We start from the raw sequence: 111,419 nt of genomic DNA on the forward strand, positions 1-111,419 counted from the left end.
CTCGACCACGTCGCCGATGGTGATGCCGATGCGGAACGACATCTGCCGGCTCGGCGGATAGGCCATGTTGCGGGTTCGCAGCGATTCCTGGATGTCGATCGCGCAGCGCACCGCATCAACTGCGCTTGGAAATTCCGCGAGCACGGCGTCGCCTGCCGTGTTGAAGATGCGACCGCCGGCCTTCGCGATGAAATCGTCGACGACCTCACGATAGGAGGCCATACGCCGCAGCGTCTCCTCCTCGTCTTCCGCGACCAGCCTTGAGTAACCGGCAATATCGGCCGCGAAAATCGCTGCGATCTTGCGTTTCATCTGCTGCCCGCCCCGAAACAAAATTCGCCAGCGGAGAATGCCGCTATCGGCGGCGCGGTGCAACAAAGTTTCAGCGCCCGCCACTTCCGTGACGAGCGCTGAACTTATTCAGGAATTTGTAGCTTGAGCCCCGGTGCGATGCGCCGGGGCTTAGTGCATAGCCGTGCTGTTGAGCTGCTGCTGGATGCTCTTGAAGTGGTCGAGCCGCGCGATGGCCTGATCGAGCTCGCTGCCTTCGTGCTCCTTCAACCCTTCTTCCATCTCCGAGACGGTCGCGGCGAACTGAGCACGGTCGAGCTCGGCCAGCGACGTCGCGACGTCGGCGAGCACGGTGAGGCCCTTTTCGGAGACTTCGGCGAGACCGCCGAGCACGATGATCTTCTCGTGCTTGCCGCCGGTGGTGATGGTGAGAATGCCGGGCCGGATCGCAGCCACGACCGGCGCATGTCCAGCCAGCACGCCGAAATCACCTTCGACGCCGGGGATGTCGACCTGATCGACCTCGCCCGAGAATGCGAGCTTTTCCGGCGAGACGAGATCGAAGTGGAAGGTGGCCATAAGAAACCTGCGAATGGTGAGTAGCGAATAGCGAATGGAGCGGGAGCAGCGAGACCATTCGCTACTCCCTACTCGCCGTTCGCAGCTTAGGCCGCCTCGGCCGCCAGCTTCTTGCCCTTCTCGAGCGCCTCTTCGATGGTGCCGACCATGTAGAAGGCGGCTTCCGGGAGGTGGTCATACTTGCCTTCGCAGAGACCGCGGAAGCCCTTGATGGTGTCCGCGAGGTCGACGAACTTGCCGGGCGCGCCGGTGAAAATTTCGGCGACGTGGAACGGCTGCGACAGGAAGCGCTCGATCTTGCGGGCGCGGGCCACCGTCAGCTTGTCCTCTTCCGAAAGCTCGTCCATGCCGAGGATGGCGATGATGTCCTGGAGCGACTTGTAGCGCTGCAGCACCTGCTGGACCATGCGCGCGGTCGTATAGTGCTCTTCGCCGACAATATTCGCCTGCAGCATGCGCGAGGTCGAGTCGAGCGGATCGACCGCCGGATAGATGCCCTTTTCCGAGATCGCACGGTTCAGCACCGTGGTGGCGTCCAAATGCGCGAACGACGTCGCCGGCGCCGGGTCGGTCAAGTCGTCGGCCGGCACGTAGATCGCCTGCACCGAGGTGATCGAGCCCTTGTTTGTGGTGGTGATGCGCTCCTGCAGCGCGCCCATGTCGGTTGCCAACGTCGGCTGATAGCCCACGGCGCTGGGAATACGGCCGAGCAGCGCCGACACTTCCGAGCCCGCCTGAGTGAAGCGGAAGATATTGTCGATGAAGAACAGCACGTCCTGGCCCTGGTCGCGGAAGTGCTCGGCGACCGTCAGGCCGGACAGCGCGACGCGCATGCGGGCACCGGGCGGCTCGTTCATCTGGCCGAACACCAGCGCGCATTTCGACTTCACGCTCGGGTCGGGATTGTGCGGGTCGGCGTTGACCTTGGATTCGATGAACTCGTGATAGAGGTCGTTACCTTCGCGGGTACGCTCGCCGACGCCGGCGAACACCGAATTGCCGCCGTGCGCCTTGGCGACGTTGTTGATCAGCTCCTGAATGAGCACGGTCTTGCCGACGCCCGCGCCGCCGAACAGGCCGATCTTGCCACCCTTGGCGTAAGGCGCGAGCAAGTCGACGACCTTGATGCCGGTGACGAGAATTTCGGCCTCGGTGGCCTGGTCGGTGTAGGTCGGCGCTTCCTGGTGGATGGCGCGCTTGCCTTCGGACGGGATCGGGCCCGCTTCGTCGATCGGCTCGCCGATGACGTTCATGATGCGGCCGAGCGTGCCGGCGCCCACCGGAACCTCGATCGGCTGGCCGGTGTCGGTCACTTCCTGGCCGCGCACCAAACCTTCGGTCACGTCCATGGCAATCGTGCGCACGGTGGACTCACCGAGATGCTGCGCGACTTCCAACACGAGGCGGATGCTGCCGTTCCTGGTTTCCAGCGAATTGAGAATGGCCGGCAGGTGGCCCTCGAACTGAACGTCGACGACGGCGCCCATGACCTGGGTGACGCGACCGACCTGGTTAGCTGCTGTGGCCATGATTAGCTCTCCTTCGAAATTCTTTACTTGAACGACCGTCGTTTGGTTCGTGCGTCAGACCGCCTCGGCGCCGGAGATGATCTCGATCAGCTCCTTGGTGATCTGGGCTTGACGGGTTCGGTTATAGATCTGGGTTTGCTTGCGGATCATTTCGCCGGCATTGCGGGTGGCATTGTCCATCGAGCTCATCTGCGCGCCGTAGAACGAAGCGTTGTTTTCCAGGAGCGCGCGGAAGATCTGCACGGCGATATTGCGCGGCAACAGGCCGGAGAGAAGTTCGTCCTCCTCCGGCTCGTAGTCGTAGGACGTCGACGGCGCGTTCGCCGCCTTTGCTTCCACAGTCAGCGGAATGATCTGCTGCGCGGTCGGGATTTGCGCAATCACCGACTTGAACTGCGAGTAGAACAGCGTGCAGACGTCGAACTCGCCGGCGTCGAAACGCGCCAGAACCTTCTTCGCGATGTCCTCGGCGTTGACGAAGCCGAGCTGGCGAACGCTGCGCAGATCGAGGTGCTCGACGATCTGCTTGTCGAACAGGCGGCGGAGCTGCTCATAACCCTTGCGCCCGACGCAGAAGAATTTGACTTCCTTGCCCTGCGCAATCAGCGCCTGTGCGCGCTCGCGCGCGAGGCGCACGATCGAGGAGTTGAAAGCACCGGACAGGCCGCGCTCGCCGGTGCAGACCAGCAGCAGGTGAATCTGGTCCTTGCCGGTGCCGGACAGCAGCGCCGGCGCGCCGGGAGAACCCGCAGCGGCGCTGGCGATGTTGGAGATCACCGCGCTCATCTTGTCGGCATAGGGCCGCGCCGCCTCGGCCGCTTGCTGGGCGCGGCGCAATCTGGACGCGGCGACCATCTGCATGGCCTTGGTGATCTTCTGCGTCGCCTTGGTCGAGGCGATGCGAACTCGCATGTCTTTAAGTGAGGCCATTCTTCGTTCACCCCGACGGTTCGATCTCTTGCGATCAGACCGTTAGCCTGTCCCTGTCGTCATGCCCGGGCTAGTCCCGGGCATTCACGTCTTCGCCGCCATGCGATGAGGCACGGACGGCCGGGACAAGAAGCCCGGCCATGCGACGGCTCTTATGCAAAGCTCTTGGCGAAGCCTTCGACCGCCGACTTCAGCTTGGCAGCACTGTCGTCGGAGAGGTCGCGGCTGTCGCGGATCGCATTGAGGATCTCGACGTTCTTGCCGCGCAGCAACGACAACAGGCCGTCCTCGAACGCGCGCACCTTGTTGACCGGGAGCGGATCGAGATAGCCGTTGGTGCCGGCCCAGATCACGCAGACCTGCTCTTCCATCTTCAGCGGCGCGAACTGCGGCTGCTTCAGGAGCTCGGTCAGGCGCGAACCACGGTTGAGCAGGCGCTGGGTCGAGGCGTCGAGGTCGGAGCCGAACTGCGCGAACGCCGCCATTTCGCGGTACTGCGCGAGCTCGCCCTTGATCTTGCCGGCGACCTTCTTGGTGGCCTTGGTCTGCGCCGAGGAGCCGACGCGCGACACCGACAGACCGACGTTCACGGCAGGACGGATGCCCTGGAAGAACAGGTCGGTTTCCAGGAAGATCTGGCCGTCGGTGATCGAGATGACGTTGGTCGGAATGTAGGCCGACACGTCGTTGGCCTGGGTTTCGATGACCGGCAGCGCCGTCAGCGAGCCGGAGCCCTGGTCCTTGTTCAGCTTCGCCGCGCGCTCGAGCAGGCGGGAGTGCAGATAGAACACGTCACCCGGATAGGCTTCGCGGCCCGGCGGGCGGCGCAGCAGCAGCGACATCTGGCGGTAGGCGACGGCCTGCTTGGACAGATCGTCATAGATGATGACGGCGTGCATGCCGTTGTCGCGGAAGTACTCGCCCATGGTGCAGCCGGTGAACGGCGCGATGTACTGCATCGGGGCCGGATCGGAAGCGGTGGCGGCGACGATGATCGAGTATTCGAGCGCGCCCTGCTCTTCCAGCACCTTCACGAACTGGGCAACGGTCGAACGCTTCTGGCCGATCGCGACATAGACGCAATACAGCTTGATGTTCTCGTCCGGCTGCGCGTTGAGCGGCTTCTGGTTGAGGATGGTGTCGAGCGCGATCGCGGTCTTGCCGGTCTGACGGTCGCCGATGATCAGCTCGCGCTGGCCGCGGCCGATCGGGATCAGGGCGTCGATCGCCTTGAGGCCGGTCGCCATCGGCTCGTTCACCGACTTGCGCGGAATGATGCCGGGCGCCTTGACGTCGACGCGCATGCGCTTGTCGGCCTGGATCGGGCCCTTGCCGTCGATCGGGTTGCCGAGCGCGTCGACGACGCGGCCGAGCAGGCCCTTGCCGACCGGCGCGTCCACGATGGCGCGGGTGCGCTTGACGGTCTGGCCTTCCTTGATCTCACGGTCGGCGCCGAAAATAACGATACCGACGTTGTCGGTTTCGAGGTTCAGCGCCATGCCGCGGGTGCCGTTCTCGAACTCGGACCATTTCACCGGCCTGGACGTTGTCCAGACCGAAGACGCGAGCGATACCGTCACCGACGGACAGCACCTGTCCGACTTCGGAGACTTCAGCTTCCTGGCCGAAATTCTTGATCTGGTCCTTGAGGATCGCGGAAATTTCCGCGGCGCGGATGTCCATCAGCCTGCCTCTTTCATCGCGTGCTTGATCGAATTGAGTTTGGTGCGAAGCGAACTATCGATCATACGGCTGCCAAGCTTGACCACGAGGCCACCGATGATCGAGGGGTCGACTTTCACGTTGAGCGCGACGTCCTTGCCGGTCACCGACTTCAGGGCAACCTTGAGGGCGTCGAGATTCTTGTTCGAGAGCGCTTCCGCCACGGTGACGTCGGCCGTCACCTCGCCCTTGAACCTGGCGACGAGGGCGCGGTAGGCGCGGATGACGTCAGCCACCGCGAACAGGCGGCGGTTGGCGGTCAGAACCTTGAGGAAATTGGCGGAGATGCCGGCGATGCCGGCCTTGTCCAGCACGGCCGAGAGGGCCCTGGACTGCGTTTCGGCCGCAAACACCGGGCTGCGGACGAGGCGCGTCAGATCGGCGCTTTCGTTCAGCAAGCCCTCGAATTTGTCGAGATCGGCTTTGACCTCGTCGACCACTTTCTGGTCGCGGGCCAGTTCAAACAAGGCCGTTGCATAACGACCCGACACACCGGAAACGGACGTATCTTCTGCAGCCACAGACGCGCTCTTTTTGCTGTCAAACTCGCAAGGGAAAAACCGTCGCCACAAAGCGGCGCCAAGCGATCCAAGCCCTTGGAATTCAAGCGGGACTTCGATTTTCGACCCCGCACGGTACGTGCCGGGCTCGTTAAAATCGCGGCTTTGCTAACATAGCAGGCGCGCACGTGCAACATGACGCCAAATTAAAGGCACGACGTTCTTTCGCCAGTCCGTCGCAGTCCAAGACGACGCAACGACGACTTGCCACCTGACGGAATTGTCGCGCGCTTGGCGCCGATGCCCGCCCATTTGTTCCTGCCCTGAGCGCATAGCGGCCATGAACACGGATCGCTGAGGCGTGATTCCTGCCCCGCCGGCTTCACTCGCCGAATACTTACCCAATTCTAAACACTGAAAGCGATGACTTCCGTTTACAGTATTTCTAAGTAATTGGCGGGTTAACAAAACATTAAAATCAAAGGTTACGGGACATCGGCTGAATACCGGTCGACAGTAACAAGATGTTTCATGAGGACATAGAACGGATTTACTGCCCAATTCACGCCTCATTAGGAATCGAAACGCCATCCCGCTCACAAACTTACGAGGGCTCCACTTGCCTCATATGTGGCAATACTAGCTTAGGACCATTAAATGCTGTCTTTGAAGATGCTGGGCTCTGTGACCCGGCCGCGTACGGCGATCGCTTTCGTTGCCACAACACTCCTCGTCGGTGGAACTGCCACCGAAGCTTCCGCAAAATCCCGGCATCACCATCGGTATTCTCACCATCATCACCGCCACCACGCCGAAAACGATGCCAGCACGACCTCCGACTGGCGCAGCGCCAATGCGTCGATGACGCCGTCGTCGGGCACGGGCCGCAGCTTCTCCGGCATGGCTTCGTTCTACGGCAACGAGTCCGGCAGCAAGACCGCCTCGGGCCAGCGCTTCAACCAGAACGCCATGACCGCGGCGCACCGTTCGCTGCCGTTCGGCACCAAGCTGCGCGTCACCCACGGCGGCTCGAGCGTCATCGTCACCATCAACGACCGTGGTCCGTTCATTCGCGGCCGTGTCCTTGATCTCTCCACGGGCGCTGCCCGGGCCATCGGCCTCACCGGTGCCGGCGTCGGCCGCGTCACCGCGGAAGTCGTCTCCTAGGGCGCGACAGCGCCTCACCGCACAAGTGCAGTTCCCGTCATCGTCCGCATGGACGTGTGAGCAGCGGGATCAGCGCGGGTGAAACAAGCCCGCCGTCTTGGGGGACGGCGGGCTTGTTTTATCCCTTTTGTCATTCGCGAGGAGCGCAGCGACGAAGCAATCCAGACTGCCTCCGTGGAGGGATTCTGGATTGCTTCGCTGCGCTCGCAATGACGGGGAGAGAGTTTTGTAGTCCCTATAAAAAGCTCTGCGGATCGACGTCGACTTCGAGCTTTTGATTGCCTTTCGGCTTCGGGCACACGGCAAGCCAGTTGCGCAAATAATCCGACAGGTCGAAGCCGCGCGCCGATTTCACCAGGATGCGGAAGCGGTAGCGGCCCTTGATGACCGCGAGCGGGGCTTCCGCCGGGCCCAGCACCACCACGCGTTCGTCGCGCGGCGCGAGCGCCACGAGACGGCGGCCAAATCCTTCGGCGCTCGGTCGGTCGCCGGCGGAAATGATCAGGCTCGCGAGCCGCCCGAACGGCGGATAGAGCGTGCGCTCGCGCAAGTCGATCTCGCTGTCGTAGAAGGCTTCGCGGTCGCAGGCGATCAACGCCTTCATCACGGGATGGTCGGGCTGGTGGGTCTGGAGATAGCCGACGCCGCGGCCCTGCTCGCGCCCGGCGCGGCCGATCACCTGGTTGAGCAATTGCCAGGTGCGTTCCGATGCACGCGGATCGCCATTGGACAGGCCGAGATCCGCATCGACCACGCCGACGAGATTGAGCCGCGGGAAATTGTGGCCCTTGGCGACGAGCTGCGTGCCGATGATAATGTCGACGCGGCCCTCCGCGATGTCATTCAGTTCGGAGCGCATCGTCTCGATCGAGGTGATGAGATCGCTCGACAGCACCATGGTGCGCGCTTCGGGGAATAGCGCGGCCGCCTCTTCCTGCAAGCGCTCGACGCCGGGCCCGACCGCGACCAGCGATTCCTCCGCCGAACAATGCGGGCAGGTTTGCGGACGCGGCATCGAGAAGCCGCAATGGTGACAGACGAGCCGCTGGCGAAAGCGGTGATCGACCAGCCAGGCATCGCAGATGGTGCAGGCGAAGCGATGACCGCAGGCGCGGCACAGCGTCAGCGGCGCATAGCCGCGGCGATTGAGGAACAGCAGCGCCTGCTCGCGCTTTTCGATCGCGATTCTGATCTCGGAAGCGAGCCGCGGCGAGATGAAGCGGCCGCGCGCCGGCGGCCCGCGGCGCATGTCGATGGCCTCGATATGCGGCATGTGCTGACCGCCGAAGCGCGACGGCAGCGCGATGCGCTGATAGCGGTTCTTGCGCGCATTGACCTCGGATTCGACCGACGGCGTCGCCGAGGCCAGCACGATCGGGACCTTTGCGATATGCGCGCGCACCACCGCCATGTCGCGCGCGTGATAATGCACGCCCTCGTCCTGCTTGTAGGCCTGGTCGTGCTCTTCATCGACGACGATGAGGCCGAGATTGCCGTAAGGCAGAAACAGCGCCGAGCGCGCGCCGACCACGACCGGCGCGCTGCCCTCGGAGATCGCCGCCCAATTGCGCGCGCGGGTGCGCGGCGTCAGCTCCGAATGCCATTCCAAGGGGCGCACGCCAAAACGCTGCGCGAAGCGGTCGAGGAACTGGCCGGTCAGCGCGATCTCCGGCATCAGGATCAGCGACTGTCTTCCGCGGCGGATCGCCTCGGCCACGGCTTCGAAGTAAACCTCGGTCTTGCCCGAGCCGGTGACACCGTCGAGCAGCGCGACGTGGAAGGTGCCGTTTGCCGCGAGCGCGCGCATCGTATCGACAGCAATGCGCTGGAGCTGTGTGAAATCCGGCCGGCTGAAATCCGGATCGGGGGCCGGCGGCGGCGGAGGCGGCGGCATCGGCTCGACCGTCAGCGTACCTTCGTCGACGAGGCCGTCGATCACGCCGGCCGAAACGCCGGCTTCCTTGGCGGCTTCCGATTTGCCGTGCAGCAGCCGGTCCGACAGCACCCCGATCAGGCGCTGCCGCGCCGGCGTCAGCCGCCGCGGGGAATCACCGACCAGGCGCACGCCGGCGCGCACCCGCTCTGGGCCGAGGTTCTCGCCCATTCGCAGGCACATGCGCAGCACCATGCCGCGCGGGCTCAGCGTGTAATTGGCGACCCAATCGACCACGGAACGCAGCTCGGGCTTCAACGGCGGGATGTCGAGCTTTTCGCTGACCTCCTTGAGACGGTTGTGCAGGCGCGGATCCGGATTGGCGTTTTCGGCCCAGACCACCGCGATCACCTCGCGCGGGCCGAGCGGCACGCCGACGAGATCGCCCGCCCTCAGCTCCATCCCGCGCGGCACCTTGTAGGAATAGGTCTGGTCGAGCGCGACCGGCACCAGCACGTCGACCATGCGGGTCGCGTTGGCGGGGGCGGTCTGGCTGCGCGACGAATGATCCATGAGGGAGAATCGGAACCTGGGGGCCTTGAAGCTAACGCCTGGGGGAGGCCTTAGCGAACAGTAAACGGGTGTGATGCGATATACTGAGTGGAATCATTACGTCCAGAGCGCATGAGCAAAGCGGCCGCCCCACAAATCGAGCTCGCCAGCGCCGATCCCTCGATCGCGCAGGAGATGACGCGCTGGCTGTCGCATCTCGGCGCGGAGCGGCGGCTGTCGCCGAAGACGCTGGAAGCCTATAGCCGCGACTTGCGGCAGTGCCTGGATTTCCTCTGCGCCCATTGGGGCGAGCGCGTCACGCTCAAGCGTTTCGCCGCCCTTGAGGCCACCGACATCCGTGCCTTCATGGCGATGCGCCGCGCCGACGATATTGCCGGCCGCTCGCTGATGCGCGCACTCGCGGGCCTGCGCTCGTTCGGCCGCTTTCTCGAACGCGAAGGCAAGGGCAAGGTCGGCGCACTCTCGGCGATCCGCGCGCCGAAAGTCGCCAAGACCCTGCCAAAACCGTTGCCGATGGCGTCCGCCAAACGTCTTGCGGACGCCGACGAACGCGCCGGCGAGGATCGCGAGACCTGGATTTTGGCGCGCGATGCCGCGGTGATGGCGCTTCTGTATGGATCAGGCCTGCGTATCTCCGAAGCGCTTGGCCTGACGCGCCGCGAGGTGCCGCGTCCCGGCGAGGGCGACGTGCTGATCGTGACCGGCAAGGGCAACAAGACCCGCATGGTGCCGGTGCTCCAGAACGTGCTCGCGCTCGTGCAGGAGTACGTCGCGATGTGCCCGTATCCGCTGCCGGCCGAAGGCCCGATCTTCGTCGGCGCACGCGGCGGGCCCTTGAGCCCGCGCATCATCCAGCTCGCGATGGAGCGGCTGCGCGGCGCGCTCGGCCTGCCCGACAGCGCCACGCCGCACGCGCTCCGCCATTCCTTCGCGACGCATCTGTTGTCACGCGGCGGCGATCTGCGCGCAATTCAGGAATTGCTCGGCCATGCCTCGCTCTCGACCACGCAGATCTATACCGGCATCGATTCCGAGCGGCTGCTGGAAGTCTATGCCAGCGCGCATCCGCGGCGGTGAGGCATCAGTCGGCGAGATACTCAATGTCAAAGATGTAGTTCGAGCCGCGGCCGATCTCGGCGCGAACATAGGGCTTGAACTTGAGGCGGTCATAGACCGGCGTCGTCGCCTTCACACCGTGTGACCCCCGATATCGGCAAGATGTTCGGCGATTCGCTTGCCGGACCCGCGTAAGCTCTCCACGCGCCCCTCAATCACGAGGCGCGGCTCGGCATAGTCCGAATACAATGTGCTGGCGAATAGCCAGGTCCCGGCAGCACCAAGCACAAGGGCGACCACAAGCTTCCACTTGGAAAGCCGTGGCGAACCCTGGCCGCCGTTCATCAACCTGCGCAGGGCCAATCCAAACATAGTCAGCGAGAACATCACGCCGAACAGATAGGCATCCGTGACGCCCGCGATCGAGCTGCGCCAGTAGAGAAGGCCGAGGACGAAGTAGACGAAGAACGCGCTGATCGCGGCCACGATGACGTAGAGGCGCAGCCGGGGATGGCTGATCGCCGCCAGCAGGACGACGAAAAGGGCCACGATCGGCCAAAGCGCCCAGGCGATGAATTCCGCTGTAGTCATGCGCTGAACGTAAGACGCGTGACAAAAAAATCCCTTAAAGCATCCGCTCAAATGATCGCTTGGCGCTTGCGCCGGAACAACGGTTCGGTCAATCGTGGGGAACCGAGCCAGGAGGGACTTATGAGCGCACATGAAAGCATGGAGCATGCCGAGCATGCCGAGCACGCGTCCGGCTCGAACAAGAAGATCGCCCTCCTGATCGCCGTGCTGGCGCTGTTCCTGGCGATCTCGGAGACGCTCGGCAAGGGCGCCCAGACCGAATCGATCAGCAAGAACGTCGAGGCCGCCAATCTCTGGGCGTTCTTCCAGGCGAAGAGCGTTCGCCGCACCGTGGTGCTGACCGCGTCCGAGCAGGGCAAGCTCACGCTCGGCGCCACCACCGACGACGCCATCAAGGCGACGGTGCAGAAGCAGATCGACGACTGGACCAAGACCGCGGCGCGCTATCGCTCCGAGCCGGAGACCGGCGAAGGCACCGAGCAGCTCGCCGAAAAGGCCAAGCACGCCGAGCACGAGCGCGACGAGGCGACCGCGAAATACCATCACTTCGAACTGGCGTCGGCCGCCTTCCAGATCGGCATCGTGCTGGCCTCGGCCACCATCATCACCGGCATCATCGCGCTCGCCTATGTCGCCGGTGTTTTGACTCTGGCCGGCATCTTCATGACGGCGCTCGGCCTGTGGATGCCCCATCTGCTGCATTTGCATTGATGCGCTGAAGCGGCGTACACCCCTGTCATGCTCCGCGAAGGGGCATCCAGTACGCCGCCCGCCTTCGCGGGCAATGACACCGAACAAGTGGCGACGATCAGCGCGCTTCGTGCACGCTCTTGCGAAAACGCTGGATCAATCGGAGCGTGCGGGAGGACCAGCCTTCGCCGTTGCCGGCGATCAGCTCCCTGATGCGGCGTTTGACCGGATCGACCAGCTCGGCGGCCTTGGCGCGCAGCTTCATCACGAGCTGATAGAGCCGCTCGAACCAGCCCATCTCCATCAGCTTGTCGCGCGTCACGTCGAACACGAAAGCGGTGACGCCGACCCCGAGCAGCTTTGCGAACAGGATCGTGACGACCGCGCTGGTCCAGTATTCGTGCGTGAGCAGCCACAGGCCGACCAGCTTGAGCGGAAACAGCGGAACGATCGGGACCGCGAACACGATCAGCGTCATCGCCGGCGACAGCGCGTCGACGCGCTCCGACAGCCATTGCTTGAAGCGGGCGAGCGGAATGATTGCGACAGCCCGCGCGACGATCGGTTCGAGATGATCCCACAGCCAGGCTTCGATCAGGAAGATGATCGCAAGCAGGACCCAGACCGGTTGAAGCAGGCGGCGCAGCATGTGTTTCCCGCCCGATTCGGAGCTGGGCGCGACCTACATATGGATGGCCCGCTTGCCGACTGCAAGCGCGGCCTCCTTGATGGCCTCCGAGCGGGTCGGGTGCGCGTGACAGGTGCGGGCAAGATCCTCGGCGCTGCCGCCAAACTCCATGAGAACGGCCGCTTCATGGATCATTTCGCCGGCTTCGCGGCCGATAATGTGCACGCCCGAGCACGCGATCGGTCTTCGCATCTGCGAGAATCTTCACAAAGCCGTCGGTGGTCTGGTTGACCTTGGAGCGGCCGTTGGCGGTAAAGGGAAACTTTCCGACCGTATAAGCCACGCCCGCCTGCTTCAGCTCCTCCTCGGTCTTGCCGACGCAGGACACTTCCGGCGTGGTATACACGACGCCCGGGATAACATCGTAGTTCACGTGACCGGCCTGCCCGGCGATGATCTCCGCGACCGCGACGCCTTCATCCTCGGCCTTGTGTGCAAGCATCGGGCCCGCCACGACGTCACCGATGGCATAGACGCCCTTCACGCTGGTGGCGAAATGCGGATCGATCTGCACGCGGCCGCGATTGTCGAGCGCTACGCCCGCTTCCTTCAGCCCCAGCCCGTCCGTGTACGGCGCGCGGCCGATGCAGACCAGAACGACGTCGGCTTCCAGCGTCTCGGCAGCGCCGCCAGCGGCGGGCTCGACCCTCGCCTTCAGCATCTTGCCGGAGGTGTCCACGCCTGTGACCTTGGCGCCGAGCTTGAACGCAAAACCCTGCTTCTCCAGGATGCGCTGGAATTGCTTGGCGATCTCGCCGTCCATGCCGGGCAGGATGCGGTCCAGGAATTCGACGACGACCACTTCGGCACCGAGACGATGCCAGACCGAGCCGAGCTCGAGGCCGATCACGCCGGCGCCGACGATCAGCAGCTTGCCGGGGACCTTGTCCAGCGAGAGCGCGCCGGTCGACGACACGATGCGGGTCTCGTCGATCTCGATGCCCTTCAGCCGCGCGATGTCCGAGCCGGTCGCGATCACGATGCTCCTGGTTTCGATGACCTGCGACTTGCCGTCGGCGGAGATCTCGACCTTGCCGGTGCCCAAGATCTTGCCGGTGCCCTTGAGCACGTCGATCTTGTTCTTCTTCATCAGGAACTCGACGCCCTTGACGTTGCCGTCGATGCCCTGCTGCTTGAAATTCATCATCGAGGGCAAATCGAGCTTCGGCGCGCCGAGACCGACACGCCCATCTTGGCAAAGGAATGCCCGGCTTCCTCGAACATTTCGGAGGCGTGCAGCAGCGCCTTCGACGGCATGCAGCCGACATTGAGGCAGGTGCCACCGAGCGTGGCGTTCTTTTCGACCACGGCGACTTTCATGCCGAGCTGGCTTGCGCGCACCGCGCAGACATAACCGCCCGGTCCGGTGCCGATGACGACGAGATCGTAGGTAGCCATGAGAGAAAGTCCCGTGAGTTTAGCGTGATGAGGATGTGTCAGCGTCCGCGCGGCGCGTCAGCGTCCGCCGGACACATCGAGAGTGGCTGCGGTGACGTAGGAGGCCTCGTCCGACATCAGCCAGACGATGGCGTTGGCGATTTCGTCGGCGGTGCCGACGCGCTTCATCGGCACCATATGGGCCAGACGATGATGCCGATCGGGCTCACCGCCGGAGGCGTGGATTTCGGTGTCGATCAGCCCGGGGCGGATGCCCGCGACGCGGATGCCTTCGCTTGCGACCTCGTAGCCAAGGCCGATGGTGAAGGAATCGATCGCGCCTTTGGAGGCGGCATAATCGACATAGGTATTGGGTGCGCCGAGCTTGGCGGCAACCGATGACAGATTGACGATGACGCCGCCCTGGCCGCCATGCTTGGTCGACATCCGCTTCACCGCTTCGCGGGCGCAGAGGATGGAGCCGGTGACGTTGACCGCCATGACGCGCTGGATGCGTTCGGCCGACATCTCGTCGACACGCACGCCGCTGGTCCCGACGATGCCGCCATTGTTGACGAGCGCGCCGAGCGTGCCGAACTTGTCCGCCGCCTGGAACAGCGCGAGGATGTCGCTTTCCTCCGCGACGTCGCATTTGACCGCGATCGCCTTGCCGTTGCTGGCCTCGATCGCGGCAACCACCTCGTCGGCGGCCTGCTTGTTGCTGGCATAGCCGACGACGACGCGAAAGCCGCGCGCGGCCGCCGCAATCGCGGTCGCGCGGCCGATGCCGCGGCTGCCGCCGGTGATGACAACGACTTTATCCGTCACGCGCGCCTCCATGGTTCGACACGCGCCGCCGCGAAAGGCGACGGCGCTCGCAGAGCATCAGGGTTCAGAGATCGAGCACCAGGCGAGCCGGATCTTCCAGGCTCTCCTTGACGCGAACCAGGAAGGTGACGGCTTCCTTGCCGTCGATGACGCGGTGATCGTAGGACAGTGCCAGGTACATCATCGGGCGGACCTCGACCTTGCCGCCGATCGCCATCGGCCGCTCCTGGATCTTGTGCATGCCGAGGATGGCCGACTGCGGCGCATTCAGGATCGGGGTCGACATCAGCGAGCCGTAGATGCCGCCATTGGTGATGGTGAAGGTGCCGCCCTGCATCTCGTCGATCTTGAGCTGGCCGTCACGGGCACGGCGGCCGAAATCGGCGATGCCCTTCTCGATGTCGGCGATCGATTTGTTGTCGCAGTCGCGCACCACGGGCACGACAAGGCCCTTGTCGGTGCCGACGGCGACGCCGATGTGGTAGTAGTTCTTGTAGATCAAATCGGTGCCGTCGATCTCGGCGTTGACGGCCGGGATGTCCTTCAGCGCCTGCACGACGGCCTTGGTGAAGAAGCCCATGAAGCCGAGCTTCGAGCCGTGCTTCTTCTCGAACGCATCCTTGTAGTGCGCGCGCAGCGCCATGACGTTGGTCATGTCGACCTCGTTGAAGGTCGTGAGCATCGCCGCGGTGTTCTGCACGTCCTTGAGGCGGCGCGCGATGGTCTGGCGCAGCCGGGTCATCTTGACGCGCTCTTCGCGGGCGGCGTCATCGGCCGGCGACGGCGCGCGGACCTGAACGGCGGCGGCAGGCTGGTTGACCGGGGTCGGCGCAGACGCCGCACGCTCGATCGCGGCGAGCATGTCGCCCTTGGTGACGCGGCCGTCCTTGCCGGAGCCCGGAACGGTCGAGGCGTCGATGCCGGTCTCAGCCGAGAGTTTGCGCACGGACGGGGCGAGCGGGGCATCGGCCGGCGGCGCCTTTGACGCCGCAGCGGGAGCAGCCGCGGCGGCGGCGGCAGGAGCGGCAGCCGCGGGCTTTGCGGGCGCAGCGGCAGCCGGCTTGGCAGCGCCAGCGGCACCCTCGGTGATCTGGCCGAGCAGCGCACCGACCGCAACAGTCGCGCCATCGGCGGCGACGATCTCGCTCAGCGTGCCGGCGGAGGGCGCCGGGACTTCGATGGTGACCTTGTCAGTCTCGAGCTCCACCAAGGGCTCGTCGACGGCGACGGGATCGCCGGCCTTCTTGAACCAGCGGCCGATGGTGGCCTCAGTGACGGATTCGCCGAGGGTCGGCACACGAATTTCAGTCATGGTCTTTTCCTTAAGGAGATCGCCAATGCGGTCGGGAATTTTCAGGTGTCATCGGCCGGCGAAAAGCAGACCATCCAGCAGGCCCAAACGTTCGCATTCACCACGGACGCCACGGTTTGCCGGATGCCCCGCTCCAGTGCGCCATTGCGCACAAGGCGGGGCATGACGCAGCTCGAAAAAGCTCAGCTCAGTGCTTCGTCCAGGAACGCCTTCAACTGCGCCTGATGCTTCGACATCAAGCCAGTGGCGGTCGCGGCGGAAGCGGCGCGGCCGACATAACGCGGACGCCGGCTCACACCGTTCACCTGATTCAGCACCCATTCCAGATAGGGCTCGATGAAGTGCCAGGCACCCATGTTGCGCGGCTCTTCCTGGCACCACACCATTTCGGCCTTCTTGAAGCGGGACAGCTCGGCCACCAGCGCCTTCAGCGGCACCGGATAGAGCTGCTCGACGCGCATCAGGTAGATGTCGTCGATGCCGCGCTTCTCGCGCTCCTCGTAGAGATCGTAATAGACCTTGCCGGTGCAGAGCACGATGCGGCGGATCTTGTCGTCCGGAACGAGCTTGGTCGCCTCGCTCGGCTGCATCTGGGCGTCATCGTAGAGGATGCGGTGGAAGGTCGTTCCCTTCGCGAGTTCCTCGAGACGTGACACAGCCCGCTTGTGACGCAGCAGCGATTTCGGCGTCATCACGATCAGCGGCTTGCGGATCTCGCGATGAAGCTGCCGGCGCAGCACGTGGAAGTAGTTCGCCGGCGTGGTCGGGTAGACCACCTGCATGTTGTCTTCGGCGCACATCTGCAGGAAACGCTCGAGCCGCGCCGAGGAATGCTCCGGTCCCTGGCCCTCATAGCCGTGCGGCAAGAGGCAGACGAGGCCGGACATGCGCAGCCATTTGCGCTCGCCCGAGGAGATGAACTGGTCGAACACGACCTGCGCGCCGTTGGCGAAGTCGCCGAACTGGGCTTCCCACAGCGTCAGCGTGTTCGGCTCGGCGAGCGAGTAGCCGTACTCGAAGCCGAGCACCGCTTCTTCCGACAGCAGCGAGTTGATGACCTCGTAATGGCCCTGTTCGTGGCCGAGATGGTTGTACGGTGTGTAGCGGCTCTCGTCCTCTTGGTCGATCAGGACGGAGTGGCGCTGCGAGAAGGTGCCGCGCTCGGAATCCTGACCCGACAGGCGGACATGGTGATTCTCGTTGAGCAGGGTGCAGAACGCCAATGCCTCGCCGGTCGCCCAGTCGATGCCGGCGCCGGTGTCGATGGCCTTGGCGCGGTTGTCGAGGAAGCGCTGGATGGTGCGGTGGACGCGGAAACCGTCCGGCACCTTGGTGATCTTGCGGCCGATATCCTTCAGTTCTGCGGTGTCGACGCCAGTGACGCCGCGCCGCGCATCTTCTTCCTGATCGGCGATCTTGAAGCCGGCCCATTTGCCGTCGAGCCAGTCGGCCTTGTTGGGCTTGTAGCCGGAGCCGGCTTCGAGCTCGGCATCGAGCCGCGCGCGCCAGTCCGCCTTGGCCTTCTCGACCTCGCCCTCGGTCAGCACGCCTTCGCTGATCAGGCGGCGGGCGTAGAGCTCGAGCGTCGACGGATGGGCCGCGATCTTCTTGTACATCACCGGCTGGGTGAAAGCCGGCTCGTCGCCCTCGTTATGGCCATGCCTGCGGTAGCAGAACATGTCGATGACGACGGGCTTGTGGAATTTCTGCCGGAACTCGGTCGCGACCTTGGCCGCGAACACCACGGCCTCCGGATCGTCGCCGTTGACGTGGAAGATCGGCGCGTCGATCATCTTCGCAACATCCGACGGATACGGCGAAGAACGGGAATAACGCGGATAGGTGGTGAAGCCGATCTGGTTGTTGACGATGAAGTGCACGGAGCCGCCGGTGCGGTAGCCCTTCAGGTCCGACAGGCCGAAGCATTCCGCGACCACACCCTGGCCGGCAAACGCTGCGTCGCCGTGCATAAGGAGCGGCATCACCGAGATGCGCTGGTCCGGCGGATCGCCGTGCTGATCCTGCTTGGCGCGGACTTTTCCGAGCACGACGGGATCGACGATCTCGAGATGCGAGGGATTGGCAGTCAGCGACAGATGGATGCGGTTGCCGTCGAACTCGCGATCCGAGGATGCGCCGAGGTGATATTTGACGTCACCCGAGCCTTCGACCGCGTCCGGATTGGCCGAGCCACCCTTGAACTCGTGGAACAGCGCGCGATGCGGCTTGCCCATTACCTGGGTCAGCACGTTGAGGCGGCCGCGATGCGGCATGCCCAGCACGACCTCCTTCACGCCGAGATTGCCTCCGCGCTTGATGATCTGCTCGAGCGCGGGGATCAGCGATTCAGCACCGTCCAGGCCGAAGCGCTTGGTGCCGGTGAATTTGGTGTCGCAGAATTTCTCGAAACCTTCGGCTTCGACCAGCTTCATCAGGATGGCGCGACGGCCTTCGCGGGTGAAGGAGATTTCCTTGTCCGGCCCCTCGATCCGCTCCTGGATCCACGCCTTCTGCGCCGCGTTGGTGATGTGCATGAACTCGACGCCGAGCGTCTGGCAGTAGGTGCGCTCGCAGATCGCGGTGATTTCGCGCAAGTTGGCGTATTCGAGACCGAGCACATGGTCGAGGAAGATCTTGCGGTCGAAATCGGCTTCGCTGAAGCCGTAGGTCCGCGGATCGAGTTCTTCGCGATTGCGCTGGGCTTCGATGCCGAGCGGATCGAGCTTGGCGTGGAAATGACCACGCATGCGGTAGGACCGGATCAGCATCAAGGCGCGGACCGAGTCGCGCGTGGCCTGGAGCAGGTCGGCGGAGGAGAGGCCGCCGCCCTTATCGCCGCCCCTGGCCTGCGCCTTGGCGGCGATCTTGGCACCGACCGTCTTCTCGACTTCCGCCCAATTGCCGTCCAGGGCGGAGGTCAGATCGTCCTGCGGGGTCAGCGGCCAGTTGGCGCGCTCCCAGGACGGGCCTTCGGCGTTCTTGCTGATGTCAGCCGGCTGGTCGTTGAGGCTCTTGAAGAAGTCCTGCCACTCGGCATCCACCGAGGACGGATCCTTCTCGTAGCGGGCGTAGATTTCATCGATGTAGGTGGCGTTGGTGCCCTGCAAAAAGGAGGAGAGGGCAAAGGCTGCGTTCGCGTCTTGGCGAGACATACTTGAGTTCCTGGCGATTTCGGTTCGCGCATAACAAACGGCGCTGGCGCTGGGCTCCCCGGCAGAGGACCAGCGCGACAGGCACCATTTACCCTATTTGCTGCGAAACTTCGCCCGGAAAAGTGCGAAGGAGTGAATTAGCCCTTCAATTTTTCGGCAAGCGTGTGCCCAAGGCGGGCTGGAGACGGAGACACTGTAATTCCTGCCGATTTCATCGCGTCGGTCTTGGAACCCGCGTCGCCCTTGCCGCCCGAAATGATCGCGCCGGCATGGCCCATGCGGCGGCCGGGAGGGGCCGTGACACCGGCAATGAAGCCGACCATCGGCTTCCTGCGGCCGCGCTTGGCTTCGTCCTTGAGAAACTGGGCGGCGTCTTCCTCGGCGGAACCACCGATCTCGCCGATCATGATGATCGACTCGGTCTTGGGGTCGCCCAGCAGCATTTCCAGCACGTCGATGAATTCGGTTCCCTTGACCGGATCGCCGCCGATGCCGACCGCGGTGGTCTGGCCGAGGCCTTCCTGGCTGGTCTGGAACACGGCTTCGTAGGTCAGGGTGCCGGAGCGGGAGACGATGCCGACGCTGCCGGTCTTGAAGATGTTGGCCGGCATGATGCCGATCTTGCATTCGCCGGCGGTCATGACGCCCGGGCAGTTCGGCCCGATCAGACGCGACTTGGAACCGGCCAGCGAACGCTTCACGCGCACCATGTCGATGACAGGAATGCCCTCGGTGATGCAGACGATCAGCGGGACCTCGGCATCGATGGCTTCGCAGATCGCATCGGCCGCGCCCGGCGGCGGCACGTAGATCACGGACGCGTCGGCGCCGGTCTTCTCACGCGCCTCGCGCACGGTGTCGAACACCGGCAGGCCCAGATGCGTCGCGCCGCCTCTGCCGGGCGAAGTGCCGCCGACCATCTTGGTGCCGTAGGCAATCGCGGCCTCCGAGTGGAACGTGCCGTTCTTGCCGGTAAAGCCCTGGCAGATGACCTTGGTGTTCTTGTCGATCAGGATGGACATGAGGTCTGCTTTCGCGAAACTAACGTGTGAGAGGTCAGTGGATGCGGCGGTAGACGCCGGTGAGGACGTCGGCCCAGCCTTCCGCGTCCGGCGAGAACTGGATCTTCAACGAATAGGAATCGTCGTCGATGATTTCGTAGACGTGGCGCGCATTGCCGCGGAGCGAGCCGCGCACCAGTGTCAGGGTCTTCCCGACCCAGCCGCCGGAGGCGGGCGAGGGCGGCGTGTAGCCGAGCGAGTCGTACCAGAACAATTTGTAGGTCCGGTCCTCGCGGTCGAAGGTGAAGATGCCGTGGGTGGCGAAGACCTGCTTGCCGTCGCGCATCTGAACCGAGTCCTGGATCAGGTAAAACCCGTTGAGGTCCATGCGCGCGACGGTGCGCGAGGTGGCCGGCCCGCCTTCCGTCCAGCGCGACGGAAAGACCACCTCTTCGCCATTCCATTCGCCGGCGAACGCGGCAAGACGCGCGTGCTCCGGCAGCGGGGATGATGCGGCGAGATGGTCCTGGGTCATGGCCTTAGCCTCCCTTGACGGCCTTCACGATCTTCTGCGCGGCGTCGTCGAGATTGTCGGCCGGCACCACGTTGAGGCCGGATTCACGGATGATCTTCTTGCCCAGTTCGACATTGGTGCCTTCGAGGCGAACCACGAGCGGCACGCTGAGGCCGACTTCACGCACCGCAGCCGTGACGCCCTCGGCGATCACGTCGCACTTCATGATGCCGCCGAAGATGTTGACCAGGATGCCCTTCACGTTGGGATCGGCGGTGATGATCTTGAAGGCGGCCGCGACCTTTTCCTTGCTGGCGCTGCCGCCGACGTCGAGGAAGTTCGCCGGCGCCATGCCGTAGAGCTTGATGATGTCCATCGTCGCCATGGCGAGACCGGCGCCGTTGACCATGCAGCCGATGTTGCCGTCGAGCGTGACGTAGTTGAGATCGTACTTCGACGCCTCGATTTCCTTGGCGTCTTCCTCGGTCTCGTCGCGCAGCGCCAGCACCTCGGGGTGACGGAACAGCGCGTTGTCGTCGAACGACACTTTTGCGTCGAGCACGCGGAGCTGGCCCTGCTTGGTTACGACCAGCGGGTTGATCTCCAGCATCGACATGTCCTTGGCCACGAAGGCCGCGTAGAGCTGCGCGGTGAGCTTCTCTGCCTGCTTGGCGAGATCGCCGGAAAGCTTCAGCGCGTTGGCGACGGTGCGGCCGTGATGGCCCATGATGCCGGTCGCGGGATCGATCGAGAAAGTCACGATCTTCTCGGGGCTGTTGTGCGCGACGTCCTCGATGTTGACGCCGCCCTCGGTCGATACCACGAACGAGACGCGAGAGGTCTCGCGGTCGACCAGGATCGAAAGATAGAATTCCTTGTCGATGTCGGAGCCGTCCTCGATGTAGAGGCGGTTGACCTGCTTGCCGGCGGCGCCGGTCTGGATCGTCACGAGCGTGGCGCCGAGCATCTGCTTGGCGAACTCGGAGACCTCCGCGGCCGACTTGGCGATGCGGACGCCGCCCTTGTCGCCGGCGGATGCTTCCTTGAACTTGCCCTTGCCGCGGCCGCCGGCATGGATCTGGCTCTTGACCACCCAGACCGGGCCCGGGAGGGCCTTGGCCGCTGCGTCTGCGTCAGTCGCCTTCAGGACCGCAACGCCCTTGGAGATCGCCACGCCGAACTCATTCAGCAGCGCTTTGGCCTGATATTCATGGATATTCATATGGTCGCTCCCTGAACCCGCGGGCGGTGACCGCATGGGCCCACCTCAGTCTTGTGGCTGGCATACCATATACCACAGGAACTGCAACTCGGATTCTTTGACATCGATCTCTGGACTTGCGGACCCGGAACCCGCCCGACGCGGCCTCCGGAAATGAAACCGCCGAAGACCGGGTTTCGGTCTTCGGCGGGGACGTTTTGACCTTAGCGGCCGAGAAGATCGGGTGCGATCTTCTTGCAGGCGTCGACCAGGCCCTGAACCGCGCCGACCGACTTGTCGAAGGCCTCGCGGTCCTTGCCGACGAGTTCGATCTCGACGACGCGCTCGACACCCTTGGAGCCGATCACGACGGGCACGCCGACATACATGTCCTTCACGCCGTATTCGCCGTTCAGGTAGGCGGCTGAGGCCAGCACGCGCTTCTTGTCGCGCAGATAGCTCTCGGCCATCGCGATCGCGGAGGCCGCCGGCGCGTAGAAGGCCGAGCCGGTCTTGAGCAGATTGACGATCTCGGCGCCGCCGTTGCGGGTGCGGTCGACGATCTCGTCGAGGCGAGCCTGCGAGGTCCAGCCCATCTTGATGAGGTCGGGCAGCGGGATGCCGGCGACGGTGGAGTACTTCACCAGCGGCACCATGGTGTCGCCATGGCCGCCCAGCACGAAGGCGGTGACGTCTTCGACCGAGACGTTGAATTCGTCGGCCAGGAAGTAGCGGAAGCGCGACGAATCCAGCACGCCGGCCATGCCGACGACCTTCTTGTGCGGCAGGCCGGAAGCCTTCTGCAGCGCCCAGACCATCGCGTCGAGCGGGTTGGTGATGCAGATGACGAAAGCGTCGGGGGCGTACTTCTTGATGCCGGCGCCGACCTGCTCCATGACCTTGAGGTTGATGGAGAGGAGGTCGTCGCGGCTCATGCCGGGCTTGCGCGGCACGCCGGCGGTGACGATGCAGACTTTTGCGTCGTCGAGCGCCTCGTAGGAGTTCGCGCCGGTGAAATGCGCGTCAAAGCCGTCGACCGGCGAGGATTGCGCGATGTCGAGCGCCTTGCCCTGCGGCACGCCCTCGGCGATGTCGAACATCACCACATCGCCCAGCTCTTTCAAGCCGATGAGATGAGCCAACGTTCCGCCGATCTGACCGGAGCCAATCAAAGCAATCTTGTCGCGCGCCATGTGAACCTGTCCTTTAGACACGTCAGGAGGGGAAAACTGAGACGGGTGGTTATCCCTTTAGCCTCCCCCGTTCAAGTCGCCGGTTGCCCATTTGTCGGGCTTGCCGCGTATTGGAGCGCATCCCTGTCATTCCAGAGCGCATCCAACCGGTTTGCACGAAACATGGCCCGATGACGGGCTCCGTCGCGGCCCCCGGAATGACAGCGCTGGCAAATAGGACTTAAGTCTCCACCAAGCCCTTTTAAGTTTCCACCAAGCCCTTGGTCGAGCCGCTGGCGGTGGAATCCTTGCGGCCGTGGGGCAGCGCCAGATAGGATTCCGAGCTCATTTCAATCAGGCGCGACGACGTCCGCTTGAACTCGTTGGCCTCGTTGCCCTCGTGGGCGAGGTACAGCGAGATCGGGTTGGCATCGGCGGAAGCCATCAGCTTCACGGCATTGTCATAGAGTGTGTCGATCAGCGTGATGAAGCGCTTGGCGGCGTTGCGCTGGGAGAGGCCCATCACTGGAATATGGTCGACCAGGATGGTGTGATAGTCGTGCGCCAGCCTGAGATAGTCGGATGCGCCGAGCGGCTTCTCGCAAAGATCGGCGAACGAAAACCGCGCCACGCCGGGGGCCGAGCACGGCACGTGCAGGATGCGCCCCTTGATCGAAATATCGCGCGACTTGCATTTGGCGCTGCCGGACATCTTCGACCAGGCGCGGTCGAGCGCGGTGCCCGCCTCAGTGTCTGCCGGCGTCAGCCACATCGGCACGCCCTGAAGTTTTTCCAGCCGGAAGTCGGTGCGCGCGTCGAGCCGCAGCACGTCCATGTGGTCGGTGATCTGCTTGATGAAGGGCAGGAACAGCGAACGGTTCAGGCCGCCCTTGTAGAGATCGTCGGGCGCGACGTTGGAGGTCGCGACCACCACGGTGCCGAGCTCCAGCAGCTTTGCGAACAGGCGGCCGAGGATCATCGCGTCGGCGATGTCGGTGACGTGAAATTCGTCGAAGCAGAGCAGCCAGCTCTCCTCGAAGATGGCGTTCGCGGTCAGCGTGATGACGTCGCCGTCGGCGATCTCGCCGCGCGCGATGCCCTGGCGATAGTCGTAGATGCGCTCGTGCACATCGGCCATGAACTCGTGGAAATGCGCGCGCCGCTTGTGCTCGACGGTACTGTGCTGAAAGAACAGGTCCATCAGCATGGTCTTGCCGCGGCCGACCTCGCCATGGACGTAGAGCCCGTGCGGCGCGTCGTCCTTGTCGCTGCTGAACAGGCGACTGAGCAGGCCCTGCTTGCGCGGCGGCTTGTAATCGGCGAGCCGCTCGTCAAGCGCCGTATAGGCTTCGGCGATCTCGGCCTGCGCAGCGTCGGGCTCGATCGCGCCTGATACGATCAGGGCCTGATACGTCTCGCGGAATGGGGAACTGGGAATCGAGAGCATGGCTCTTTACCGCCAGAGACCGGCGGAAATTGCAACTGTATATTGGCGCAATGGGCGCATGCGCTTATCCTGGTCCACGTGGGTGCGGGCGGATGATTGAAATATCAGAGAGTTAAGCGGCTACTTTGAGGTTCCTGACATGGCTCTTAGTATCGAGGACCCCGAGACCGAGCATCTCGCGTGGAGGCTGGCGCAACTCACCGGCGAGACCGTTGTGGTCGCGACGAAGCGAGCTATCGAGGAGCGACTTAGCCGGATCGACAATCAGCACCGCAAGACTGCTCTCTTGGACGATATGGCCGCGATCCGCCGACGCTGGAGCGAGCTGCCTGTGGTAGCCGACCAGACGGCAGACGAAATCGTTGTCTATGACAAACACGGATTGCCATCCTGACGCGACAGGCGCCACGCGCCACATGGCTCGCGAGCCAAGCTCACTCACACAACTCGTAAGCGTCCTCGACCACATAGGGACCGCCGCCGGTGGAGGCGCGCGAGGAGAACAGCACGAAACGTTCGGCCGTGAACGCCTTGCTGGGAAAATAGCCGCGCAGCGAGAGATAGTCGGCGACATCTCGGTCGGTGGCGTCGTGCAGACGGGCCAGCGTGACATGCGGGATGAACTTGCGGCCTTCAGGGTCGAGGCCGATCCGCTGCATCATGCGCTCGAGCTCGGCCTGCAATTCCATCAGCGGCTTGCTCGGCACGATGGTTGCGACCACCGCGCGCGGCTTGCGTCCGCCGAAACTCTGCAAACCCTGCACCTTCACCTCGAACGGCTTGCGGTCGACGCGAAACAGCATCGAGGCGATTTCGTTGGCGGACATGCCGTCGATATTGCCGATGAAACGCAGGGTGACGTGGTAATTTTCGGGATCGATCCAGCGGGCGCCGGGAAGCCCGCCCCGCAAATTGGAAAGCGACTGGCCAATCTCGGCCGGAATTTCCAGACCGGTGAACAAACGCGGCATCGTTTCGCACTCCCGATGCTTGGGCATGATCCCTTCGGAAAGACCATATCCAAATTTTAGAGCCGGCGACGAATCACCGGTACCCCAATTCCTATCGCAGTTGTGTGACCCTGCGAAGCATCGCGCTCCTTACCCCGGTAAAACCCTGGGAATTACGGTCGGCGCTGCCTGCTTTTCAACGCCGTTGCTCAGCTATCGTGCCAAGGAATGCCTCAACCGTGGGCAAGATATTCTTGACGATGATGTCGACGCCGGGCGCGGTCGGATGAATGCCGTCGGCCTGGTTGAGTTTGGCGTCGGCCGCGACACCCTCAAGAAAAAACGGATAGAGCGGCACGTCGAATTTTCTCGCCAGATCCGGATAAATCGAATTGAAGCGTGCCGCATAATCCGGGCCGTAATTCGGCGGCGCCAGCATGCCGCACAGCATCACCGCGATCTTGCGCGCCTTGAGGCGCTGGACGATCTCGGTGAGCGCGGTGCGCGTCAAATCGGGATCGATGCCGCGCAGCGCGTCGTTGGCGCCGAGCTCGATGATGACACCATCGGTTCCGTCAGGGACCGACCAGTCGAGCCGGTCACGGCCGGCGGACGAAGTGTCCCCGGACACCCCCGCGTTGGTCATGTCGACGTCTATGCCTTTGGTATGCAAGGCTTTTTTAAGCTTTGTGGGGAATGCTTCCTGGGCCGGGAGACCGAGACCGGCGCTTAAAGAATCGCCGAGAACGACAAGCTTGACTGGTTTCGCCGCTTCCGCCCAGGCCGGATTTGCGACCGTCATCAAAGCGAACATCAACACGGCTATGTGCATGAACAATCCGTAACGCCTCTCGACCGCGCGTACGGAGTTGCCATATGACCGGACCATGGACACTCGCATCTCTTCCTCTTCGCTCGCCGACAGCTCGGCGGACACCATCGCCATCTCCAACGTCAATCTGTCATTGGGTACGGGCGCGGCACGCGTTCACATTCTCAAGGATATCAGCTTGCGCGTCGGCCGTAGCGAGACCATCGGCCTGATCGGCCCGTCAGGCTCGGGCAAATCCACGCTGCTGATGGTGATGGCTGGGCTGGAGCGTCCTGATAGCGGAGAGGTGGTGGTCAGCGGCACGCCTTTCAATGGCCTCGACGAGGACGCGCTGGCCCGCTTCCGCGGCCGCCAAGTCGGCATCGTCTTCCAGTCCTTCCATTTGATCCCGACGATGACGGCGCTGGAGAACGTCGCCGTGCCGCTCGAGCTCGCCGGCAATCCCGACGCCGCCAAGCGCGCGGCGCAGGAGCTGCAATCGGTCGGGCTCGGCGATCGCCTGCATCATTACCCGACACAACTCTCCGGCGGCGAGCAGCAGCGCGTTGCGCTGGCGCGCGCGCTGGCGCCCGATCCCGCGATCCTCGTTGCCGACGAGCCGACCGGCAATCTCGACGAAGCCACCGGCAAGCAGATCGTCGATCTCCTGTTCAGCAAGCATGCCGAGCGCGGCATGACCCTGGTGCTGGTCACGCACGATTCCTCGCTCGCGCATCGCTGCGATCGCGTGATCCGCCTGCGTTCGGGGCGCATCGACACGCAGTCTGCGCCCGCATGAGCGCAGCAGTCGAACCGTTCGCGAAGCCCAACGGCGTCGCGCTGTCGCTGCGCTACGCGCTGCGCGAATTGCGCGGCGGCCTGCGCGGCTTTTACGTATTCATTTCCTGCATCGCACTCGGCGTGATGGCCATCGCCGGCGTCGGCTCGGTCTCGGCGAGCCTGAGCGACGGCCTCGCTCGCGAGGGCCGCACGCTGCTCGGCGGCGACGTGTCGTTCGTCTTGTTTCAGCGCGAAGCGAAGCCGGAGGAAGTCGCCTTCCTGCGTTCGCGCGGTACCGTCTCGAGCGCCGCCACACTGCGCGGCATGGCGCGGTCGGCGGAGGGCCAGCTCGCACTGGTCGAGATGAAGGCGGTCGACGATACCTATCCGATGCTCGGACAGCTGACGCTGGCGCCGCCGCTGCCGATGTCCGACCTGCTCGCGGAGCGCGACGGCGCGTTCGGCGCCGCCGCCGATCCGACGCTGCTGGCGCGGCTCTCGCTCAAGACCGGTGATCGCGTCACCGTCGGCGCAGCAACGTTCCAGATCCGCAGCACGGTCGAGGCCGAGCCTGACAAGCTCGCCGGCGGCATCGGCTTCGGCCCGCGCTTCCTGATCAGCGAGGCAGGCCTGCGCGCGACAGGCCTGATCCAGCCCGGCAGCCTGGTGCGCTGGGTCTATCGGGTGAAGCTGCCGGAGATCGCCAACAGCGAGCGCGATACCGAAACCTTCATCGCGGATGCGCGCAACGCCGCGCCGCAGGCCGGCTGGGAGGTCCGCAGCCGTTCCAATGCCTCGCCGCAGCTCGAACGCAATATCAGCCGCTTCACGCAGTTTTTGACGCTGGTCGGCCTCGCCGCGCTGCTGGTCGGCGGTGTCGGCGTCGCCAATGCCGTCAAGAGCCATATCGACCACAAGCTCGAGGTGATCGCGGCCTTGAAGGCCGTCGGCGCCACCGGGCGCGACGTGTTCGGCATCTATCTCGCGCAGGTTCTCCTGCTCGCAGCGATCGGCTCGTTGATCGGCCTTGCGCTCGGCGCCGCCATGCCCTTTGCGATCGTCGGCCTGTTCGGCAAGCTGCTGCCGCTGCCGGTGGTCCCGGCGGTGCATGCCGACGAGCTCGCGCTGTCGTTCGTCTACGGGCTGCTCACTGCGCTTGCCTTCGGCCTGTGGCCACTCGGGCGCGTGCACGACGTGCCGGTGGCCGCGCTGTTCCGCGACACCATCAGCAACGAATGGCACCGGCCACGCTGGAGCTACCTCGTTTTCATGGCCGTCGTGGTCGCGCTGCTGATCGCGGTCGTGATTGGCCTGTCGTTCGACAAGCGCATCGCCGCGGTGTTCGTGGCCTCCTCCGTCGTCGTGTTCGCGCTGCTGCGCGGCATTGCCGTGCTGCTGATGGCGATCGCGCGGCGGCTGCCGCGCACGCGGTTGCCGATGCTGCGCCTCGCGATCGCCAACATCCACCGGCCGGGCGCGCTGACGCCCTCGGTCGTGCTGTCGTTGGGCCTCGGGCTTGCGGTGCTCGTCACCATCACCCAGATCGACGGCAATCTGCGCCGGCAGTTCCTGGCAGCATTGCCCGAGCACGCACCATCGTTCTTCTTCATCGACATCCCGAGCACGCAGGCCGAGCAGTTCGACGGTTATCTGCGCCAGATCGCCCCTGGCGCGAAGGTCGAGGACGTGCCGATGCTGCGCGGGCGCATCGTCGGAGCCCGCGGCGTCCGCGCCGAGGAGCTCAAGCCCACTACCGATTCCGAGTGGGTGCTGCAGAGCGACCGTGGCCTGACCTATACCGCCGATCTGCCGAAAGGCTCCAAGGTGGTCGAGGGCGAGTGGTGGAGCGCCGATTATACCGGCCCACCGCTGGTTTCGATGGAGAAGAAGATCGCGGACGGGCTCGGCCTCAAGCTCGGCGACGAGGTCGTGGTTAATATCCTCGGCCGCGACATCCCCGCGAAGATCAGCAATCTGCGCACCATCGACTGGCAGGGCCTCGGCATCAATTTCGTCCTGGTGTTCTCGCCGAACGCATTCAAGGGCGCGCCGCACACCCACATCGCGACGCTGACGGAAGCCGGCGGCGATGCGGCCGGCGACGGCAAGATCATCAAGGAGGTCGCCGACGCCTATCCGATGGTGACGAGCGTGCGTGTGCGCGAGGTGATGGAGACGGTCGGCTCGGTCGTGACCAATCTGGCACTGGCGATCCGCGGCGCCAGCGCCGTGACCCTGATTTCGGCGATCCTGGTGCTGGGCGGCGCGCTCGCCGCCGGCCATCGCCACCGGGTCTACGATGCGGTGATCCTCAAGACCCTGGGCGCGACCCGGCTGCGGCTGCTCGGCGCCTATGCGCTCGAATACCTCCTGATCGGCCTCGCCACTGCGGTTTTCGGCGTTTTCGCCGGCAGCGTCGCTGCATGGATGATCGTGACCCGGCTGATGACGCTCACCTTCGTCTGGCAGGCCGGCAGCGCGGCCGGCGTGGTCGCGGCCGCCCTGGTCGTCACGGTCGGCCTCGGGCTCGCCGGCACGCTCCTGGCGTTGAACAAAAAGCCCGCCACGGTGTTGCGGAATTTGTGACAAATGGTAGCGGGCGGCTGCGCGGGGGCGGAATCGCACGATTCCGGCGATTAACCACGTTTGCTCGCCAGGATTGCGGGCGAGGGCGACATTCAGCCGCGCGTGGACGGTTGCAGCGAATGTGTTAGTTTCCCACATATCGAATGGGTTCGGAGCCCCGATTGTTAGCCAAAATTTAGTCGGCAGACATCGGTATCCGAGATAGAATTTGACGAACCGGTGGCATGGAGCCCTCATGCCGGACCGGGCTAACCAACGGGAATTCGACCATGTCGGACCTAGACCGTAACTACGCTTCTCCTTTCGGCAGGGCCGCCGGGCGTGTTGACGCCGCGACGGTCGATGCCGGCCTGCGCGCCTACATGCTGCGCATCTACAACTACATGAGCATCGGCCTGGCCATCACCGGCCTTGCCGCACTCGGCGTCTACATGGCCGCCGTGACGGATGTTCCGACCCCGGAAGCCGTCCGCGTCGGCAAGCTGTTCCTGACGCCGTTCGGCTACGCGATGTTCGTCAGCCCCTTGAAGTGGCTGTTCATGCTCGCGCCGCTCGCCATGGTGTTCGTGATCTCGGCGGGCATCAACCGTCTCGCGCCCTCGACCGCCCAGATCCTGTTCTGGGTGTTCGCCGCGCTGATGGGCGTCTCGCTGTCCTCGATCTTCCTGGTCTTCACGCACACCTCGATCGTGCGGGTGTTCTTCATCACCGCGGCGACCTTCGGCGCGCTCAGCCTCTACGGCTACACCACAAAGCGTGACATGAGCGGAATGGGTTCGTTCCTGTTCATGGGCCTGATCGGCATCGTCATCGCGAGCCTGGTCAACCTGTTCCTGGCGAGCTCGTTGCTCCAGTTCGTCGTTTCGGTGGTTGGCGTGCTGGTGTTCGCGGGCCTCACCGCCTGGGATACCCAGCGGCTGAAGAACGACTACATCTACGGCTACGCCTCGGCCGGCGGTGAAGTCGCGGAGCGTGCGGCCATCACCGGCGCGCTGTCGCTGTACCTGAACTTCATCAACCTGTTCACGCTGCTCCTGCAGCTCCTCGGCCAGCGCGACTAAGCGCAAGCCCAGAGCGAACAACACGAGCCCCGGCCGAAAGGCCGGGGTTTTTGTTTGGGGCCGGACGTCGCAGCACCCGCCGCTGTCATCGCCCCGCCTTGTCCGCAATTGCGCACTGGGGCGGGCGATCCTGTACGCCGCAGCGGCTCCGTTCTAGCCGCGCTGTCTCGGAGTACTGGACGCCCGCCTATGCGGGGCATGACAGCGGAGAAGAAGGGGCCTGCTGCGCTCGCGAAGACCACGCCGAGAAGCCGTTGCCTCTTCCAGCCGTCGCGGGAACGCTCTAATCTCGCCCCATGTCCGCACCTGAAATCAGGCCCACCCTCGAGGCCGACCTTCCCGCCATCACCGCCATCTACCAGCAGGCCGTCCGCGAGGGCACCGCGACCTTCGAGCTGGACCCGCCCGACCTCGCCGAGATGACGCGCCGCTATCGTACGCTGATCGACGGCGGCTATCCCTATTTCGTCGCCATCCTCGACGGCCGCGTTGCCGGCTATGCCTATGCGGGGGCCTACCGGCCGCGGCCGGCCTACCGCTTCACGGTCGAGAACTCGATCTATCTCGATCCAGGCTTTCACCGTCGCGGCGTCGGACTTCTGTTGCTGGAGCGTCTGGTCGCCGAATGCGAGGCGCGAGGCTTCCGCCAGATGATCGCGGTGATCGGCGATTCCGCCAATGCCGGCTCGATCGGCGTGCACACCAAGGGTGGCTTCAAGATGATCGGCACGCACCCCAGCGTCGGGCTGAAATTCGGCCGCTGGCTGGATACGGTGATGATGCAGCGCGACCTCGGCGAGGGCGCGGGTACGGTGCCGGGAAACTAGGCTCGCTCTCGCAGGATGGGTGGGCAGCTACACCACAGCCAGCTTGCGATCGATCACCAGCAGCACGCGTTCGAGCTCGTGGCCGCGGCGCAGGATCAGACCCGTCGCAGAGATCACGCTGTACATGCCCTGCTTGCGCGCGAGGCGCGGATCTTTTTCGATGCGATAGATCGGCACTTCCGAGGCGCGGCGAAACACCGAGAATACGGCGCGGTCTTTCAGGAAGTCGATGGCATAGTCACGCCACTCGCCGTCGGCGACCATACGGCCGTAGAGATTGAGAATACGATGCAACTCGAGCCGATTGAACGTCACCCGGCCCAGTTGCGCATTCGCAGCGGCTGGGCGCGCCGCCGCGCGCTGTTCGCTCGGATCGGCATCCTCCGACAGACTCATAGAAAGCCTCCTGTCGCCACAGCATGACCACGTCCGCGAAGACCGCCCCGGAACCGCGGATCATGACAGCTGCATGATTGCCCCAACTGTTCCCCACCGCAAGGGGGCCTTGAGAGGACGCATAAAATCCGGTGCGAATTCCGGGCACACGCAGGGTGGAACTCTGTCGCGCAAACCGTCACGGGATCGTTAGCAAGAATCATAGTGTCGCCGCTTTTCCGCCAAGCGACTGCCGCCCTGCCCTGCCAAAAAGCAGGTGTGCGTTGACCCGGTCCTTTCGGTTCCGGATTCCTCAGCCCCCAGCCCCCCGGGGTCGTCAGGATCGGGTCTGTTCGCACGACAAGGAGGGCCAACGCAAGTTGGTCCTTTTTTGTTTGTGTCGGGATGTTTCTGGCTCGACCAATTCCTCTCCACACCGCGCAAACTCTCTCCCTCATCCTGAGGAGCCGCGAAGCGGCGTCTCGAAGGATCGAGGCCGGGCTGCATTAGCGGGGCCTGCATGGTTCTCGCGGCGATGCGCAGCATCGTCCGCCACGCGCGCAAGGGTGCGCTCCTCACCATGAGGGTTGAGAGCGCAGTACGCCGCTTAGGCAGTACGACTCTTAGAGAGAGAATCGAATCAGTGCAGCGACGTATACGCCGCGCCCAGCATCGGCCCCGGCTTTTCCCGGCTGCCGTCCTGGACATAGACCACAGCGCCGTCGACGCCGTCGCGCGTGAGGTTCTCGATCGGCACCGTCCAGCTTTCCGAACGACCGGTCCAGTCGCCGACCTTGAGTAGGTTGCGAACCACGTTGTGATAGATGACCTGCTGTCCGCGATTTTCGCCGCGGCTGATCGCGATCGGCACCGATTTCGCAATCGAGCAGATCCAGACCTCGCCACGCGAGACCGCCGGCTCCTTGCTCGCGGCCACCGAGACATTGATCTGCTTGCCCGCGAGCGACATCGTCACCGGCACGCTCATCACCCCGGTGCCCTTGTCGGTCTTGCCGATCGCGCTTTCGATGCCGGTGCGGTCGCTGCCGACGACATGCGTGGAGCCGTTGACCACGACCTGGGGCGTATAGACTTCGCGGTCGCCGCGCATGCGCGAATAGGCCCGCTGCCGTGCAGAAAAACGCGAATCCGCCAGTGTGTCCTTCCAGCCGAGGTAATCCCAATAGTCGATCGGCATGCTCAGCGCGATGATCGAGGGATCGCTGGAGAGGTCGCCGATGATCTTGTCGGCCGGCGGGCAGGAGGAGCAGCCCTGCGAGGTAAACAATTCGACAACGGCGCGGGGATCAGCCTCGGCAGGACGAATGACGGCGACGATCGCACATATCCCAAGTGCTCCCGACCAGAGGGCACCGGACCAACGCGAAACCAGATGAGAAGCCGTCATTGTTGTCATGTCGAACGCCGCACACCATTGCACGTGAGAGGGGAAATCTTACCGCCGGATGGTCACCGTAATCTTACGGGTCTCACACATTCGACCGTCCTTGGCGAAGTTCTCTGCCGGACGGGCCCATCTGAAGCCTGCCGCAAAGGCGCGAAGGCGGCCTTGTGATAGGCCGCCTTCGTGTAACCTACTACTCACTTCGCAGTGAGCCACCGTTCACAAATCCGCGCTTACGCCGCGAGCTTGCGCAGCACGTAGTGCAGGATGCCGCCGTTGCGGTAGTATTCGAGCTCATCCAGCGTATCGATGCGGCAAAGCAGCGAAATGCGCTGCAACGAGCCGTCGCCGGAGACGATCTCCGCGGTCAGCTTCTGGCGCGGCTTCAAATCGCCGACGAGACCACGCAACGTGACCTTCTCGTCGCCCTTCAGACCGAGCGACGACCAGGAGGTGCCGTCCTCGAAGGTCAGCGGCAGCACGCCCATGCCGACCAGATTGGAGCGGTGGATGCGCTCGAAGCTCTGGCAGATCACGGCGCGCACGCCGAGCAGACGGGTGCCCTTCGCGGCCCAGTCGCGCGAGGAGCCGTTGCCGTATTCCGCGCCCGCGAACACCACCAGCGGGACCTGCTCCTGCTGGTACTTCATCGCGGCGTCGTAGATCGACATCTGCTCGCCGTCGGGCCAGTGCTTGGTCAGGCCGCCTTCGGGGATATTTCCGTCCGCACCTTTGAGCATGAAGTTCTTGATGCGGATATTGGCGAAGGTGCCGCGCATCATGACTTCATGGTTGCCGCGCCGCGTGCCGTACTGGTTGAAGTCGGCCGGACGCACCTGGTGCTCGCTGAGGTATTTGCCCGCGGGCGAGGTGAGCTTGATTGAACCGGCCGGCGAGATGTGGTCGGTGGTGATCTTGTCGCCGAACATGGCGAGGATGCGCGCCTCGACGATGTCGGTGACCGGTTCCGGCTCCTTCTTCATGCCGTCGAAATAGGGCGGGTTCTGCACATAGGTCGAGCTCATGTTCCAGCGATAGGTCTCGCTCTCGACCGTCTTGATCTTGCGCCAGTTGGTGTCGCCCTTGAACACGTCGGCATACTTCTTCTTGAAGATCGCCGCGGTCACGAACTTCTTCATGAAGGCGTTGATCTCCTTCGTCGTCGGCCAGATGTCCTTCAGGTAGACCGGCTTGCCGTCCTTGCCTTCGCCGAGCGGCTCGACGGCCAGGTTCTTGGTGACGCTGCCCGCGAGCGCGTGGGCGACGACGAGCGGCGGCGAGGCCAGATAGTTCGCCTGCACGTCCGGCGAGACGCGGCCTTCGAAGTTGCGGTTACCGGAGAGCACGGCAGCCGCGACGATGCCGTTGTCGTTGATCGACTTCGAGATCTCCTCGGGCAGCGGGCCGGAATTGCCGATGCAGGTGGTGCAGCCGAAGCCAATCAGGTTGAAGCCGACCTTGTCGAGATCGGCCTGGAGACCGGAATCGGCGAGATAGGCCGCCACCACCTGGCTGCCCGGGGCGAGCGAGGTCTTCACCCACGGCTTCGCCTTGAGGCCCTTCGCGGCGGCATTACGCGCCAGCAGACCGGCGCCGATCAGCACGCTCGGATTCGAGGTGTTGGTGCAGGAGGTGATCGCCGCGATCACGACGTCACCATGGCCGAGGTCGAAGTTCCTGCCGTCGACGGCAAAGCGCTTCGCCGGCTCGTCGGTCTTCTTGTATTCGCTGGCGAGGGCGACCGAAAAGCCTTCGGCGACCGACGGCAGCGCAATGCGGCCTTCGGGACGCTTCGGACCGGCCATCGAAGGCACGACGTCGCCGAGGTCGAGCGTCAGCGTCTCCGTGAACACCGGATCGGCCGACTTGGCGGTGCGGAACAGTCCCTGCGCCTTGGCATAGGCCTGCACCAGCGCGACCCGCGCCGGGGCGCGGCCGGACGTCTTGAGATAATCGAGCGCAGCGGCGTCGACCGGGAAGAAGCCGCAGGTCGCGCCGTATTCGGGCGCCATGTTGGCGATGGTCGCCTTGTCGGCGACGGAGAGATGGTCGAGGCCGGGGCCGAAGAACTCGACGAACTTGCCGACGACGCCGAGCTTGCGCAGCATCTGCGTCACTGTCAGCACGAGGTCGGTCGCGGTGACGCCTTCCTTCATCGCGCCCTTCAGCTTGAAGCCGACGACGGTCGGCAGCAGCATCGACAGCGGCTGACCGAGCATGCAGGCTTCCGCCTCGATGCCGCCGACGCCCCAGCCGAGCACGGCGAGACCGTTGACCATGGTGGTGTGGGAGTCGGTGCCGACCAGCGAGTCGGGATAGGCGACCTCGAAGGTGCCGGTCTTCTTGCCGACCGTCATCTTTTCCTTCTTGGTCCAGACCGTCTGCGAGAGATATTCGAGATTGACCTGGTGGCAGATGCCGGTGCCGGGTGGCACGACGGAGAAGTTCGTGAACGCTTTCTGGCCCCACTTCAGGAACTCGTAGCGCTCCTGGTTCTGCTTGTATTCCTCGGTGACGTTCTTGCCGAAAGCCTTGTTGTCACCGAAGAAGTTCACGATCACGGAGTGGTCGATAACGAGATCGACCGGCACCAGCGGATTGATCTTCTCGGCATCGCCGCCAAGCTTCTGCATCGCGTTGCGCATGGCAGCGAGGTCGACCACCGCCGGCACGCCGGTAAAATCCTGCATCAGCACGCGAGCCGGGCGGAACGCGATCTCATGCTCCAGCGACTTCTTGCGCAGCCATTTCGACACCGCGACGATGTCTTCCTTCTTGACCGAGCGACCGTCCTCGTTGCGGAGCAGGTTCTCGAGCAAAACCTTCATCGAATAGGGAAGTTTGGAAATTCCCTTCAGACCATTCTTCTCGGCCGTGGGCAGGCTGTAATAGACATAGGTCTTGGCGCCGACCTTGAGGGTCTTTTTGCATTTGAAGCTGTCGAGCGAGGTCATGAAAAGAAATCCCAATTGTTAGTTATACCCGGCAAGGGGTATTTTAACACCGTCAGCGATTCCGGCTAGGTCGCTTGCAGGGGCAGGTTAAGTTGCTGCATCAAGTAGTTCCGGGCTTATAGAAGCTTTCTAACGGCGCCGCCACAGCCACAATGGTGCCGCAGCAATTCGCGAGCCAAAAATTCCCATGCGCTACCCCAAGATTTCCTGAGGCCTGGCTTGAGCGGATTGATACGAGGCACGATGCAGCTTTCCGGACGCGGGGTGATTTGCGTGCGGGGCGGACGCGACGTGTTTTCCGGGCTGGATTTCAAGGCCGGCTCGGGCGAAGCCGTGGCGGTCGTGGGCCGCAACGGATCGGGCAAGACGTCGCTGCTGCGGCTGATCGCGGGCCTGCTCGTTCCGGCGGGCGGCACGATCGCGCTGGACGGAGGCGATGCCGAGCTGACCCTGCCGGAGCAATGCCACTATCTCGGTCATCGCGACGCCCTGAAGCCGGCCCTGAGCGTGGCAGAGAATCTGGCATTCTGGGCCGATTTTCTCGGCGGGGAGCGTTTTGACCCTGTCGAAAGCCTCGCCATCGTCGGCCTCGACCACGCCGCCCATCTGCCGGCCGCCTTCCTGTCCGCCGGCCAGCGCCGCCGGCTCTCGCTGGCCCGCCTGCTGACGGTCCGCCGTCCGGTCTGGCTGCTCGACGAGCCGACCACGGCGCTGGATGTCGCCGGCCAGGACATGTTTTCCGGATTGATGCGCGAGCACCTCAGCCGCGGCGGCCTGATCATCGCCGCCACCCACGCCCCGCTCGGCATCGATTCGCGGGAGCTTCGGATCGGGGGTGTGACATGAGACGATCCGACCCTCAGATTTCCACGCGGTCGGGTCTAGTCTCATCCGTCCGCTGCTGCCCTGCGATGAGCCATCCCATGACCGCCCTGTCCGCCCTCATTCGCCGGGACATCCGGATCGCGCTTCGCGTCGGCGGCGGGGCGCTGGTTGGCGTGCTGTTCTTCCTGACCGTGGTGGTGCTGATGCCGTTTGCGGTGGGCCCGGATCTGGCGCTGCTGTCGCGGCTCGGGCCGGCGATCCTGTGGCTGGGCGCGCTGCTGGCGAGCCTGCTGACGCTGGACCGGCTGTTCATGGCCGACCACGAGGACGGCTCGCTCGACCTGATCACCATGAGCCGGACGCCGCTGGAACTCGCCTGCGCGTCGAAAGCGCTGGCGCATTGGCTCGCCGCCGGCCTGCCGCTGATCGTCGCAACCCCCGTGCTCGGCCTGCTGCTCAACCTCGACATGGTCGCAACCGGCGCGGTGGCGCTGACGCTGCTGGCCGGCACCCCGGCGCTGACCTTCACCGGCATGATCGGCGCGGCGCTGGCGGTGACGCTGCACCGCGGCGGCTTGCTGATGGCCGTCCTGGTGCTGCCGCTGTCGATTCCGGTCCTGATCTTCGGGGTCGCGGCCTCGCAGGCCGTGATCGTCGGACCCATGACGTTCGGCGCACCGTTCTCGATCCTGTGCGCGCTGTCGCTGGTCAGCCTCGTGGTCGGCCCTTTCGCGGCCGCGGCGAGCCTGAAGCATGGACTGGACTGACCTTGACCCCGATCAACTTTCGCTCCGGACTTTCGTGCTGATTGCCTGAGCGCTTACCTGTGATTATCAGAACACCATGACGCTGATCGACCTCGCCAACCCCACACGGTTCCTCGCGCTGACGGCGCGGGTGTTGCCATGGCTTGCGGCCGCGACTGCCATCCTGCTCACGATCGGGCTCTACCAATCGGCCTACGCGCCCGACGACTACCAGCAGGGCGCGACGGTGAAGATCATGTTCATCCACGTGCCCAATGCGTGGCTGTCGATGTTCGTATGGGGCGTGATGAGCCTGGCTTCGCTCGGCACGCTGGTGTGGCGGCATCCGCTCGCCGATGTCGCCGCCAAAGCCGCAGCCCCGATCGGCGCCGCCTTCACCTTTCTTGCGCTGCTGACGGGCTCGCTGTGGGGCCGGCCGATGTGGGGCACCTATTGGGAATGGGACGCGCGGCTGACCTCGGTGCTGATCCTGTTCCTCATGTATCTCGGCCTGATGGCGCTGTGGCGCGCGGTCGACGATCCCTCCCGCGCGGCGCGCGCTGCGGCCGTGCTGACCTTGGTCGGTGCGATCAACCTGCCCATCATCAAGTTCTCGGTCGATTGGTGGAACACGCTGCACCAGCCGGCATCGGTGATGCGGATGGGCGGCTCGTCGCTCGACAAATCCTTCTTGATCCCGTTGCTGGTGATGGCGATCGCGTTCACGCTGCTGTTCGTCACGCTGCATCTGGCAGCGATGCGCAACGAGATTTTGCGCCGCCGTGTCCGCTCCCTGCAAATGATGCAGGCGAGCCGTGTAGCCTTTTCAAGCGAAGTGGGCACCGGTTCGCGTAAAGAAAACGCGTCAAACGAAATTGGGGCTGCATGACGATCTCGCTTGGTCCCTACGCGCCCTTCATCGTGACGTCCTACGCGGCAGCCGCCCTCGTGGTCGTGATCCTGATCGGCTGGATCGTGCTCGACTACCGTAGCCAGACCCAGCGCCTGCGCGATCTCGACCGCAGTGGCATCACCCGCCGTTCGGGGCGCAGCGGGAGTGATCAGCTATGACGAGCGATCAACCGACGTCCGCTCCGCCGCAGCGCCGCACCTTCCTGATGGTGCTGCCGCTGATCGCCTTCATCGGCTTGGCGTTGTTATTCTGGTTCCGGCTCGGCAGCGGCGATCCCTCGCGGATTCCTTCCGCGCTGATCGGTCGTCCCGCGCCGCAAACCACGCTGCCGCCGCTCGATGGATTGCAGGCTGACAACGCGCAGATCCCCGGCCTCGATCCCGCCGCATTCAAGGGCAAGGTCAGCCTCGTCAATGTCTGGGCGTCCTGGTGCGTGCCGTGCCACGACGAGGCGCCGCTCCTGACTGAATTGGCAAAAGACAAACGCTTCCAGCTCGTCGGCATCAACTACAAGGACGCCGCCGACAACGCGCGGCGCTTCCTCGGGCGCTACGGCAACCCGTTCGGCCACGTCGGCGTGGACGCCAACGGCCGCGCCTCGATCGAATGGGGCGTCTATGGCGTGCCCGAGACCTTTGTCGTCGGCCGCGAGGGAACCATCGTCTACAAGATGGTGGGACCGATCACGCCGGACAATCTGCGGACGGTGTTGTTGCCGCAGATGGAGAAGGCGCTGAAATAGTCACCGTCATTGCGAGGAGCTCTTGCGACGAAGCAATCCAGCATCCCTCGGCGGAGACAGACTGGATTGCTTCGTTTCGTCGTTTCGCTCGCAATGACGAGTTGGGAAATTCAACCCTTCCGCACGTCGCCAGCCTCGGCCTCGCTCGCTTCCAGCGACGCCGGCTCGAGGTGATAGCGCTTGGTCAGCGGCATCTGGGCGATGGCGAAGACCATGGTCAGCGGGGTGACGCCGAACACCTTGAAGTTCACCCAGAAGTCCGTGCTCTGGGTGCGCCAGACGATCTCGTTCAGCACCGCCATGCCGGCGAAGAACAGCGCCCAGCGCAGTGTGAGGATGCGCCAGCCCCGCGGCGTCAGGTTGAACATCTGGTCGAACATGACGGCGATGAAGGAGCGACCGAACAACAGGCCACCGCCGAGGATCGCGGCGAACAGGGCGTAGATGATGGTCGGCTTGAGCTTGATGAAAGTCTCGTCGTGCAGCACCAGGGTCAGCGTGCCGAACACCAGCACGATGACACCTGTCACGATCGCCATGATCGGGATGTGCCGCGTCACCACATAGGAGGCGATCATCGCAATGACGATCGCGACCATGAAGGCGCCGGTCGCGGCGAACAGATTGAACTTCGCATTCATGAAGAAGAATACGAGTAGCGGGCCGAGCTCGGTCGCAAGCTTGAACAACGGATGCGGCTGGGACTTGTCCATTCCTTGACCTTTGTTGCTGTCATCCCCCGCGGAGGCGGGGATCCAGTATTCCGAGACCCTTGTGATCCACAACTAACGGCGCGGCGTACTGGATGCCCCGCCTGCGCGGGGCATGACGATAGAAACCTACGATTCGATTCCGGCGATGGCGCGGGCGAAGTCGCGCGCGGTGAACGGCGCGAGATCGTCGACGCCTTCGCCGACGCCGATGAAATGCACCGGCAGTTTGAATTTTTCCGCGAGCGCCACCAGAATGCCGCCGCGGGCGGTGCCGTCGAGCTTCGTCATAACGAGGCCGGTGACCCCGGCGGTGCGGTGGAAGGCCTCGACCTGCGAGAGCGCGTTCTGGCCGACGGTGGCATCCAGCACGAGCAGCACCGCATGCGGCGCAGTCGCGTCCACCTTGCGGATGACCCGCACGACCTTTTCGAGCTCGTTCATCAGCTCGGCCTTGTTCTGAAGCCGACCGGCGGTGTCGATCAGGAGCACGTCGACGGCCTGCTCCTTCGCCGCCGTCAGCGCGTTGAAAGCTAGGCTCGCTGAATCCGAGCCCTGCGCGCCCGATATGACGGGCGTCTTTGTGCGTTCGCCCCAGACCTTGAGCTGCTCGATCGCTGCGGCGCGAAACGTGTCGCCGGCGGCCAGCATCACCTTGCGGCCTTCGGACGCGAATTTTTGCGAGAGTTTTCCGATGGTGGTGGTCTTGCCGGAGCCGTTGACGCCGACCACGAGGATGACGAAGGGCTTCTTGCCGGCGTCGATCTCGAGCGGCTTCGCCACCGCCACCAGCACCTTCTCGACCTCGGTCGCGACGACGTCCTTGACTTCGTCCGCCGAGATCGCCTTGTCGTAGCGCCCCGTGCCGACGGCCTCCGCGATCCGCACCGCAACCGAGGTGCCGAGGTCGGCGCGCAGCAGCACGTCCTCGATGTCGTCGAGCATGGCGCGGTCGAGCTTGCGCTTGGTGACGAGGTCGGCGACCGCGGTCCCGAGCGAGGACGAGGTGCGCTTCAGCCCGTTGGACAGGCGGCGCCACCAGCTCTGCTTGGGGGTCTCGGGGGTGGTATCGTTCATGGTGGCGGTGTGTTAGCCGTTCCGGCTCCCAAACGAAAGTCTTGACCGAAAGTCCTGCAATTGCTCGATGTTCCCGAATTGACCGCTGATGAAATCCTGGCGCGCGTGCTCCATCGCGACGGATTGATGCTGGTCATCGACAAACCGGCCGGCCTGCCGGTGCATCGCGGCCCCAAGGGCGGCGCCAATCTGGAAACCTCCTTCGACGCGCTCCGCTTCGGCCTGCCGCGGCCGCCGGTGCTGGCCCACCGGTTGGACAAGGACACCTCCGGTTGTCTCATCCTCGGCCGTCATCGCAAGGCGACCGCCTCGCTCGGCCTGCTGTTCAAGCATGGCAAGATCGGCAAGACCTACTGGACCATCGTCGAGGGCGGCCCCGCCCAGGACGAAGGCACCATCGATATGCCGCTGGGCCGCCTCAATGCCGAACGTGGCTGGTGGCAGAAGCCGGACCCGGAGGGCCAGAAGGCGGTCACCAACTGGAAGGTGATGGGCCGGAGCGATGGCCTCACCTGGCTCGCCATGGAACCGGTAACCGGGCGGACCCATCAATTGCGGGTGCATTCCTCAGCCACTGGCTGGCCGATCTTCGGCGATAACATTTACGGCAGCGGCCCGCGCTTCGGGGAGCCGAAGTTACATCTGCATTCCCGCGAGATCGTGGTGCCGATCTCCCGGAACAAGGAGCCGGTCCGCGTCGTGGCGCCGGCCCCGCCCCACATGCATGAGCGGCTCCGCGCCTGCGGGTGGAACGGAGAATAGTCATTTCAGACCCTCATGGTGAGGAGCGCGGAACGCGTCTCCGGACGATGCCTTGCATCGCCGGGCGAACCATGCAGGCCCGCATCTCGCCCTGCGGCCATCCTTCGAGACGCCCGCTTCGCGGGCTCCTCAGGATGAGGGGAGCAATGCCCGCCGCGCTCCCTATGGTTTACGAAACGTTCAGTGCTCGTCCCTTATGATACCGGTTGCTTAGAACAAGCTTCCGTCAATCTGCTCAGGACGAGCTGCGCGTCATGTCCACGGCCGGGTTATCGATCATCGACGAGGTCGAGTCCGCGCTTCGGACGGGCTCCGCGGAAAAGGGCCTGGCAACTGCCCGCCGCGTCACCGACCTGTTCCTGTCCTCCGCCGCCAGTTTTGACGACGAGCAGATCGCGCTGTTCGACGACGTGCTTGAGCGCCTGATCGGCACCATCGAGCTCCGGGCCATCGCCGACATGGGCGCGCGCGTTGCTCTCGCCGAGATCAGCGCGCAGCTCGCGCCGATCGCGCAGGCGCCACCATCGGTCATCCGCCGCCTCGCCAACAATGACGAGATCCGCATCGCCGGTCCCGTGCTCCAGGAATCCGCGCGCCTCGACGATGGCGAGCTGGTGAAGATCGCATCGAGCAAAGGCGAGCCGCATCTGCTCGCGGTCGCCGGGCGCTGGTGGTTAAAGGAGATCGTCACCGATGCGCTGCTGGCGCGGCGTTATCCCAGCGTCAGCCGGCGACTTGCCGCCAATCCCGGCGCGCGCGTTTCCGGCAACGGATTTGCCGTCATCGTCGGACAGGCCGAGGCCGATCCCGAACTCGCCGTCAGCGTCGGCGTCCGCGTCGACCTGCCATCGGATCTGCGCCGCGAGTTGCTGCGCTCGGCGACCGACGCCGTGCGCACCCGCCTGTTGTCGCGCGCGCCGACGCATCTGTTCGACGAGATCCAGGGCGCGATTGCAGCGGTCACCGTCGGCGTCGAGCGCGAAATGTCGGGGGTCCGCGACTTCGAAGGTGCCAAACGGGCAATTGCAAACCTCAAGGCGGCCGGCGAGCTGACCGAGACGGCATTGCTCGGCTTCGCCACGCAGCGGCGCTATGAAGAAGCCGTGGCAGCGTTGGCGGCACTGTCCGGATCGACCGTCGAAGTGATTCGCCCACTGATGCAGAGCCTGCGCGAGGACGGCCTGCTGGTGCCGTGCAAGGCGGCACAGCTCAGCTGGGAAACCACCGCCGCCGTGCTCGAAAGCCGTTTTGCGACGGGCGCGATGAAGCCGGCCGACATCGCGAGGGCGCAAGGCCATTACGCACGCATGACGCCGGAGAATGCGCGGCGGACGCTCAGGTTCTGGCAGGTGCGGGCGTTGTAGGCGGCGCAACTTGCAGCGAACGGACTACGCGGTCAGGCGCTCGCCATCACTGCCCACGATGTTCAGCGGCACGACGCTTCCCACCTCTTCGCCCCCAATCGCCACCGGCAGATAGTGCTCCGTCCGTCCCTGCTCCGCGCTCTCGATCAGCACCTCACGCGTGGCACCGATCTCGGCTTGCAGCCGGTGGCGCAATGCCGCTTCGCCCGCCGCACGTAGCCGCTTCGCGCGTTCCTTGATGACTGGCCCCGCGACCTGCGGCATCCGCGCGGCCGGCGTGCCGGGGCGTGGCGAATAGGGGAAGACGTGCAGGAAAGTCAGGCCGCATTCCTCGACCAGATCGAGCGAGCGCGAGAACATCTCCTCGGTCTCGGTCGGAAAGCCCGCGATGATGTCGGCCCCGAACGCGATGTCCGGCCGCAGACGGCGCACCTGGTCGCAGAACGCAATTGCGTCGCCACGCGAATGCCGCCGCTTCATGCGCTTCAAGATCATGTCGTCGCCGGACTGCAGCGACAGATGCAGATGCGGCATCAGCCGCGAATCGTCGGCGATGGCATCTAACAGATCACGATCTGCCTCGATCGAATCGATCGAAGAGATGCGCAGCCGCCTGAGCTCCGGCACATGCCGCAAAATCTGCTTCGTCAGCATCCCGAGCTTCGGTGCGCCCGGCAGATCACTGCCGTAACTGGTGAGGTCGACACCGGTCAGCACGATCTCGGCATGGCCGCGCTCGACCAACGCCCGCACCTGATCGAAGACGGCGCCCATCGGCACCGAGCGCGAATTGCCGCGCCCGAACGGAATGATGCAGAAGGTGCAGCGATGGTCGCAGCCGTTCTGCACCTGCACGAATACGCGCGGCAAGCCGCTCGCAAAACCGTCGATAAGATGCGGCGCCATCTCCTTCACTGCCATGATGTCGCTGACGGCGATTTTTTCGCTGGCACCGAGATCAAACGCCGCACGCGCCTCGCGCCAGGCGCCGCTGCGCATCTTGTCGTCATTGCCGACGACGCGATCGACCTCGGCCATAGCGGCGAACATGCCGCTTTGCGTCTGTGCGGCACAGCCGGTGACGACGATGCGCGCTCCCGGCCGCTCGCGCTTCAATTTGCGGATCGACTGCCGCGCCTGCGCCACCGCCTCGTTGGTGACGGCGCAGCTGTTGATGACGATGGTATCTGAAAGGCCCGCGCTCTCGGCCTCGCGGCGGATCACCTCGGCCTCGAAGGCATTGAGGCGGCAGCCGAAGGTGACGATGTCGACGGTCATCAGCCGACCGGCGCGAACAGCGCCGGATCGAAACTGCCTTCATATTCGAAGGTCGCCGTGCCCGTCATCAGCACGTGGTCGTCGCGCTCGCGCCACTCGATACCGAGCTTGCCGCCGGGCAGCGTGATCTCGACATTGCGCCCGGCGCGCTTCAGCCGCGCCGCCGCGACTGCGGTGGCGCAGGCCGCGGAGCCGCAGGCCCTGGTGAGGCCCGCGCCGCGCTCCCAGGTACGGATCGTGATGTGGTCGCGATCGACGATATGGGCCAACGTGATATTGGCGCGCTCGGGGAAGATCGGGTGATTTTCCAGCAGCGGACCAAAGCGCTCGAGATCGTAGGCGTTGACGTCATCGACCCAGAACACCGCATGCGGATTGCCCATGCTCACCACCGAGGGCGAATGCAGGATCGGATTGTCGATCGGACCGATCTGCAATTCGATGTAGCGGGTGTCGCGGAATTCCTGGTCGAGCGGAATGTCCTGCCAGCCGAACTTCGGCGCGCCCATGTCCACGGTATAGAGATCGGGCGTCGGCCCCTGCCAGCAATTGAGCAGGCCCGCGGCCGTCTCGAACGTCACCGTGGTCTGGCCGGTCTTCTCGAACAGGCGCCGCACCACGCAGCGCATGCCGTTGCCGCAGGCGCCGGCCTCGGAGCCGTCATTGTTGTAGATGCGGATGAAGGCTTCGGTGCCGTCGAACCGCGGCTTCTGCAGCACCATCAACTGGTCGTAGGGCACGCCGCCTTGAGCCGACGCCACCGCGCGGGCATCGTCCGGGGTGACCGGCGCGGCGGAATCGCGCATGTCGACAACGACGATCTCGTTGCCGATGCCGTTCATCTTGGCAAATGCGTGATTGGCCAGCGCGCTCATGAAAATTCCCGAATTTCGCCTGCCTTATATGGCGATCCTTGCCAGCTTGGCCAGTGATTTGCCACCTGACGTCAGGACGTGTGCCATGACGCATCTGTCATGGGACGAATTCGGCGCTCGCGTGTTAGAACGACGCAATTCGCGCAAACCGGGACGCGCAGCCGGGTTAAGCCCTTGGTGGATTAAGGCCTTGGTGCGCAAGGCCTTGGTGCATAAGGTTTTGGGGAGAGTAAAAATGTTCAGGTTTCGTCGTCTCGCTTTGGCCGCGCTGATCCCGGCAGCGGCCTTGTCGTTTGGTCTGTCCGCCACGCTGGCCCAAACGCCGAGCTCGGCGCCGGCCGCATCAGGGAGCCCCTCGCCGGCCCCGTCGGCTTCGCCCTCCCCGGCGGCAAGTGCCTCGCCCGCACCCGTGGCTACGCCCTCGCCGGCGGCCAGCGCCTCGCCAAGCCCTGCGACGTCAAGCCCTGCGACGTCGCCCTCGCCCGCAGCCAGTGCCTCACCGAGCCCCGCCGCCCCGCCGCCCGCTGCCGCCGCAAACCCGGCTCCCGTGCAGACCGCCGATCCCTTCGGCCAGGAGGCCACGCTCGAGCCGAAGAAGGTCGTGATGGTCAAGGGCACGGCCAATTGGGACTCGGCCTTCGACACGCTGATCGACGCCTTCAAGGCGCTGAACACGCTGCTGGACAAGCAGGGCATCAAGCAAGCCGGCAATTCGATGATCGTCTACACCTCGACCGACGACACCGGCTTCACCTTCCTTGCCGAGATCCCGGTCGAGCAGGACCCGAAGAACCTGCCCAAGGACATGAGCGTCGGCAAATCGCCGGAGGGCAAAGCCCTGAAATTTGTCCATCGCGGCTCCTACGACAACATGGACAACACCTACGAGGCGATCACCAATCACCTCGACGACAAGAAGCTGGAAGCCAAGGACACCTTCATCGAGGAGTACCTCACCGATCCCCTGAAGACGGCGGAGGACAAGCTCGTGATCAATGTTTTCGTGCCGCTGAAGTGAGACCGATGAAAAAGCCCGCCATCCTTTTTACCTCCCTTGTTACGTCCTTTGCCGCCGCCCTGCCGGCAACGCCTGCGCTCGCCGACGATTTTCCGTCCGCGATTTTCGGTGAGCGGCGAAGCCACGATTTCCGCCGCGCCTGATCTGGCGCAGATCAATGCTGGCGTAGCCAATGACGCCAAGTCGGCGAAGGAAGCTTCCGACGCCAACAATGCGGCGATGGGCAAGGTGCTGCTGGCGCTGAAGAGCGCAGGCATTGCCGAGAAGGATTACCAGACCTCGCGGCTGTCGCTGCAACCGCAATATGGCCAGAACAAATCCACCGGCGCCTCGCCCGTGGTCGGCTTTCGCGCCTCTAACCGCGTCACCGTGAAAATCCGCGACGTGACCAAGGTCGCTGGCATCATCGACACGCTGGTCGGCGCCGGCGCCAACGATATCGGCAATATCTCCTTCGAAGTGACGCAGGCGTCAAAACTGCTCGACGACGCCCGCGAGCAGGCGGTCACCGATGCCCGCCGCAAGGCGGAGATCTATGCCAGGGCCGCCGGTGTGACATTAGGTGCGCCGCTCAGCGTGTCCGAAGGCGGTGCCCCGATGCCGCTGTTCAAGGGCCGCATGGCCGCTGCTCCAATGGCCGCAGGCGGCGCCGCCGTCGCACCGGGCGAGGAAACACTGTCGGTGACGGTGAATGTGAGCTGGGCGATCAAGCCAAAGGAGCAGTAGGTCTCGTGTCCCGGACGCGCTGCAGCGTGAAACGCTGCTGCGCAGAGCCGGGACCGAGCGTGCCGCAAGCATGGGCCCCGGCTCTGCAGCGCACCGTCGAAGAGACGCTGCGCTGCGTCCGGGGCACCAGCGGTTTGCCAGGACGTTAAATCTCCACCACCTGCCCCGGCTTCATCGCCACGAACCGCTCTTGCTGAATCTTTGCTGCATCCAGCGCCTCGACCAGCGCCTTGGCCGGCGCGTCGATTGCCTCATCGGTCAGCTGGAACGTGCCGTGATGATGCCCCAGCGCGGCTTGCGCGCCGCAATCCGCCAGCGCCTTCACCGCATCTTCCGGATTCATGTGCTGATCGCGCATGAACCAGCGCGGCTCGTAGGCGCCGATCGGGAGGATCGCGAGACGCAACGGCCCATACTTCTCGGCGACGCGGCGAAAATGCTTGCCATCGCCGTAGCCGGAATCGCAGACGACGTAGATTTTCCCCGCCGGCGTCTCCAGCACGAAACTCGCCCACAGCGCCTTGTTGCGATCGAACATGCCGCGCGCCGACCAGTGTCGGGTCGGCACCAGCGTCACGGCGATGCCGCCGCCGAGCTCGACGCGATCGTGCCAGTCGAAGGCTTCCACCTTGAGCGTGGAATCGGTGCTCCGCATCGTGACGTCGTTGCCGAGCGGGGTGACCACGCGCGGGGCAAAATTCTTGGCGAGCCGCGACAGCGTCGCGATGTCGAGATGGTCGTAGTGGCCGTGCGAGACCAGCACGATATCGATCTTCGGCAGCTTGTCGAAGGCAATGCCGGGATCGTTATGCCGTTTCGGTCCCGCGAAGCTGACGGGCGAGACCCGCGTCGACCAGACGGGATCGACGAGGATGTTGAGGCCGCCGGTCTGGATCAGCCAGCTGGCATGGCCGACGAAGGAGAGCCGCACCTTGTCGCCGTCGACGCGCGCCGGCGGGGTATCGGCGTGAGGGCTCGGCGCCCAGTCCGGCCAGGCCGCGCGCTGTCGCTTGCCGCCGAACTGCCAGCGCAGCACCTCGCGAAGCGATTTCGGCGGCGCGCCGTCCGGATCGAAGAAGGTCAGCCCGTCGAAATGGTCGGAGGCGGGACCGTCATAGGTTTTCATGCGGGACATCCAAAGAGAGGGCACGCCAACCAACGCGCTGGCCCCGGCAAGCAGTCCGAAAAGACGGCGGCGGGTGATCTTCACGGGTCAAGCTTCAGGGCTGGTCGGAGCGGCCGGACATCACCCTCATATGGGCCGGGCCAGAGAAAAAGGAACCTGCGGTCAAAAGAATCATCTTTTCAGTGACTTACCCTGGCGAAGGCGTTCCGCCCCCCTAACTTTCCTTGACTTTTGAGCGTCAGCGGCGTTTAACCCCGCCACTTCTCGGAAAGGCTTTCTTTTCGACCCGCCGACTGGTCCCTGAGGCCAGAGGCCAACGCCCGACAGCGCTATGCGCCCTCGGGCGTAAAGGTGTTTGGATTTTCTGCTCCCTCGCCCCGCGCTTGCGGGGAGAGGTGAAAAAGGACAACGGCATTGTTCGACAATCTGTCGGAACGGCTTGGCGGCATTCTCGATCGTCTGACGGGGCGCGGTGCGCTGACCGAAAAGGACGTCGACGCCGCGATGCGCGAGGTGCGCCGCGCGCTGCTGGAAGCCGACGTCGCGCTCGAAGTGGTGCGCAGCTTCACCGAGCGGGTCCGCGAGCAAGCGATCGGCGCCACCGTCGTCAAGTCGGTCACGCCAGGCCAGATGGTGGTCAAGATCGTCCATGACGAGCTGATCAACATGCTCGGCGCCGAAAGCCAGACCATCGACGTCAATTCCGTGCCGCCGGTGCCGATCATGATGGTCGGCCTGCAAGGCTCCGGCAAGACGACCACCACCGCAAAGCTCGCCCGCCGCATGGTCCAGCGCGACAAGCGCAAGGTGCTGATGGCGTCGCTCGACATCTACCGTCCCGCGGCGATGGAGCAGCTGGCCGTACTGGGCCGCGACCTCGACATTTCGACGCTGCCGATCGTCGCCGGCCAGCAGCCGGCTCAGATCGCGAAGCGTGCGCTGGAGGCCGGCAAGCTCGGCGGCTACGACGTCGTGCTGCTCGACACCGCCGGCCGCACCACGCTCGACGAAGAGATGATGGCGGAAGCGGCAGCGATCAAAGCCGCCGCCAATCCGCATGAAGTGCTGCTGGTGGCAGACAGCCTCACCGGCCAGGACGCCGTCAACCTGGCCCGCGCCTTCGACGAGCGCGTCGGCCTGACCGGCATCGTGCTCACACGTGTGGACGGCGACGGCCGCGGCGGCGCCGCGCTGTCGATGCGCGCCGTCACGGGCAAGCCGATCAAGCTGCTCGGCACCGGTGAAAAAACCGATGCGCTGGAGGATTTCCATCCCGACCGTATCGCCGGCCGCATCCTCGGCATGGGCGACGTGGTCTCGCTGGTCGAACGCGCCGCCGCCAACATCGACGCTGAAAAGGCCGCGCGCACCGCCGAGCGCATGCGCAAGGGTCAGTTCGACCTCAACGACATGCGCGAGCAGCTGTCGCAGATGGCCAATATGGGCGGCATCAGCGGCCTGATGGGCATGATGCCCGGCATCGCCAAGATGAAGAACCAGATCGCGGCCGCCGGCATCGACGACAAGATTTTGAAGCGCCAGGTCGCGGTGATCGATTCCATGACGCGCGACGAGCGCCGTCATCCCGATTTGCTCAAGGCGAGCCGCAAGAAGCGCATCGCCGCAGGTTCCGGCCAGAGCGTCGAGCAGGTCAACAAGCTGCTCAAGATGCACCGGAACATGGCCGACATGATGAAGGCCATGGGTTCGGGCAAGCGCGGCCCGCTCGCCGGCATCGCGCAGGCGATGGGCTTTGGCGGCGGCATGAAGCCGCCTTCGCCGGAAGAGATGAAGGCGCTGCAGGAGAAGATGCAGGGTGGCGGCGGACAAGGTCTGCCCAGCCTGCCGAAGGATTTGCCGGCTGGTCTGCGCACCGGTCTGCCGAACGTTCCTGGACTGACCGGGCTGAGCGGCAAGCCGATGCTTCCGGGCCTCGGCGGATTTCCGGGCAAGAAGAAATGAGGAATTCGTCGCACGGGTCGTAGGTGTCCCGCGCAACGCGAAATACCGATCAACCGAACAAACCGTACTTTCAAGGAGAACCAGATGTCCGTCGTTATCCGCCTCGCCCGCGCAGGCACCAAGAAGCGCCCCGTCTATCACGTCGTCGTCGCCGATTCGCGCTTCCCCCGCGATGGCCGCTTCATCGAGCGTCTCGGCTATTTCAACCCGCTGCTGCCGAAGGACAACGAGACCCGCCTCAAGCTCGACATGGACAAGGTGAAGGCCTGGCTCGCCAAGGGCGCGCAGCCGTCCCGACCGCGTGTCGCGTTTCCTCGACGCCGCCGGCGTCAAGAAGCGCGAAGCGCGCAACAATCCGGAGAAGGCCGTGCCGCGCAAGGAGCGCAAGGCGCAGGCCGAAGCCGCCGCGAAGGGTTAAGGCCAGACCATGCCGGAGCTGGTCTGCGTCGCGCGGATCGGCGCCGCGCATGGTGTGCGCGGCGGCGTCAAACTGTGGACCTTCACCGAAGATCCCTTTGCCATCAGGCGCTACGGTCTGCTCTCGTCCAAGGACGGCAAGCGCCAGTTCCAGGTCGCGCAGGCGCGCGAGGCCAAGGATCATCTGGTCGCGACGTTCAAGGGCGTCACGACCCGCGATGAGGCCGAACGGCTCAACGGCATCGAGCTCTACGTTGCGCGCGAAAAGCTGCCCGCGACCGACGCGGACGAATATTACCACACCGATCTGATCGGGCTTGCCGCCGTCACCCCTGACGGCGACGCGCTCGGCCGCGTGCTCGCGATTCATAATTTCGGCGCCGGCGACCTCATCGAGATCGCTCCACCCAAAGGCCCGACGCTGCTGCTGCCGTTCACGAACGCGGTGGTGCCCGAGGTCGATCTTGCCGGCGGCCGCGTCGTGATCGCGCTGCCGCAGGAGATCGAGGGCGAGGACAAGGACGAAGGCCGGGACGCATAACCACAGGCCGTGGTTTTTTTGGCTAAGCTGGTCGCTCCAGCCGTCGCAAAACTGGCTGTGGTGATTATGGGTCCCGGTTCAGCGCTGCGCTTGTCCGGGACCGACGAAGGATCCGATGACCACCTCCTCCCCCTGGCGCGCGACGGTGCTGACGCTGTTTCCGGAGATGTTTCCGGGGCCGCTGGGCGTGAGCCTGGCCGGCCGGGCGCTGGCGTCCGGGCTTTGGGAGCTGGAGGCGCGGGACATCCGGGCCTCGGCCACCGACCGCCACCGCAGCGTCGACGACACCCCGGCCGGTGGCGGGCCGGGCATGGTGCTCCGGGCCGATGTTCTGGCGGCGGCCATCGATGCCGCCAAAAGCGAACAGGACCGGCCGAAACTGCTGATGAGCCCTCGGGGTCGGCCATTGACCCAGGCCCGCGTCCTGGCGCTGGCCAAGGGTCCGGGTCCCCTGATCGTTTGCGGGCGGTTCGAGGGGGTGGACCAGCGGGTGATCGACGGGCGGGGCCTGGAAGAGGTCTCGATCGGCGATTACGTGCTGTCCGGGGGTGAAATCGCAGCGCTGGCGCTGATAGACGCCTGCGTTCGGCTGCTGCCGGGCGTGATGGGCAAGGAAGCCTCGGGAACCGAGGAAAGCTTTTCGGACGGCCTGCTCGAATACCCCCAATACACCCGTCCGCAGCTGTTCGAGGGAACTCCGATCCCCGAAATCCTGACCTCAGGCGACCATGCCAAGGTCGCTGGCTGGCGGCGGGCGGAAGCGGAGGCCCTGACGGCGGCCCGGCGACCCGATTTGTGGGCCCGAATCCCGAGCAAGGCCCCGAATCGGGCCGGTCGCCAAAAAACGCCAAAAAACAAGACAGACGGGTGACAAACGCTCCGGCTTGTCCTATAGGAGCGGCCACATCCGCAATAGCTGGATAGACGAATTTCGCGCAGCCCCCGTCCTGCGGCTGGGCGCGCCGATGGAGACTTACCCATGAACCTGATCCAACAGCTTGAAAAAGAGCAATTCGACAAGCTCGCCGCCGGCAAGGAGATTCCGGAGTTCGGACCGGGTGACACCGTGATCGTCAACGTGAAGGTGGTCGAAGGCGACCGATCCCGCGTGCAGGCCTATGAAGGCGTCTGCATCGGCCGCTCCGGCGGTGGGCTCAACGAGAGCTTCACCGTCCGCAAGATTTCCTACGGCGAGGGCGTCGAGCGCGTGTTCCCGGTGATGTCGCCGATGATCGACTCGATCAAGGTGGTGCGCCGCGGCAAGGTGCGTCGCGCCAAGCTCTATTATCTCCGTAGCCTTCGCGGCAAGTCGGCCCGCATCGTCGAGAAAAAGCAGGACCGCGCCACCGCCGTCAACGAGTAAGCTCTCGCTTACAGGCGAGTTTCGGAGAGCGCGGGGCCAAACCCCGCGCTTTTTTGTTCCCTGCTCGCAGGTCTCGCCCTCATCCTGAGGAGCGCGTCTCGAAGGATGCAGGCCCGCCTGTGGCCTCGCCCTTCGAGACGCGCGCCGAGGCGCGCTCCTCAGGGTGAGGGGCATGTCTTGCGCGAGCCTTGAAAGCCCTCGCGATTCCAATTCGGCCTGCTATATATTCTTGGAATGTTTCCAGATCCGACCAGCCTCTCGTCCGCCAAGCGCATCGTCATCGACGATCGCTCACGGCTGCCTGGCCGGTTCTTCGGGCGCTTCGCGACCTCGGCAACGTCAGAGCTTACGCGCGCAGCCTAAAAGCTGCGCTGACGATTTTGTTGCCCCGCGCGCCACCCGCGCAACCCGCTCTACACAACATTCCTGGAGCTGACGCTCATGTCCAAGCCGACCACATTGTACGACAAGATCTGGAACGACCATCTGGTGCACGAAGCCGAGGACGGCACCTGCCTGCTCTATATCGATCGCCATCTGGTGCACGAGGTGACCTCACCGCAGGCGTTCGAAGGCCTGCGCACCACCGGACGCAAGGTCCACGCGCCCGAGAAGACGCTCGCTGTCGTCGATCACAACGTCCCGACCACCGACCGCACCAAGCCGAACCCGGATCCGGAGAGCATCGAGCAGATCAAGGCGCTGGCTGACAACGCCAGGGAATTCGGCATCGAATATTACGACGAGTTCGACAAGCGCCAGGGCGTCGTCCACGTCATCGGCCCCGAGCAGGGTTTTACGCTGCCCGGCACCACCATCGTCTGCGGTGACAGCCACACCTCGACGCATGGCGCGTTCGGCGCGCTCGCGCACGGCATCGGCACGAGCGAGGTCGAGCACGTGCTGGCGACGCAGACGCTGATCCAGAAGAAGGCGAAGAACATGCGCGTCACCGTCGACGGCAAATTGCCGGACGGCGTGACGGGCAAGGACATCATCCTGGCCATCATCGGCGAGATCGGCACCGCGGGCGGCACCGGCTACGTGCTGGAATACGCCGGCGATGCGATCCGTGCGCTCAGCATGGAAGGCCGCATGACGGTCTGCAACATGTCGATCGAAGGCGGCGCGCGCGCCGGCCTGGTCGCGCCCGACCAGAAGGCCTATGACTTCCTGCGCGATCGTCCCAAGGCGCCGAAGGGTGCCGCCTGGGACGCGGCGATGCGTTACTGGGAGAAACTGCGCTCCGACGAGGGCGCGCATTTCGACCATGAGCTGCGCCTCGACGCCGCCAAGCTGCCGCCGATCGTGACCTGGGGCACGAGCCCCGAGGACGTGATCTCGGTGACCGGCATCGTGCCCGACCCCGACAAGATCGCGGACGAGGCCAAGCGCCTGTCGAAGCACCGCGCCTTGAAGTACATGGGCCTGACCGCGGGCACGAAGATCACCGACATCAAGCTCGACCGCATCTTCATCGGCTCCTGCACCAACGGCCGCATCGAGGATTTGCGCGCGGCAGCAAAGATTGCGCAAGGCAAGACCGTTTCAGCGCATGTCAACGCCATGGTCGTGCCGGGCTCCGGCCTCGTGAAGGAGCAGGCCGAGGCCGAGGGTCTGGACAAGATCTTCATCACGGCCGGCTTCGAATGGCGCGAGCCCGGTTGCTCGATGTGCCTCGCCATGAATCCGGACAAGCTGGCTCCGGAAGAGCGTTGCGCCTCGACCTCGAACCGCAATTTCGAGGGCCGCCAGGGCTTCAAGGGCCGCACCCATCTGGTGTCGCCGGCGATGGCGGCGGCCGCGGCGATCGCGGGTCACTTCGTCGACATCAGGGAGTGGCGCTGAGCCGCTTCCTGCAATTTGAACGATCGCGGCAACCCGCCGTTAATCGGCAGCGCCGACACTGCGTCCTCGCGACGGTTTCGCGAGGACACGCCTCATGGTCAACAAGCCTGAATATGTCGATCTGATCAGCGCGGCGACGCCCCAGCATCGGCGGCGCACCGCGCCGCTGCGCATCGTCGCCAAACCCGAGGTCGAGGAAACCTCAAGGCTCAGCCGCTGGCCGCCGGCGATGTTCAAGCAGTGGAAGCTGGAGAACCTCACACGCTGGAAGTCGGCTTCGTGGAAGCTGAAGGATTGGCTTTAAGCCACCGAATGAAAAAAGGGCACCACCGAGGCGCCCTTTTCAATTCGATCGTGCTTACCAATACCGGTACGGATGGTGCCAGCGATGCCAGCGGCAGACGCGGCGCGGGCCGTAATAGGTCCAGATGACCCGGCAGCGACGCGGATAGCTGTAATAGGGATAGTAGCCGCCGTAATAGCGCCGGTGGAAATGGCGATGGCCGTAGTAGGCGGGACGATAGCCGCCATAACGGTGATAGCCGCCAAAGCGATGAACTCCGCCGTAGCGATAGCCGCCACCATGAAAGGCGGGCGCGGCGCGGAAGCCACCACCGTGGAAGCCACCGCCGCGGAAGCCACCGCCGCGGAAGCCGCCGAAATGTCCTCCGCCACCGTGGAAGCCGCCTCCTCCATGGAAGCCGCCGCCATGTCCACCACCGCCATGTCCACCGCCGCCACCGCCGCCGTGACGAACCTGGATCATGTCGTCGCTTGCGGCCTTCGCCGCCGGCAACGCCGTCGGATTGATCGGAGTCATTGCTTCAGCACGACGCGTGGTCCCGGCCGACAGCATCAGCGTCGTGGCGGCCGCAATCCCGAGCAAGCGGATCGGGCTTGCTCTGAGACCCAATATCCTCAGCATCGATCTCTCCCTGAATCTGGACAGCGGAGTTGCGACGCTCGTTCGCGCCGTGCGTCTGCGCTGTTCATTGACGGTCGCTCCCGAGATTAAATTAGGGACGGCGACGTGAATGCCTCATGAATGAACGATGTTCCCGGCGTCGTGCTGCGACGTCACCACCACGGCCCGAAGCTGAGCACGAACGGTGCGGGCACGCCGTAAGGATAAGGGCGGTAGTAGACAGGCCGCGCGTGGTAACGCGGCTCGTGAGGTGCGACGCGGCGCACAGCGTCATGATGGCGTCCGTGACGCCGCGCACCGAGGTCCGTTGCGGACGCCGACGCCTTTCTTGTCGCGGCATCCTGCGTCGCGGCAATGGAGACGCCGGGTAAAGCGACGATCAGCCCGAGGGCAACCGCTACTCCGATCCATCTCGTCATGATCGACCTCTGCTGCGCCCGCATGCGGTGCTGCCGGCGGGATCGGCCAACTCAGCCCCGACGCCAGTAGCAGCTCATATGCGGCACGATCACCGTGCCGCTGGGGCGGTATTCCTGCACATAGGTGGCGTTGCACTCGCGGACCGCATCGGGACCGGGGTTGTAGCGCGGATAGACGCCGTCAGGAGTGTAGTAGGGCGTAACGCGCAGACGCGCCGGCCGCCGCTTGCGCGGCGGCGGGACATCGTCTGACGAGGCCGCCTGGGCCAGCCTGATGCCGTGGGCCGCGGTCTGGGCTTCCGCGCCAACGCAAAACTGCGAAAACAACCCCATGCACAGTAGCGTCAGCGCTGTTTTCGTTCGCATTTTTCCGCCCACTTGAACGTCCTATTCGAAGCTCTACGCTCCCCGTTTTGACGGCGCCCGTCAACCTCGCCGCGCTTATAATGCCGGATGCATCGCCGCGGAACCCGCGCTATGAGAAGCCCATGTGGACGGAATTGAAAGCGCCTTCGCTGGCCGAGATGGAAGCGACGGCCCATGACATCTTCGAGCGCCTGCCGGCGGAATTTCGCAAGCTCTGCGAGGGCGTGATCATCCGCGTCGACGACTTCCCAACCGAGGAAGTCCTGGACACGATGGAATGCGAGAGCGAGTTCGACCTGCTCGGCCTGTTCCAGGGCGTCGGCCTGCCGCAGCAGAGTTTTGGCGACGTGGCGCGTTTGCCCAACATGGTCTGGCTCTACCGCCGGCCGATCCTGGATTACTGGGCCGAGCACGACGAGAGCCTCGGCCATATCGTCCGCCACGTCCTGATCCACGAGATCGGCCATCATTTCGGCCTCTCGGACGACGATATGGCCGCGATTGAGGCCCAAGAGCCGGGTTGAGCAGACGAGATCTGCCGAATTCGGCCTAGGATTTGGGGCTCGATCGCGATAAATATCGGTTCTTCTGAGCCACCCCGGGAAAGCGCAACCATGGACAAGTTCACCACGCTGGAAGGCGTCGCGGCGCCGCTGAAGATCATCAATGTCGATACCGACATGATCATTCCGAAGCAGTACCTCAAGACCATCAAGCGCACCGGTCTTGGCAAGGGGCTCTTCTCCGAGCAGCGCTACAAGGACGACGGCAGCGAGAATCCGGATTTCGTCCTCAACCAGCCCGCCTATCGCACCTCGAAAGTGCTGGTGGCCGGCGACAATTTCGGCTGCGGCTCGAGCCGCGAGCACGCGCCCTGGGCGCTGCTCGATTTCGGCATCCGCTGCGTGATCTCGACGTCGTTCGGCGACATCTTCTACAACAACTGCTTCAAGAACGGCATTCTGCCGATCCGCGTCAGCCAGGAAGACCTCGACAAGCTGTTCGACGACGCCGAGCGCGGCGCCAACGCGACGCTGACGATCGACCTGCCGAACCAGGAGATCCGCGGACCCGACGGCGGCAAGGTCAAGTTCGAGATCGACCCGTTCCGCAAGCACTGCCTGATCAACGGCCTCGACGACATTGGTCTCACGATGGAGAAGAAGTCCTCGATCGACACTTATGAAGAGAAGCTCAAGAGCGAACGCGCCTGGGCTTGATCGCAAGCTTTTACACGAGCCCCGGTGCCATCAGCGCCGGGGCTTTTTCTTTGCCCTCATTATCTCGTATAGCTTCGCGCATGCTGCCCGACATCGTCACCTTCTGGCATGGCCCGATGGACACCCTGCGCCAGACCTGTCTGCGTTCGCAGCTCGCGGCCGGCCACAAGGTCACGGTCTACAGCTTTGACACCATTCCCGGCCTGCCCGCCGGCGTCGACAATGCGGATGCCGAGGCGATCCTGCCGCACGCGTTCTCCGAACGATTGCGCCCGCCGCAGCCGGATGGAAGCTGGCGCGACTGGACCACGCTTCAGTTCAGTGACTTCTTCCGCATGAAGCTGATGGCGAAGGGTCTTGGTCTCTGGCTCGACGCTGACGTGCTGCTGCTCAAGCCCGCCGAGATCGATCCGGCAAAACCCTACTTCGCCTGGGAGCGGCCGCGCCAGCTCGGCAATTCCGTGATCTATCTGCCGGCCGAGCACGGCATCGTCGACGCCTTTGAGGAGCTGATGGAGCAGGAGGAGCTGACGCCGGACTGGCTGTCGCTGCGCCATCGCATCACCTTTGCGGTGCGCCGCCTACGCGGCGGTTCGAACCGCCTCTCCGACATCCGTGTCGCGATCTTCGGACCGGCGGCATTGACCGCGCTCGCGCGCCGCACCGGCGAGCTGAGCTGCGCATTGCCGAAGCAGTCGTTCTACGCCGTGCATGCCGAGCCAAAACTGTTCTTCGACCCCTCGAACTATCTCGGCCTCGTCACCGACCCCGACATCATCGGCCTGCACATCTCGCCGAAAGGGCGCGGCGGCGAAAAGCCGATCCCGGGCAGCCTATACGCGTGGGCGGCCGAGCGGTTCGGCTGAACACGCCGTTTGATCCAGCGCGGCGGAGAACTATCAGGGCTACTGTGCCAATGCGTCGACGTTGGAAACGCTCGATCGGGTGACCCACGGCGCACTGAATCTGCCCTGCGCATTGCTGGGTTCCTGTGCCTGCTGCCCGTCCTCACGGATGCGGGTCATTTGTCGGGGCGCCTGCTCTACACCAGCGGAGCGGACGCGCGGCAGCGATGATTGCGGCGCCGGTGACCCGCTAACGCTGTAAGCGGCTGGCAAGAACAAACATCGGCAAAGATGCAAGCTGCGCGGCGATTGCGAAGATGACCAGCGCCAGAATCGAGCGCTCATAGAGCAGACCCGTCACGACACTGCCGATCAGCCAGCCAATGCCATAGCCTCCATAGAACAGACCGAAGGCAAGGTTGCGCCTGCCTTCCGGCAGGACGGTCGCAACCAGCGCCTTGAGCAGCGTGTCCTGAGTGGCGTAGCCGATTCCCCACAATACGATGCCCACAAGCGCCGTGCCGAAGCCGCCGAAGAACACGAAGGGCGAGAACGTCGCCGACAGCAGAACTGCAACGAGCACGACCGGTAGCCCGAAGCGATCGAACAGCTTCCCGAAAGCAAGACTGACAAGGACTCCGCATCCGGTGGAGATCGCGAGGAAGACAGGTATCCACTGCCCGGTCACGACGTGCGTTCGATCGAAATGATACGAGATCAGCTCAAAGCTCATAAGGCCGGCAGCAAAGAGTGCGCCTGCGATCATGTAGCCCCAGAAGGCAGGCGAGAAATCACCGGCCGAAGCGGTCTGACCCTGCTCGAGCTTCGAAGGCACGGGAAAGCCGGCGCGCGCCACAGCGAGCGACAGGAATGCAAGCAACGCCGGAATCAGCAGCAGCAGATAGCCCAGCTGATAGCTGCCATTCCAGAAAAGGACGGCGGCAATCATGAGCGGTCCGATCGTAGCTCCGACCTCGTCGAGCGCGGTGTTGAGACCGTAAACCCACCCCTTGCCGAGTTCGCCGGTCGTGTACGAGATCATCGCCTCGACCGTCGGCTTGCGGATCGCGCGCCCGACACGCTCGGCCAGCACCAACAAAGCGGCGACCTGCCAGTTTCCTGCAACCGCCATCGCAGGCACCGCAATCAGGTTGATGCCATAGCCAATGAAGGTGATGAGCCAATAGCGCCCGCTCTTGTCGGCAAGGTGTCCGGAGAAGGGCCGCAGCGCATAGCCAAGAAACTCTCCCGCGCCGGCGGTGATGCTGACCACGGCGGCGCTCGCCCCCAGCGTCGCCATGAACGGGCCATTGATGCTGCCGCCGCCCTCATAGGTGACATCGCCGAACAGATTGACGATGCCCATGGTGAACACGAAGGTGAAGGCCGGCGAACTTCCTTGCCAAATGCGCATGCGGCGATGGCCCGCGCCAAGGCGGGGCTCCGATTGTCCCAGCCGCTCGATGCAAAGCAACGGCCGATGACGGCGTCGGTTCCCCAAGGGACCCGCGCCCATTGTATGGAAGCGCCGAGGAGGCTGAGCTACGGCTTGCTCGTCGCTGCGATCGCGTCCGCGAAGATCGCGTTGCAGGCGTCGATCTGCGACGGATGAATCAGCGTCTTGCCGTCAAAACCGATCGCGGCCGAAAGGCGAAGATGACTAAGAACAAAAGCTGAGCCACGCGGTTAGACAGCAAACTCGCGAGGTGAGATCATGCGCCGTTCAGACTTAGCAACCGTCCTGTTCCTGCTCTCTGGCTTCGTTCCCGTCACCGCGTCTGCTCAGCAGACGACGCCGGATACGAACCAATCTTCCAGCCAAGCTGGCCCTGATCGCACCCCCCAACAGTCGGGCCAATCCCAAACCCAAAACACCCCAACTCAGCCGGACCGCACACCTCAGCAGTCGGACCAATCCCGCGACCAAGACCGCCGCAGCGCCGAAGACACGCGGATCAATCGAGATTGGACGACGCGGCAGCGTGGCGAGGACCGCATGGACATGGACCGCATGCGTCAGCGCCAGATGGGACGCATGATGGACCGGGATGAGGATCATCAGACCACGGGACGAAATTGGCGGCGCGACGATGATGATATGGATCGCGGCCCCGGATATGGCTCTGCGAATCGGAGCGAAGGCCGCAATTACCACGAAGTCCGGCCTCGTCCTCGCGTAAAGACCTGTCTCGAATACGAAAACGGGGACGAGTTCTGCCGATACCGCGACTAGCTGATGCGGTACGCGCCCTAGCCCTGACCCTTGCTCATCGCGGCGATCGCATCCGCGATCTCGATCGTGCGCCGCGCCATGTCGGCGTGCAGGCGCTCCACCATGGCGCCATCGAGACGGATCGCGCCGCGCGAGACGTTCTCCGGCAATTCGAACGCCGCGATGATCTTTCTCGCGCGCGCGACTTCCTCCTCGGGCGGCGTGAAGATCGCGTTGCAGGCGTCGATCTGCGACGGATGAATCAGCGTCTTGCCGTCAAAACCGAGATCGCGCGCTTGCGCACATTCGGTGGCGAAGCCGTCGGAATTGGCGATGTCGCTGTAGGGACCGTCGAGGATTTCGAGGCCGTGGGCGCGGGTTGCCAGGATGCAATGGGTGATCATCGGGATCATCGCGGCGCGGCCCGGCAGCATCTTGATCCGCGTCTCGCGCGAAATGTCGTTCGGGCCGAACACGAAGCCTGACAGGCGCCTCTTGGGATCGCGCCCGGCGGCAGCCAGTTCCTCCGCATGCAGCACCGCGCGCGCGGTCTCGATCATGGCCCAGACTTTTACGGTCGGCGCCGCACCGAGCTCGGCGAGACGGCGGCCGATCGTGTCGAGGTCCTCGACGCTGGAGACCTTCGGGACCAGGATGCCGTCGGGCGAGGCCTTGGCCGCCATCGCGAAATCGTCGGCCCACCAAGTCGTGTCGAGGCCGTTGGTCCGGATCAGGATCTCGCGCTTGCCGAACCCTTTGGCCGCGATCGCGGCAGCGATCCCGTCGCGCGCCAATGCCTTCGCATCAGGCGCGACGGAGTCTTCCAGATCGAGGATCAGGCCATCGGCGGCGAGATTGCGCGCCTTTTCCAGCGCGCGGGGGTTGGAGCCGGGCATGAACAGATGGCTGCGGCGCGGGCGGGTCATGCAAGCGTTCCTTCCGGTTTCCTCGTCTCACTTCCGACCGAAGCCGATAGCATCTGGACTGCCTATTCGAAAGGCTTGTTCGCTCCTGCGGTATATGATTAGGCATAGGCCATGAACACATTCCCAGAGCACTTGCTGGAAGGCTACAAGGCCTTCGCGACCCAGCGGCTGCCGACCGAGCAGACCCGCTACCGCGAGCTGTCGGTGAAGGGGCAGTTCCCGGAAGTGATGGTGATCGGCTGCTGCGATAGCCGCGTCTCGCCCGAAGTGATCTTCGACGTCGGCCCGGGCGAACTCTTCGTGGTCCGCAACATCGCCAATCTGGTGCCGGTGTATCAGCCCGACGGCAACGCGCACGGCGTCTCTGCGGCGCTGGAATATGCCGTGACGGTGCTGAAGGTGAAGCACATCGTGGTGCTCGGGCACGCACAATGCGGCGGCATCCGCGCTTTCGTCGACAAGATCGAGCCGCTCACGCCTGGCGACTTCATCGGCAAATGGATGCAGATGTTCATCAAGCCCGGCGAAGTCGTGGAGCAGCGCGACCACGAAACCATGGCGCAATTCGTCGAGCGCATCGAGAAGGCCGCGGTGTTCCGCAGCCTCGAAAACCTGATGACCTTCCCGTTCGTGCAGAAGGCCGTCGATGCCGGCCAGATGCAGACCCACGGCGCCTATTTCGGCGTCGCGGAAGGGTCGCTGTTCGTGCTGGACAAGGACGCGAAGGAATTCAAGAACGCGCGAAGCGTGGCTTGAAATCGCCCTTCTTAGGGTGGGCAAAGCGAAGCGTGCCCACCACTTCTTTCGTCATCTTGGAAAGATGGTGGGATCCCGCGCTTACGCCGCCTTTTTCTTCGCGCTGATCAGCTTGCGGTTGATCAGGACTTCGGCGATCTGAATCGCATTGAGCGCGGCGCCCTTGCGCAGATTGTCCGACACGCACCACAGCACGAGACCGTTCTCCACCGTCGCGTCCTCGCGGATGCGGCTGATATAGGTGGCGTCCTCGCCGGCCGCTTCGTACGGCGTAGCGTAGCCGCCGGGCTCATGCTTGTCGATGACAAGACAGCCGGGCGCCTTGCGCAGGATGTCGCGCGCTTCATCCGCGGTGATCGGGTTCTCGAACTCGATGTTGACGGCCTCGGAATGGCCGACGAAAACCGGCACGCGCACGCAGGTCGCGGAGAGCTTGATCTTGGGATCAAGAATCTTCTTGGTCTCCGCCATCATCTTCCACTCTTCCTTGGTGTAGCCGTCCTCCATGAAGACGTCGATCTGGGGGATGACGTTGAAGGCGATGCGCGTGGGAAACTTCTTATTGACCAGCTCCTGGTTGGTGTAGACGGCCTTGGTCTGCGAGAACAGTTCGTCCATCGCATCCTTGCCGGCGCCCGACACCGATTGATAGGTCGAGACCACCACGCGCTTGATGGTCGCCTTGTCGTGCAAGGGCTTGAGCGCGACCACGAGCTGCGCGGTCGAGCAGTTCGGGTTGGCGATGATGTTCTTCTTCTTGAAGCCCGCGGTCGCGTCCGCATTCACTTCCGGCACGATCAACGGCACGTCCGGATCCATGCGCCAGGCCGAGGAATTGTCGATCACGACCGTGCCGGCGGCGCCGATCTTCGGCGACCATTCCTTCGACACCTCGCCGCCCGCCGACATCAGGCAGATGTCGACGTCGGAGAAGTCGTAATGCTCGAGCGCTTTGACCTTCAGCGTGCGGTCGCCGTAGGAGACCTCGACGCCCATGCTGCGGCGTGACGCCAGGGCCACCACCTCGTCCGCGGGGAATTTGCGCTCATCGAGGATGTTGAGCATTTCCCGTCCGACATTGCCGGTCGCGCCGACGACTGCGACTTTGTAACCCATCGTTCACTCTCCGACGAAAAAGCTCTTTCCTGAAGCTGAGGCTTAAACAGGAAGAGCAGCGCTTCTATGCGAGAACCGGCCTCAAGACAACGTTGGACCATGCCTGAAGGCCGTGGATGCAGTCGCCTGAGGCCAGCACGGCCGCAACCCCCACCCAAATCCAATTGGCGCTCGCAGCCTTCGCCGACGAGATCGTCGGCACGCTGGCGCGTCTGTTCGTCTATGTGGGGGCTTTGGTGCTGTTTGCCATCCTCGGGCTTGCGGCACTCGGCCAGCTGCCTGAGCTCCGCGACGATGGGCCGGCGGTGAAGCCGGGTTGGAGCGTAGCCGACCGCTCGCATCCGGCCTTCGCCCTCAGCCGGCTCGATTCGTCAGAAAAAACAGGAGCCTACACCATCCTCAGGCATCCCGAAGGCGGCCGCAGGGACGTGATGCGCTGGGCGAGCGAGGCGAACAAGCCCATGGCCGAGCTCGAAATTTACCGGGAAGGCGACGAATTTGACGTGGCGCGTCCGGCAACCGCGGACCTGGCCGTCCAGATGGGACTGGGCACCGCGACCCCGCTTGAGCAGGCCGGCCTGATCGACACCAAATTCGGCCATGTCGCCCTGTTCCGACCAACGGGCACAGCAGTGGGCACATCGTCCTGCCTCGGCTACCTCAAGCGCAGCGAGGAGCCAGCGCTCCAGATCTCCGGCTTCTCCTGCCAGGGCGATACCCTGCCCGAGCGGCGCGCGGCGATCGCCTGCACGTTGAACCGGCTGACGCTACTGACCTCGGGCAACGAGCCGAAGCTGGCCGAATTGTTCGCCCATGCGGAGCTGAAGCGCCGCGCTTGCACTTCCCAGGGTTCGTCGGACTGGCTGCTGGGTGCCGCGAACGCACAATTGCGCGGAGCGCTCTGACCGGCATCAAGCTCAAGTGGCTGGTATTCATGCAACTTTTGCCAACGCGCACGATTATTCCGCGCTGGTGTGACCCAATAGACCTAGTTGCGGCCGCCCCGGCCGGGCTAGTATGGGATGATATCGACTGGCGGCTTGCCGCCTGAAGGGGACGTGATGAGCTCGAAATTCTCTGCCAAATTGGCGACGTGGCTCGCGGCAGGCGCCGTGGTTGCCATGAGCCTCGCGACGCCGGCCTCGGCCGACACCAAGCCCAAGCGCTATGACGATCGCGGCCGGCATTATTACGGACCGAGCGGCCCCAACACCGTCTATCAGCAGGGCCGCACTCGCCTCTATGTGAGCAAGCGCTCCTGGCTCGACGGTGGCACCGAGGTCAATCCGGGCGACCGCAAGTTCTCCGACTATGCGTTTCCGCCGGAGAACGGTCTCCCGACGTTCGCGCGCGAGAACAACACCCGTCCAATCGATCGCCAGCCGCTCAGCACCCCGTCGGATGTTGGCGGGTATCCGCGGAATTTCCCGCTGTACTGAGGCGGAATTATCGACATGAATCAAAATGGCCGGGCTCGCGCCCGGCCATTTTAGTTTGTGGTGTAGCCCGGATTTCGAAGCGCAACCCGGGCTACGACTCTAAGCGTGCAGCTTCTGCAATTCCTTCAAGATCGCTTCGCCCATCTGGGTGGTCGAGGCGGCTGTGGTGCCGTCCGACTTGATGTCGGCGGTGCGCAGGCCGCTGGCCAGCACGGCCGCGATCGCGGCATCGACCTTGTCGGCGAGATCACCCATGTCGAAGGAATAGCGCAGCGCCATGCCGAAGGACGAGATCATCGCGATCGGATTGGCGAGACCCTGGCCTGCGATATCGGGCGCCGAGCCGTGCACGGGCTCGTACAGCGCCTTGCGCTTCTTGCTCTTGACATCGACCTCGCCGAGCGAGGCCGAGGGCAGCATGCCGAGCGAACCCGTCAGCATAGCGGCGATGTCGGACAGCATATCGCCGAACAGATTGTCGGTGACGATGACGTCGAACTGCTTCGGCGCCTTCACCAGCATCATGCCGCCGGAATCGGCGAGCTGGTGCTCGAGCGTGACATCAGGGTATTCGCGCTTGTGGACCTGGGTCATGACCTCGTTCCAGAGCACGCCCGACTTCATGACGTTGCGCTTCTCCATCGACGTCACCTTGTTCTTGCGCTTCTTCGCAAGCTCGAAGGCGACGCGGGCGATGCGCTCGATCTCATAGGTGTCGTAGACCTGAGTATCGATGGCACGCTTCTGGCCGTTGCCGAGATCGGTGATGGTCTTGGGCTCGCCGAAATAGACGCCGCCGGTGAGCTCGCGCACGATCACGATGTCGAGGCCCTCGACGGCTTCGCGCTTCAGGCTCGAGGCATCCGCCAGCGCCGGATAGCACACCGCCGGCCGGAGGTTGGCGAACAGGGCGAGATCCTTGCGCAGGCGCAGCAGGCCGGCTTCGGGGCGCACCTCGTAGGGCACCGCGTCCCATTTCGGGCCGCCGACCGCGCCGAAGATGATCGCGTCCGCGTCCCTGGCCTTGGCCATGTCGTCTTCCGAGATCGACACCTTGTGCGCGTCATAGGCCGAACCGCCGACCAGGCCGGTATCGGTCTCGAACCTGGCGATCCCGGCCGAATTGAGCCAGTCGACCAGCCGCTTCACCTCGCCCATCACTTCGGGGCCGATACCGTCGCCGGGAAGCAGCAGCAATTTGTGGGTCGCCATGACGTTCTTCCTCCGTTTCGTCATGGCCCGGCACAAGGCCGGGCATGACGGCGCTCTTGAATTTCGGCCGGAGTGCTAGAGCGGCGTTGCGCGCTTGGCAAGACACCATTGCCGCCTCGCGGCTGTGCAACGCAGGCAGGGCCTGCCACACTGCGCATGCCGGAGTACCCCTTGCCCGCCCAAGACTGTTTTGCTCAAGACCGCCGCCCTCCACCCGACGCCCATCCCGCGCGGCTGATCCTGACCCTGTCGCTGGCTGCGACGGTCGGGCTCGGCATCGGCCGCTTTGCCTATGCCCTGGTGCTGCCGGACATGCGGGAAGACCTCGGCTGGTCCTACTCGGCGGCCGGTTTCATGAACACCATCAACGCCGTCGGCTATCTCGCGGGCGCGCTTGTGGCGTCCCGGCTGATCCAGCGCGTCGGCTGGGCGGCCGCGATCCGCGGCGGAACCCTGGCCTGCGTCGCCGCGCTTGCGACTTGCGCCCTGACCGGGAATTTCGTTGCATTGAGCCTGGCGCGTCTCGTGCTCGGCTTCGGTGCCGCCGCCGGTTTCGTCGCCGGAGGCGCGCTGGCCGCTTCGATCGCGCAATCGCGCCCGCTACGGGCCAATTTCCTCCTCAGCCTGTTCTATGCCGGGCCGGGCATCGGCATTCTCGCCTCGGGCCTGATCGCCCCGTTCACACTGCAATATTTCGGGCCAGGCTCGTGGTGGATCGTGTGGTGGGCGCTGACGCTGCTGTCCGTCGTGATGACCGTGCCGCTGTTCCTGGTCCGCATCGAGAGCGGAGTGCGTTTCTCGCAAGGCGGTCACGCCGCCTTCGCGATTGTTCCCGTGCTGATCTATCTCGCCGGCTACTTCCTGTTCGGCGCGGGCTACATCGCCTACATGACCTTCATGATCGCCTATGTGCGCGACGGCGGCGGCGGCCCCGCGGCGCAGGCGGCATTCTGGGGGTTGATCGGTCTCAGCGCCTTCGTCACGCCGTGGGCCTGGCGCGGCGTGCTCGCGCTCGATCGCGGCGGACTTGCCACCGCCATCATCCTCGGCACCAACGCGCTCGGCGCCGCCCTGCCGATGCTCGGGCATTCGCCGGCATGGCTCGCGGTCTCCGCCGTCGTGTTCGGCGTCGCCTTCTTCGCCGTGGTCGGCTCGACCACCGCCTTCGTGCGCTTCAACTATCCCGCCCGAGGTGTGGCCGACCGCGATCGCGGCGATGACGATCTCGTTCGGCGTCGGCCAGACGCTCGGCCCGATCGTGGTCGGCGCGATCACGGATGCGCTGGGGAGCTTGAGTTACGCGCTGAATGTGTCGGCGGCGCTGCTGGCGTTGGGTGCGGTTGCGGCGCTGTGCCAGCGCAAGGTGGGGCCGAAGGGCTCGGTGCCGTAGGACAGCGTGACTAGCTCCCGCTGAACGAATTATACCCTTGGTCTTCCCAATAGCCGCCCTTGTAGTCGTTGGTGACTTCCATCGACACGACGTATTTCGGGTTCTTGAAGCCGAGCTTGGTCGGCACGCGGATCTTCATCGGAAACCCATAAGCGCGCGGCAAGATCTCGTTGGCGTATTTGAACGTCATCTGGCTCTGCGGATGCAGCGCGGTACGCATGTCGAGCGGAGAATTGTAGCCGTCCTTGTCGGCGCACTGGAACCAGACGTACTTTGCGCGCGTGTCGGCACCGATCAGCTTGAGGAAGTCGCGCAACGGCGTGCCGGTCCAGCTGCCGATCGCGCTCCAGCCCTCGACACAAATGTGACGGGTGATCTGCGTGACCTGCGGCAGCTTGTACAACTCCGGAAACGTCCACGACTTCTTGTTGTCGACGAGGCCGCGGACTTCGAGCTTCCAGTCGGAGCCGTCGACATCCGGCGCGTCGTCGAGATCGTAATAGGCGTTGAACGGAAACGGCTTGGTGATCGCGCTCTCGGGGAATGTCGGCGCCAGCGCGTCGGGATTGAAGATGAAATCCTGCACGGCGTCGTTGAATTTCGAAACCGTCTTGAGCATCTCCTCGGCGGAGGACGAGTCGATCACGTCGCAGCCGGTGAGCAGCGTCAGCGCCCCCAAGCTGGCGCCGCCCGCGATGAAGCGGCGACGGCTGACATCAGGCATCGTCTTGAGGGAGTCCTTGATCAGCAGCCGCTTGTCGACGCCGGGGATCAGGAATGAGCGTTTTGCCATGGTTCTTGCTCCGCTCAACGGCCGATGATCATCGCGCGCAGGCTCTTCGGCACCAGCAGCGCGAGCACAACGTGAATGACGAGGAAGGCGCAGATCGCGGCCATGCAGAAGAAATGGATGTAGCGCGCGGTCGGATAGTCGCCGAACAGCATGACCAGCCAATGCAGTTGCACCGGCTTCCACATCGACAGACCCGACAGCACGATCAGCACGCCGACCACGATGATGCCGGCATAGAGCACGCGCTGGACGTAATTGTAGACGGTGAGATCGGCATGGCCGAGCTTGAAGGTCAGCGCCGCCCTGACATCGTGAAGCACGCCGGACGGGGTGATCGGCAGCAGTTTCTTGCGGAAGCGGCCGGTGGCGAAACCGGTGACGAGATAGGCGAGGCCGTTGATCATCAACAGCCACATCGCCGCAAAATGCCAGAGCAGGCCGCCGGCGAGCCAGCCGCCGAGCGTGTAGTCGCGGGGAAAGCTGAAGCCGAACAGCGGCGAGGGCGTTGTAGATCTGCCAACCCGACAAGATCATCAGAATCATGGCGAGGGCGTTGATCCAGTGCATGACCCGGACCCAGGCCGGCTGGATTACTTTGGCCGGGGCGGCGCTGACCTGCTCATCGGTGACTGTGAGGCTCGACATGATGGTTCCGTCCTGAACATCGTCTGACAGCAATTATACGCCGATGCTTCCGCTTTCGTTACGCCCTGTCCGACATCGAATCGATACCGGCGATCTATAGTGGTCACAATAAAGCGAGCCGGGTATCCCCGGCTCGCTTTTTCGTCGCATCCGGTTCGGGGATGAAGCCGGACCGCGCGGGGTTACGTCGCGGGCATCAGCACGGTATCGACCACATGGATCACGCCGTTGGACTGGTTGACGTTGCTGATCGTCACCATCGAGGTGCCGCCCTTGGCATCGACGATCCAGACCTTGCCGTCCTGCTTCTTCACCGTTAGTTCCTCGCCTTCGGCGGTCTTCATCTTCTTGCCGTCGGTGAGGTCGGAGGCCTCGAGCTTGCCGGGCACGACATGGTAGGTCAGGATCCTGGTCAGAGTGGCCTTGTTCTCAGGCTTGACCAGAGTGTCGACGGTGCCGGCCGGCAGCTTGCCGAAGGCGGTGTTGGTCGGCGCGAACACCGTGAACGGGCCCTTGCCTTCCAGCGTCGGCACCAGGCCGGCCGCCTTCACCGCCGCCACCAGCGTGGTGTGGTCCTTCGAGTTGACGGCGTTCTGGACGATGTTCTTGGACGGGAACATCGCGGCGCCGCCGACCATGACGGTCTTTTCCTCGGCGCGGGCGGGCGCGACGACGGTCGCGGTGATGGCCAGGGTGCTGAACGCGGCGGCAGCGAGATAGGCAATACGCTTCGACATGGAGAGTCTCCCGATTGGATGGTGACCGGCATCGGCCGGCGTTCGAGTTGGGCAACAACGGCGCTTGCGACAGTTTGACTTGAGGCAGTAGCACCGTCGTTGGCTCAAACTACGGGAGGGCTTGCGATGGGGTTTCGAACAATAATTTATCGTGATGCGTGAAACTATGCGGAGGGATGTTCGTGGGGTGCATCCACGTCGTCATTGCGAGGAGCGAAGCGACGAAGCAATCCAGGCTGTTTCCGCGGATACTTTTCTGGATTGCTTCGCTTCGCTCGCAATGACGAGCTGCTAATCCCTGTTGTGCGGCGTCTGGATAAACCCGCGATTATGCGTCGGGCTGATCAGCAGCTCGTTGATGCACACCCGCGCCGGCATGCTCGCGATGAACGCGATGGTGCGGCCCAGATCTTCGGATTGCAGCATCTTCGCCTGCTCGGCCTCGCTCGGCACCACCGGGCGCAGCTTCAGGATCGGGGTCGCCACCTCGCCCGGCATCAGGCAGCAGGCGCGCAGGCCGTTGACGCATTCGTCCATGTTGAAGGAATGGGTCAGCGCCAGCACGGCGTGTTTGGTGGTGGTGTAGGCCGGGCCCGGCATTTTCGAGACGTGGCGGCCGGCCCAGGACGAGACGTTGATGATGGCGCCGTCCTGCTGCTTGCGCATCGTCGGCAGCACCGCGCGCATGCAATAGAGCACGCCGTTGAGATTGACCTGGACCAGTTGGTCCCAGCCCTCCAGTTCCATGTCCTTCCAGCTCCGCTTGGGAACATTGATACCGGCATTGTTCACGAGCAGGTCGATCCGGCCGTGCTTCGCGACGATTTGATCGGCCGCCTTCTGGGCTTCGGAGGCGACCGACACGTCCAGAGCAATCGCCTCGGCCGCCCCGCCGTCCCCGGCGATCTTCGCAACCACGGTATCGAGGGCGTCCTTGCGGCGGCCCGAGACCACGACGATCCAGCCGTCGGCCGCGAGCGCCTCGGCACCGGCTTCCCCGATCCCGCTGCCCCCGCCCGTGACCCAGGCCACGCGTTTCCCGTTTTTGGTCATGCAAACTGTCTCCGTTGCTTCATTGGGGCGGTTTTTGCTAATCCAGCCCTCGGTTTTGACCGGCCTTGTCTGACGAGCCTTGTCGTACAAGTTCCTGCGGTCGAGGAAATCTTGCATGAACCCAGCTGCCAACGCCAACCTGTTTTCCCGCCTGTTCGACGGCCTGGACGATCCGAAGCGCCTTGCGATCGAGACGCATGACGGAGGGCGCATCAGCTATGGCGATCTGATCGCGCGGGCCGGTCAAATGGCGAATGTGCTGGTCGCGCGCGGCGTGAAGCCCGGCGATCGCGTTGCGGTGCAGGTCGAGAAATCCGTGGCCAACATCATGCTGTACCTGGCCACGGTGCGGGCCGGCGCGGTCTATCTGCCGCTCAACTCCGCCTATACGCTGAACGAGCTCGACTACTTCATCGGCGATGCCGAGCCCTCGCTGGTGGTCTGCGATCCCTCCAAGGCGGAGGGCCTTGCCCCGATCGCCGCCAAGGTGAAGGCAAAAGTCGAGACGCTCGGGCCGAACGGCAAGGGCTCGCTGACAGAGGCCGCCGACAAGGCGAGCAGCGAATTCGCCACGGTGTCGCGTGCAAACGACGATCTCGCCGCGATCCTCTACACGTCGGGCACCACCGGCCGCTCCAAGGGCGCGATGCTGACCCATGACAATCTGGCATCGAACTCGCTCGCGCTCGTCGGCTACTGGGGCTTCACCGACAAGGACGTGCTGATCCACGCGCTGCCGATCTACCACACCCACGGCCTGTTCGTGGCCACCAACGTGACGCTGTTCGCGCGCGCGTCGATGATCTTCCTGCCAAAACTCGACCCGGATCTGATCATCAAGCTGATGGCGCGTGCCACGGTGCTGATGGGCGTGCCGACCTTCTATACGCGGCTTCTGCAAAATCCCGCGCTGTCGCGCGACACCACACAACACATGCGGCTGTTCATCTCGGGCTCGGCGCCGTTGCTGGCCGAAACCCATCGCGAATGGTCGGCGCGCACGGGGCACGCGGTGCTCGAGCGCTACGGCATGACCGAGACCAACATGAATACGTCGAATCCCTATGACGGCGAGCGCGTGCCCGGCGCGGTCGGCTTTCCCCTCCCCGGCGTCTCCGTACGCGTGACCGATCCTGAAACCGCCAAGGAACTGCCGCGTGAAGAAATCGGCATGATCGAGGTCAAGGGCCCGAACGTGTTCAAAGGCTATTGGCGCATGCCGGAGAAGACCAAGGCGGAATTCCGCGACGACGGCTTCTTCATCACCGGCGACCTCGGCAAGATCGACGCCAAGGGCTATGTCCACATTCTCGGCCGCGGCAAGGATCTCGTGATCTCCGGCGGCTTCAACGTCTACCCCAAGGAAATCGAGAGCGAGATCGACGCCATGCCCGGCGTGATCGAATCAGCCGTGATTGGCGTGCCCCATGCCGATTTCGGCGAGGGCGTCACGGCCGTGCTGGTCTGCAACAAGGGCGCCGATGTGAGCGAGGCGGCGGTGCTGAAGGCGCTCGACGGCCGGCTGGCAAAGTTCAAGATGCCCAAGCGCGTCTTTGTCGTCGACGAGCTGCCGCGCAACACCATGGGCAAGGTGCAGAAGAATATTTTGCGGGATACGTACAAGGATCTGTACGCGAAGAAATAGGGGCACAATCGCTCCGGGCTGGGGGACATGAACCGAGAGCAAGCAAAAAAGATACACAAACACCTGCTCGATGCTGCCGCGGCATTCCGCCGAGCTGAGGCCGCGATCGTCGATGTTGGCGATGACGGCAGAAAGCTGTTTGCAGAACCGCTTGTAACGGCGGTTTTCCATTTGCAGTTCAAGCTTCTGCGACTGATCTACAAAAGATACCCTGACCTTGGGCCGCCGCTACCGCCGGCAACAATCGACAGCACCGTTCGCTGGGAGGAAGTCTCGCTGCCGCCATCGGTGCTGGAGACCGATATCGATCGAATCATTTTCTCCGTGATGAAACCTCGCTGGCAGAAGGTGGCGATGGTCCTTTACTGCGCGGCGGAGAAGGTCGAGGAGGGAGAGCTAGGCGCACCTATCGAATATGAAGTGTTCGCGGCCCGCATTCAGGCGTTGGTCGAGGCCGACCTCCTGGATGCGCAAGGTGATCTCCGGGTGTGGACTCGGAGCGAAGTGAGATTGAAGGACCGGTCGGTTAACTAGCCCACCAGGCTCAACACAAATCGGCTGCCGACAATGAAGAGATAACACCCGAACCCCACCTCCAGCGTCCGCTTCGACATTGCATGCGCGGCTCGCACGCCGAGTGGTGCGGTGACGAGGCTCATCGGCATCACCAGCACGGCGCCGATCAGGGAGACGTAGCCGAGCGCGAATGGGACTTGCAGGGCTGCAACGCCGGGATAGCTGGCCGCCGCCGGCCAGCCGGCGTAAATGTAGCCGAGCGCGCCGGGGATCGAGATCAGCACCGCGAGCGCCGACGATGTGGCCACTGCCTGATGGATCGGCCGGCCGTAGAAGGTCATCAGCAGGTTCGAGAACAGGCCGCCGCCGATGCCCATCAATGTCGACAGAATGCCGACGCAGAAGCCGTAGATTCGCATCAGCGGACCCTTCGGCAAGTCATCTCCGAGCTTCCAGCTCTCGCGCGCGAAGATCAGCCGTACCGCGGCCGACCAGGCGACGGCGACGAACACGATCTTGAACAGCCGCTCCGGCGCGTAGCGCGCGACCACGCTGCCTGCGATGACACCGATTACGATCGGTAGCCACCAGACGCGAAGGATGGGGATGTCGACGGCGCCGCGCTTGTAATGCGCCTGGAACGAACGGATCGAGGTCGGGATGATCACGGCCAGCGACGTGCCGATGCAGAGCGGCATGCGCACTTCGAGTGGCACGCCGGCGATGCGGAAGCACTCATAAAACACCGGCACCAGAATCGCGCCGCCGCCGATGCCGAACACGCCGGCCAGAAATCCCGAGAGCGCGCCCGTTGCGATCAGCAGCAGCGCGAGTTCGACGATCTCCTTGATATCGAGACCTGCAATCACCCCTGACCTGCCCCCGCGACTGGTCGCAACGTCTCCGAAGCATGCGCCCGGACATGGTTGCGCGGAAAGCTGTAAGCGATCTGGTTTGCGCGGTCGACACATCGCATTTGCGGGCTGGGGTGGAATGCAGGCTGCGCATATCCGGCAGATGCCCCAAAAATGGTGAAGCGGCAGCTTGCAGACCGGGTCGGGAGGTCAGCTGGCACATGCCATCGGAAGTTTGGACGGGATGGTCCGTTTAGAGGTGTTCCAACAGCGATTTCAATGACGATGGACGGGAAGCACGAAGAAATGAATAGATATTCCATGTTTGGTCCGTGGGCCCGCGCTCTGGTATACCAGGCACCGGATTGGCCTTGTTTCATCAACGCCATAGCGCTGAACGCCGGTTCGATTGATGGCGAATTGGTGATTGCGCAGGCCAAATCGACTCCGTAAATAGAGCCGACCTTCCGCGATCCCCGCGCGCCCATGCTGGGCCGCAATAAAGCAATCGAAGCCCATGACCGCACGGATCGAACGACCGCTTTCTCCCCACATGCAAGTCTACCGCTGGACGCTGACGATGGCCCTTTCCATCGTCCATCGCGCCACCGGCATCGCCCTTTACGCCGGGACGCTGCTACTGGTCTGGTGGCTGGTCGCCGCAGCCTCCGGCCACGCCGCCTACGCCACCGTCCAGGCGTTCACCGGCAGCATCATCGGCCGGCTGATCGTGTTCGGCTACACCTGGGCGCTGATGCACCATATGTTGAGCGGCCTCCGGCACCTGGTGTGGGATCTCGGTTACGGCTTCAAGGCCAATGAGCGCGAAGCGCTGACCTGGGGCGCGCTGATCGGCGGCATCGTGCTGACGGTGCTGATCTGGATCATCGCCTACGCGATCGGAGGTGTACGATGAGCGCAGCCGACACCCCGAAGCGCAGCATGCGCACCCCGCTCGGGCGCGTCCGCAATCTCGGCGCCGCACATTCCGGCACCTCCGATTTCTGGCGCCAGCGCATCACCGCCGTCGCGATGACCCTGCTGATGCTGCCGGTGATTGTCGTCGTCATGATGACACTCGGCAGCAACCAGGCCGGCGCCAAGGTGATCCTCGGCTCGCTGCCGATCGCGGTGATCATGCTGCTCTTCATCGTCGCCAGCGTCTGGCACATGAAGATCGGCATGCAGGTCGTGATCGAGGACTACATCCATAACGAGAAGCTGAAGCTCATCTCGGTCATGCTCAACAATTTCTTCTCGATCGCCGTGGCGCTCGCCTCGACCTACGCGATCGTGAAACTTTCCTCCGGAGTGTAAACCCATGGCCACAGGAACGAATGGCAAGGGCAACGGCGCTCCCGCCACCAACGGAAAAGCCTATCCGATCGAAGACCACACCTATGACGTCGTCGTGGTCGGCGCCGGCGGCGCGGGCTTGCGCGCCGTGGTCGGCTGCGGCGAAGCCGGCCTCCGCACGGCCTGCATCACCAAAGTGTTTCCGACCCGCTCGCATACGGTCGCGGCGCAAGGCGGCATCTCGGCTTCGCTCGGCAACATGCACAAGGACGACTGGCGCTGGCACATGTACGACACCGTGAAGGGGTCGGACTGGCTGGGCGACCAGGACGCGATCGAATACATGGTGCGCAACGCGCCCGAGGCGGTCTACGAGCTCGAGCACTGGGGCGTGCCGTTCTCGCGCACCGAAGACGGCAAGATCTACCAGCGCCCGTTCGGCGGCATGACCATGGACTACGGCAAAGGCCAGGCGCAGCGCACCTGCGCCGCCGCCGACCGCACCGGCCACGCCATGCTGCACACGATGTACGGCCAGTCGCTGCGCCACGCGGCCGAGTTCTTCATCGAGTTCTTCGCCATCGACCTGATCATGGACGACCAGGGCACCTGCCGCGGCGTCATCGCGATCAAGCTCGACGACGGCACGCTGCACCGCTTCCGGGCCCAGACGGTGATTCTCGCGACCGGCGGTTATGGTCGCGCCTATGCCTCCTGCACCTCGGCGCACACCTGCACCGGTGACGGCGGCGGCATGGTGCTGCGCGCCGGCCTGCCGATGCAGGACATGGAATTCGTGCAGTTCCACCCGACCGGCATCTACGGCTCGGGCTGTCTCGTGACCGAAGGCGCGCGCGGCGAAGGCGGCTATCTCGTCAACTCCGAAGGCGAGCGCTTCATGGAGCGTTATGCGCCGTCGGCGAAGGACCTCGCCTCACGCGACGTCGTCTCGCGCGCGATGACCATCGAGATTCGCGAAGGCCGCGGCGTCGGCAAGAAGAAGGACCACATCTTTCTTCATCTCGACCATCTCGATCCCGCGGTGCTCGCCGAGCGCCTGCCGGGCATCTCCGAATCGGCAAAGATCTTCGCCAATGTCGACGTGACACGCGAGCCGATCCCGATCGTGCCGACCGTGCACTACAACATGGGCGGCATCCCCACGAATTATCACGGCGAAGTGCTGACCAAGATGGACGGCGACGACAACGCCATCATCCCCGGCCTGATGGCAATCGGCGAAGCGGCCTGCGTCTCCGTGCACGGCGCCAACCGCCTCGGCTCGAACTCACTGATCGACCTGGTCGTGTTCGGCCGCGCCGCCGCGCTGCGGCTGGCCGAAAAGCTCACGCCCAACGCCAAGCAGCCCGAACTGCCGGCGAATTCGGCCGATCTCGCGCTCGGTCGCCTCGACCATTACCGCTACGCCTCCGGTGGTACGCCGACCGCAAAACTGCGCGAAGGCATGCAGCATGTGATGCAGAACAATTGCGCAGTGTTCCGCACCGGCGACATCCTGAGCGAAGGTCAGAATCTGATCGAGAAGGTCCACAGCGGCATCACCGACATCGCCGTGTCCGACCGCTCGCTGGTGTGGAATTCCGACCTGATCGAGACGCTCGAATTCGACAATCTGATCTCGCAGGCGGTGGTGACGATGAACTCGGCCGCCAACCGCACCGAGAGCCGTGGCGCGCATGCCCGCGAGGACTTTTCCGACCGCGACGACAAGAACTGGATGAAGCACACGCTGGCCTGGCTGGAAGACTCCGGCAAGGTCAAGATCGAGTACCGCCCGGTTCACGACTACACCATGACCAACGACGTCCAGTACATCCCGCCCAAAGCTCGCGTTTACTAAGCGGCGCGCGTGTATTGATCGAACAGCGAAGGCCTTAATCGAAATGGTTGAATTCGCACTTCCGAAGAACTCGAAAATCACCGGCGGCAAGTCCTGGCCGAAGCCCGCGGGCGCGACCGAAACGCGCGAATTCCGCGTCTATCGCTGGAATCCGGACGACGGCAAAAATCCGAGCGTCGACACCTATTACGTCGACACCCATGATTGCGGTCCGATGGTGCTGGACGGCCTGATCTGGATCAAGAACCATATCGACCCGTCGCTGACCTTCCGCCGCTCCTGCCGCGAAGGCGTCTGCGGCTCCTGCGCGATGAACATCGACGGCCAGAACACGCTGGCCTGCACCCGCTCGATGCACGACGTGAAGGACGGCGCGGTGAAGATCAATCCGCTGCCGCACCAGCCGGTGGTGAAGGACCTGGTCCCCGACCTCACCAATTTCTACGCGCAATATGCGTCGATCGAGCCGTGGCTGAAGACGACCTCGCCGACGCCGCAGAAGGAATGGAAGCAGAGCCACGAGGACCGCGAGAAGCTCGACGGCCTCTACGAGTGCATCCTCTGCGCCTGCTGCTCGACCTCCTGCCCGAGCTATTGGTGGAACAGCGAGCGCTATCTCGGTCCCGCCGCGCTGCTCCAGGCCAACCGCTGGGTGTCCGATTCACGGGATGAGGCCACCGGCGAGCGCCTCGACGATCTCGAGGATCCGTTCCGCCTCTACCGCTGCCACACCATCATGAACTGCGCCAAGGCATGCCCGAAGGGCCTCAACCCGGCGGAAGCCATCGCCGAGCTCAAGCTCAAGCTGGTCGAGCGCCAGATCTAGGCGTCATTCATGCTGCGATCCCCGGCCGAAACGGCCGGGGCATTCTATGGCGGGCGCCTGTTGGAGTAGATTTCTCCTCCGCCCCGTGAGCGAGCGCACCGGCGGATTGCAACCTCCGGTTACCGCCACAAGCCGCTTCCTTCCCGGCGTAAAATTCAAGTAAGCTCTCCGGTGTGGGACCGGAGCGACCGTGCAGGGCGCGCAACGCAATTCGCTGAGACTGTTGCAGTGGATGATGGGCGCATCCCTGGCGCTCCCGATTGCGTTGTTCGCGATCGCATCCTCGATCTCCTACACCTCGACACACGACATCGCCGACCGCGAGATCGAGCGCACCCTCGATGTCGCACATGAGCACGCACTCAAGGTGTTCGAGACGATCGACCGCAGCCTCGCCGAGCTCAACGAGGTGGTGCGCGGCCTGCCCGACGACGTCATCCGCTCGCGCGAACCGGCCCTGCACCGCCGCCTGAAGCAGCTGACCTTATCGCTGCCGCAGCTCAAATCGGCCTGGATCTTCGATGCGGACGGAAAGTCGCTGGTCAACAGCCTTGCCTCGCCGCCGCCGGAGCAGAGCTTTGCGGACCGCGACTATTTCTATGCCCATGTCGACCAGACCATCGGCACATTCATCGGCGCCTCGCTGACGCCGCGCGCGCCCTATCAGGGTGCTCGCTTCTTCGGGGTCAGCCGCCGCCGTGACTCCGACGACGGCAGTTTCATCGGCGTGATCCAGGCCTCCGTCCTGCCCGAATATTTCGAGAGCTTCTATGCCAGGATCGGCTCCGATCCCGGCAGCTTCTTCGCGATGGGACGCACCGACGGGGTGGTGCTGGCGCATCTTCCGCGGCTCGACCGCGACCTTCGGCTCGATCCCAACGGACCGGTCGGCCGGAACATCGCAGCTCAGCCCGAGCACGGCCTCATCACCGTCGCATGGGCTTCGGACGGAATCGAGCGCCGCATCGGTTACCGGCGCGTCGCCGAATATCCGATCTATGTCAGCGCGGGGCTCGAGACCTCGGCCATCCGCGCGCGCTGGTTCGCCACCATGGGCCAGCATCTGGTGTTCGGCGTTCCCGCCACCGCGCTGCTGTTCCTGCTGCTGGCGCTGGCGATCCGGCGCACCCAGCATCTCCAGGCCGAGGCCGCAGCGCGACGTGAAGCCGAGGAAGCACTCAAGCACAGCCAGCGCCTGGAGGCGCTCGGGCAGCTCACCGGGGGCGTCGCGCACGATTTCAACAACCTCCTGACCGTGATCCGCGCCTCCGTCGACCTGTTGAACCGGCCGCAACTGAGCGAGGAGCGGCGCCAGCGCTACATCACCGCCATCGCGGACGCGGTCGCACGCGCGGCCAAACTGACATCGCAGCTGCTCGCGTTTGCGCGGCGCCAGACCTTGAAGCCTGAGGTGTTCGACGTCGGCGCGCGGATGCAGTCGCTGCACGACATGCTCGCGACGCTGCTCGGACCCGCGATCGAAATCGCGATGCGGCTGCCGGCCGAGCCCTGCCTCGTCAATGCCGATGCAAGCCAGTTCGAGACGGCGTTGATCAACATGGCGACCAATGCGCGCGATGCCATGCACGGCAAGGGCAGGATCGTTTTCAACGTCGAGACCGTGACGACGATTACGGAGACGCGGGCTCCCGTCTCGGGCAGCCATCACCGTACAGGCACCCATGATCTTCCAGGTCATCTGGGCTTCGTCAGCATTGCCGTCAGCGACACCGGCATCGGCATTCCGGCTGCGCGGCTCGAGCGCATCTTCGAGCCGTTCTTCACCACCAAGCAGGTCGGCCACGGCACCGGTCTCGGCCTGTCGCAGCTGTTCGGCTTCGCCCGGCAGTCCGGCGGCGAGGTGACGGTCACCAGCGAGGTGGGCCAAGGCAGCACCTTCTCGCTCTATCTGCCGCGCGTGGCGCCGCACCTGCTGCCGCAGCGGCAGGCACCGAACACGGCCCCGGCAGTGGCCGGCAGCGGCATGTCGGTGCTGCTGGTCGAGGACAATATCGAGCTCGCCAATTTCGCCGCCGACGGCCTCACCGAACTCGGCTACAGCATCACGCTGGTCGACAATGCAACCGATGCACTCGCCGAGCTGGTCATGGACGCCGATCGCTTCGATGTCGTTTTCTCGGACATCGTGATGTCGGGCATGACCGGGCTCGATCTCGCGCAGGCGATCCGCGACCGCGGCATCGGCGTGCCGGTCGTGCTGACGACCGGCTACAGCGAGGCGCTGTCCCAGGACGGCAATTTCGATTTCGAGCTCGTGCAAAAGCCCTACGCAATCGATCAGCTGTCGCGCATCCTGCATCGGGTCGCCCGGCTCCGCCGGGTGCGTGGCGGCGCTGCCGAATGATCCGGCACATGGAATCAGGACAAGATGATGAGGATGGTCAAGAAGGCGGCGTGAGGCGTAGCTCGGACGGTGCGCAGCTCAATCCGGGAAAGCCCGTACAGACGTCTTCCGCCGTTGGAGTCCCCGGCAAAACCGGTTATGCATGCGCCGCTTACAACGAGGACTCCGACTTGACGACCGACAAGGCTCCTTCGTCCGCGCCATTCGGCGCGTTTGCGCCGAATGCGGCGCAGGCCGCGATCATCGGCCTCGCACAACGCTCGGGGCTGAAGCGCGGCGCATTCCGGCCCTGGATGTCGCGGCTGGTCAATTTGCTGCGCGGTGGTCCCGTCGACGTGACGTATCAGGGCGCCTCGTTCCGGTTCTATCACCAGGGCAGCGCGACCGAGCGCGGTGCGCTGTTCAATCCCGACTACAATCTCGACGAGCTCGACTTCCTGCGCCAGCACACCCCAGCGGGCGGCGTGTTCGTCGACGTCGGCGCCAATGTCGGCACTTTTGCGCTGGTGATGGCGCAGCAGGTCGGGCCATCAGGGAAAGTGGTCGCAATCGAACCGCATCCGATGACGTTTGGGCGGCTCTCATTCAACCAGGCCGCATCGAAAGCGACGCAGGTGCGCCTGGTGCAGGCTGCCGCAGGCGACAGCGACGGCGAGCTCATGATCGAGAGCGGCGGCGGCAATCTCGGCGCCACCCACGTCGTCACCGGCACCGCCAGCGCGGAGGCCATCAAGGTCCCGTCGCTGCGGCTGACGCGCATTCTCGACGAGGCAGACGTCACGAAGGTGGACGCGTTGAAGATCGACGTCGAAGGCTTCGAGGACCGCGTGCTGATCGGCTTCTTCCGCGACGCGCCGCAATCGCTATGGCCGCGCGCGGTGGTGATCGAGCATCTGTCACAAAAGGAATGGCAGCAGGACTGTATTGCCGACATGGTCGCGCGCGGCTTTGCCGTTGCGCGCAAGACGCGGAGCAATACGTTCCTGTCGCGCTGACGACAAACGACGGAGGTTGCGATGATCGACCATATGGGCTTTCCGGTCTCCGACTATGAGCGCGCCAAGGCGTTCTACGCCAAAGCGCTGGCGCCGCTCGGCTACAGCCTGATCATGGAGGTCACGCAGGAGCAGACCGGCCACGATCCGGCCGCCGGCTTCGGCGCCGACGGCAAGCCGGATTTCTGGATCGGCGGCGAGGGCGCGCTGAACAAGCCGGTGCATGTCGCGATCACGGCCAAGGACCGCTCCGCGGTGGACGCGTTCTACAAGGCGGCCTTGGCCGCCGGCGGCCGCGACAATGGACCACCCGGCATTCGGGCGCATTATCATCCGGACTATTACGGCGCGTTCGTGCTCGATCCCGACGGACACAACATCGAGGCGGTTTGCCACGCGCCGGAATAGATAAGTTCCGTTTTTCGGCCGGAACCTCGTTCCGCGCCCGCCGTTGTCGTCTCTTGCAACAGGAGCACGATATGGCCAACGACAATGCCCGCGACGTTGACCGCGATTTGGACCGCGATTTGAACCGCGCCTGGGATCTGATGAAGACGATCGGATTCGCGATGCTGGTGACGCGCGACGGCGACAAGCTCCGGGCGCGGCCGATGAGCGCCTATCTCGATCGCAACGCGAACACGATTTATTTCCTCACCGACGCGCGGCGTCACAAGGACGAGGAGATCGCGCGTCACCCGTCCATCAACCTGTCGTTCGCGGATGCCGGCAGCCAGAAATACGTTTCACTGACAGGCACCGCAATCGTCTCCAACGACCGTGCGAAGATCAAGGAGCTGTTCTCGACGCCGGCCAAGGCGTGGTGGGACTCTGCCGAAGATCCGAACATCCGCGTGCTCAAGGTCACGCCTGATGATGCCGAGTTCTGGGACTCGCCCGGCACCGTGATCTCTTATGTGAAGATGGCGGCTGCGGCGGTGACAAACACGCGGCCCGATATCGGCGATAACCGCAAGGTCTCGATGTAATGCCGATCGAGCCGCCCGAGATTCCGCCGTCGACACCCGGCACGCCCGCCGAGCCGCCGCCGGGGATTCCGCCCGGTAATCCGCAGCCCGAAATCGCGCCGCCGGTGCGCGAGCCCGGCTCGCCAGCGCCGCCCGACGAATTGCCGGGCCGCATGCCTGAAGAGATTCCATCGCGCGGACCGAACGGCCCGCTCACACCGAATCCCGCGAAGGACGCAAGTCCGCCGCGGGATCGCGTTTGAGACCGAGCATCAGGTCTGAGGCAATTGCAACCTGCGCCTGAATGCGCAATGAACGTCACTGTAGTGCGGTGATTTGCGTGCAGAAATAAATCGGGCCACGACCGCTTTGTCCGCCACAATCCGGCCTAACGCGTAGCTGTTCATCCCAACGTGTCGTCAAAGAACCTTCCGGGGAAGTTCACCATCATGACTAATCTTCGTTTCGTGCTGCTTGCCACCACGGCTCTGACCGCGATGCAATTGGCAAACTCGGCATCGCATGCGCAAAGCGCAGCGCCGCTCGTGGTTGCGCAGGCGCAGCCACAGGAAACCGGCCCTGACGGAAAACCGAAGCAGCCGCCGAAGGGACCACCAGCGGCCGCGCCTCCGGCGGCGCCCGCGCGCCCGGCCGCACCGCCGCCCGCAGCTGCACCGCCCCATCCGCCCGCGGCGCCTCCGCCGGCCGCCGCACCGCCGCGCCCAGCAGCGCCGCCACCGCCACCTGCGGCCCGTCCGACGCCCCCACCGCCGCCTGCCGCGCCGAAGCCGCCTTCGCCGCCGCCGGCTGCGGCTCCGCAACAGCATGCGCCGCCTCCGGCACCGCCCGCGGCGCGCCCGGCTCCCACACCGCCGCCCGCCGCAGCTCCGCAGCAGCACGCGCCCACGCCACCGCCGCCTTCGGCTCGCCCGACGCCACCGCCGCCTCCCGCAGCGGGCCCTTCGGGACGGCCCGCGCCTGCTCCCACGGCGACACCTGCTCCGGCACCTGCCGCTCCCACAGCGCGCCCGGCGACGCCTAATGCCCCAACCGCCACGCCCGCTCCGACAGCAACCCCTGCGCCGACTGCAACCCCGGCTCCGCGCAGCACGCCGGGCACGCCGCCGACCGGCCGCCCCGGTGCACCGCCCCCTGGCGGACGTCCTGGCGCGCCTCCGGCTGCAGGGTCACCTGCTCCAGGCGCTACACCCGCACCGACCGCCACGCCGGCACCCGCTGGCGCTCCGACGCCGCCGCCGACCGGACGTCCGGGTTCGGCTCCCGCACCCGGCGCTACCCCGGCCCCGACAGCGACGCCCGCCCCAGGCGGCGCCGTAACGCCCCCACCCGGTCGTCAGGGTGGAACCCCTCCTGCTGGCGCGCCCGCTGCGGGAGCTCCGCCGACCCAGCCGCAGGCAGGTGTCCCACCCCGGCCGACGCCTCCCCCCGGGGCCGCAGCACCGAGCACCGTCCCCGGCTCGGCGGCCGCAACCCCACCGCCCAACAGGGCGCAATACGCTCCGCCGACGGTTGCGCCGGCCTTCCGCGCCGCGCCCACGACGACCACACCCCTGCCTCCACCGCCGCGTCCGCCACAGCGTGATCTGACGCCGATCGCGATCGGTGCAGGTGTCGTCGCCGGTGCTGTGATCGGCGCCACCATCGCCGACTACCGCAACCAGCGCCGCGAATCCGTCGAAGGCGGCCGCACCGTTTACACCGAGCCGGACCGCATCATCGTTCGAGATCCGGGTGGGCAGACATACGTCCGCGGCAACGATCTCTATCGCTTCCGCTATGGCGCCCGCGACATCCGCACCGACACTGTCGGCGGCGATAACCGCACCGTGGTGATCCGTCCCGACGGCAGCGAGATCATCACCGTGGTGGGTCAGGACGGTCGATTGCTGCGTCGAATCCGCAGGGACCCAGCCGGGCGCGAGATCATCATCATCGACAACAGCTACCGCGATCCGCGGTCGGTCGGCGGCTTCTACGTCGACGCGCCGCCTCCGGTGGTCAACATTCCCTACGATCGCTACATCGTCGACGCCGAGGAGGCGTCGCCGGACGTGATCTACCAGACCATGGTGGCACCGCCGGTGCAGCGGATCGATCGCCGCTACACGCTCGACGAGATCCGCTACAGCCCCAATGTTCGCATGCAAATGCCGAGCATCGACGTCAACACGATCAACTTCGAGACAGGATCGTGGACCATCCCACCGGACCAGGCGGAGAAGCTGCAAGCGATCGCCGACGGTCTCAACCGCGCTATCCAGGCCAACCCGCGCGTGGTCTTCCTGATCGAAGGTCACACCGACGCGGTCGGCAACGACGTCGACAATCTGTCATTGTCGGACCGCCGTGCGCAATCCGCGGCCGAATTGCTGACCCAGCAATTCAGTGTGCCGGCTGAGAACCTGACGTCGCAGGGCTACGGCGAGCAGTACCTGAAGGAGCAGACGCAAGAGCCGAGCGCGATCAACCGGCGCGTCACCGTCCGCAACATCACGCCATTGCTCAACGGCGGCCAGGCCTCACTGCCGCCGCCCCCGCCCGGCACTGCGCCGCCGCGCTGAGGCGACACACAAATGCAAAATGGCCGGGAGCGATCCCGGCCATTTTTTTCGTCATTGCGAGGAGCGAAGCGACGACGCAATCCAGACTGCCGCCGCGGAAAGATTCTGGATTGCTTCGCTTCGCTCGCAATGACGAACGAAATCGCAATCCCTGTTCCGGCTAACCCTTGTCGTTCTCCAGCCGGAAGATCTGCGAGCCTTCGCTGCCCGAGAGCAGACCCGTGTCGCTGTAAAGCTTCAGCTTGGCGCGGGTATCGTTGATGTCGAGGTTACGCATGGTGAGCTGACCGATGCGGTCGGCCGGTGTAAACGCCGCGTCCTCCACCTTCTCCATGCTGAGCCGCTCCGGCGCATAGGTGAGGTTGGGGCTCTCGGTGTTGAGGATCGAATAGTCGTTGCCGCGGCGCAGCTCGAGCGCCACCTCGCCGGTGACGGCGCGCGCGACCCAGCGCTGCGCGGTCTCGCGCAGCATCAGGGCCTGCGAATCGAACCAGCGACCCTGATAGAGCAGGCGGCCGAGACGCATGCCGCTGATGCGATATTGTTCGATGGTGTCCTCGTTGTGGATACCGGTGACGAGGCGCTCATAGGCGATGTGCAGCAGCGCCATGCCCGGCGCTTCATAGATGCCGCGGCTCTTGGCTTCGATGATGCGGTTCTCGATCTGGTCGCTCATGCCGAGGCCGTGGCGGCCGCCGATCGCGTTGGCTTCGAGGAACAGCGCGACGGGATCGCTGAAGGTCTGGCCGTTCAGCGCAACCGGCTGACCTTCCTCGAAACGCACCACGACCTTCTCGGCCTTGACGTTGCAGTCGTCGCGCCAGAACGGCACGCCCATGATCGGGTTGACGATCTTGATGCCGCTGTCGAGGCTTTCGAGATCCTTGGCCTCATGCGTGGCGCCGAGCAGATTGCTGTCGGTCGAGTACGCCTTCTCGGCGCTCATCTTGTAGGCAAAGCCCTGCGCCACCATGAAGGCCGACATCTCGGCGCGGCCGCCGAGCTCGTCGATGAACTGCTGGTCGAGCCAGGGCTTGTAGATGCGCAGGCCCGGATTGGTCAGAAGGCCGTAGCGGTAGAAGCGCTCGATGTCGTTGCCCTTGAAGGTCGAGCCGTCGCCCCAGATGTTGACGCCGTCTTCCTTCATCGCCGCGACCAGCATCGTGCCGGTGACGGCGCGGCCGAGCGGCGTGGTGTTGAAATAGGTGATGCCGCCGGTCGAGATGTGGAAGGCGCCGGACTGGATCGCGGCGATGCCTTCGTGGACGAGCTGCGTGCGGCAATCGACCAGCACCGCTTTCTCGGCGCCGAACTCCATCGCCTTGCGCGGGATCTCGTTGTAGTCGGCTTCATCCGGCTGGCCGAGATTGGCGGTATAGGCGTAGCAGCGCGCGCCCTTCTGCTTCATCCAGAGCAGCGCCGCGCTGGTGTCGAGGCCGCCCGAAAAAGCGATACCGACTTTCTCACCCTTGGGCAGGCTTTTCAGGATCGTGGTCATGGGGCTTCCAATCGGTCTCGAAGGGCTGATGTCGTTTCACGGGTTGACCGCGCGATTATCAAATTTCGCGGGTCTCGGCACCCATTTAATGGCTCAAACTGAGGGCTCGGCGCCCGTCTTGCGGCCGAACAGGCGCTGACGAAGCCTGTAGGCGGGCCAGTTCAGCCGGGTCAAGGCGGCATCGACCGCCGCGTCCGAGAACCGGGTCCGCGGCCAGCGGTAGATCAGCGCGAAGGCAAACCAGATCACGACGAAGGTCACGAGGCCGGCGATCGAGACATCGGTGAAGAAGTGGCCGCCGAAGGCCATCCGCAGCCCGCTGGTCACGAGGCCGAACACCACCGCTCCGGCATAAGCGAGCGGCCGCCACGCCGGCGGCGCCAGTGCCGCCGGCGCCAGCGTCCAGAACGCGGTCGCGCCCTCGCCCGAGAAGAACGAGCAGTTGCGCGCGCAGCCGCCGCGCGGATCCCACCACGGCACGAATTGCTGGTCGCCGGCAAACTGCGTCACCACCACCGGGCGCGGCCGACCCCAATAGGTCTTGAAGGTGAGATTGGTCAGGATGCCGGCCGACAGGATGATCGTGACCAGCAGGAAGACGATCGCGCGCCCCGATACCATCAGCGGGCGGTCGGGACGGACCATCTTGACCACAAGCGCGATCAACGGAGGCAGCACGAACGCCCAGGAGACCCACATCGCGGCATCGCGCGCGAAGCCGGCCCAGCCGTTCAGCTTGAGCGGAAACGTCTTGGTGTCAGGGTCGAAGAACAGCGCAGCAAGCTTGAGATCGAGCTCGGGATAGACGCCGAAAACGACGCCGATCACGAGCCACAGCGCCAGGGCGATGAAGAGTCCGGTCCGGTTCATGGCGCGCGGTTTAGCGGAGTGGGGCGGGGATGGAAACCCCGGCGGAAGCCAGGAAAGTCACCGCGAATCCGGCCTTGAATTCGCCGGCAGCGGCGGAGGCGGCGTGCGCGGGGGCGGCGGATTACGCCAGGCACCGGCGTTGCGGCCGGCGATCAGCCAATAGACGATTCCGGCGACAATACCGGCACCGGTCATGATCTCCAGATGCCGCCGCACCACGCCCTCGAACTGCAACGTATCGGGGTGAAAGGGGATCAGACCGAGATAGCAGGCGAGCCCGACGATGCCACCGCCGCCGGCGTAGGCAAGCGCGCTGCGGATGTAGAGCGCTTCGGTGATCGCGACGATCACCGCCGCCGGCACCAGCGCAAAGCCCGAGACGAAGATGAAGCCGAAGCCGAGCAGGATGTCGATCGCGCCCTGATCGACGGGGCCGGCGCCAAGATCGGCAAATTCCGGAAACAGCAGCGCGACGACGACGATCATCCCGCCGACGAAACAGGCGGCGAGGAAGCCGATGAAAATGACGATGAGGCGGCCGATCAGGGACATGACGCCAAAACCACCGTCATTGCGAGGAGCCCGCGACAAAATTGCGAAGCAATTTTGCGCTGGTGCGACGAAGCAATCCAGACTGCTTCCGCGGTGACATTCTGGATTGCTTCGCTTCGCTCGCAATGACGAGGAGGCGAGAGCGCGAGCATGATCAGGTCAATCCGTCATCGCCATGGCGCGCAGCGTCTGGCGTTCGCGCACCGAGAGCTTTTCAGTTTCCGACTTGAGCTGGCCGCAAGCGGCGAGAATATCGCGGCCGCGCGGAGTGCGCACCGGCGAGGAATAGCCGGCGTTGAAGATGTATTCGGAGAACTTTTCGATCTGGTCCCAATCCGAACATTCATAGGCCGTGCCGGGCCAGGGATTGAACGGGATCAGATTGATCTTGGCGTGAACGCCCTTGAGCAATTTCACCAGCAGCTTCGCATCGTCGAGCGAATCGTTGACGCCCTTGAGCATCACATATTCGAAGGTGATGCGGCGCGCGTTGGACGCGCCGGGATAATCTCGGCAGGCTTGCAGCAGCTCGGCGATCGGATATTTGCGATTGAGCGGCACGAGCTCGTTGCGCAGCTCGTCACGCACCGCATGCAGCGAGATCGCGAGCATCACGCCGATCTCGTCACCGGCACGCACGATGTTCGGCACCACGCCCGACGTCGATAGCGTGATGCGTCGGCGGGAGATGCCGATGCCTTCATTGTCGCCGACGATGAGCAGTGCATCGCGCACCGCCTCGAAATTGTAGAGCGGCTCGCCCATGCCCATCATCACGATGTTGGTGACACGACGCGTGCCGTCCTCGCGATCGGCCCAGTCATTCAGACGATCCCGCGCGACCATCACCTGTCCCACGATCTCGCCGGCGGTGAGATTGCGCACCAGCCGCTGCGTGCCGGTGTGGCAGAAGGAGCAATTCAGCGTGCAGCCGACCTGGGAGGACACACACAGCGTGCCGCGATCGGTTTCGGGGATGTAGACGCACTCGACTTCATGCGCCCGCTCGACATTGTCGCCGCTCGGCAGCCGAAGCAGCCATTTGCGGGTGCCGTCGTTGGAGACCTGCTCCGCCACGACTTCGGGCCGGTCGACGGTGAAGCGCTCAGCGAGATCGGTCCGAATGCCCTTCGAGATCGACGTCATATCGTCGAAGCTCCGGGCGCCGCGGAAATAGAGCCAATGCCACAGCTGCTGCACGCGCATCTTGCGCTGCGCCGGCGCGACGCCGATCTCGCCGAGGCAATCGGCAAGCTCGGTGCGCGACAGACCGACGAGCGAGGGCCTCGCCGGCGGCACATAGGTTTCGAGCGGAGTCTTCTCCACCAGTGTTGCGTTGTGCGGCTCGGTCATCGGTTGCCTGAGATTGCTGTGTCTCGTCATGGCCGGGCTTGTCCCGGGCATCCACGTTCTTTATCCGCCCGTAGCCAGCGCGTGGATGGCCGGGACAAGCCCGGCCATGACGGCTGTACCTTGGGAATAGCCCCTATATAGCAACCGAAACCGCCGATTGCGACCGTGATACCGCCCGCAGCCTTAACGCCTGCAATCCTGCGAAATCCGGTCAAGCGCCTGCGCGAGGCCCTTCAGCGAGAAGGTGTCGGTTGTCTCGGTTCCCTTGGCTGAGACGCCCTTGACCACGAGATCGGCGGATTTGCGCATGGCCTCGACCATCCGCTCTTCCTCGGCCGCGTTCTTGATCCAGAGACCGTCGCCTTGCGAGTACATGGCGAAAGCGCCGCCGCCGACTTCGACCGAGGATTCGGAGCCCGGCTTCAGCGCGTAGCCGATCATGACCGAGACTTCGTTGTTGACCTTCTCCGCCGGGCGGGTGGAGACGAAGGCATAGGCAGGATCGCGCGGCCGATTCGGCGGGTTGGTCTTCGACGACGACGGCTTGGCCAGCGCGAAGCAGACCTTTTTGCCGTTGGGCGCGGCCGAATAGGCGCCCCAGGTGCCGAACTGGCCGATCAGGGTTGGCTCGGCGCCGCCCGCAACCGCCGCGGGAGGGGCCATCGGCTTGCTCTCGGGCTTTGCAGCCGTCTTTCCGGTCGTATGGACCGCCGGCGCAGCCGATTTCGGCGCGGCCTCCTTCGGGGCAGTATTGGGCGCCGGTTGCGCCGTCTGCGCCCGCGCGGAATCGGTGATTCCACCGGCTGCCACGCCAGTCATTAGAGCTAAAATCAGCACCCGCCACATGCTGGAGTGGTTCCCTCAATATTGTGACTGGAAGATGGCCCGGCCGCGCGTTGTCCCCGCGGCAGGGATAGCCGGAAAAGTCCAATTTGGGAAGGCAGTTAGCGAAGGTCGCGGTGACTAGGCCCTGGATCGCGCCGCGCGCTGCTCCGACCATTGCGCATCGGTCCAGCGCAACAAATCCTCGGCGCCGGAGCTGCGCAAATGCGCGCCACCGTCGATCACCACCATCTCGCCGTTGATGTAGCCGGCACGATCGGAGACCAGAAAGCTGGCGAGGTCGGCAAGCTCGCTGTGCTCGCCGGCGCGCCCCATCGGGTTGCGCGCGGCCCACCCTTCGTCGCGGCCCTCGGGACGAAGCTGCCCTGAGGCACCAGCGGTCGGGAACGGTCCCGGCGCGATCGCGACGGTGCGGATGCCCTTCGGGCCCCACTCGACCGCAAGACTCCTGGTCATCGCCAGCACCGCCGACTTCGCCATCGCCGACGGCACGGTGAAGGCGCGGCCGGTGATGGTCGATGTCGAGAGAATCGAGAGCACGACGCCGCCATGCTTGCCCTCGATCCAGCGCTTGCCGGCGGCAAGCGTGCAATACATCGCGCCATGCAGCATCGGCGCGAGGATCGCATCCGCTGCACGGAACGATAGACGCTCACTCTGCGCGATGAAGGTCGCAGCGGCATTGTTGACGAGAATATCGAGCGGCGCCTCGCGCCAGATGGCATCCATCATGTTCTCGACGGCGGCGCCGTCGCGGATATCGCAGGCCACGGTGGTGATCTTGCCGCCGGTCTCTTCGCGCATCTCGCTCGCCGTCGCTTCCAGGCGATCGAGCTTGCGACCGCAGATCACGAGCTCCGCACCGAGCGCAAGGAAGCGGCGCCCCATCGCCGCGCCGAGACCCGAGCCACCACCGGTGACGAGGATGCGCTTGTCCCTAAGCAGGCTCGTTTCAAACATCGTTTGAATCCTTCTTGTTTCTTCTTGCTCCGTCATCGCGAGCGAAGCGAAGCAATCCAGACTATTTCCGCCGCGCGGTTTCTGGATTGGCTTCGCTGCGCTCGCAACGACGCGAGGATAGGCCGACGCATGCTCTCTGACAAAGAATCCGGATTGTCGGGTCGCATTAAATCCGGCAGAAACGGACAAACTATAATTCCACTCGAAACGCCCAAGGTGCCGCCATGAAAGCCATCCTCTGCTCGCAATATTGCCAGCCCGACGATCTCGTTCTGGCCGACGTGCCGGATCCGGTGGCAGGTCCCGGCGAAGCTGTGATCGCGATCAAGGCGGCGGCGCTGAACTTCTTCGACATCCTGATGATCCAGGGCAAGTACCAGATCAAGCCGCCGTTCCCGTTCTCGCCGGCCGCCGAAGTCGCGGGCGTGATCGAGAGCGTCGGTCCCGGCGTGACCGACGTGAAGGTCGGCGACCGCGTCGTGGCCTCCTGCGGCCACAACGGCGCGCGCGAAAAGATCGCGCTGCCGGCGGCATCGATCGTGAAGATTCCCGACAATCTCGACTATGACCGCGCGGCCGGCATCATCATCATCTACGGCACGGCGCTGCATGCGCTGGAAGATCGCGCGAGCCCGAAGCCGGGCGAGACGCTCGCGGTGCTGGGCGCCGCCGGGGGCACGGGCCTTGCCGCCTGCGAGCTCGGCAAGCTGATGGGCCTGAAGGTGATCGCCTGCGCCTCGTCGGACGAGAAGCTCGAATTCGCGAAAGCGCATGGCGCCGAGCTGACGTTGAACTACGGCAAGGAAGATTTGAAGGAAGGCTTGCGAAAACTCACCGGCGGCAAGGGCGTCGACATCATCTTCGATCCGGTTGGTGGCACCTATGCCGAGCAGGCGTTGCGCTCGATCGCCTGGGAGGGCCGCTTCCTGGTGATCGGCTTTGCCGCCGGCGACATTCCGAAGATGCCGCTGAACCTCGCACTGCTGAAGGGCTGCGACATCCGCGGCGTGTTCTGGGGCGCCTGGACGCGCATCAACCCGGAAAAGAACCGCGCCAATCTCGAGAAGCTCGTGAAGTGGACGGCGGAAGGAAAAATCTCCTCGCATGTCGACCGCGTCTTCCCGCTGGCACAGACTGCCGACGCGCTGAAGGTGCTCGCGGGACGCCAGGCCATGGGCAAGGTGATCTTGCATCCGTGAGGTCAGGGACGACGCAGTCGCCCACATGCGCAACCGTCATCTCGCGAAAGCCGGCGCTGCTGAAGCTGCGCCGGTTTTTTCGTGCGCGCTCCATGGTGAAAATGCCATCAACCATCACCGCCAAAATTGCGGTGCATTCCCCCGCTTCGCCGTAATCAAACCCAAATGTTTCCCAATTCGCACAAACCGCCGTCGTTTTTTGGGCTGAATCGGACGGCGATTTACCGGTTCCAGTTTGCGGGGCGCTTCTGGACAACAACAAGAAGACTGGAGCCGGGAAGGCCCCTGCGTTGCGTAATAATGGGGAGCATCACACCATGGAGACGACGGCATACCGTCCGTCCAGGGAGTCGGGGGCGTTCGACTCCGATCAATCTGCGTCACATCCGCCTGCCAGGTCCTACATCCGTGCGCGCGCCGCACGGGCCGATATTTCAGTCGATCCAATGCCGCTGTTCCTGTCCGATCCGCTCGGGGCACCGGACCCATTGGAGTACGCGCCACCGGGTTTGCGTCCCAGAACGAGGATGGTCTCGCGCGTTCTGGCCGCCATTCTGGTGGCGTCCACCCTCGCGATCCCGGTCACGTTGTTTCAGTCCGACCTTCGCCGGCTGCTGGCCGGCGATGCCGGAGGCTGGACCGACACAGCCCCGCAGCAAATTGCGACACCGGTCGGTCCGCCGGCCGCCCGGCAGACCCCGCTGAAGGATCCCGCCCGCGTAACCAACCCGATGCTGGCGAGCGCCGACCCGCAGGCCCTCCCTGCACCGTCGACGCCAAGCCGCGAAGCGATCGCGACCGCCTATCAGATCGCGCTGCAAACCCAAGGTCCCGTGCCGGCACCGGCGCCGCTCGTGGCGCAGCTTCCACCACCCGAGCCCGTCAGGGCACTCGATGCCGAGACGCTGGCAGGGCTGATGACGCGCGCAAGGAGCCTGATCGGCATCGGCGACATCACATCGGCGCGTTTGCTGCTCGAACGCGCGGCCAATGCTGGGGATGCAACGGCCGCGCTTCTGCTCGCACAGAGCTATGACCCCGCGGTGCTTGGCACCAGCGACGCGCGGAGCGTCATTGCCGACGCATCGGTCGCACGTGACTGGTACCAGCGAGCTGCATCACTCGGATCTGCGGAGGCACGCCAGCGCCTCGCCCGGTTTCAGAACTAGAACTCTTCAGGGAACATCATGCGTAACACTTTGCGAATGGCGCTTGCCGCCATCATGACGATCTGTGCCTTCACCGCCCGCGCCGAGCAGACCGAATACGATCCGGCGAAAGTATCGGACAGTTTGAAAGCCATCTTCCAGTTCGGCTCGAGCTCGACCAAGCAGGCGCTGAACGCCAACACCGTCACGCTGATAACAGGCACGATCGGCGGCACCTATGTGCAGTTCGGCGCCGATCTCGCCTCCGTGCTCGACGACGGCAACAAGATTCGCGTGCTGCCGATCGTCGGCCGTGGCTCGGTACAGAGCGTCGCCGACATCCTGTTCCTGCAAGGCGTCGATCTCGGCGTCGTGCGGGCCGACACGCTCGACTATCTCGAGCGCAAGGGTTTTGCCAAGGACATCAAGCGGCAGTTCACCTATGTGACAAAACTCTACAACGAGGAGATGCAGGTGATCGCACCGAAATCGGTTGCGACGCTCAAAGACCTCGAAGGCAAGACTGTCAGCGTCGATCTGCCGAACGGCGGCACCTTCGTCACCGCGCTCACCGTGTTCGAACGGCTCGGGATCAAGGCAAAATTCGTCTATGTCGAGCAGCGCATCGCGATGGAAAAGCTGAAGGCCGGCGAGATCGACGCCGTCATCGTGGTCGGCGGCAAGCCATACAAATCGGTCTCGACGTTCGGCAATGACGGCCGCTTCCATCTTGCGAAGGTCGACTATGCCAAGCCGCTCCAGAACGACTATCTGCCGGCGACGCTGACTGCAAAGGACTATCCGAACCTGATCAAGGAGGGCGAAAGCGTCGACACGATCGCGGTGCCGGCGGTGCTCGCGGCTTATAATTGGGCGCCCAACACCGAGCGCTACCGCAAGCTCGCGCTGTTCGTGGACGCGTTCTTCACGAAATTCCCTGCGCTCCAGAACCCGCCTTTCCATCCCAAATGGAAGGAGGTTTCGCTCGCGGCACCGCTGTCCGGCTGGAGCCGATTGCCGGTGGCGCAGCAATGGCTCGACAAACACGGCGTCGAGCCAGTGACGCAGAAGCGCTTCGAGGCCTTTTTGAAGCAGAGCTCCACGGCTGCGAAAGTCTCCGACGCGGACAGGGAGACGCTCTTCAAGCAATTCCAGGCGTGGGACGCGGAGAAGGCGCGGGCGCAAGCTGGGCCGGAGAAGAAGTAGTGAGCGCTCGTATCCACACACTCAGTCGTCATCGCCCGGCTTGATGACCGGGCGATCCAGTACCCCGGACGCGGCAATGATTGAACCGAACGGTCGCGGCGTACTGGATTCCCCGCCTTCGCGGGGAATGACAGCGTGCTTGTGGCGAACGCTACGACACGGCTCCTAGATCGCCTCCACCTCATCCACCCCGCGCTTCAGTGCGGCGCGGGCGGCTTCGCGATGCTCGTTCGTGATGTGGCTGGCGACCATGCGGATCGCGGTGGCGAGCACGGCGGCGTCATCGGTGAAGCCGAGGATCGGCATCACGTCGGGAACGAAGTCGAACGGCAGGATGAAATAGGCGATCGCCCCGAGCAGCGACGCCTGGATATGGCGCGGCGTCTGCCGGTCGAAGGCGCAGTAATAGGCGGCGAGCAGATCCTCTGCGAAAGGCAGTTGCGCGGCGACACGCTTCAGCTTGCGCCAGAAACGGCGGCGCACGCTCTCGCGATCTTCCGCGAGCCGGTCGGCCGGCTCGAAACCAACGCTGTGCTCGGCAGCCATGGTCGACAAACTCCACTTCAGCCAAGGGCGGCGTCAGAGCGGCAGATCGCCGCATCGCGTGCTGATCACAAGATGGGGGACGCGGCAGCGCCTCGCAAGATGTCAGCCTGGTGTCAGCTTGGCGATGGCGTTCATCGCCTTGGCGAGCTCGATGTCGAGCGCGGTGACGCCGCCGGCATCATGGGTCGCCAGCACCACCTCCACCGTCTTGTAGACGTTGCGCCATTCGGGGTGGTGGTCCATCTTTTCGGCGACCAGCGCGACGCGTGCCATAAAGCCGAACGCCTCGTTGAAATCCTTGAAGACAAAGGTCTTCCCGATCGCGTCGCGTCCTTGAACCACGGTCCAGCCAGGGAGTCCGCCCAGCGCCTGTCTGCGCGCCTCCGCCTCGAGCCGTTCTGCCATCGTCGCCTCCGTCCTTCAGGGGAACTTTACCCTAACACCGTGCTGGCGCCCCGGGTTCATACGGGATTTGTGCCGTCCGCTAACCATGACGGAGATGTAACCCCGCCGGACAGGAAATTTGCTACACTTGCGGGTGTAAATCGCCGGCCAAGATGAAACTGAACCTCAAGCGACCGTTCGGGAGATCGATGACCGGGGGATTGGACCTGGCCGAAGCGCCCACCCCGCCTTCGCCGCGATCAGCGGCGCGGAAGACGGCGCTCGTGTCTCTGGCACTCGTGCTTGCGATCGTGGGCGCGCTTGCCGGCGGCTATTATTTCGCGATGCGGCCGGTGACGCTGAAGATCGCGGTCGGTCCCGCCAACAGCGATGACCTCAAGGTCGTGCAGGCGCTGACGCAGGCCTTCACTCAGAACAAGAGTCAGGTGCGGCTTCGGCCGATCCAGACCGACGGCGCCACAGCCAGCGCCGAGGCGCTCGCGGAAAGCAGGGTTGATCTCGCCATCGTGCGCGGCGACGTCGACGTGCCGAAGAACGCGCAAGCGGTCGCGACCCTGCGCAAGAACGTCGTGGTGCTGTGGACCGTGCCCGGCAAGGGCAAGAAGAAGGGCGCGAAGATCACCAAGATCGCGCAGCTCGCCGGCCATCGGGTCGGGGTGATCGGCCGCACCCAGGCTAACGTCAATCTGCTCAAGGTGATCCTCCAGCAATACGGCGTCGATCCTGCCAAGGTCGAGGTCATACAGTTCCCCGCCAACGAAGCCGCCGAGGCGATCAAGGCCCAGAAGGCCGATGCCTATCTCGCGGCCGGCCCTGTCAACAGCAAGATTACGTCGGACGCGATCGCCGCCACTGCCAGGGAAGGCGGCACGCCGGTCTTCCTCGCGATCGATTCCGCGGATGCGATCGCGCAGAACCATCCGGTTTATGAAGCCTCGGAGATTCCGGCCGGCACCTATGGCGGCTCACCCGTTCGCCCCGACGACGAGGTCAAGACGATCAGCTTTTCGCACCACATCGTGGCGCGCAAAGGCGTATCCGAAACCAACATCGCCGCGTTCACGCGCCAGCTTTTTGCCGTGCGCCAGCAACTGGTGACTGAATTCCCGCTGGCGGCGAAGATCGAAACGCCCGACACCGACAAGGATGCGGTGATCCCGGTGCATCCCGGCGCGGCCGCCTTCGTCGACGGCGAGGAAAAGACCTTCCTCGACAAATACAGCGATTACATCTGGTGGACCCTGATGGCGCTCTCGGCCATGGGCTCGATCGGCGCCTGGTTTGCGGGCTATTTGAAGAAGGACGAGCGCGACAACAACAACCATCAGCGTGAACGCCTGCTCGACATGATCGCGGCGGCACGCAAGAGCGAGACGACCGAAGACCTTGACCAGATGCAGACCGAGGCCGACGACATCCTGCGCAATACGCTGCGCTGCTTCGATCACGGCGCGGTCGAAGAAGCCGCGCTCACCGCCTTCAACATCGCGCTCGACCAGTTCCACGCGGCCGTCGCCGATCGTAAGGCTGTGCTGTTTAGCCTGCCGCAGAACCTGCAACGTGCGGGCGCGCAGTTCAGGGCCGCCGGCAGCGCGTAATCGCTGCGTCACATTGTCTCGATATAGCGTCGGACTTCACCGTAGCGGCCGCCTTGGGCGGTCCGCGTCACGCGATATCGAGACCGTCCCATGAACATCAAATTTTCACGTCGCCGTTTCCTGACGACCAGTGCCGGCGCGCTTGGCGCGGTTGCAATGCCGCATCTTTCCCGCGCGGCCGACCGGCCGGCGGTGACCCATGGCGTGCAGTCTGGCGACGTCACCGTCGACGGTGGCGTGGTCTGGGCGCGCGCCGACCGTCCCTCGCAGATGCTGGTCGAAGTGGCGACGACGGAGTCGTTCAGGGATGCCCGCGCGCTGCCGCCGATCGCGGCGCTGCCCGAGAGCGACTTCACCGCAAAGATGCTGATCGAAAACCTGCCGGGCGGGCAGGACATCTTTTATCGCGTCCGCTTCCGCGACCTTTCGCACACCGCGGTGGAAAGCGAGCCGGTGACCGGCCACTTCCGCACCGCGCCCGCCGACCGCCGCGACGTCAGCTTCGTCTGGGGCGGCGACGTCGCAGGACAAGGCTGGGGCATCAATCCCGACGACGGCGGCATGTTCACCTTCTCGGCGATGCGCAAGCACCGTCCGGATTTCTTTCTGCACTCCGGCGATACCATCTATGCCGACGGTCCTATCCAGTCCGAGGTAAAGCTCGCCGACGGCAAGATCTGGAAGAACGTTACGATCCCCGAGAAGGCCAAGGTCGCCGAGACGCTGGACGAGTACCGCGCCGCGCACAAATACAATTTCACCGACGACAACGTTCGCGCCTTCAACGCGGAAGTGCCGATCTTCGTGCAGTGGGACGACCATGAGGTGACCAACAATTGGTCGCTGTCGAAGGAGCTGCCGGCGACCTACAAGGAGCGCGACGTCACGCTGCTCGCGGCGCGCGCAGGCCGCGCCTTCCACGAGATGTATCCGATGCGCGAGAGCATCGTCGAGCCCGGCCGGGTCTATCGCCAGATCTCCTACGGCCCGCATCTCGAATTGTTCGTGCTCGACGAACGCAGCTATCGCGGCCCGAACGGCCCCAATCTCGAGACCGCTTACGGCCCGGCCAGCTACTTCCTCGGCCCGGACCAGATGGCCTGGCTCAAGCGCGGCCTCCTAAATTCGCGCGCGACCTGGAAGGTGATCGCCTCTGACATGCCGCTCAGCCTCGTCGTGTCAGACACGCCGAAGGGCGGCTCCGAGGCGTTTGCGCAGGGCGACGGCCCGGTGCGCGGCCGCGAATTCGAGATCGCCGACATCCTGCGCTTCATCAAGATGGCGCCGATCAAGAACACCGTGTGGCTGACCGCGGACGTGCACTACGCCGCCGCGCATTATTACGATCCGAACAAGGCGCAATTCCAGGAGTTCGAGCCGTTCTGGGAATTCGTCTCGGGGCCGCTGCATGCGGGCACGTTCGGTCCGAACGAACTGGATAACACCTTTGGGCCGGAGGTGCGCTTCGTCAAGGCGCCCGGCAAGGACGACCAGAACCTGCCGCCGTCCGCCGGCATGCAATTCTTCGGTCACGTCAAGATCGACGGCGGGTCCGGCCAGATGACGGTGACCTTGCGCGACCGCGCCGACGTCGCGCTGTGGTCGACCACGCTTGATCCCAAGCCGGCTTGACCGGCTTCAGGCGCCACGCGACCGTAGCGCGATCTCCAGCGCCTCGCTCGAGCATGGCTTTTGCAGACGCGGCCGCTTGACGAAATCGGGAGCGATCCGTGCTTCGGCGTCGTAACCGGTGACGAAGACGAAGGGAATTTGCAGGGCCGCCAGCCGCTCGGCGACCGCAAAGCTCTTCTCGCGGCTCAGCTCGACGTCGAGCAGCGCAAAATCTGGAGCGCGCGCCGCGATCGCCGCCAGCGCCTGCGCCACCGATCCCACCGTGCGCACGCTCTTCACGCCAAATCCGAGCAGGCGATCCTCGAAGTCGATTGCGATGATCGGATCGTCCTCGACGATCAGGACATCGGCAGGACAGTCTGAACCATCGGAAAGAGCGGGTGCCATCGCCACAACTGGGAGCATGAGGTTTCTCTGATCAGGACAGCCGCGTCACGACGCCTGCGCCCAGCGCGCCGGAGGGTTCCCGGAACGAAACCCACCACATCGCAGTTGTTGGGTCTGTCCACTTGTGCACACAGGACCTGGCCGGAACTCGCTAATGTGGAGGCGGATGGGAGTTTAAGATGGACGCGCGCACCAGCAACGCCACCGAGATCGACAGCCGGCCGACCAACAATCTGCTGCGGCGCTTGAGCCAGGCCGATTTCGCCCTGCTTGCACCACACATCATGGTCGAAATCGCCGCGGCGAATGAACTGCTCTACAACCCCGGCGACGACGTCCAAGTGGTCCATTTTCCATGCGGGCCGGCGCTTGCGACCTTTGTGGTTCCCAATGAGGACGGCCGCGATGTCGAGACCATTCTGGTCGGCCGCGAAGGCGCGGTCGGCGGCATCGTCAGCGAGGGCTATCTGCCGGCCTATACCCGGATCTGCGTGAAATTCGGCGGGCCGTTTGCGCGAATTCATGTCAGCAAGCTGGAGGCCGCCAAGCAGCGCTCGCCGTCGTTGCGCCATGTCTTCGCTCGCTACGCCGATTGCATGCTGGCGCAGATCTTCCAGTCCACCGCCTGCAACGCCATTCACTCGATCGAGCAGCGCACCGCCAAATGGATGCTGGCGGCGATGGAGCGGACCGGCGACGCGAGCAGCGTGCCGCTGACGCACGAACAACTCGCGACGCTGCTCGGCGTCGGCCGCAGCTACGCCAGCCGCGTGCTCCAGTCGTTCAAGGCGGAAGGCGTGCTCGACACACGGCGCGGATCGATCCTGGTCCGCAACCGCGAGGGCCTCCGCCTGCGCGCCTGCATGTGCAACGAGGCCGTGAAGATGCACTTCGAGGAGGTGCTGCGCGGGGTCTATCCGACCGAGGAGGGCGAACCTCAACTCGGCATGAGGTCCAAACGCTGATACGCGCGCCGAAGCCTGGCTCAATAAGACCGCGAACCCATGCCAGAACTGTTGAGCGGGAAGAATTGAAATACGATCCGATAGTGCCCGCGAGCAGTTTGCTAAAAGTCGGATCCAACCTCTTCCATTTTGGCCAGCATGCCTGGCCAACCGCCGCCCATAGCGCGATAGCCGCCTTCGTCTTCCGGCCGGAAGCCAGATTGCTCCATCCGAACGGCCGTGCCGCCGCCGACTGCTGTCCAGGTCACGATGGTTTTGAGGCCGCCTTTGGCCTGTTCGCCGGAGGCGTTCCAACTGTAGACCAGCCGCTCGCTCGGAACGATTTCCAGAACTTCGCAGTCCGTGACGCCATTCCATCCGTACATGGGCTGAGCGCGAAAATTAAAATGGTGGCCGACGCGAAGCTCGAAGTCGTTCTTCATCAACCATCGGTCAATGAGAGCTGGCCGCGTCAGTACACGCCACACCTTGTCGGGTTGGTAAGGCAGCGTGCGCTCAACAATCAATGAGCGCAGGGCGACAGCTTCGGTCACTGATCCATCTCCCTCAGTAAATTTTCCATTTGATTGAAGCGCTCGCGCCAGAAACCTTCGTAGTGCCCAAGCCAATCGATAAGAGGCGCGAGACCATCGGGCTGGGCGCGATAGAACACCTGCCGACCATGACGCTCGTCCGTGACCAATCCGGCCGAGCGCAAGGCTTTGAGATGTTCCGATACCGAAGGCTGCGAGACGTGGGCGCCAGCAGTTAGGGCGCTCACGGTCAGGTCTCCCTCTCGCGAAAGCCGCTCGAACAGGCCCCGTCTGGTAGGATCGGACAAAACTCGAAAGAGCTCAGTCGCCTGTGTTTGGCTCATCATTATCCATAGGGTGCTACCTATGGATTTGTCAAGAATACATCGGCGTATGACTATGGATCGTGGTTCACGATGATCCCGGTCGAACCGCGGCGGCGGGCATCGCGGAACCCTGGACGCTAACCGCCCATCCCGGTTGGGCCCGAGTCGAGGTTCGCAATGTCGGAGAAGCTACGGACTGGTCAAAGTCGCCTTTCACCAAGCAGCCGGTAACGTCCGGGCACGGCTGGCGATCGAAGAGTTCTCTCCCGGCCTGCCCCATAACCCCCGGGGATTCCCGGACAAAATTCAATCAACCAACCGCCAAAGAACACATTGTTTTTTGGCGGTTTTTGCATATATTGCGCCGCAACGCACAGGGTACCCGGTCGCAGAGACCGGGTTTCCTTTTTGGGCGGAAAGCGCCCCGTTTCCAGACTTTCAGCGTTGTTTCGAGAACAGGTCCCGGTCTGACCGGCGAGATCGCGCTTAACCCATTGTCCGACCGCAAAGAAGCTCACTCATGAACCTTCGCAACATCGCTATCATCGCCCACGTCGACCACGGCAAGACAACGCTCGTCGACCGTCTCCTCCAGCAATCCGGCACCTACCGCGAGAACCAGAAGGTGACCGAGCGCGCCATGGACTCCAACGATCTGGAGCGCGAGCGCGGCATCACCATTCTGGCGAAGGCGGCCTCGGTGCAGTGGAAGGACACGCGCATCAACATCGTCGACACCCCCGGCCACGCCGATTTCGGCGGTGAGGTCGAGCGCATCCTCAACATGGTGGACGGCGCGCTGGTGCTGGTGGACGCCGCCGAAGGCCCGCTGCCGCAGACCAAGTTCGTGGTCTCCAAGGCGCTCAAGGTCGGTCTGAAGCCGATCGTCGTCATCAACAAGGTTGACCGTCCCGACGCGCGGGCGACCGAAGTCATCAACGAGGTGTTCGACCTGTTCGCGGCGCTCGACGCCAGCGAGGAACAGCTCGACTTCCCCATCCTTTACGGGTCGGCCAAGCAAGGCTGGATGGCCGAGAGTCCGGATGGGTCGCACGAAGCCGGCATGCAGCCGCTGTTCGACCTGATCGTGCGCCATGTCGCGCCGCCGACCGTCGAGGAAGGCCCGTTCCGCATGATCGGCACCATTCTCGAAGCCAACCCCTATCTCGGCCGCATCATCACCGGCCGCATCACCTCAGGCTCGATCAAGCCGAACCAGGCCGTGAAGGTGCTGGGCGCCGACGGCAAGATGATCGAGCAGGGCCGCATCACCAAGATCCTCGCCTTCCGCGGCATCGAGCGCACCCCGCTCGAAGAAGCCGATGCAGGCGACATCGTCGCGATCGCCGGCCTGACCAAGGGCACTGTCGCCGACACCTTCTGCGATCCGTCGGTCGAGACCCCGCTCGTGGCGCAGCCGATCGACCCGCCGACCGTGTCGATGTCCTTCATCGTCAACAACTCGCCGCTCGCCGGCACCGAAGGCGACAAGGTGACCAGCCGCATGATCCGCGACCGCCTGCTGCGCGAGTCCGAAGGCAACGTCGCGCTGCGGGTCGTCGAAGCCTCCGACAAGGACGCGATGGAAGTCTCGGGCCGCGGCGAATTGCAGCTCGCGATCCTGATCGAGACCATGCGCCGCGAAGGCTTCGAGCTTTCGGTGTCGCGTCCGCGCGTCGTGCTGCAGAAGGACGAGGCCACCGGCGCCACCCTGGAGCCGATTGAGGAAGTCGTGATCGACGTCGACGAGGAGCATTCCGGCGTCGTCGTGCAGAAGATGAGCGAGCGCAAGTCCGAGCTGGTCGAGATGAAGCCGTCCGGCGGCAACCGCCTCCGGCTGGTGTTCTACGCGCCGACCCGCGGCCTGATCGGCTATCAGGGCGAACTGCTCACCGACACGCGCGGCACCGCGATCATGAACCGTCTGTTCCACGGCTACGCGCCCTACAAGGGCGAGATCCAGGGCCGCCGCAACGGCGTCCTGATCTCCAACGATCAGGGCGAAGCGGTGGCTTATGCCATGTTCAAGCTGGAAGATCGTGGTCCGATGATGATCGAGCCAGGCTGGAAGGTCTACAAGGGCATGATCGTCGGCGAGCATACCCGCGAGAACGACCTCGAGATCAACATTCTCAAGGGCAAGCAGCTCACCAACATCCGAACCACCTCGAAGGACGAAGCGGTGCGCCTGACGCCGCCGATCCGGATGACCCTGGAAAAGGCGCTGGCCTATATCGAGGACGACGAGCTGGTCGAGATCACGCCGAAGTCGATCCGTCTGCGCAAGCGGCACCTCGACGCCAACGAACGCAAGCGCGCGGAAAAGTCCAAGGAAGCGGTGGCGTAAGAGCCACTCGGACACACGACGAATGCATCATGGCCGGGCTTGTCCCGGCCATTGACGTCTTCGATACTGGTGTCAATGACGTGGGTGCCCGGGACAAGCCCGGGCATGACGATGAAATTGACCGCTATGTCCCTTCCCTCCTCAGTCGACGTCGCGATCATCGGCGCGGGCGCCGCCGGCCTCGGCGCGGCGCATGCGCTGGCAGGCTCAGGGCTTTCCGTGATCGTGCTGGAGGCGCGTAACAGGCTCGGCGGCCGCGCCTGGACCGTACAGGCCTCGCCCGAAGTCACCTTCGACGTCGGCTGCGGCTGGCTGCACTCTGCCGACAAGAACTCCTTCGTTCCGATCGCTCGGCAGCTCAATTTCGAACTCAATAACGACCTGCCGCCCTGGAGCGATCGCGCCTTTGGCGACGCGTTTCCGGAAATTCTGCGCCAGGATTTCGTGCGCGCGATCGATCAGTTCTACGATCGCGCCTCCGAGGCTGCGGAAGCAGGCGAGGATGCTCCTGCCTCCCGCTATCTCGAACCCGGCAACCGCTGGAATCCCATGATCGACGCGGTCTCGACCTATGTGAACGGGTGCGAGCTCGATCAGGTCTCGCTCCTGGACATGGAAGCCTACGAGGACACCTACTTCAATTGGCGCGTGCGGGCCGGATATGGGACCCTGATCGCGGCCTATGGCGCGCCTTGCCCGATGGCGCTGAACTGCAACGTCACGCTGATCGATCATTCCGGCCAGCGCATCCGCATCGAAACTTCACAGGGCGCGCTGGCCACGGACAAGGTGATCGTCACCGTGCCGACCAACCTGATCGCCGACGAAGCAATCCGGTTCTCACCTGCGTTGCGCGCCAAGGTCGATGCCGCAGCCGGCCTGCCGCTCGGCGTCGACGACAAGGTGACGCTTGCGCTCGAGGACGCCGAAGCCTTTCCGAAAGAAGGTAATTTGCGCGGCGCCACCATGCGTACCGCCATGGGCACCTACCACATCCGCCCGTTCGGCCAGCCCTGCATCGAAGGCTTTTTCGGCGGCAGCTTTGCCCGCGAGTTGGAAGCCGCCGGCGAAGGCGCGATCGCCGCGCAAAGCATCGACGAAATCGCAGGCTTTCTCGGCAACGACATCAGGCAAAAGCTGAAGCCGCTCTACGAGTCCCGCTGGGCCCACGATCCCTTCGCGAGAGGCTCATATTCGCACGCGCTGCCGGGCCACTCCGGCGACCGCGCCGTGCTGGCCGCGCCGGTAGATGGGCGGTTGTTCTTTGCGGGAGAAGCGACGTCGCCGAACTTCTTCACGACGGCGCATGGAGCGAGGGACTCAGGGGAGCGCGCGGCGCAGGAAGTGCTGGCGGCTTCAAACAAGCCGTAACAGCAAACTCCGTCATTCGATCACCCGTGCCCGTAAATCCGCGTCCGGCACAAAGCACGCGTCATACTTGCCGAAGATGCGATAGCGGTTGCGTGCGATGAGGCTGTACACAGCGTTTCGCAACGGTTTGGGCACGGCGAACAACGCGCGCGTCCAATTCCATCCCGGCAAGTTCGACAGCACCGTCAGCGCGGCGTCCGACTTCATGAAGACGTCGACGCCATGGATAACAGCATTTGTATCCGGATCATCCGGATCGATGCCGAACGTGCGCGCGAGCCGGGCGCCATAGTCCGACTGGATCGGCGTGAAGCGAAACCGCTTCGCCGTGTCCCGCTGCGCGACGAACCGCACCCAGCGCGAACAGAAGATGCAGACGCCGTCGAACAGGATCACGTCGTCATCAGGCCATTTTGGCATCAGCGCTTATCCAGCGTCAGGAGCGCGACCAGGAAATACAGCGTCATGGCTTTTTGCCAGCCACCGGCTTCAGTGCGCGATCGAGTTCGGCACTCGCGGCTTTGACGCCGGCCTCGGTTTCGATCGTCCAGTGCCCCTCGCCGCTGGCGGCCGGCAGGGTGCGGAAATCGACCTTGCCGCCGCTGCCGCGAAATGCGTCGACCAACATTTTCGAGAATGCCGGTGCAAAATAGCTGTCATTGGTGGCAACGAGCCACGTGACGGGGATGCGCGCGGCCTTGCCGAATTCAGCCGCTGCCGCGAGAAGCGTCTGCGGCGCGCAGATCCGGTTCGGCTCGTCATTGGCATGGCCGCCGCGTCCCGGCGCAAAGGCGATGATGGCGGAGATCGCTTTCGGATCGGCATTCGCGAACGCCAACGCGCCCCAACCGCCGGCGGAATGGCCGATCACGATCGCGGCGTCCTCGCGGATAAAATCCTGCTTTCGCAAATCCTCCAGCGCGAGTGAGATTGCGTCGGCCGTTGCGCGGCCCGAGCGCGCATAGTCCGCCTCGTCACAGCCGCCCTGGTCCTCGGCATAGCGGCCGCCGGTCGCGCCATGGCCGAGCCGTTCCGGCACCAGCACGGCGAAGCCGCGCGCGATGAGGAATGCGGTGAGCGCGCGATATTCCGGCTGTGGCATTTGCGCGCGCCGCAAGCCATTTTGCGTCGAGGCATGCGCGATCACCGCAAGCCGGAACGGGCCGGCACCTGGCGGGCGAAACAGCAGAGCATGCGCGGCGATGTCGGTACCCGGCGATGGCACGCGCCATTGCTGCCGGCGAAATGGATCACCCTCCGCTCCGGACGAGCCAAACGTGACCTGGGCGCACAGAGGCGGCGCAGTCAGCAGGGCCAGGAGAGGCAGAAGCACGAGGGTGTTGAGGAGCCGCATGAATTGCCGGAGGCGAGAACAGCGACCGTCACACTAATAGGAACGAATCAATATCGGCAGACTTTCTGCGTTGCCATTGCCGTTCATTCGTTGCCGCAAAGCAGTTTTGCACCGACGCACGGCACTCCGGTGCCATTCGAATCGGCGCCTTGTCTTTTTTCGGTACAACATGGTGAAAATACTGATGCAGAAAGTCCACAGGTTAACCCATAATTAACGATAGGTCTTGCCGTTGGCGCGGCGACTTGGTTTGATTGCGTCCATGAGCACAACCCTGATCGAGGTCCGGCCGGCCAAAGCCGCAGATGCAACCGCGGTGGCGTCCACCCATGACGAAGCCTGGCGCTCCGCCTATCAGGGCATCATTCCCGGCGCCGAGCTGGAAAAGCTGATCAACCGCCGCGGTCCGCAATGGTGGGACAGCGCGATCCGCAAGGGCAGCCGCGTCAGCGTGCTGGTGTTCGGCGACAAGATCGCGGGCTATGCCAATTACGGTCGCAACCGCGCCCGCAGCCTGCATTTCGACGGCGAGGTCTATGAGCTCTATCTGCGTCCCGAATTCCAAGGCCTGGGCTTCGGCCGCCGCCTGTTCACCGCGGCCCGCCGCGACCTGATGCAGAGCGGCCTGAAGAGCATGGTGGTGTGGGCACTCTCGGACAACGATCCGGCCACCGAGTTCTACCGTGCCTTGGGCGGCCGCATGGTGGCGCGCTCGTCGGAGCGTTTCGGGCCGAAGTCGCTCGACAAGGTTGCCTTCGCTTGGACCAATTGAGCTGCTGAAGTCCAGCCGGCAGCGCTTCCCTTCCGTCGATACCGCTGCCTTTTGAGCCGGTGATCGCTGGATTCATTATTTCACAAAAACGCGATGGATCAGCGGGGCAAGCCCGCGTATGACAGCGCCAAAATCGCTGCCGGGTGCGATTTAACCTCGGCAACAACGGAGCCTTGAATGCGTATCGATGCGGTCTCGATCGGGAAAAACGTACCACAGGACGTCAACGTCATCATCGAAGTCCCTGTGGGCGGTGAGCCGATCAAATACGAGATGGACAAGGAAGCCGGCACGCTGGTGGTCGACCGCTTCCTCTACACGCCGATGCGTTACCCCGGTAACTACGGCTTCATCCCGCACACGCTGTCCGATGACGGCGACCCCTGCGACGTCCTGATCATCAACACCCGCGCCATCATCCCCGGCGCCGTCATGAGCGTGCGCCCGGTCGGCGTGCTGTTCATGGAAGACGAAGCCGGCGGCGACGAGAAGATTTTGGCGGTGCCGTCCTCGAAGCTGACGCAGCGCTACGACAAGGTGAAGTCGTATTCCGACCTGCCGGACATTACGCTCCAGCAGATCCAGCACTTCTTCGAGCACTACAAGGATCTCGAACCCGGCAAGTGGGTGAAGATCCTGCGCTGGGGCGGCCCCGAGGATGCGCACAAGCTGATCCTCGAAGGCATTGATCGCGAGAAGAAGAAGGCCTGAGCTGTCCTGTCCCAGCGCAGCACCGCATCGTTGCACGCGGCGCGGCGGCGGGACGCGAGAATTTGAGTTACACCGCCGGCTTCGGCAGACCCGCGATCGCGCAGGCGGCGCGCAGCGTATTCACCAGCAGGCACGCGACCGTCATCTGACCGACGCCGCCCGGCACCGGCGTAACGGCGCCAGCCACTGCGAGCGCTTCCTGGTAGGCAACATCGCCGACGAGACGCGTCTTGCCGTCGTCCTTCGGGATCCGGTTGATGCCGACGTCGATTACGGTCGCGCCCGGCTTCAGCCAGTCGCCGCGCACCATCTCGGCCTTTCCGACCGCGGCGTAGACGAGGTCGGCGCGCTTCACGAGCCCGGGCAGGTCGCGCGAGCGCGAATGTGCGATGGTCACCGTGGCGTTCTCGTTCAGCAACAGCTGCACCAGTGGGCGGCCGACGAGGTTGGAGCGGCCGATCACGATGGCGTTCATGCCTTCGAGCGAAGCATGCACGCTCTTGGTCAAAATAATGCAGCCGAGTGGCGTGCAGGGCGACAGCGCCTCGAAACCGCCGGCGAGGCGGCCGGCATTGTTCGGATGCAGCCCATCGACATCCTTGGCGGGATCGATGGCATTGACGACGGTCTCGGTGTTGAGGCCCTTGGGCAGCGGCAGTTGCACCAGAATGCCGTGCACGGCGGGATCGCGGTTGAGTTTTGCGACCAGCGCCAGGAGATCTGCTTGCGAGACGTCGGCCGCCAGCTTGTGCTCGAACGACGCCATGCCGGCAGCCTGGGTCTGGGTGTGTTTCGAGCGGACATAGACCTCGCTCGCCGGATCGCTTCCGACCAGGACCACAGCAAGGCCCGGCACCAGATTGTGCTCGCGCTTGACGCGGGCGACCTCGTCCGCGACGCGCGCACGCAGTTCTGCGGCGATGACTTTTCCGTCGATGATCTTGGCGGTCATGCCTCTTTCCTCAGTCTGTCGATTTGGCTGATGCGAGCTGGCGCAGAGCTTCGCCGAGCCGCGCCGGATCGCCGTCGACCGCGATCTGCTTCAGCCGGGAGGTCGCTCCCGACAGGAGCTTTACGCTGGCCTTGGGCACGCCAAGCGATTTCGCCAGCAGCACCAGAACGGCCTTGTTAGCCTCGCCGCCATCTGCGATGGCGCGCACCCGCACCTTGAGCACGCTGCGGCCATCGGCCAGCTGCTCGATGCCGTCGATCTCGTCGCGGCCACCGCGCGGCGTCACCCGCAGCGCGATGCTGATTCCTGCGGCTCCGTAACGCCAAGGTTCCATCAATATCCGATGACGAGAGGCATAACGTTGTAAACGATCAACTTCTCGATCAGATAGATCAGCAAGATCAGGATAATGGGCGAAATATCGAGGCCGCCCAGATTTGGCATGATCGACCGGATCGGCGCCAGCAGAGGCTCGGTGATTCGGTACAGAAATTCGGCAATTGCTGCGACCAATTGATTGCGCGTATTCACGACGTTGAACGCGATGAGCCACGACAAGATGGCTGAGGCGATCAAGAGCCAGACGTACAGGTCCAAGATCAGCAGAATGATTTCGAGAATAGCACGCATCTGATGGGGAGCTCGCAGGGGAGGAAGACTGCTAGATATCGGTTCCCCCCGAACCAAACAAGGGAAGTCGGTGCCGGGATGGCTAAAACCGGGTTGCACCCGTCCTTGACTTGACCTTGCCGGGGACTTAAATGGCGCCCGGTTGTCGGCCGCATTGACCAGAGCGGCCAGCAAAGGGGCCATAGCTCAGCTGGGAGAGCGCGTCGTTCGCAATGACGAGGTCGGCGGTTCGATCCCGCCTGGCTCCACCAGCCTTCGCAGGCTGCGCCTGCTTCGGCTCGGCAAGCCGCTTCGTGGCGAAGGCTGCCGCACCATAGCCCGAAGGGGCGACGGCGGCCTCCATCCGAAATTCTCCCCTACTTCCCCGTAAACCTTGGCGGCCGCTTCTCCATAAAGCTCGCCACACCCTCCCTGAAATCGCTGCCGTTCAGCGCCACCATCATTTCCCGATTGGCCTCGATCGTCGCCTCCGCCAGCGTCTGGAACGGCACCTCGTAGAGTTGCCGCTTGATCACACAGCCATCGCGCTCGGCGAGACGAAATCGGCGAGATCGCGTGCATAGGCATAGGTCTCCTCGCGGAGTTTTTCCGGCGGGCAGAGCCGGTTCACCAAACCGATCCGCAATGCCTCGTCGCTCCCCACGCGCCTCGCCGAGAGCAACATATCCATCGCGTTGGCATGACCGACGATGCGCGGCAGCATCCAGCTGATGCCATGCTCGGCAATCAGACCGCGCCGCGCGAAGGCGGTGGTGAACACGGTGTTGTCGGCGGCAAAGCGCAGGTCGCAATAGAGCGCGTGGACGAGGCCGATGCCGGCGGTCGCCCCGTTGAGCATGGCGATCACGGGCTTCCCGATCGACGGATAGAAGCCATAGCGCGTCTGCCAGTCGGGCCGCCGGTTCATGTCGAAGGGCGGCAGGTTCGACGCTCGCCTGACGTCATTGGGGTCAAGCCCCTTCAGTGCATCCATGTCGGCACCAGCGCAGAAGGCCCGGCCCGCGCCGGTGAGTACAATGACGCGGACATTGTCATCGGCGCTCGATGCTTCCATCGCATGGCGCACGTCGCGCTCCATGATGGGCGTCCACGCATTCATGCGGTCGGGCCGATTGAGCGTGATGGTCGCGACCTTGTCGCTGACCTCATAGAGAATGTGTTCATAGGCCATGGCGCTCTCCCTTTGTTTGCCGGCGCAGTTTCACACGCGCTCGTTGGCGGCAAGCCTAGCATATAAAGGGATGAGACAAGGGCTTGCGCCAAGGACCTGAGAAGGCGCGATCACTCGGCGGCTTGCGCCAGCATCGGTCGGCGCGCCAGCCAGCCGTCGATGAAGTGATCGAGCCAGGCGCGTTCGGCGGCATCGTAGACGGCACGGTCCGCGAAATGGTGATGCCGCTGCCGCGCGCCGGGCGCGCTGAGGCCGTCATAGCCGCGCGTGGTCCAGCAATGCATCATCGCGTAGGTCACGTCAGGATGAAACTGCACGCCGAAAGCGTTGCCGACGCGAAACGCCTGCACCGGAAAATCATCGCCTTCCGCAAGCAATTCAGCGCCAACCGGCAACTCGAAGCCTTCGCGATGCCAATGATAGACCCGCGCCGGCCAATTCGGGCAGAGCCCGTGTCCCGCTTCTGTCGGGCGGATCGGGTAATAGCCGATCTGGGTCAGGGCATCCGCATGCGGCGCGACGCGGGCCCCTAACTGCTTCGCGAGCATTTGCGCGCCGAGGCAGATGCCAAGGAATGGCCGCTGTTCGCGGAGCGGAATTTCGATCCAGTCGATCTCGCGGCGAATGTAGTCGTCGGGATCATTGGCGCTCATCGGGCCGCCGAAGACCACGGCGCCGGCATGCTGGTCGAGTGTCTCGGGCAGGGGATCGCCGAAGCGGGGACGACGGATGTCGAGGCGATGGCTGAGCGCGCGCAGCGCATTGCCGACGCGGCCCGGCGTCGAGGACTCTTGATGCAGGATCATCAGAACCGGCAACCGGGTTTCGGAGGCGGCGACGTTGGGCGTCCTTCTGGGGAAGGGCACCACTTCTGCGTCACCAAACCTGTTCGTCCGGAACGACATGGTCTCTGCGAGTGCTATCGGTTCAGACCGCCAGCATAACTAAGCGATCGTTAATTTCGTGTGAGTTTGCGTACACACGCCCGATATTGAAGCAAGCTCCGGGCCACGACGGAATCAGAGCTCCCATTACTACCTTTGCCTCTGGAACCAGCTGGTGGCGGACAGGATGAAGCCGCGCGGGAAGAAACGCAGCGCGAACGGCACAATCTTGATGCCCAGGCCGGGAAGCACTGCCCGTTTGTTGGCCATCAGGCCGCGATAGGCCTGCTGTGCAACGTCGGCGGCAGAAACATTGAGAAGGGCCGTGTCGTGTCCGGACCCAACGCCGGCGCGCGCCTGGAATTCGGTGGGCACCGGCCCCGGGCAAAGTACGGTGACGCGAACGCCGTGCGGTGCAAGCTCCGCCCGAAGGGCCTCGGTGAAGGAAATCACATAGGCCTTGGACGCGTAGTAGACGGCCATGCCGGGGCCGGGCAGAAAACCGGCGACCGATCCGACATTGAGAAGACCACCCTTGTTCCTGATGAGCTGATCGGCAAAGCGCAGCGACAGATCCGTCAGCGCGCGGACATTAACATCCACGATGCCGAGCTGCTCGACGCGGTCGCGCTCGATTGCGTCACCGAATACGCCGAAGCCGGCATTGTTGACGAGATGATCGAGCTCGACGCCTTCGGCAGCGAGTGCGGCGGCGATCTTCTCGCCGGCATCCGCGTCCTCGAGATCGCAGGCGATCACGATCGGCTTCTTGCCGCCCTTGGCCGCGAGCTCGTTCGCGAGTGCCTCCAGCCGGTCCGCCCGTCGCGCCGTCAGCGCAAGACGGTGTCCGTTCGCGGCGAACACACGCGCCAGCTCCGTGCCGATGCCCGCCGAGGCACCGGTGATCAACGTTACCCGCTCAGTCACGATCGAAGTCTCTTGAATTGAAGTTTTTTGGCCTGCAATGCTGGAACGAGAGCATAGGCCGTGCGCGACAGGCAAGCGGCACCCGCCGCATAGCCACTTGAGC

At 64.2% G+C, this 111,419-nt stretch carries 106 protein-coding genes, 1 tRNA gene and 7 pseudogenes (1 of these 114 cut by a window edge); 55 read left to right on the forward strand and 59 right to left on the reverse strand.

Annotation, left to right across the window (positions count from 1 at the left end; all coding sequences use genetic code 11):
* From ACVWYI_RS01610 to ACVWYI_RS01635, 6 genes and pseudogenes are all read right to left on the reverse strand, one after another.
* Positions 1-312, reverse strand: the beginning of a protein-coding gene (locus tag ACVWYI_RS01610; protein ID WP_456661037.1) for an adenylate/guanylate cyclase domain-containing protein. It extends 1,257 nt beyond the left edge of the window; only the first 312 of its 1,569 coding nucleotides appear in the window; the start codon lies at positions 310-312; its stop codon lies beyond the left edge, outside the window.
* 150 nt (positions 313-462) lie between these two features.
* Positions 463-870, reverse strand: a complete 408-nt coding sequence (locus tag ACVWYI_RS01615) for a F0F1 ATP synthase subunit epsilon (protein ID WP_247339445.1) — start codon at positions 868-870, stop codon at positions 463-465.
* An 86-nt stretch (positions 871-956) separates the two neighbouring features.
* Positions 957-2,399, reverse strand: a complete 1,443-nt coding sequence (gene atpD, locus ACVWYI_RS01620; RefSeq protein ID WP_247339443.1) for a F0F1 ATP synthase subunit beta — start codon at positions 2,397-2,399, stop codon at positions 957-959.
* A gap of 54 nt (positions 2,400-2,453) precedes the next feature.
* Positions 2,454-3,329, reverse strand: a complete 876-nt coding sequence (locus ACVWYI_RS01625) for a F0F1 ATP synthase subunit gamma (RefSeq protein WP_247339439.1) — start codon at positions 3,327-3,329, stop codon at positions 2,454-2,456.
* 152 nt (positions 3,330-3,481) lie between these two features.
* Positions 3,482-5,012: pseudogene (gene atpA, locus ACVWYI_RS01630) on the reverse strand (F0F1 ATP synthase subunit alpha).
* Entirely contained in the window at positions 5,012-5,572 is a 561-nt protein-coding gene (locus ACVWYI_RS01635; protein WP_247339434.1) for a F0F1 ATP synthase subunit delta, read from the reverse strand. The pseudogene atpA and the gene ACVWYI_RS01635 overlap by 1 nt, the downstream one beginning before the upstream one ends.
* 636 nt (positions 5,573-6,208) lie before the next feature.
* On the opposite strand from ACVWYI_RS01635, the gene ACVWYI_RS01640 reads away from it, so the two are divergent.
* Entirely contained in the window at positions 6,209-6,718 is a 510-nt protein-coding gene (locus ACVWYI_RS01640; RefSeq protein WP_456661038.1) for a septal ring lytic transglycosylase RlpA family protein, read from the forward strand.
* A gap of 235 nt (positions 6,719-6,953) precedes the next feature.
* Here ACVWYI_RS01640 and ACVWYI_RS01645 read toward each other — a convergent pair whose 3' ends face one another.
* Positions 6,954-9,164: a primosomal protein N' gene (locus ACVWYI_RS01645; RefSeq protein ID WP_456661039.1), complete on the reverse strand. Its 2,211-nt coding sequence runs from the start codon at positions 9,162-9,164 to the stop codon at positions 6,954-6,956.
* A 111-nt stretch (positions 9,165-9,275) separates the two neighbouring features.
* Here ACVWYI_RS01645 and ACVWYI_RS01650 point away from each other — a divergent pair, with 111 nt between their 5' ends.
* Entirely contained in the window at positions 9,276-10,241 is a 966-nt protein-coding gene (locus tag ACVWYI_RS01650; RefSeq protein ID WP_247344385.1) for a tyrosine recombinase XerC, read from the forward strand.
* Positions 10,242-10,352: 111 nt separating this feature from the next.
* On the opposite strand, the gene ACVWYI_RS01655 is transcribed toward ACVWYI_RS01650, so the two are convergent.
* Positions 10,353-10,811: a hypothetical protein gene (locus ACVWYI_RS01655; protein ID WP_456661040.1), complete on the reverse strand. Its 459-nt coding sequence runs from the start codon at positions 10,809-10,811 to the stop codon at positions 10,353-10,355.
* Between the two features lie 120 nt (positions 10,812-10,931).
* On the opposite strand from ACVWYI_RS01655, the gene ACVWYI_RS01660 reads away from it, so the two are divergent.
* Entirely contained in the window at positions 10,932-11,522 is a 591-nt protein-coding gene (locus ACVWYI_RS01660) for a DUF4337 domain-containing protein (protein WP_247444070.1), read from the forward strand.
* A 97-nt stretch (positions 11,523-11,619) separates the two neighbouring features.
* Here the strand turns inward: ACVWYI_RS01660 and ACVWYI_RS01665 are convergent, their stop codons facing one another.
* From ACVWYI_RS01665 to zapE, 10 genes and pseudogenes are all read right to left on the reverse strand, one after another.
* A complete protein-coding gene (locus tag ACVWYI_RS01665; RefSeq protein WP_247344395.1) occupies positions 11,620-12,150 on the reverse strand; it encodes a hypothetical protein in 531 nt (176 codons plus the stop codon).
* Between the two features lie 33 nt (positions 12,151-12,183).
* Positions 12,184-13,587: pseudogene (gene lpdA / locus ACVWYI_RS01670) on the reverse strand (dihydrolipoyl dehydrogenase).
* A 57-nt stretch (positions 13,588-13,644) separates the two neighbouring features.
* On the reverse strand, positions 13,645-14,406 hold the full coding sequence (locus ACVWYI_RS01675; protein ID WP_249804385.1) for an SDR family oxidoreductase: 762 nt from the start codon (positions 14,404-14,406) through the stop codon (positions 13,645-13,647).
* Positions 14,407-14,458: 52 nt separating this feature from the next.
* Positions 14,459-15,706: a 2-oxoglutarate dehydrogenase complex dihydrolipoyllysine-residue succinyltransferase gene (gene odhB / locus ACVWYI_RS01680; RefSeq protein WP_247344402.1), complete on the reverse strand. Its 1,248-nt coding sequence runs from the start codon at positions 15,704-15,706 to the stop codon at positions 14,459-14,461.
* Between the two features lie 182 nt (positions 15,707-15,888).
* Positions 15,889-18,858: a 2-oxoglutarate dehydrogenase E1 component gene (locus tag ACVWYI_RS01685; RefSeq protein ID WP_456661041.1), complete on the reverse strand. Its 2,970-nt coding sequence runs from the start codon at positions 18,856-18,858 to the stop codon at positions 15,889-15,891.
* Positions 18,859-18,995: 137 nt separating this feature from the next.
* Positions 18,996-19,880, reverse strand: a complete 885-nt coding sequence (gene sucD, locus ACVWYI_RS01690; protein WP_456661042.1) for a succinate--CoA ligase subunit alpha — start codon at positions 19,878-19,880, stop codon at positions 18,996-18,998.
* Positions 19,881-19,914: 34 nt separating this feature from the next.
* Positions 19,915-20,394 carry a DUF1579 family protein gene (locus tag ACVWYI_RS01695; protein ID WP_354049758.1) on the reverse strand — a complete coding sequence of 160 codons (480 nt, stop codon included), beginning with the start codon at positions 20,392-20,394 and terminating at the stop codon, positions 19,915-19,917.
* 4 nt (positions 20,395-20,398) lie between these two features.
* The gene (gene sucC, locus ACVWYI_RS01700; protein ID WP_456661043.1) at positions 20,399-21,595 is read right to left on the reverse strand and encodes an ADP-forming succinate--CoA ligase subunit beta; all 1,197 of its coding nucleotides are present in this window, start codon (positions 21,593-21,595) and stop codon (positions 20,399-20,401) included.
* Positions 21,596-21,798: 203 nt separating this feature from the next.
* Positions 21,799-22,767 (reverse strand): malate dehydrogenase, encoded by a 969-nt coding sequence (mdh, locus tag ACVWYI_RS01705; RefSeq protein ID WP_456661044.1) that lies wholly within the window; start codon positions 22,765-22,767, stop codon positions 21,799-21,801.
* Between the two features lie 241 nt (positions 22,768-23,008).
* Positions 23,009-24,193, reverse strand: coding sequence for a cell division protein ZapE (gene zapE / locus ACVWYI_RS01710; RefSeq protein ID WP_456661045.1), 1,185 nt, complete (start codon positions 24,191-24,193; stop codon positions 23,009-23,011).
* A 139-nt stretch (positions 24,194-24,332) separates the two neighbouring features.
* Between zapE and ACVWYI_RS01715 the strand changes: the two genes are divergently transcribed.
* A complete protein-coding gene (locus tag ACVWYI_RS01715) occupies positions 24,333-24,587 on the forward strand; it encodes a type II toxin-antitoxin system VapB family antitoxin (protein WP_456661046.1) in 255 nt (84 codons plus the stop codon).
* Between the two features lie 40 nt (positions 24,588-24,627).
* On the opposite strand, the gene thpR is transcribed toward ACVWYI_RS01715, so the two are convergent.
* Both thpR and ACVWYI_RS01725 read right to left on the reverse strand, forming a co-directional pair.
* Entirely contained in the window at positions 24,628-25,164 is a 537-nt protein-coding gene (gene thpR, locus ACVWYI_RS01720) for an RNA 2',3'-cyclic phosphodiesterase (protein WP_247444080.1), read from the reverse strand.
* 175 nt (positions 25,165-25,339) lie between these two features.
* Positions 25,340-25,975, reverse strand: a complete 636-nt coding sequence (locus tag ACVWYI_RS01725) for a GDSL-type esterase/lipase family protein (RefSeq protein ID WP_456664468.1) — start codon at positions 25,973-25,975, stop codon at positions 25,340-25,342.
* Between the two features lie 55 nt (positions 25,976-26,030).
* On the opposite strand from ACVWYI_RS01725, the gene ACVWYI_RS01730 reads away from it, so the two are divergent.
* The 4 genes from ACVWYI_RS01730 to ACVWYI_RS01745 all read left to right on the forward strand — a co-directional run bounded on the left by ACVWYI_RS01730 (position 26,031) and on the right by ACVWYI_RS01745 (position 31,208).
* The gene (locus ACVWYI_RS01730) at positions 26,031-26,753 is read left to right on the forward strand and encodes an ABC transporter ATP-binding protein (protein WP_354106604.1); all 723 of its coding nucleotides are present in this window, start codon (positions 26,031-26,033) and stop codon (positions 26,751-26,753) included.
* Positions 26,750-29,320: an ABC transporter permease gene (locus ACVWYI_RS01735; RefSeq protein WP_456661047.1), complete on the forward strand. Its 2,571-nt coding sequence runs from the start codon at positions 26,750-26,752 to the stop codon at positions 29,318-29,320. Before ACVWYI_RS01730 ends, ACVWYI_RS01735 begins: the two co-directional genes overlap by 4 nt.
* Positions 29,321-29,589: 269 nt before the next feature.
* Positions 29,590-30,381 (forward strand): Bax inhibitor-1/YccA family protein, encoded by a 792-nt coding sequence (locus ACVWYI_RS01740; RefSeq protein ID WP_247344431.1) that lies wholly within the window; start codon positions 29,590-29,592, stop codon positions 30,379-30,381.
* 296 nt (positions 30,382-30,677) lie between these two features.
* Complete coding sequence (locus ACVWYI_RS01745; protein ID WP_354049765.1) at positions 30,678-31,208, forward strand: GNAT family N-acetyltransferase; 531 nt, start codon at positions 30,678-30,680, stop codon at positions 31,206-31,208.
* Positions 31,209-31,235: 27 nt separating this feature from the next.
* On the opposite strand, the gene ACVWYI_RS01750 is transcribed toward ACVWYI_RS01745, so the two are convergent.
* The 3 genes from ACVWYI_RS01750 to acnA all read right to left on the reverse strand — a co-directional run bounded on the left by ACVWYI_RS01750 (position 31,236) and on the right by acnA (position 35,942).
* Entirely contained in the window at positions 31,236-31,604 is a 369-nt protein-coding gene (locus tag ACVWYI_RS01750) for a DUF2794 domain-containing protein (protein ID WP_247344437.1), read from the reverse strand.
* Positions 31,605-32,223: 619 nt separating this feature from the next.
* Positions 32,224-33,000 (reverse strand): DUF1223 domain-containing protein, encoded by a 777-nt coding sequence (locus ACVWYI_RS01755; RefSeq protein WP_456661048.1) that lies wholly within the window; start codon positions 32,998-33,000, stop codon positions 32,224-32,226.
* A 221-nt stretch (positions 33,001-33,221) separates the two neighbouring features.
* Complete coding sequence (acnA, locus tag ACVWYI_RS01760; RefSeq protein ID WP_354106602.1) at positions 33,222-35,942, reverse strand: aconitate hydratase AcnA; 2,721 nt, start codon at positions 35,940-35,942, stop codon at positions 33,222-33,224.
* Positions 35,943-36,185: 243 nt separating this feature from the next.
* Between acnA and ccmA the strand changes: the two genes are divergently transcribed.
* The 5 genes from ccmA to ACVWYI_RS01785 all read left to right on the forward strand — a co-directional run bounded on the left by ccmA (position 36,186) and on the right by ACVWYI_RS01785 (position 39,168).
* Positions 36,186-36,788, forward strand: a complete 603-nt coding sequence (gene ccmA / locus ACVWYI_RS01765; RefSeq protein ID WP_456661049.1) for a heme ABC exporter ATP-binding protein CcmA — start codon at positions 36,186-36,188, stop codon at positions 36,786-36,788.
* A gap of 77 nt (positions 36,789-36,865) precedes the next feature.
* A complete protein-coding gene (gene ccmB / locus ACVWYI_RS01770; RefSeq protein ID WP_456661050.1) occupies positions 36,866-37,534 on the forward strand; it encodes a heme exporter protein CcmB in 669 nt (222 codons plus the stop codon).
* 76 nt (positions 37,535-37,610) lie between these two features.
* Entirely contained in the window at positions 37,611-38,402 is a 792-nt protein-coding gene (locus ACVWYI_RS01775) for a heme ABC transporter permease (RefSeq protein ID WP_456661051.1), read from the forward strand.
* Complete coding sequence (ccmD, locus tag ACVWYI_RS01780) at positions 38,399-38,584, forward strand: heme exporter protein CcmD (protein ID WP_456661052.1); 186 nt, start codon at positions 38,399-38,401, stop codon at positions 38,582-38,584. Before ACVWYI_RS01775 ends, ccmD begins: the two co-directional genes overlap by 4 nt.
* Complete coding sequence (locus tag ACVWYI_RS01785) at positions 38,581-39,168, forward strand: DsbE family thiol:disulfide interchange protein (protein ID WP_456651987.1); 588 nt, start codon at positions 38,581-38,583, stop codon at positions 39,166-39,168. The genes ccmD and ACVWYI_RS01785 overlap by 4 nt, the downstream gene beginning before the upstream one ends.
* Positions 39,169-39,278: 110 nt before the next feature.
* Here the strand turns inward: ACVWYI_RS01785 and ACVWYI_RS01790 are convergent, their stop codons facing one another.
* Both ACVWYI_RS01790 and ftsY read right to left on the reverse strand, forming a co-directional pair.
* Positions 39,279-39,881, reverse strand: coding sequence for a septation protein A (locus ACVWYI_RS01790; protein WP_456661053.1), 603 nt, complete (start codon positions 39,879-39,881; stop codon positions 39,279-39,281).
* Positions 39,882-40,007: 126 nt separating this feature from the next.
* Positions 40,008-40,955, reverse strand: a complete 948-nt coding sequence (gene ftsY, locus ACVWYI_RS01795) for a signal recognition particle-docking protein FtsY (protein ID WP_456661054.1) — start codon at positions 40,953-40,955, stop codon at positions 40,008-40,010.
* A 60-nt stretch (positions 40,956-41,015) separates the two neighbouring features.
* Between ftsY and ACVWYI_RS01800 the strand changes: the two genes are divergently transcribed.
* Both ACVWYI_RS01800 and ACVWYI_RS01805 read left to right on the forward strand, forming a co-directional pair.
* On the forward strand, positions 41,016-41,717 hold the full coding sequence (locus ACVWYI_RS01800; RefSeq protein ID WP_456661055.1) for an RluA family pseudouridine synthase: 702 nt from the start codon (positions 41,016-41,018) through the stop codon (positions 41,715-41,717).
* Between the two features lie 254 nt (positions 41,718-41,971).
* Entirely contained in the window at positions 41,972-43,081 is a 1,110-nt protein-coding gene (locus tag ACVWYI_RS01805) for a DUF2336 domain-containing protein (protein ID WP_456661056.1), read from the forward strand.
* Positions 43,082-43,105: 24 nt separating this feature from the next.
* Here ACVWYI_RS01805 and mtaB read toward each other — a convergent pair whose 3' ends face one another.
* Together mtaB and dapF are read right to left on the reverse strand one after the other, a co-directional pair.
* Positions 43,106-44,359 carry a tRNA (N(6)-L-threonylcarbamoyladenosine(37)-C(2))-methylthiotransferase MtaB gene (mtaB, locus tag ACVWYI_RS01810; RefSeq protein ID WP_456661057.1) on the reverse strand — a complete coding sequence of 418 codons (1,254 nt, stop codon included), beginning with the start codon at positions 44,357-44,359 and terminating at the stop codon, positions 43,106-43,108.
* Entirely contained in the window at positions 44,359-45,234 is an 876-nt protein-coding gene (gene dapF, locus ACVWYI_RS01815; RefSeq protein WP_456661058.1) for a diaminopimelate epimerase, read from the reverse strand. Before dapF ends, mtaB begins: the two co-directional genes overlap by 1 nt.
* 235 nt (positions 45,235-45,469) lie before the next feature.
* Here dapF and ACVWYI_RS01820 point away from each other — a divergent pair, with 235 nt between their 5' ends.
* Complete coding sequence (locus tag ACVWYI_RS01820) at positions 45,470-46,252, forward strand: GyrI-like domain-containing protein (RefSeq protein ID WP_456661059.1); 783 nt, start codon at positions 45,470-45,472, stop codon at positions 46,250-46,252.
* A gap of 5 nt (positions 46,253-46,257) precedes the next feature.
* A pseudogene (locus tag ACVWYI_RS01825) lies at positions 46,258-46,978 on the forward strand (SIMPL domain-containing protein).
* Positions 46,979-47,123: 145 nt separating this feature from the next.
* On the opposite strand, the gene ACVWYI_RS01830 reads toward ACVWYI_RS01825, so the two are convergent.
* Complete coding sequence (locus ACVWYI_RS01830; protein WP_456661060.1) at positions 47,124-48,188, reverse strand: MBL fold metallo-hydrolase; 1,065 nt, start codon at positions 48,186-48,188, stop codon at positions 47,124-47,126.
* A 330-nt stretch (positions 48,189-48,518) separates the two neighbouring features.
* Here ACVWYI_RS01830 and ffh point away from each other — a divergent pair, with 330 nt between their 5' ends.
* From ffh to ACVWYI_RS01865, 7 genes and pseudogenes are all read left to right on the forward strand, one after another.
* The gene (ffh, locus tag ACVWYI_RS01835) at positions 48,519-50,066 is read left to right on the forward strand and encodes a signal recognition particle protein (protein ID WP_456661061.1); all 1,548 of its coding nucleotides are present in this window, start codon (positions 48,519-48,521) and stop codon (positions 50,064-50,066) included.
* An 84-nt stretch (positions 50,067-50,150) separates the two neighbouring features.
* Positions 50,151-50,484: pseudogene (gene rpsP / locus ACVWYI_RS01840) on the forward strand (30S ribosomal protein S16).
* A gap of 9 nt (positions 50,485-50,493) precedes the next feature.
* Positions 50,494-51,024, forward strand: coding sequence for a ribosome maturation factor RimM (gene rimM / locus ACVWYI_RS01845; RefSeq protein ID WP_456661062.1), 531 nt, complete (start codon positions 50,494-50,496; stop codon positions 51,022-51,024).
* Positions 51,025-51,139: 115 nt separating this feature from the next.
* A complete protein-coding gene (gene trmD, locus ACVWYI_RS01850) occupies positions 51,140-51,895 on the forward strand; it encodes a tRNA (guanosine(37)-N1)-methyltransferase TrmD (protein WP_456661063.1) in 756 nt (251 codons plus the stop codon).
* Positions 51,896-52,003: 108 nt separating this feature from the next.
* Complete coding sequence (rplS, locus tag ACVWYI_RS01855; RefSeq protein ID WP_247344496.1) at positions 52,004-52,387, forward strand: 50S ribosomal protein L19; 384 nt, start codon at positions 52,004-52,006, stop codon at positions 52,385-52,387.
* A gap of 441 nt (positions 52,388-52,828) precedes the next feature.
* The gene (leuC, locus tag ACVWYI_RS01860) at positions 52,829-54,235 is read left to right on the forward strand and encodes a 3-isopropylmalate dehydratase large subunit (RefSeq protein ID WP_456661064.1); all 1,407 of its coding nucleotides are present in this window, start codon (positions 52,829-52,831) and stop codon (positions 54,233-54,235) included.
* 94 nt (positions 54,236-54,329) lie between these two features.
* A complete protein-coding gene (locus ACVWYI_RS01865) occupies positions 54,330-54,539 on the forward strand; it encodes a hypothetical protein (RefSeq protein ID WP_247344503.1) in 210 nt (69 codons plus the stop codon).
* Between the two features lie 54 nt (positions 54,540-54,593).
* Here ACVWYI_RS01865 and ACVWYI_RS01870 read toward each other — a convergent pair whose 3' ends face one another.
* The 3 genes from ACVWYI_RS01870 to ACVWYI_RS01880 form a co-directional block, all read right to left on the reverse strand.
* Positions 54,594-55,160 carry a hypothetical protein gene (locus ACVWYI_RS01870; RefSeq protein ID WP_456651999.1) on the reverse strand — a complete coding sequence of 189 codons (567 nt, stop codon included), beginning with the start codon at positions 55,158-55,160 and terminating at the stop codon, positions 54,594-54,596.
* 152 nt (positions 55,161-55,312) lie between these two features.
* Positions 55,313-55,579 carry a hypothetical protein gene (locus tag ACVWYI_RS01875; RefSeq protein ID WP_456661065.1) on the reverse strand — a complete coding sequence of 89 codons (267 nt, stop codon included), beginning with the start codon at positions 55,577-55,579 and terminating at the stop codon, positions 55,313-55,315.
* Positions 55,580-55,630: 51 nt separating this feature from the next.
* Positions 55,631-55,912, reverse strand: coding sequence for a hypothetical protein (locus ACVWYI_RS01880; protein ID WP_247344596.1), 282 nt, complete (start codon positions 55,910-55,912; stop codon positions 55,631-55,633).
* A 155-nt stretch (positions 55,913-56,067) separates the two neighbouring features.
* Between ACVWYI_RS01880 and ACVWYI_RS01885 the strand changes: the two genes are divergently transcribed.
* From ACVWYI_RS01885 to ACVWYI_RS01895, 3 genes are all read left to right on the forward strand, one after another.
* Complete coding sequence (locus ACVWYI_RS01885) at positions 56,068-56,469, forward strand: metallopeptidase family protein (protein ID WP_247444108.1); 402 nt, start codon at positions 56,068-56,070, stop codon at positions 56,467-56,469.
* Between the two features lie 90 nt (positions 56,470-56,559).
* Positions 56,560-57,165 (forward strand): 3-isopropylmalate dehydratase small subunit, encoded by a 606-nt coding sequence (gene leuD / locus ACVWYI_RS01890; protein WP_092027938.1) that lies wholly within the window; start codon positions 56,560-56,562, stop codon positions 57,163-57,165.
* Between the two features lie 80 nt (positions 57,166-57,245).
* Positions 57,246-58,031: a hypothetical protein gene (locus ACVWYI_RS01895; protein ID WP_456661066.1), complete on the forward strand. Its 786-nt coding sequence runs from the start codon at positions 57,246-57,248 to the stop codon at positions 58,029-58,031.
* Positions 58,032-58,260: 229 nt separating this feature from the next.
* Here the strand turns inward: ACVWYI_RS01895 and ACVWYI_RS01900 are convergent, their stop codons facing one another.
* Entirely contained in the window at positions 58,261-59,376 is a 1,116-nt protein-coding gene (locus tag ACVWYI_RS01900; RefSeq protein WP_456661067.1) for an MFS transporter, read from the reverse strand.
* A 348-nt stretch (positions 59,377-59,724) separates the two neighbouring features.
* Between ACVWYI_RS01900 and ACVWYI_RS01905 the strand changes: the two genes are divergently transcribed.
* Positions 59,725-60,243 (forward strand): hypothetical protein, encoded by a 519-nt coding sequence (locus ACVWYI_RS01905; RefSeq protein WP_456661068.1) that lies wholly within the window; start codon positions 59,725-59,727, stop codon positions 60,241-60,243.
* A 17-nt stretch (positions 60,244-60,260) separates the two neighbouring features.
* Here the strand turns inward: ACVWYI_RS01905 and ACVWYI_RS01910 are convergent, their stop codons facing one another.
* Entirely contained in the window at positions 60,261-61,148 is an 888-nt protein-coding gene (locus ACVWYI_RS01910; protein ID WP_456661069.1) for an HpcH/HpaI aldolase/citrate lyase family protein, read from the reverse strand.
* A 111-nt stretch (positions 61,149-61,259) separates the two neighbouring features.
* Between ACVWYI_RS01910 and ACVWYI_RS01915 the strand changes: the two genes are divergently transcribed.
* Complete coding sequence (locus ACVWYI_RS01915; RefSeq protein ID WP_247444113.1) at positions 61,260-61,904, forward strand: carbonic anhydrase; 645 nt, start codon at positions 61,260-61,262, stop codon at positions 61,902-61,904.
* A gap of 81 nt (positions 61,905-61,985) precedes the next feature.
* Here ACVWYI_RS01915 and ACVWYI_RS01920 read toward each other — a convergent pair whose 3' ends face one another.
* Positions 61,986-63,020 (reverse strand): aspartate-semialdehyde dehydrogenase, encoded by a 1,035-nt coding sequence (locus ACVWYI_RS01920; protein WP_247344531.1) that lies wholly within the window; start codon positions 63,018-63,020, stop codon positions 61,986-61,988.
* Between the two features lie 116 nt (positions 63,021-63,136).
* Here ACVWYI_RS01920 and ACVWYI_RS01925 point away from each other — a divergent pair, with 116 nt between their 5' ends.
* Entirely contained in the window at positions 63,137-63,925 is a 789-nt protein-coding gene (locus tag ACVWYI_RS01925; protein ID WP_456661070.1) for a hypothetical protein, read from the forward strand.
* 156 nt (positions 63,926-64,081) lie between these two features.
* Positions 64,082-64,459: a hypothetical protein gene (locus ACVWYI_RS01930; RefSeq protein ID WP_247344536.1), complete on the forward strand. Its 378-nt coding sequence runs from the start codon at positions 64,082-64,084 to the stop codon at positions 64,457-64,459.
* A 99-nt stretch (positions 64,460-64,558) separates the two neighbouring features.
* Here the strand turns inward: ACVWYI_RS01930 and leuB are convergent, their stop codons facing one another.
* Complete coding sequence (gene leuB / locus ACVWYI_RS01935; protein ID WP_456661071.1) at positions 64,559-65,671, reverse strand: 3-isopropylmalate dehydrogenase; 1,113 nt, start codon at positions 65,669-65,671, stop codon at positions 64,559-64,561.
* Between the two features lie 156 nt (positions 65,672-65,827).
* On the opposite strand from leuB, the pseudogene ACVWYI_RS01940 reads away from it, so the two are divergent.
* Positions 65,828-67,061, forward strand: a pseudogene (locus ACVWYI_RS01940) (YbfB/YjiJ family MFS transporter).
* A 10-nt stretch (positions 67,062-67,071) separates the two neighbouring features.
* On the opposite strand, the gene ACVWYI_RS01945 reads toward ACVWYI_RS01940, so the two are convergent.
* The 4 genes and pseudogenes from ACVWYI_RS01945 to ACVWYI_RS01960 form a co-directional block, all read right to left on the reverse strand.
* Complete coding sequence (locus ACVWYI_RS01945) at positions 67,072-67,854, reverse strand: molybdopterin-dependent oxidoreductase (protein ID WP_456661072.1); 783 nt, start codon at positions 67,852-67,854, stop codon at positions 67,072-67,074.
* Between the two features lie 14 nt (positions 67,855-67,868).
* Positions 67,869-68,499 (reverse strand): annotated as a pseudogene (locus ACVWYI_RS01950) (cytochrome b/b6 domain-containing protein).
* A 182-nt stretch (positions 68,500-68,681) separates the two neighbouring features.
* Positions 68,682-69,236 carry a fasciclin domain-containing protein gene (locus ACVWYI_RS01955; RefSeq protein WP_247444118.1) on the reverse strand — a complete coding sequence of 185 codons (555 nt, stop codon included), beginning with the start codon at positions 69,234-69,236 and terminating at the stop codon, positions 68,682-68,684.
* A gap of 291 nt (positions 69,237-69,527) precedes the next feature.
* Positions 69,528-70,289, reverse strand: a complete 762-nt coding sequence (locus tag ACVWYI_RS01960; protein WP_247344554.1) for an SDR family oxidoreductase — start codon at positions 70,287-70,289, stop codon at positions 69,528-69,530.
* 115 nt (positions 70,290-70,404) lie between these two features.
* On the opposite strand from ACVWYI_RS01960, the gene ACVWYI_RS01965 reads away from it, so the two are divergent.
* Positions 70,405-71,934 (forward strand): malonate--CoA ligase, encoded by a 1,530-nt coding sequence (locus ACVWYI_RS01965; protein ID WP_456661073.1) that lies wholly within the window; start codon positions 70,405-70,407, stop codon positions 71,932-71,934.
* A gap of 27 nt (positions 71,935-71,961) precedes the next feature.
* Positions 71,962-72,468: a hypothetical protein gene (locus ACVWYI_RS01970; RefSeq protein WP_456661074.1), complete on the forward strand. Its 507-nt coding sequence runs from the start codon at positions 71,962-71,964 to the stop codon at positions 72,466-72,468.
* Here the strand turns inward: ACVWYI_RS01970 and ACVWYI_RS01975 are convergent.
* Positions 72,465-73,319, reverse strand: a complete 855-nt coding sequence (locus tag ACVWYI_RS01975; RefSeq protein WP_456661075.1) for a sulfite exporter TauE/SafE family protein — start codon at positions 73,317-73,319, stop codon at positions 72,465-72,467. The two genes, ACVWYI_RS01970 and ACVWYI_RS01975, sit on opposite strands and share 4 nt — an antisense overlap.
* A gap of 502 nt (positions 73,320-73,821) precedes the next feature.
* Between ACVWYI_RS01975 and sdhC the strand changes: the two genes are divergently transcribed.
* The 10 genes from sdhC (at position 73,822) to ACVWYI_RS02025 (ending at position 84,197) form a co-directional block, all read left to right on the forward strand.
* A complete protein-coding gene (gene sdhC / locus ACVWYI_RS01980) occupies positions 73,822-74,220 on the forward strand; it encodes a succinate dehydrogenase, cytochrome b556 subunit (protein WP_247344566.1) in 399 nt (132 codons plus the stop codon).
* Positions 74,217-74,621, forward strand: coding sequence for a succinate dehydrogenase, hydrophobic membrane anchor protein (sdhD, locus tag ACVWYI_RS01985; RefSeq protein WP_247344568.1), 405 nt, complete (start codon positions 74,217-74,219; stop codon positions 74,619-74,621). The genes sdhC and sdhD overlap by 4 nt, the downstream gene beginning before the upstream one ends.
* 4 nt (positions 74,622-74,625) lie before the next feature.
* On the forward strand, positions 74,626-76,461 hold the full coding sequence (gene sdhA, locus ACVWYI_RS01990; protein ID WP_456661076.1) for a succinate dehydrogenase flavoprotein subunit: 1,836 nt from the start codon (positions 74,626-74,628) through the stop codon (positions 76,459-76,461).
* Positions 76,462-76,504: 43 nt separating this feature from the next.
* Complete coding sequence (locus ACVWYI_RS01995) at positions 76,505-77,287, forward strand: succinate dehydrogenase iron-sulfur subunit (protein WP_247444127.1); 783 nt, start codon at positions 76,505-76,507, stop codon at positions 77,285-77,287.
* A 190-nt stretch (positions 77,288-77,477) separates the two neighbouring features.
* Positions 77,478-79,652, forward strand: coding sequence for an ATP-binding protein (locus tag ACVWYI_RS02000; protein ID WP_456661077.1), 2,175 nt, complete (start codon positions 77,478-77,480; stop codon positions 79,650-79,652).
* 170 nt (positions 79,653-79,822) lie between these two features.
* On the forward strand, positions 79,823-80,647 hold the full coding sequence (locus ACVWYI_RS02005) for an FkbM family methyltransferase (protein WP_247344576.1): 825 nt from the start codon (positions 79,823-79,825) through the stop codon (positions 80,645-80,647).
* Positions 80,648-80,668: 21 nt separating this feature from the next.
* Positions 80,669-81,055, forward strand: a complete 387-nt coding sequence (locus ACVWYI_RS02010) for a VOC family protein (protein ID WP_247344580.1) — start codon at positions 80,669-80,671, stop codon at positions 81,053-81,055.
* A gap of 71 nt (positions 81,056-81,126) precedes the next feature.
* A complete protein-coding gene (locus ACVWYI_RS02015) occupies positions 81,127-81,636 on the forward strand; it encodes a pyridoxamine 5'-phosphate oxidase family protein (protein WP_456661078.1) in 510 nt (169 codons plus the stop codon).
* Positions 81,636-81,878, forward strand: a complete 243-nt coding sequence (locus ACVWYI_RS02020; RefSeq protein WP_247344586.1) for a hypothetical protein — start codon at positions 81,636-81,638, stop codon at positions 81,876-81,878. Before ACVWYI_RS02015 ends, ACVWYI_RS02020 begins: the two co-directional genes overlap by 1 nt.
* A 186-nt stretch (positions 81,879-82,064) precedes the next feature.
* Positions 82,065-84,197 carry an OmpA family protein gene (locus tag ACVWYI_RS02025; protein ID WP_247448481.1) on the forward strand — a complete coding sequence of 711 codons (2,133 nt, stop codon included), beginning with the start codon at positions 82,065-82,067 and terminating at the stop codon, positions 84,195-84,197.
* 160 nt (positions 84,198-84,357) lie between these two features.
* On the opposite strand, the gene argG is transcribed toward ACVWYI_RS02025, so the two are convergent.
* The 6 genes from argG to ACVWYI_RS02055 form a co-directional block, all read right to left on the reverse strand.
* Entirely contained in the window at positions 84,358-85,695 is a 1,338-nt protein-coding gene (gene argG, locus ACVWYI_RS02030) for an argininosuccinate synthase (RefSeq protein WP_456661079.1), read from the reverse strand.
* A gap of 93 nt (positions 85,696-85,788) precedes the next feature.
* The gene (locus tag ACVWYI_RS02035; RefSeq protein ID WP_247352390.1) at positions 85,789-86,565 is read right to left on the reverse strand and encodes a phosphatase PAP2 family protein; all 777 of its coding nucleotides are present in this window, start codon (positions 86,563-86,565) and stop codon (positions 85,789-85,791) included.
* 57 nt (positions 86,566-86,622) lie between these two features.
* The gene (locus ACVWYI_RS02040; protein WP_247352392.1) at positions 86,623-87,117 is read right to left on the reverse strand and encodes a hypothetical protein; all 495 of its coding nucleotides are present in this window, start codon (positions 87,115-87,117) and stop codon (positions 86,623-86,625) included.
* Between the two features lie 159 nt (positions 87,118-87,276).
* Positions 87,277-88,470 (reverse strand): 23S rRNA (adenine(2503)-C(2))-methyltransferase RlmN, encoded by a 1,194-nt coding sequence (rlmN, locus tag ACVWYI_RS02045; protein WP_247352395.1) that lies wholly within the window; start codon positions 88,468-88,470, stop codon positions 87,277-87,279.
* A gap of 183 nt (positions 88,471-88,653) precedes the next feature.
* Entirely contained in the window at positions 88,654-89,316 is a 663-nt protein-coding gene (locus tag ACVWYI_RS02050) for an invasion associated locus B family protein (RefSeq protein ID WP_456661080.1), read from the reverse strand.
* Positions 89,317-89,433: 117 nt separating this feature from the next.
* Entirely contained in the window at positions 89,434-90,273 is an 840-nt protein-coding gene (locus tag ACVWYI_RS02055; protein ID WP_456661081.1) for an SDR family oxidoreductase, read from the reverse strand.
* A gap of 224 nt (positions 90,274-90,497) precedes the next feature.
* On the opposite strand from ACVWYI_RS02055, the gene ACVWYI_RS02060 reads away from it, so the two are divergent.
* The 3 genes from ACVWYI_RS02060 to ACVWYI_RS02070 all read left to right on the forward strand — a co-directional run bounded on the left by ACVWYI_RS02060 (position 90,498) and on the right by ACVWYI_RS02070 (position 93,826).
* Entirely contained in the window at positions 90,498-91,472 is a 975-nt protein-coding gene (locus ACVWYI_RS02060) for an NADPH:quinone oxidoreductase family protein (protein WP_456661082.1), read from the forward strand.
* 446 nt (positions 91,473-91,918) lie between these two features.
* Positions 91,919-92,641, forward strand: a complete 723-nt coding sequence (locus tag ACVWYI_RS02065; RefSeq protein WP_456661083.1) for a hypothetical protein — start codon at positions 91,919-91,921, stop codon at positions 92,639-92,641.
* A gap of 18 nt (positions 92,642-92,659) precedes the next feature.
* Positions 92,660-93,826, forward strand: coding sequence for a TAXI family TRAP transporter solute-binding subunit (locus ACVWYI_RS02070; RefSeq protein ID WP_456661084.1), 1,167 nt, complete (start codon positions 92,660-92,662; stop codon positions 93,824-93,826).
* 165 nt (positions 93,827-93,991) lie between these two features.
* Here the strand turns inward: ACVWYI_RS02070 and ACVWYI_RS02075 are convergent, their stop codons facing one another.
* Complete coding sequence (locus ACVWYI_RS02075) at positions 93,992-94,372, reverse strand: YkvA family protein (protein ID WP_354106563.1); 381 nt, start codon at positions 94,370-94,372, stop codon at positions 93,992-93,994.
* Between the two features lie 102 nt (positions 94,373-94,474).
* Positions 94,475-94,777, reverse strand: a complete 303-nt coding sequence (locus ACVWYI_RS02080) for a 4a-hydroxytetrahydrobiopterin dehydratase (RefSeq protein WP_247352408.1) — start codon at positions 94,775-94,777, stop codon at positions 94,475-94,477.
* A 152-nt stretch (positions 94,778-94,929) separates the two neighbouring features.
* Here ACVWYI_RS02080 and ACVWYI_RS02085 point away from each other — a divergent pair, with 152 nt between their 5' ends.
* Both ACVWYI_RS02085 and ACVWYI_RS02090 read left to right on the forward strand, forming a co-directional pair.
* A complete protein-coding gene (locus ACVWYI_RS02085) occupies positions 94,930-96,375 on the forward strand; it encodes a TAXI family TRAP transporter solute-binding subunit (RefSeq protein ID WP_354048415.1) in 1,446 nt (481 codons plus the stop codon).
* 90 nt (positions 96,376-96,465) lie between these two features.
* A complete protein-coding gene (locus tag ACVWYI_RS02090; protein ID WP_456661085.1) occupies positions 96,466-98,007 on the forward strand; it encodes an alkaline phosphatase D family protein in 1,542 nt (513 codons plus the stop codon).
* A 6-nt stretch (positions 98,008-98,013) separates the two neighbouring features.
* Here ACVWYI_RS02090 and ACVWYI_RS02095 read toward each other — a convergent pair whose 3' ends face one another.
* Positions 98,014-98,412 carry a response regulator gene (locus ACVWYI_RS02095; RefSeq protein WP_456661086.1) on the reverse strand — a complete coding sequence of 133 codons (399 nt, stop codon included), beginning with the start codon at positions 98,410-98,412 and terminating at the stop codon, positions 98,014-98,016.
* Between the two features lie 161 nt (positions 98,413-98,573).
* On the opposite strand from ACVWYI_RS02095, the gene ACVWYI_RS02100 reads away from it, so the two are divergent.
* On the forward strand, positions 98,574-99,359 hold the full coding sequence (locus tag ACVWYI_RS02100) for a Crp/Fnr family transcriptional regulator (protein WP_456661087.1): 786 nt from the start codon (positions 98,574-98,576) through the stop codon (positions 99,357-99,359).
* 101 nt (positions 99,360-99,460) lie between these two features.
* Here the strand turns inward: ACVWYI_RS02100 and ACVWYI_RS02105 are convergent, their stop codons facing one another.
* Both ACVWYI_RS02105 and ACVWYI_RS02110 read right to left on the reverse strand, forming a co-directional pair.
* Complete coding sequence (locus tag ACVWYI_RS02105) at positions 99,461-99,892, reverse strand: SRPBCC family protein (RefSeq protein WP_456661088.1); 432 nt, start codon at positions 99,890-99,892, stop codon at positions 99,461-99,463.
* Complete coding sequence (locus tag ACVWYI_RS02110) at positions 99,889-100,215, reverse strand: ArsR/SmtB family transcription factor (RefSeq protein ID WP_247352419.1); 327 nt, start codon at positions 100,213-100,215, stop codon at positions 99,889-99,891. Before ACVWYI_RS02110 ends, ACVWYI_RS02105 begins: the two co-directional genes overlap by 4 nt.
* Positions 100,216-100,717: 502 nt before the next feature.
* Between ACVWYI_RS02110 and typA the strand changes: the two genes are divergently transcribed.
* Both typA and ACVWYI_RS02120 read left to right on the forward strand, forming a co-directional pair.
* Positions 100,718-102,544 carry a translational GTPase TypA gene (typA, locus tag ACVWYI_RS02115; protein WP_247444147.1) on the forward strand — a complete coding sequence of 609 codons (1,827 nt, stop codon included), beginning with the start codon at positions 100,718-100,720 and terminating at the stop codon, positions 102,542-102,544.
* Between the two features lie 126 nt (positions 102,545-102,670).
* Positions 102,671-103,915, forward strand: coding sequence for a flavin monoamine oxidase family protein (locus ACVWYI_RS02120; RefSeq protein WP_354048533.1), 1,245 nt, complete (start codon positions 102,671-102,673; stop codon positions 103,913-103,915).
* 12 nt (positions 103,916-103,927) lie between these two features.
* Here ACVWYI_RS02120 and ACVWYI_RS02125 read toward each other — a convergent pair whose 3' ends face one another.
* Positions 103,928-104,335: a thiol-disulfide oxidoreductase DCC family protein gene (locus tag ACVWYI_RS02125; RefSeq protein ID WP_456661089.1), complete on the reverse strand. Its 408-nt coding sequence runs from the start codon at positions 104,333-104,335 to the stop codon at positions 103,928-103,930.
* Positions 104,336-104,378: 43 nt separating this feature from the next.
* Positions 104,379-105,269 carry an alpha/beta hydrolase family protein gene (locus tag ACVWYI_RS02130; protein ID WP_354048422.1) on the reverse strand — a complete coding sequence of 297 codons (891 nt, stop codon included), beginning with the start codon at positions 105,267-105,269 and terminating at the stop codon, positions 104,379-104,381.
* Positions 105,270-105,531: 262 nt separating this feature from the next.
* Here ACVWYI_RS02130 and ACVWYI_RS02135 point away from each other — a divergent pair, with 262 nt between their 5' ends.
* On the forward strand, positions 105,532-106,041 hold the full coding sequence (locus ACVWYI_RS02135; RefSeq protein ID WP_007598725.1) for a GNAT family N-acetyltransferase: 510 nt from the start codon (positions 105,532-105,534) through the stop codon (positions 106,039-106,041).
* A gap of 177 nt (positions 106,042-106,218) precedes the next feature.
* Positions 106,219-106,752, forward strand: a complete 534-nt coding sequence (ppa, locus tag ACVWYI_RS02140; protein WP_247352428.1) for an inorganic diphosphatase — start codon at positions 106,219-106,221, stop codon at positions 106,750-106,752.
* Positions 106,753-106,819: 67 nt separating this feature from the next.
* Here the strand turns inward: ppa and ACVWYI_RS02145 are convergent, their stop codons facing one another.
* From ACVWYI_RS02145 to ACVWYI_RS02155, 3 genes are read right to left on the reverse strand one after another with little or no spacing between them, the layout of a single operon-like run.
* Entirely contained in the window at positions 106,820-107,704 is an 885-nt protein-coding gene (locus ACVWYI_RS02145; protein ID WP_247444151.1) for a bifunctional methylenetetrahydrofolate dehydrogenase/methenyltetrahydrofolate cyclohydrolase, read from the reverse strand.
* Positions 107,705-107,714: 10 nt separating this feature from the next.
* A complete protein-coding gene (locus ACVWYI_RS02150; RefSeq protein WP_456661090.1) occupies positions 107,715-108,038 on the reverse strand; it encodes a DUF167 domain-containing protein in 324 nt (107 codons plus the stop codon).
* A complete protein-coding gene (locus ACVWYI_RS02155; RefSeq protein WP_247352886.1) occupies positions 108,038-108,334 on the reverse strand; it encodes a YggT family protein in 297 nt (98 codons plus the stop codon). Before ACVWYI_RS02155 ends, ACVWYI_RS02150 begins: the two co-directional genes overlap by 1 nt.
* A 175-nt stretch (positions 108,335-108,509) precedes the next feature.
* Here ACVWYI_RS02155 and ACVWYI_RS02160 point away from each other — a divergent pair.
* A tRNA-Ala gene (locus ACVWYI_RS02160) sits at positions 108,510-108,585 on the forward strand.
* A gap of 105 nt (positions 108,586-108,690) precedes the next feature.
* Here the strand turns inward: ACVWYI_RS02160 and ACVWYI_RS02165 are convergent.
* The 3 genes and pseudogenes from ACVWYI_RS02165 to ACVWYI_RS02175 form a co-directional block, all read right to left on the reverse strand.
* A pseudogene (locus ACVWYI_RS02165) lies at positions 108,691-109,505 on the reverse strand (enoyl-CoA hydratase).
* A gap of 110 nt (positions 109,506-109,615) precedes the next feature.
* Entirely contained in the window at positions 109,616-110,410 is a 795-nt protein-coding gene (locus ACVWYI_RS02170) for a glutamine amidotransferase (protein WP_456661091.1), read from the reverse strand.
* A gap of 129 nt (positions 110,411-110,539) precedes the next feature.
* The gene (locus ACVWYI_RS02175; RefSeq protein ID WP_456661092.1) at positions 110,540-111,316 is read right to left on the reverse strand and encodes an SDR family NAD(P)-dependent oxidoreductase; all 777 of its coding nucleotides are present in this window, start codon (positions 111,314-111,316) and stop codon (positions 110,540-110,542) included.
* Positions 111,317-111,419 lie beyond the last annotated feature (103 nt).

The organism is Bradyrhizobium sp. LB13.1, from assembly GCF_054056815.1.

What these genes read in the sequence shown, in the direction of transcription:
- ACVWYI_RS01615 (WP_247339445.1), bottom strand. Translation starts at nt 870, where the DNA reads ATGGCCACCTTCCACTTCGATCTCGTCTCGCCGGAAAAGCTCGCATTC.
- atpD (WP_247339443.1), bottom strand. Translation starts at nt 2,399, where the DNA reads ATGGCCACAGCAGCTAACCAGGTCGGTCGCGTCACCCAGGTCATGGGC.
- ACVWYI_RS01625 (WP_247339439.1), bottom strand. Translation starts at nt 3,329, where the DNA reads ATGGCCTCACTTAAAGACATGCGAGTTCGCATCGCCTCGACCAAGGCG.
- ACVWYI_RS01640 (WP_456661038.1), top strand. Translation starts at nt 6,209, where the DNA reads ATGCTGTCTTTGAAGATGCTGGGCTCTGTGACCCGGCCGCGTACGGCG.
- ACVWYI_RS01645 (WP_456661039.1), bottom strand. Translation starts at nt 9,164, where the DNA reads ATGGATCATTCGTCGCGCAGCCAGACCGCCCCCGCCAACGCGACCCGC.
- ACVWYI_RS01650 (WP_247344385.1), top strand. Translation starts at nt 9,276, where the DNA reads ATGAGCAAAGCGGCCGCCCCACAAATCGAGCTCGCCAGCGCCGATCCC.
- ACVWYI_RS01655 (WP_456661040.1), bottom strand. Translation starts at nt 10,811, where the DNA reads ATGACTACAGCGGAATTCATCGCCTGGGCGCTTTGGCCGATCGTGGCC.
- ACVWYI_RS01660 (WP_247444070.1), top strand. Translation starts at nt 10,932, where the DNA reads ATGAGCGCACATGAAAGCATGGAGCATGCCGAGCATGCCGAGCACGCG.
- ACVWYI_RS01665 (WP_247344395.1), bottom strand. Translation starts at nt 12,150, where the DNA reads ATGCTGCGCCGCCTGCTTCAACCGGTCTGGGTCCTGCTTGCGATCATC.
- ACVWYI_RS01675 (WP_249804385.1), bottom strand. Translation starts at nt 14,406, where the DNA reads ATGGAGGCGCGCGTGACGGATAAAGTCGTTGTCATCACCGGCGGCAGC.
- odhB (WP_247344402.1), bottom strand. Translation starts at nt 15,706, where the DNA reads ATGACTGAAATTCGTGTGCCGACCCTCGGCGAATCCGTCACTGAGGCC.
- ACVWYI_RS01685 (WP_456661041.1), bottom strand. Translation starts at nt 18,858, where the DNA reads ATGTCTCGCCAAGACGCGAACGCAGCCTTTGCCCTCTCCTCCTTTTTG.
- sucD (WP_456661042.1), bottom strand. Translation starts at nt 19,880, where the DNA reads ATGTCCATCCTGATCGACAAGAACACCAAGGTCATCTGCCAGGGCTTT.
- ACVWYI_RS01695 (WP_354049758.1), bottom strand. Translation starts at nt 20,394, where the DNA reads ATGACCCAGGACCATCTCGCCGCATCATCCCCGCTGCCGGAGCACGCG.
- sucC (WP_456661043.1), bottom strand. Translation starts at nt 21,595, where the DNA reads ATGAATATCCATGAATATCAGGCCAAAGCGCTGCTGAATGAGTTCGGC.
- mdh (WP_456661044.1), bottom strand. Translation starts at nt 22,767, where the DNA reads ATGGCGCGCGACAAGATTGCTTTGATTGGCTCCGGTCAGATCGGCGGA.
- zapE (WP_456661045.1), bottom strand. Translation starts at nt 24,193, where the DNA reads ATGCTCTCGATTCCCAGTTCCCCATTCCGCGAGACGTATCAGGCCCTG.
- ACVWYI_RS01715 (WP_456661046.1), top strand. Translation starts at nt 24,333, where the DNA reads ATGGCTCTTAGTATCGAGGACCCCGAGACCGAGCATCTCGCGTGGAGG.
- thpR (WP_247444080.1), bottom strand. Translation starts at nt 25,164, where the DNA reads ATGCCGCGTTTGTTCACCGGTCTGGAAATTCCGGCCGAGATTGGCCAG.
- ACVWYI_RS01725 (WP_456664468.1), bottom strand. Translation starts at nt 25,975, where the DNA reads ATGCACATAGCCGTGTTGATGTTCGCTTTGATGACGGTCGCAAATCCG.
- ACVWYI_RS01730 (WP_354106604.1), top strand. Translation starts at nt 26,031, where the DNA reads ATGGACACTCGCATCTCTTCCTCTTCGCTCGCCGACAGCTCGGCGGAC.
- ACVWYI_RS01735 (WP_456661047.1), top strand. Translation starts at nt 26,750, where the DNA reads ATGAGCGCAGCAGTCGAACCGTTCGCGAAGCCCAACGGCGTCGCGCTG.
- ACVWYI_RS01740 (WP_247344431.1), top strand. Translation starts at nt 29,590, where the DNA reads ATGTCGGACCTAGACCGTAACTACGCTTCTCCTTTCGGCAGGGCCGCC.
- ACVWYI_RS01745 (WP_354049765.1), top strand. Translation starts at nt 30,678, where the DNA reads ATGTCCGCACCTGAAATCAGGCCCACCCTCGAGGCCGACCTTCCCGCC.
- ACVWYI_RS01750 (WP_247344437.1), bottom strand. Translation starts at nt 31,604, where the DNA reads ATGAGTCTGTCGGAGGATGCCGATCCGAGCGAACAGCGCGCGGCGGCG.
- ACVWYI_RS01755 (WP_456661048.1), bottom strand. Translation starts at nt 33,000, where the DNA reads ATGACAACAATGACGGCTTCTCATCTGGTTTCGCGTTGGTCCGGTGCC.
- acnA (WP_354106602.1), bottom strand. Translation starts at nt 35,942, where the DNA reads ATGACCTCGCTCGACAGCTTCAAATGCAAAAAGACCCTCAAGGTCGGC.
- ccmA (WP_456661049.1), top strand. Translation starts at nt 36,186, where the DNA reads ATGCAGCTTTCCGGACGCGGGGTGATTTGCGTGCGGGGCGGACGCGAC.
- ccmB (WP_456661050.1), top strand. Translation starts at nt 36,866, where the DNA reads ATGACCGCCCTGTCCGCCCTCATTCGCCGGGACATCCGGATCGCGCTT.
- ACVWYI_RS01775 (WP_456661051.1), top strand. Translation starts at nt 37,611, where the DNA reads ATGACGCTGATCGACCTCGCCAACCCCACACGGTTCCTCGCGCTGACG.
- ccmD (WP_456661052.1), top strand. Translation starts at nt 38,399, where the DNA reads ATGACGATCTCGCTTGGTCCCTACGCGCCCTTCATCGTGACGTCCTAC.
- ACVWYI_RS01785 (WP_456651987.1), top strand. Translation starts at nt 38,581, where the DNA reads ATGACGAGCGATCAACCGACGTCCGCTCCGCCGCAGCGCCGCACCTTC.
- ACVWYI_RS01790 (WP_456661053.1), bottom strand. Translation starts at nt 39,881, where the DNA reads ATGGACAAGTCCCAGCCGCATCCGTTGTTCAAGCTTGCGACCGAGCTC.
- ftsY (WP_456661054.1), bottom strand. Translation starts at nt 40,955, where the DNA reads ATGAACGATACCACCCCCGAGACCCCCAAGCAGAGCTGGTGGCGCCGC.
- ACVWYI_RS01805 (WP_456661056.1), top strand. Translation starts at nt 41,972, where the DNA reads ATGTCCACGGCCGGGTTATCGATCATCGACGAGGTCGAGTCCGCGCTT.
- mtaB (WP_456661057.1), bottom strand. Translation starts at nt 44,359, where the DNA reads ATGACCGTCGACATCGTCACCTTCGGCTGCCGCCTCAATGCCTTCGAG.
- dapF (WP_456661058.1), bottom strand. Translation starts at nt 45,234, where the DNA reads ATGAGCGCGCTGGCCAATCACGCATTTGCCAAGATGAACGGCATCGGC.
- ACVWYI_RS01820 (WP_456661059.1), top strand. Translation starts at nt 45,470, where the DNA reads ATGTTCAGGTTTCGTCGTCTCGCTTTGGCCGCGCTGATCCCGGCAGCG.
- rimM (WP_456661062.1), top strand. Translation starts at nt 50,494, where the DNA reads ATGCCGGAGCTGGTCTGCGTCGCGCGGATCGGCGCCGCGCATGGTGTG.
- trmD (WP_456661063.1), top strand. Translation starts at nt 51,140, where the DNA reads ATGACCACCTCCTCCCCCTGGCGCGCGACGGTGCTGACGCTGTTTCCG.
- rplS (WP_247344496.1), top strand. Translation starts at nt 52,004, where the DNA reads ATGAACCTGATCCAACAGCTTGAAAAAGAGCAATTCGACAAGCTCGCC.
- leuC (WP_456661064.1), top strand. Translation starts at nt 52,829, where the DNA reads ATGTCCAAGCCGACCACATTGTACGACAAGATCTGGAACGACCATCTG.
- ACVWYI_RS01865 (WP_247344503.1), top strand. Translation starts at nt 54,330, where the DNA reads ATGGTCAACAAGCCTGAATATGTCGATCTGATCAGCGCGGCGACGCCC.
- ACVWYI_RS01870 (WP_456651999.1), bottom strand. Translation starts at nt 55,160, where the DNA reads ATGCTGAGGATATTGGGTCTCAGAGCAAGCCCGATCCGCTTGCTCGGG.
- ACVWYI_RS01875 (WP_456661065.1), bottom strand. Translation starts at nt 55,579, where the DNA reads ATGACGAGATGGATCGGAGTAGCGGTTGCCCTCGGGCTGATCGTCGCT.
- ACVWYI_RS01880 (WP_247344596.1), bottom strand. Translation starts at nt 55,912, where the DNA reads ATGGGGTTGTTTTCGCAGTTTTGCGTTGGCGCGGAAGCCCAGACCGCG.
- ACVWYI_RS01885 (WP_247444108.1), top strand. Translation starts at nt 56,068, where the DNA reads ATGTGGACGGAATTGAAAGCGCCTTCGCTGGCCGAGATGGAAGCGACG.
- leuD (WP_092027938.1), top strand. Translation starts at nt 56,560, where the DNA reads ATGGACAAGTTCACCACGCTGGAAGGCGTCGCGGCGCCGCTGAAGATC.
- ACVWYI_RS01895 (WP_456661066.1), top strand. Translation starts at nt 57,246, where the DNA reads ATGCTGCCCGACATCGTCACCTTCTGGCATGGCCCGATGGACACCCTG.
- ACVWYI_RS01900 (WP_456661067.1), bottom strand. Translation starts at nt 59,376, where the DNA reads ATGGGCATCGTCAATCTGTTCGGCGATGTCACCTATGAGGGCGGCGGC.
- ACVWYI_RS01905 (WP_456661068.1), top strand. Translation starts at nt 59,725, where the DNA reads ATGCGCCGTTCAGACTTAGCAACCGTCCTGTTCCTGCTCTCTGGCTTC.
- ACVWYI_RS01910 (WP_456661069.1), bottom strand. Translation starts at nt 61,148, where the DNA reads ATGACCCGCCCGCGCCGCAGCCATCTGTTCATGCCCGGCTCCAACCCC.
- ACVWYI_RS01915 (WP_247444113.1), top strand. Translation starts at nt 61,260, where the DNA reads ATGAACACATTCCCAGAGCACTTGCTGGAAGGCTACAAGGCCTTCGCG.
- ACVWYI_RS01920 (WP_247344531.1), bottom strand. Translation starts at nt 63,020, where the DNA reads ATGGGTTACAAAGTCGCAGTCGTCGGCGCGACCGGCAATGTCGGACGG.
- ACVWYI_RS01925 (WP_456661070.1), top strand. Translation starts at nt 63,137, where the DNA reads ATGCAGTCGCCTGAGGCCAGCACGGCCGCAACCCCCACCCAAATCCAA.
- ACVWYI_RS01930 (WP_247344536.1), top strand. Translation starts at nt 64,082, where the DNA reads ATGAGCTCGAAATTCTCTGCCAAATTGGCGACGTGGCTCGCGGCAGGC.
- leuB (WP_456661071.1), bottom strand. Translation starts at nt 65,671, where the DNA reads ATGGCGACCCACAAATTGCTGCTGCTTCCCGGCGACGGTATCGGCCCC.
- ACVWYI_RS01945 (WP_456661072.1), bottom strand. Translation starts at nt 67,854, where the DNA reads ATGGCAAAACGCTCATTCCTGATCCCCGGCGTCGACAAGCGGCTGCTG.
- ACVWYI_RS01955 (WP_247444118.1), bottom strand. Translation starts at nt 69,236, where the DNA reads ATGTCGAAGCGTATTGCCTATCTCGCTGCCGCCGCGTTCAGCACCCTG.
- ACVWYI_RS01960 (WP_247344554.1), bottom strand. Translation starts at nt 70,289, where the DNA reads ATGACCAAAAACGGGAAACGCGTGGCCTGGGTCACGGGCGGGGGCAGC.
- ACVWYI_RS01965 (WP_456661073.1), top strand. Translation starts at nt 70,405, where the DNA reads ATGAACCCAGCTGCCAACGCCAACCTGTTTTCCCGCCTGTTCGACGGC.
- ACVWYI_RS01970 (WP_456661074.1), top strand. Translation starts at nt 71,962, where the DNA reads ATGAACCGAGAGCAAGCAAAAAAGATACACAAACACCTGCTCGATGCT.
- sdhC (WP_247344566.1), top strand. Translation starts at nt 73,822, where the DNA reads ATGACCGCACGGATCGAACGACCGCTTTCTCCCCACATGCAAGTCTAC.
- sdhD (WP_247344568.1), top strand. Translation starts at nt 74,217, where the DNA reads ATGAGCGCAGCCGACACCCCGAAGCGCAGCATGCGCACCCCGCTCGGG.
- sdhA (WP_456661076.1), top strand. Translation starts at nt 74,626, where the DNA reads ATGGCCACAGGAACGAATGGCAAGGGCAACGGCGCTCCCGCCACCAAC.
- ACVWYI_RS01995 (WP_247444127.1), top strand. Translation starts at nt 76,505, where the DNA reads ATGGTTGAATTCGCACTTCCGAAGAACTCGAAAATCACCGGCGGCAAG.
- ACVWYI_RS02010 (WP_247344580.1), top strand. Translation starts at nt 80,669, where the DNA reads ATGATCGACCATATGGGCTTTCCGGTCTCCGACTATGAGCGCGCCAAG.
- ACVWYI_RS02015 (WP_456661078.1), top strand. Translation starts at nt 81,127, where the DNA reads ATGGCCAACGACAATGCCCGCGACGTTGACCGCGATTTGGACCGCGAT.
- ACVWYI_RS02020 (WP_247344586.1), top strand. Translation starts at nt 81,636, where the DNA reads ATGCCGATCGAGCCGCCCGAGATTCCGCCGTCGACACCCGGCACGCCC.
- ACVWYI_RS02025 (WP_247448481.1), top strand. Translation starts at nt 82,065, where the DNA reads ATGACTAATCTTCGTTTCGTGCTGCTTGCCACCACGGCTCTGACCGCG.
- argG (WP_456661079.1), bottom strand. Translation starts at nt 85,695, where the DNA reads ATGACCACGATCCTGAAAAGCCTGCCCAAGGGTGAGAAAGTCGGTATC.
- ACVWYI_RS02035 (WP_247352390.1), bottom strand. Translation starts at nt 86,565, where the DNA reads ATGAACCGGACCGGACTCTTCATCGCCCTGGCGCTGTGGCTCGTGATC.
- ACVWYI_RS02040 (WP_247352392.1), bottom strand. Translation starts at nt 87,117, where the DNA reads ATGTCCCTGATCGGCCGCCTCATCGTCATTTTCATCGGCTTCCTCGCC.
- rlmN (WP_247352395.1), bottom strand. Translation starts at nt 88,470, where the DNA reads ATGACCGAGCCGCACAACGCAACACTGGTGGAGAAGACTCCGCTCGAA.
- ACVWYI_RS02050 (WP_456661080.1), bottom strand. Translation starts at nt 89,316, where the DNA reads ATGTGGCGGGTGCTGATTTTAGCTCTAATGACTGGCGTGGCAGCCGGT.
- ACVWYI_RS02055 (WP_456661081.1), bottom strand. Translation starts at nt 90,273, where the DNA reads ATGTTTGAAACGAGCCTGCTTAGGGACAAGCGCATCCTCGTCACCGGT.
- ACVWYI_RS02060 (WP_456661082.1), top strand. Translation starts at nt 90,498, where the DNA reads ATGAAAGCCATCCTCTGCTCGCAATATTGCCAGCCCGACGATCTCGTT.
- ACVWYI_RS02065 (WP_456661083.1), top strand. Translation starts at nt 91,919, where the DNA reads ATGCCGCTGTTCCTGTCCGATCCGCTCGGGGCACCGGACCCATTGGAG.
- ACVWYI_RS02070 (WP_456661084.1), top strand. Translation starts at nt 92,660, where the DNA reads ATGCGTAACACTTTGCGAATGGCGCTTGCCGCCATCATGACGATCTGT.
- ACVWYI_RS02075 (WP_354106563.1), bottom strand. Translation starts at nt 94,372, where the DNA reads ATGGCTGCCGAGCACAGCGTTGGTTTCGAGCCGGCCGACCGGCTCGCG.
- ACVWYI_RS02080 (WP_247352408.1), bottom strand. Translation starts at nt 94,777, where the DNA reads ATGGCAGAACGGCTCGAGGCGGAGGCGCGCAGACAGGCGCTGGGCGGA.
- ACVWYI_RS02085 (WP_354048415.1), top strand. Translation starts at nt 94,930, where the DNA reads ATGAAACTGAACCTCAAGCGACCGTTCGGGAGATCGATGACCGGGGGA.
- ACVWYI_RS02090 (WP_456661085.1), top strand. Translation starts at nt 96,466, where the DNA reads ATGAACATCAAATTTTCACGTCGCCGTTTCCTGACGACCAGTGCCGGC.
- ACVWYI_RS02095 (WP_456661086.1), bottom strand. Translation starts at nt 98,412, where the DNA reads ATGCTCCCAGTTGTGGCGATGGCACCCGCTCTTTCCGATGGTTCAGAC.
- ACVWYI_RS02100 (WP_456661087.1), top strand. Translation starts at nt 98,574, where the DNA reads ATGGACGCGCGCACCAGCAACGCCACCGAGATCGACAGCCGGCCGACC.
- ACVWYI_RS02110 (WP_247352419.1), bottom strand. Translation starts at nt 100,215, where the DNA reads ATGAGCCAAACACAGGCGACTGAGCTCTTTCGAGTTTTGTCCGATCCT.
- typA (WP_247444147.1), top strand. Translation starts at nt 100,718, where the DNA reads ATGAACCTTCGCAACATCGCTATCATCGCCCACGTCGACCACGGCAAG.
- ACVWYI_RS02120 (WP_354048533.1), top strand. Translation starts at nt 102,671, where the DNA reads ATGTCCCTTCCCTCCTCAGTCGACGTCGCGATCATCGGCGCGGGCGCC.
- ACVWYI_RS02125 (WP_456661089.1), bottom strand. Translation starts at nt 104,335, where the DNA reads ATGCCAAAATGGCCTGATGACGACGTGATCCTGTTCGACGGCGTCTGC.
- ACVWYI_RS02130 (WP_354048422.1), bottom strand. Translation starts at nt 105,269, where the DNA reads ATGCGGCTCCTCAACACCCTCGTGCTTCTGCCTCTCCTGGCCCTGCTG.
- ACVWYI_RS02135 (WP_007598725.1), top strand. Translation starts at nt 105,532, where the DNA reads ATGAGCACAACCCTGATCGAGGTCCGGCCGGCCAAAGCCGCAGATGCA.
- ppa (WP_247352428.1), top strand. Translation starts at nt 106,219, where the DNA reads ATGCGTATCGATGCGGTCTCGATCGGGAAAAACGTACCACAGGACGTC.
- ACVWYI_RS02145 (WP_247444151.1), bottom strand. Translation starts at nt 107,704, where the DNA reads ATGACCGCCAAGATCATCGACGGAAAAGTCATCGCCGCAGAACTGCGT.
- ACVWYI_RS02150 (WP_456661090.1), bottom strand. Translation starts at nt 108,038, where the DNA reads ATGGAACCTTGGCGTTACGGAGCCGCAGGAATCAGCATCGCGCTGCGG.
- ACVWYI_RS02155 (WP_247352886.1), bottom strand. Translation starts at nt 108,334, where the DNA reads ATGCGTGCTATTCTCGAAATCATTCTGCTGATCTTGGACCTGTACGTC.
- ACVWYI_RS02170 (WP_456661091.1), bottom strand. Translation starts at nt 110,410, where the DNA reads ATGTCGTTCCGGACGAACAGGTTTGGTGACGCAGAAGTGGTGCCCTTC.